At 57.8% G+C, this 113459-nt stretch carries 107 protein-coding genes, 5 tRNA genes and 1 riboswitch (2 of these 113 only partly in view); of the genes, 63 read left to right on the top strand and 49 right to left on the bottom strand.

From position 1 onward, the window contains the following. The 18 genes from cydA to pnuC form a co-directional block, all read left to right on the top strand. Positions 1-175 carry the 3' end of a cytochrome ubiquinol oxidase subunit I gene (gene cydA / locus ACHH0Z_RS05145; protein WP_008501098.1) on the top strand. 1394 nt of this gene lie to the left of the window's left edge, so the window shows 175 of its 1569 coding nt (coding positions 1395-1569); the start codon falls outside the window, past its left edge; its stop codon occupies positions 173-175. A gap of 15 nt (positions 176-190) precedes the next feature. Beyond that, the gene (cydB, locus tag ACHH0Z_RS05140) at positions 191-1330 is read left to right on the top strand and encodes a cytochrome d ubiquinol oxidase subunit II (RefSeq protein ID WP_045407770.1); all 1140 of its coding nucleotides are present in this window, start codon (positions 191-193) and stop codon (positions 1328-1330) included. A 14-nt stretch (positions 1331-1344) separates the two neighbouring features. Next, a complete protein-coding gene (gene cydX / locus ACHH0Z_RS05135) occupies positions 1345-1458 on the top strand; it encodes a cytochrome bd-I oxidase subunit CydX (RefSeq protein ID WP_003858598.1) in 114 nt (37 codons plus the stop codon). Next, positions 1458-1748, top strand: a complete 291-nt coding sequence (gene ybgE / locus ACHH0Z_RS05130) for a cyd operon protein YbgE (RefSeq protein ID WP_045407769.1) — start codon at positions 1458-1460, stop codon at positions 1746-1748. The genes cydX and ybgE overlap by 1 nt, the downstream gene beginning before the upstream one ends. Before the next feature lie 148 nt (positions 1749-1896). Further along, on the top strand, positions 1897-2301 hold the full coding sequence (gene ybgC, locus ACHH0Z_RS05125; protein WP_003858593.1) for a tol-pal system-associated acyl-CoA thioesterase: 405 nt from the start codon (positions 1897-1899) through the stop codon (positions 2299-2301). Then, positions 2298-2990 (top strand): Tol-Pal system protein TolQ, encoded by a 693-nt coding sequence (tolQ, locus tag ACHH0Z_RS05120; protein ID WP_008501101.1) that lies wholly within the window; start codon positions 2298-2300, stop codon positions 2988-2990. Before ybgC ends, tolQ begins: the two co-directional genes overlap by 4 nt. 3 nt (positions 2991-2993) lie before the next feature. After that, the gene (gene tolR, locus ACHH0Z_RS05115; RefSeq protein WP_003858589.1) at positions 2994-3422 is read left to right on the top strand and encodes a colicin uptake protein TolR; all 429 of its coding nucleotides are present in this window, start codon (positions 2994-2996) and stop codon (positions 3420-3422) included. A 28-nt stretch (positions 3423-3450) separates the two neighbouring features. Beyond that, on the top strand, positions 3451-4719 hold the full coding sequence (gene tolA / locus ACHH0Z_RS05110) for a cell envelope integrity protein TolA (RefSeq protein WP_008501102.1): 1269 nt from the start codon (positions 3451-3453) through the stop codon (positions 4717-4719). A gap of 134 nt (positions 4720-4853) precedes the next feature. Beyond that, positions 4854-6146: a Tol-Pal system beta propeller repeat protein TolB gene (tolB, locus tag ACHH0Z_RS05105; RefSeq protein ID WP_008501103.1), complete on the top strand. Its 1293-nt coding sequence runs from the start codon at positions 4854-4856 to the stop codon at positions 6144-6146. Positions 6147-6181: 35 nt separating this feature from the next. Further along, positions 6182-6703, top strand: coding sequence for a peptidoglycan-associated lipoprotein Pal (pal, locus tag ACHH0Z_RS05100; RefSeq protein ID WP_003858578.1), 522 nt, complete (start codon positions 6182-6184; stop codon positions 6701-6703). A 9-nt stretch (positions 6704-6712) separates the two neighbouring features. Continuing rightward, positions 6713-7510, top strand: coding sequence for a cell division protein CpoB (gene cpoB, locus ACHH0Z_RS05095; RefSeq protein ID WP_021241013.1), 798 nt, complete (start codon positions 6713-6715; stop codon positions 7508-7510). 161 nt (positions 7511-7671) lie between these two features. After that, a tRNA-Lys gene (locus ACHH0Z_RS05090) sits at positions 7672-7747 on the top strand. Between the two features lie 27 nt (positions 7748-7774). After that, positions 7775-7850: transfer RNA gene (locus ACHH0Z_RS05085), tRNA-Val, on the top strand. Positions 7851-7853: 3 nt separating this feature from the next. Beyond that, a tRNA-Lys gene (locus ACHH0Z_RS05080) sits at positions 7854-7929 on the top strand. 46 nt (positions 7930-7975) lie between these two features. Further along, positions 7976-8051 (top strand) — tRNA-Lys (locus ACHH0Z_RS05075). A 24-nt stretch (positions 8052-8075) separates the two neighbouring features. Continuing rightward, positions 8076-8151, top strand: a tRNA-Lys gene (locus ACHH0Z_RS05070). Positions 8152-8342: 191 nt separating this feature from the next. Continuing rightward, positions 8343-9386, top strand: a complete 1044-nt coding sequence (nadA, locus tag ACHH0Z_RS05065) for a quinolinate synthase NadA (protein WP_008501105.1) — start codon at positions 8343-8345, stop codon at positions 9384-9386. Positions 9387-9408: 22 nt separating this feature from the next. Continuing rightward, a complete protein-coding gene (gene pnuC, locus ACHH0Z_RS05060) occupies positions 9409-10128 on the top strand; it encodes a nicotinamide riboside transporter PnuC (protein WP_021241012.1) in 720 nt (239 codons plus the stop codon). On the opposite strand, the gene zitB is transcribed toward pnuC, so the two are convergent. Further along, on the bottom strand, positions 10125-11057 hold the full coding sequence (gene zitB / locus ACHH0Z_RS05055) for a CDF family zinc transporter ZitB (protein WP_008501107.1): 933 nt from the start codon (positions 11055-11057) through the stop codon (positions 10125-10127). The two genes, pnuC and zitB, sit on opposite strands and share 4 nt — an antisense overlap. Positions 11058-11163: 106 nt before the next feature. Beyond that, positions 11164-11541 carry a YbgS-like family protein gene (locus tag ACHH0Z_RS05050; RefSeq protein WP_008501109.1) on the bottom strand — a complete coding sequence of 126 codons (378 nt, stop codon included), beginning with the start codon at positions 11539-11541 and terminating at the stop codon, positions 11164-11166. 304 nt (positions 11542-11845) lie between these two features. Between ACHH0Z_RS05050 and aroG the strand changes: the two genes are divergently transcribed. Next, positions 11846-12898, top strand: coding sequence for a 3-deoxy-7-phosphoheptulonate synthase AroG (gene aroG, locus ACHH0Z_RS05045; protein ID WP_008501110.1), 1053 nt, complete (start codon positions 11846-11848; stop codon positions 12896-12898). A gap of 61 nt (positions 12899-12959) precedes the next feature. Here the strand turns inward: aroG and gpmA are convergent, their stop codons facing one another. From gpmA to modE, 7 genes are all read right to left on the bottom strand, one after another. After that, the gene (gene gpmA, locus ACHH0Z_RS05040) at positions 12960-13712 is read right to left on the bottom strand and encodes a 2,3-diphosphoglycerate-dependent phosphoglycerate mutase (RefSeq protein ID WP_008501111.1); all 753 of its coding nucleotides are present in this window, start codon (positions 13710-13712) and stop codon (positions 12960-12962) included. Between the two features lie 206 nt (positions 13713-13918). Further along, the gene (gene galM / locus ACHH0Z_RS05035; RefSeq protein ID WP_021241010.1) at positions 13919-14959 is read right to left on the bottom strand and encodes a galactose-1-epimerase; all 1041 of its coding nucleotides are present in this window, start codon (positions 14957-14959) and stop codon (positions 13919-13921) included. Beyond that, the gene (gene galK / locus ACHH0Z_RS05030) at positions 14953-16101 is read right to left on the bottom strand and encodes a galactokinase (protein WP_021241009.1); all 1149 of its coding nucleotides are present in this window, start codon (positions 16099-16101) and stop codon (positions 14953-14955) included. Before galK ends, galM begins: the two co-directional genes overlap by 7 nt. Positions 16102-16104: 3 nt before the next feature. Beyond that, positions 16105-17151 carry a galactose-1-phosphate uridylyltransferase gene (gene galT / locus ACHH0Z_RS05025; RefSeq protein ID WP_045405877.1) on the bottom strand — a complete coding sequence of 349 codons (1047 nt, stop codon included), beginning with the start codon at positions 17149-17151 and terminating at the stop codon, positions 16105-16107. Between the two features lie 9 nt (positions 17152-17160). Next, on the bottom strand, positions 17161-18177 hold the full coding sequence (gene galE / locus ACHH0Z_RS05020) for a UDP-glucose 4-epimerase GalE (RefSeq protein ID WP_008501115.1): 1017 nt from the start codon (positions 18175-18177) through the stop codon (positions 17161-17163). A gap of 201 nt (positions 18178-18378) precedes the next feature. Beyond that, positions 18379-19851, bottom strand: a complete 1473-nt coding sequence (gene modF, locus ACHH0Z_RS05015) for a molybdate ABC transporter ATP-binding protein ModF (protein ID WP_045405879.1) — start codon at positions 19849-19851, stop codon at positions 18379-18381. Between the two features lie 67 nt (positions 19852-19918). Further along, on the bottom strand, positions 19919-20707 hold the full coding sequence (gene modE, locus ACHH0Z_RS05010) for a molybdenum-dependent transcriptional regulator (RefSeq protein ID WP_045405881.1): 789 nt from the start codon (positions 20705-20707) through the stop codon (positions 19919-19921). Between the two features lie 127 nt (positions 20708-20834). Between modE and ACHH0Z_RS05005 the strand changes: the two genes are divergently transcribed. The 4 genes from ACHH0Z_RS05005 (at position 20835) to modC (ending at position 23687) form a co-directional block, all read left to right on the top strand. Then, on the top strand, positions 20835-20984 hold the full coding sequence (locus tag ACHH0Z_RS05005; protein ID WP_045405883.1) for an AcrZ family multidrug efflux pump-associated protein: 150 nt from the start codon (positions 20835-20837) through the stop codon (positions 20982-20984). Between the two features lie 179 nt (positions 20985-21163). Continuing rightward, on the top strand, positions 21164-21937 hold the full coding sequence (gene modA, locus ACHH0Z_RS05000; RefSeq protein ID WP_045405886.1) for a molybdate ABC transporter substrate-binding protein: 774 nt from the start codon (positions 21164-21166) through the stop codon (positions 21935-21937). Then, positions 21937-22626 carry a molybdate ABC transporter permease subunit gene (gene modB, locus ACHH0Z_RS04995; protein ID WP_021241005.1) on the top strand — a complete coding sequence of 230 codons (690 nt, stop codon included), beginning with the start codon at positions 21937-21939 and terminating at the stop codon, positions 22624-22626. The genes modA and modB overlap by 1 nt, the downstream gene beginning before the upstream one ends. 2 nt (positions 22627-22628) lie before the next feature. Continuing rightward, complete coding sequence (gene modC, locus ACHH0Z_RS04990) at positions 22629-23687, top strand: molybdenum ABC transporter ATP-binding protein ModC (protein WP_045405889.1); 1059 nt, start codon at positions 22629-22631, stop codon at positions 23685-23687. Here the strand turns inward: modC and ACHH0Z_RS04985 are convergent, their stop codons facing one another. Then, positions 23688-24506 carry a pyridoxal phosphatase gene (locus tag ACHH0Z_RS04985; protein ID WP_045405892.1) on the bottom strand — a complete coding sequence of 273 codons (819 nt, stop codon included), beginning with the start codon at positions 24504-24506 and terminating at the stop codon, positions 23688-23690. 140 nt (positions 24507-24646) lie between these two features. Between ACHH0Z_RS04985 and pgl the strand changes: the two genes are divergently transcribed. Then, positions 24647-25642, top strand: a complete 996-nt coding sequence (pgl, locus tag ACHH0Z_RS04980; protein ID WP_023292974.1) for a 6-phosphogluconolactonase — start codon at positions 24647-24649, stop codon at positions 25640-25642. A gap of 122 nt (positions 25643-25764) precedes the next feature. On the opposite strand, the gene ACHH0Z_RS04975 is transcribed toward pgl, so the two are convergent. Continuing rightward, the gene (locus tag ACHH0Z_RS04975; RefSeq protein WP_045405894.1) at positions 25765-27048 is read right to left on the bottom strand and encodes a putative acyl-CoA thioester hydrolase; all 1284 of its coding nucleotides are present in this window, start codon (positions 27046-27048) and stop codon (positions 25765-25767) included. A gap of 224 nt (positions 27049-27272) precedes the next feature. On the opposite strand from ACHH0Z_RS04975, the gene hutI reads away from it, so the two are divergent. The 5 genes from hutI (at position 27273) to hutH (ending at position 33517) form a co-directional block, all read left to right on the top strand. Beyond that, a complete protein-coding gene (hutI, locus tag ACHH0Z_RS04970; RefSeq protein WP_045405897.1) occupies positions 27273-28496 on the top strand; it encodes an imidazolonepropionase in 1224 nt (407 codons plus the stop codon). After that, a complete protein-coding gene (gene hutG / locus ACHH0Z_RS04965; RefSeq protein WP_045405899.1) occupies positions 28493-29431 on the top strand; it encodes a formimidoylglutamase in 939 nt (312 codons plus the stop codon). The genes hutI and hutG overlap by 4 nt, the downstream gene beginning before the upstream one ends. 19 nt (positions 29432-29450) lie before the next feature. After that, complete coding sequence (locus tag ACHH0Z_RS04960; RefSeq protein ID WP_023343612.1) at positions 29451-30185, top strand: histidine utilization repressor; 735 nt, start codon at positions 29451-29453, stop codon at positions 30183-30185. Positions 30186-30311: 126 nt separating this feature from the next. Further along, on the top strand, positions 30312-32000 hold the full coding sequence (hutU, locus tag ACHH0Z_RS04955) for a urocanate hydratase (protein WP_045405901.1): 1689 nt from the start codon (positions 30312-30314) through the stop codon (positions 31998-32000). Next, a complete protein-coding gene (gene hutH / locus ACHH0Z_RS04950; protein WP_032656312.1) occupies positions 31997-33517 on the top strand; it encodes a histidine ammonia-lyase in 1521 nt (506 codons plus the stop codon). Before hutU ends, hutH begins: the two co-directional genes overlap by 4 nt. 85 nt (positions 33518-33602) lie before the next feature. Here hutH and ACHH0Z_RS04945 read toward each other — a convergent pair whose 3' ends face one another. Further along, positions 33603-34079: a kinase inhibitor gene (locus ACHH0Z_RS04945; protein ID WP_032674406.1), complete on the bottom strand. Its 477-nt coding sequence runs from the start codon at positions 34077-34079 to the stop codon at positions 33603-33605. 48 nt (positions 34080-34127) lie between these two features. Beyond that, on the bottom strand, positions 34128-35417 hold the full coding sequence (gene bioA / locus ACHH0Z_RS04940; RefSeq protein ID WP_045405903.1) for an adenosylmethionine--8-amino-7-oxononanoate transaminase: 1290 nt from the start codon (positions 35415-35417) through the stop codon (positions 34128-34130). 86 nt (positions 35418-35503) lie between these two features. Between bioA and bioB the strand changes: the two genes are divergently transcribed. Genes bioB through bioD form a run of 4 tightly spaced genes read left to right on the top strand, consistent with a single transcriptional unit; the run spans position 35504 to position 39131 of the window. Continuing rightward, complete coding sequence (bioB, locus tag ACHH0Z_RS04935; protein WP_008501133.1) at positions 35504-36544, top strand: biotin synthase BioB; 1041 nt, start codon at positions 35504-35506, stop codon at positions 36542-36544. Then, complete coding sequence (bioF, locus tag ACHH0Z_RS04930) at positions 36541-37698, top strand: 8-amino-7-oxononanoate synthase (protein WP_045405905.1); 1158 nt, start codon at positions 36541-36543, stop codon at positions 37696-37698. The genes bioB and bioF overlap by 4 nt, the downstream gene beginning before the upstream one ends. Next, on the top strand, positions 37682-38437 hold the full coding sequence (gene bioC, locus ACHH0Z_RS04925) for a malonyl-ACP O-methyltransferase BioC (RefSeq protein WP_045405907.1): 756 nt from the start codon (positions 37682-37684) through the stop codon (positions 38435-38437). The genes bioF and bioC overlap by 17 nt, the downstream gene beginning before the upstream one ends. Next, positions 38430-39131, top strand: a complete 702-nt coding sequence (bioD, locus tag ACHH0Z_RS04920) for a dethiobiotin synthase (RefSeq protein ID WP_023343618.1) — start codon at positions 38430-38432, stop codon at positions 39129-39131. Before bioC ends, bioD begins: the two co-directional genes overlap by 8 nt. On the opposite strand, the gene ACHH0Z_RS04915 is transcribed toward bioD, so the two are convergent. Then, complete coding sequence (locus ACHH0Z_RS04915) at positions 39094-39816, bottom strand: ABC transporter ATP-binding protein (RefSeq protein ID WP_008501137.1); 723 nt, start codon at positions 39814-39816, stop codon at positions 39094-39096. The genes bioD and ACHH0Z_RS04915 overlap by 38 nt on opposite strands. 751 nt (positions 39817-40567) lie before the next feature. On the opposite strand from ACHH0Z_RS04915, the gene uvrB reads away from it, so the two are divergent. Beyond that, a complete protein-coding gene (gene uvrB, locus ACHH0Z_RS04910; RefSeq protein WP_008501138.1) occupies positions 40568-42583 on the top strand; it encodes an excinuclease ABC subunit UvrB in 2016 nt (671 codons plus the stop codon). Positions 42584-42672: 89 nt separating this feature from the next. Here uvrB and yvcK read toward each other — a convergent pair whose 3' ends face one another. Next, positions 42673-43581 (bottom strand): uridine diphosphate-N-acetylglucosamine-binding protein YvcK, encoded by a 909-nt coding sequence (gene yvcK / locus ACHH0Z_RS04905; protein ID WP_008501139.1) that lies wholly within the window; start codon positions 43579-43581, stop codon positions 42673-42675. 225 nt (positions 43582-43806) lie between these two features. Then, positions 43807-43941: riboswitch (molybdenum cofactor riboswitch) on the top strand. On the opposite strand from yvcK, the gene moaA reads away from it, so the two are divergent. The 6 genes from moaA (at position 43929) to ACHH0Z_RS04875 (ending at position 47408) form a co-directional block, all read left to right on the top strand. Continuing rightward, positions 43929-44918 (top strand): GTP 3',8-cyclase MoaA, encoded by a 990-nt coding sequence (gene moaA / locus ACHH0Z_RS04900; protein WP_008501140.1) that lies wholly within the window; start codon positions 43929-43931, stop codon positions 44916-44918. (Overlaps the previous riboswitch by 13 nt.) A gap of 24 nt (positions 44919-44942) precedes the next feature. Further along, positions 44943-45455 carry a molybdenum cofactor biosynthesis protein B gene (gene moaB / locus ACHH0Z_RS04895; protein WP_023292963.1) on the top strand — a complete coding sequence of 171 codons (513 nt, stop codon included), beginning with the start codon at positions 44943-44945 and terminating at the stop codon, positions 45453-45455. Positions 45456-45458: 3 nt separating this feature from the next. Further along, positions 45459-45944 carry a cyclic pyranopterin monophosphate synthase MoaC gene (moaC, locus tag ACHH0Z_RS04890; protein ID WP_021240990.1) on the top strand — a complete coding sequence of 162 codons (486 nt, stop codon included), beginning with the start codon at positions 45459-45461 and terminating at the stop codon, positions 45942-45944. Next, positions 45937-46182 carry a molybdopterin synthase sulfur carrier subunit gene (gene moaD, locus ACHH0Z_RS04885; RefSeq protein ID WP_045336683.1) on the top strand — a complete coding sequence of 82 codons (246 nt, stop codon included), beginning with the start codon at positions 45937-45939 and terminating at the stop codon, positions 46180-46182. Before moaC ends, moaD begins: the two co-directional genes overlap by 8 nt. Position 46183: 1 nt before the next feature. Beyond that, positions 46184-46636: a molybdopterin synthase catalytic subunit MoaE gene (moaE, locus tag ACHH0Z_RS04880; protein ID WP_021240989.1), complete on the top strand. Its 453-nt coding sequence runs from the start codon at positions 46184-46186 to the stop codon at positions 46634-46636. A gap of 64 nt (positions 46637-46700) precedes the next feature. After that, positions 46701-47408, top strand: coding sequence for a Bax inhibitor-1/YccA family protein (locus tag ACHH0Z_RS04875; RefSeq protein WP_045405910.1), 708 nt, complete (start codon positions 46701-46703; stop codon positions 47406-47408). A gap of 89 nt (positions 47409-47497) precedes the next feature. Here the strand turns inward: ACHH0Z_RS04875 and ACHH0Z_RS04870 are convergent, their stop codons facing one another. Genes ACHH0Z_RS04870 through ACHH0Z_RS04860 form a run of 3 tightly spaced genes read right to left on the bottom strand, consistent with a single transcriptional unit; the run spans position 47498 to position 50456 of the window. Then, positions 47498-48460 carry a YbhN family protein gene (locus ACHH0Z_RS04870; protein ID WP_008501146.1) on the bottom strand — a complete coding sequence of 321 codons (963 nt, stop codon included), beginning with the start codon at positions 48458-48460 and terminating at the stop codon, positions 47498-47500. Continuing rightward, the gene (gene clsB / locus ACHH0Z_RS04865) at positions 48460-49698 is read right to left on the bottom strand and encodes a cardiolipin synthase ClsB (protein ID WP_023343620.1); all 1239 of its coding nucleotides are present in this window, start codon (positions 49696-49698) and stop codon (positions 48460-48462) included. Before clsB ends, ACHH0Z_RS04870 begins: the two co-directional genes overlap by 1 nt. Further along, positions 49695-50456, bottom strand: a complete 762-nt coding sequence (locus tag ACHH0Z_RS04860; protein WP_008501148.1) for an endonuclease/exonuclease/phosphatase family protein — start codon at positions 50454-50456, stop codon at positions 49695-49697. Before ACHH0Z_RS04860 ends, clsB begins: the two co-directional genes overlap by 4 nt. Before the next feature lie 133 nt (positions 50457-50589). Between ACHH0Z_RS04860 and ACHH0Z_RS04855 the strand changes: the two genes are divergently transcribed. Further along, entirely contained in the window at positions 50590-51000 is a 411-nt protein-coding gene (locus ACHH0Z_RS04855) for a YbhQ family protein (RefSeq protein WP_008501149.1), read from the top strand. Here ACHH0Z_RS04855 and ACHH0Z_RS04850 read toward each other — a convergent pair. Genes ACHH0Z_RS04850 through cecR form a run of 5 tightly spaced genes read right to left on the bottom strand, consistent with a single transcriptional unit; the run spans position 50962 to position 56602 of the window. Then, positions 50962-52068, bottom strand: coding sequence for an ABC transporter permease (locus ACHH0Z_RS04850; protein ID WP_008501150.1), 1107 nt, complete (start codon positions 52066-52068; stop codon positions 50962-50964). The genes ACHH0Z_RS04855 and ACHH0Z_RS04850 overlap by 39 nt on opposite strands. 9 nt (positions 52069-52077) lie before the next feature. Then, the gene (locus ACHH0Z_RS04845; RefSeq protein WP_045405912.1) at positions 52078-53211 is read right to left on the bottom strand and encodes an ABC transporter permease; all 1134 of its coding nucleotides are present in this window, start codon (positions 53209-53211) and stop codon (positions 52078-52080) included. Next, positions 53201-54940 carry an ATP-binding cassette domain-containing protein gene (locus tag ACHH0Z_RS04840; protein WP_045405914.1) on the bottom strand — a complete coding sequence of 580 codons (1740 nt, stop codon included), beginning with the start codon at positions 54938-54940 and terminating at the stop codon, positions 53201-53203. Before ACHH0Z_RS04840 ends, ACHH0Z_RS04845 begins: the two co-directional genes overlap by 11 nt. Further along, complete coding sequence (gene hlyD / locus ACHH0Z_RS04835) at positions 54933-55928, bottom strand: secretion protein HlyD (RefSeq protein WP_045405917.1); 996 nt, start codon at positions 55926-55928, stop codon at positions 54933-54935. Before hlyD ends, ACHH0Z_RS04840 begins: the two co-directional genes overlap by 8 nt. Then, a complete protein-coding gene (cecR, locus tag ACHH0Z_RS04830; RefSeq protein WP_045405920.1) occupies positions 55925-56602 on the bottom strand; it encodes a transcriptional regulator CecR in 678 nt (225 codons plus the stop codon). Before cecR ends, hlyD begins: the two co-directional genes overlap by 4 nt. A gap of 205 nt (positions 56603-56807) precedes the next feature. Between cecR and rhlE the strand changes: the two genes are divergently transcribed. Together rhlE and dinG are read left to right on the top strand one after the other, a co-directional pair. Continuing rightward, the gene (gene rhlE / locus ACHH0Z_RS04825; RefSeq protein ID WP_023292954.1) at positions 56808-58187 is read left to right on the top strand and encodes an ATP-dependent RNA helicase RhlE; all 1380 of its coding nucleotides are present in this window, start codon (positions 56808-56810) and stop codon (positions 58185-58187) included. Positions 58188-58284: 97 nt separating this feature from the next. Next, a complete protein-coding gene (gene dinG / locus ACHH0Z_RS04820) occupies positions 58285-60462 on the top strand; it encodes an ATP-dependent DNA helicase DinG (protein WP_021240984.1) in 2178 nt (725 codons plus the stop codon). On the opposite strand, the gene ACHH0Z_RS04815 is transcribed toward dinG, so the two are convergent. The 5 genes from ACHH0Z_RS04815 to ACHH0Z_RS04795 all read right to left on the bottom strand — a co-directional run bounded on the left by ACHH0Z_RS04815 (position 60449) and on the right by ACHH0Z_RS04795 (position 65820). Further along, on the bottom strand, positions 60449-60952 hold the full coding sequence (locus ACHH0Z_RS04815) for a fimbrial protein (protein ID WP_008501157.1): 504 nt from the start codon (positions 60950-60952) through the stop codon (positions 60449-60451). The two genes, dinG and ACHH0Z_RS04815, sit on opposite strands and share 14 nt — an antisense overlap. 5 nt (positions 60953-60957) lie before the next feature. Beyond that, positions 60958-61947 (bottom strand): fimbrial protein, encoded by a 990-nt coding sequence (locus tag ACHH0Z_RS04810; RefSeq protein ID WP_045336697.1) that lies wholly within the window; start codon positions 61945-61947, stop codon positions 60958-60960. Positions 61948-61969: 22 nt separating this feature from the next. Beyond that, positions 61970-64513, bottom strand: coding sequence for a fimbria/pilus outer membrane usher protein (locus ACHH0Z_RS04805; protein ID WP_145974580.1), 2544 nt, complete (start codon positions 64511-64513; stop codon positions 61970-61972). A gap of 26 nt (positions 64514-64539) precedes the next feature. After that, complete coding sequence (locus tag ACHH0Z_RS04800) at positions 64540-65214, bottom strand: molecular chaperone (protein ID WP_008501161.1); 675 nt, start codon at positions 65212-65214, stop codon at positions 64540-64542. 69 nt (positions 65215-65283) lie between these two features. Further along, complete coding sequence (locus ACHH0Z_RS04795) at positions 65284-65820, bottom strand: fimbrial protein (RefSeq protein ID WP_021240980.1); 537 nt, start codon at positions 65818-65820, stop codon at positions 65284-65286. Positions 65821-66075: 255 nt separating this feature from the next. Between ACHH0Z_RS04795 and ybiB the strand changes: the two genes are divergently transcribed. Further along, complete coding sequence (ybiB, locus tag ACHH0Z_RS04790) at positions 66076-67038, top strand: DNA-binding protein YbiB (protein ID WP_045405923.1); 963 nt, start codon at positions 66076-66078, stop codon at positions 67036-67038. 118 nt (positions 67039-67156) lie between these two features. On the opposite strand, the gene ybiJ is transcribed toward ybiB, so the two are convergent. The 3 genes from ybiJ to mcbA all read right to left on the bottom strand — a co-directional run bounded on the left by ybiJ (position 67157) and on the right by mcbA (position 68357). Further along, positions 67157-67417, bottom strand: coding sequence for a DUF1471 family protein YbiJ (gene ybiJ / locus ACHH0Z_RS04785; RefSeq protein ID WP_013097471.1), 261 nt, complete (start codon positions 67415-67417; stop codon positions 67157-67159). Between the two features lie 285 nt (positions 67418-67702). Next, on the bottom strand, positions 67703-67969 hold the full coding sequence (locus tag ACHH0Z_RS04780) for a DksA/TraR family C4-type zinc finger protein (protein ID WP_045405925.1): 267 nt from the start codon (positions 67967-67969) through the stop codon (positions 67703-67705). Positions 67970-68090: 121 nt separating this feature from the next. Continuing rightward, on the bottom strand, positions 68091-68357 hold the full coding sequence (gene mcbA, locus ACHH0Z_RS04775) for a DUF1471 family periplasmic protein McbA (RefSeq protein WP_021240977.1): 267 nt from the start codon (positions 68355-68357) through the stop codon (positions 68091-68093). Between the two features lie 243 nt (positions 68358-68600). On the opposite strand from mcbA, the gene rlmF reads away from it, so the two are divergent. After that, positions 68601-69512 carry a 23S rRNA (adenine(1618)-N(6))-methyltransferase RlmF gene (gene rlmF, locus ACHH0Z_RS04770; RefSeq protein ID WP_045405927.1) on the top strand — a complete coding sequence of 304 codons (912 nt, stop codon included), beginning with the start codon at positions 68601-68603 and terminating at the stop codon, positions 69510-69512. A 48-nt stretch (positions 69513-69560) separates the two neighbouring features. Here the strand turns inward: rlmF and ybiO are convergent, their stop codons facing one another. From ybiO to rhtA, 6 genes are all read right to left on the bottom strand, one after another. Beyond that, a complete protein-coding gene (gene ybiO, locus ACHH0Z_RS04765) occupies positions 69561-71774 on the bottom strand; it encodes a mechanosensitive channel protein (RefSeq protein WP_045405929.1) in 2214 nt (737 codons plus the stop codon). A gap of 124 nt (positions 71775-71898) precedes the next feature. Next, positions 71899-72621 (bottom strand): glutamine ABC transporter ATP-binding protein GlnQ, encoded by a 723-nt coding sequence (gene glnQ, locus ACHH0Z_RS04760; RefSeq protein WP_008501169.1) that lies wholly within the window; start codon positions 72619-72621, stop codon positions 71899-71901. Further along, a complete protein-coding gene (gene glnP, locus ACHH0Z_RS04755) occupies positions 72618-73277 on the bottom strand; it encodes a glutamine ABC transporter permease GlnP (RefSeq protein WP_003858462.1) in 660 nt (219 codons plus the stop codon). Before glnP ends, glnQ begins: the two co-directional genes overlap by 4 nt. A gap of 93 nt (positions 73278-73370) precedes the next feature. Further along, positions 73371-74114 (bottom strand): glutamine ABC transporter substrate-binding protein GlnH, encoded by a 744-nt coding sequence (glnH, locus tag ACHH0Z_RS04750; RefSeq protein ID WP_008501170.1) that lies wholly within the window; start codon positions 74112-74114, stop codon positions 73371-73373. Positions 74115-74476: 362 nt separating this feature from the next. After that, positions 74477-74980: a DNA starvation/stationary phase protection protein Dps gene (dps, locus tag ACHH0Z_RS04745; RefSeq protein ID WP_008501171.1), complete on the bottom strand. Its 504-nt coding sequence runs from the start codon at positions 74978-74980 to the stop codon at positions 74477-74479. A 298-nt stretch (positions 74981-75278) separates the two neighbouring features. Next, positions 75279-76166, bottom strand: a complete 888-nt coding sequence (gene rhtA / locus ACHH0Z_RS04740) for a threonine/homoserine exporter RhtA (protein WP_008501172.1) — start codon at positions 76164-76166, stop codon at positions 75279-75281. A gap of 354 nt (positions 76167-76520) precedes the next feature. Here rhtA and ompX point away from each other — a divergent pair, with 354 nt between their 5' ends. Then, on the top strand, positions 76521-77039 hold the full coding sequence (gene ompX / locus ACHH0Z_RS04735) for an outer membrane protein OmpX (protein ID WP_008501173.1): 519 nt from the start codon (positions 76521-76523) through the stop codon (positions 77037-77039). Between the two features lie 159 nt (positions 77040-77198). On the opposite strand, the gene ACHH0Z_RS04730 is transcribed toward ompX, so the two are convergent. Continuing rightward, positions 77199-78782, bottom strand: coding sequence for a phosphoethanolamine transferase (locus tag ACHH0Z_RS04730; protein WP_023343631.1), 1584 nt, complete (start codon positions 78780-78782; stop codon positions 77199-77201). Positions 78783-79065: 283 nt separating this feature from the next. After that, entirely contained in the window at positions 79066-79194 is a 129-nt protein-coding gene (mntS, locus tag ACHH0Z_RS04725) for a manganase accumulation protein MntS (protein ID WP_008501175.1), read from the bottom strand. Positions 79195-79377: 183 nt separating this feature from the next. Between mntS and mntR the strand changes: the two genes are divergently transcribed. The 6 genes from mntR (at position 79378) to ACHH0Z_RS04695 (ending at position 86389) form a co-directional block, all read left to right on the top strand. After that, on the top strand, positions 79378-79851 hold the full coding sequence (gene mntR / locus ACHH0Z_RS04720; protein ID WP_008501176.1) for a manganese-binding transcriptional regulator MntR: 474 nt from the start codon (positions 79378-79380) through the stop codon (positions 79849-79851). After that, positions 79848-80957 carry an anion transporter gene (locus ACHH0Z_RS04715; protein WP_045405933.1) on the top strand — a complete coding sequence of 370 codons (1110 nt, stop codon included), beginning with the start codon at positions 79848-79850 and terminating at the stop codon, positions 80955-80957. The genes mntR and ACHH0Z_RS04715 overlap by 4 nt, the downstream gene beginning before the upstream one ends. A 101-nt stretch (positions 80958-81058) precedes the next feature. Continuing rightward, a complete protein-coding gene (locus tag ACHH0Z_RS04710; RefSeq protein ID WP_021240968.1) occupies positions 81059-82153 on the top strand; it encodes an HlyD family secretion protein in 1095 nt (364 codons plus the stop codon). Next, positions 82150-83721, top strand: coding sequence for a DHA2 family efflux MFS transporter permease subunit (locus ACHH0Z_RS04705; RefSeq protein ID WP_008501179.1), 1572 nt, complete (start codon positions 82150-82152; stop codon positions 83719-83721). The genes ACHH0Z_RS04710 and ACHH0Z_RS04705 overlap by 4 nt, the downstream gene beginning before the upstream one ends. Next, positions 83721-85244: an efflux transporter outer membrane subunit gene (locus tag ACHH0Z_RS04700; RefSeq protein ID WP_045405936.1), complete on the top strand. Its 1524-nt coding sequence runs from the start codon at positions 83721-83723 to the stop codon at positions 85242-85244. Before ACHH0Z_RS04705 ends, ACHH0Z_RS04700 begins: the two co-directional genes overlap by 1 nt. Before the next feature lie 104 nt (positions 85245-85348). After that, the gene (locus tag ACHH0Z_RS04695; protein WP_045405939.1) at positions 85349-86389 is read left to right on the top strand and encodes an aldo/keto reductase; all 1041 of its coding nucleotides are present in this window, start codon (positions 85349-85351) and stop codon (positions 86387-86389) included. Between the two features lie 114 nt (positions 86390-86503). Here the strand turns inward: ACHH0Z_RS04695 and ACHH0Z_RS04690 are convergent, their stop codons facing one another. Then, positions 86504-87505: a succinylglutamate desuccinylase/aspartoacylase family protein gene (locus ACHH0Z_RS04690; RefSeq protein WP_239519675.1), complete on the bottom strand. Its 1002-nt coding sequence runs from the start codon at positions 87503-87505 to the stop codon at positions 86504-86506. Between the two features lie 402 nt (positions 87506-87907). On the opposite strand from ACHH0Z_RS04690, the gene ACHH0Z_RS04685 reads away from it, so the two are divergent. From ACHH0Z_RS04685 to ACHH0Z_RS04675, 3 genes are read left to right on the top strand one after another with little or no spacing between them, the layout of a single operon-like run. After that, a complete protein-coding gene (locus ACHH0Z_RS04685; protein WP_045405941.1) occupies positions 87908-89284 on the top strand; it encodes a glycoside hydrolase family 1 protein in 1377 nt (458 codons plus the stop codon). 51 nt (positions 89285-89335) lie between these two features. Then, positions 89336-90658 (top strand): PTS sugar transporter subunit IIC, encoded by a 1323-nt coding sequence (locus tag ACHH0Z_RS04680; RefSeq protein WP_023292937.1) that lies wholly within the window; start codon positions 89336-89338, stop codon positions 90656-90658. A gap of 15 nt (positions 90659-90673) precedes the next feature. Next, entirely contained in the window at positions 90674-91390 is a 717-nt protein-coding gene (locus tag ACHH0Z_RS04675; protein ID WP_045405944.1) for a GntR family transcriptional regulator, read from the top strand. Positions 91391-91431: 41 nt separating this feature from the next. Here ACHH0Z_RS04675 and ldtB read toward each other — a convergent pair whose 3' ends face one another. Further along, entirely contained in the window at positions 91432-92352 is a 921-nt protein-coding gene (ldtB, locus tag ACHH0Z_RS04670; protein ID WP_395149500.1) for a L,D-transpeptidase, read from the bottom strand. A 222-nt stretch (positions 92353-92574) separates the two neighbouring features. Between ldtB and ACHH0Z_RS04665 the strand changes: the two genes are divergently transcribed. Beyond that, a complete protein-coding gene (locus tag ACHH0Z_RS04665) occupies positions 92575-94170 on the top strand; it encodes an ABC-F family ATPase (protein WP_008501187.1) in 1596 nt (531 codons plus the stop codon). Positions 94171-94253: 83 nt separating this feature from the next. Here ACHH0Z_RS04665 and ACHH0Z_RS04660 read toward each other — a convergent pair whose 3' ends face one another. Together ACHH0Z_RS04660 and ACHH0Z_RS04655 are read right to left on the bottom strand one after the other, a co-directional pair. Continuing rightward, on the bottom strand, positions 94254-96617 hold the full coding sequence (locus ACHH0Z_RS04660; RefSeq protein WP_045405946.1) for a TIM-barrel domain-containing protein: 2364 nt from the start codon (positions 96615-96617) through the stop codon (positions 94254-94256). 17 nt (positions 96618-96634) lie between these two features. Continuing rightward, positions 96635-97936 carry an MFS transporter gene (locus ACHH0Z_RS04655; protein WP_045405948.1) on the bottom strand — a complete coding sequence of 434 codons (1302 nt, stop codon included), beginning with the start codon at positions 97934-97936 and terminating at the stop codon, positions 96635-96637. Between the two features lie 288 nt (positions 97937-98224). Between ACHH0Z_RS04655 and ACHH0Z_RS04650 the strand changes: the two genes are divergently transcribed. Next, on the top strand, positions 98225-99298 hold the full coding sequence (locus ACHH0Z_RS04650; RefSeq protein WP_023343640.1) for a LacI family DNA-binding transcriptional regulator: 1074 nt from the start codon (positions 98225-98227) through the stop codon (positions 99296-99298). Here the strand turns inward: ACHH0Z_RS04650 and ACHH0Z_RS04645 are convergent. From ACHH0Z_RS04645 to ACHH0Z_RS04630, 4 genes are all read right to left on the bottom strand, one after another. Next, positions 99295-100551: a DUF1479 domain-containing protein gene (locus ACHH0Z_RS04645; protein WP_045405951.1), complete on the bottom strand. Its 1257-nt coding sequence runs from the start codon at positions 100549-100551 to the stop codon at positions 99295-99297. The genes ACHH0Z_RS04650 and ACHH0Z_RS04645 overlap by 4 nt on opposite strands. Positions 100552-100700: 149 nt before the next feature. Continuing rightward, positions 100701-101516 (bottom strand): Cof-type HAD-IIB family hydrolase, encoded by an 816-nt coding sequence (locus tag ACHH0Z_RS04640; RefSeq protein ID WP_395149499.1) that lies wholly within the window; start codon positions 101514-101516, stop codon positions 100701-100703. 166 nt (positions 101517-101682) lie between these two features. Then, positions 101683-104115, bottom strand: coding sequence for a formate C-acetyltransferase/glycerol dehydratase family glycyl radical enzyme (locus ACHH0Z_RS04635; RefSeq protein ID WP_395149498.1), 2433 nt, complete (start codon positions 104113-104115; stop codon positions 101683-101685). Positions 104116-104119: 4 nt separating this feature from the next. Next, a complete protein-coding gene (locus tag ACHH0Z_RS04630) occupies positions 104120-105019 on the bottom strand; it encodes a glycyl-radical enzyme activating protein (protein ID WP_045405957.1) in 900 nt (299 codons plus the stop codon). Between the two features lie 129 nt (positions 105020-105148). On the opposite strand from ACHH0Z_RS04630, the gene fsa reads away from it, so the two are divergent. Then, entirely contained in the window at positions 105149-105811 is a 663-nt protein-coding gene (fsa, locus tag ACHH0Z_RS04625; protein WP_023326972.1) for a fructose-6-phosphate aldolase, read from the top strand. A gap of 86 nt (positions 105812-105897) precedes the next feature. On the opposite strand, the gene moeB is transcribed toward fsa, so the two are convergent. Beyond that, entirely contained in the window at positions 105898-106650 is a 753-nt protein-coding gene (gene moeB / locus ACHH0Z_RS04620) for a molybdopterin-synthase adenylyltransferase MoeB (protein ID WP_045405958.1), read from the bottom strand. 1 nt (position 106651) lies between these two features. After that, positions 106652-107884, bottom strand: coding sequence for a molybdopterin molybdotransferase MoeA (gene moeA, locus ACHH0Z_RS04615; protein ID WP_045405960.1), 1233 nt, complete (start codon positions 107882-107884; stop codon positions 106652-106654). A gap of 187 nt (positions 107885-108071) precedes the next feature. Here moeA and iaaA point away from each other — a divergent pair, with 187 nt between their 5' ends. The 5 genes in view from iaaA to gsiD are tightly spaced (at most 23 nt apart) and all read left to right on the top strand, a layout consistent with a single transcriptional unit that may run on beyond the window. Further along, positions 108072-109010: a beta-aspartyl-peptidase gene (gene iaaA, locus ACHH0Z_RS04610; protein ID WP_025912889.1), complete on the top strand. Its 939-nt coding sequence runs from the start codon at positions 108072-108074 to the stop codon at positions 109008-109010. Positions 109011-109021: 11 nt separating this feature from the next. Beyond that, positions 109022-110893, top strand: coding sequence for a glutathione ABC transporter ATP-binding protein GsiA (gsiA, locus tag ACHH0Z_RS04605; RefSeq protein WP_023292929.1), 1872 nt, complete (start codon positions 109022-109024; stop codon positions 110891-110893). A 23-nt stretch (positions 110894-110916) separates the two neighbouring features. Continuing rightward, positions 110917-112455, top strand: a complete 1539-nt coding sequence (gene gsiB, locus ACHH0Z_RS04600; protein ID WP_045405963.1) for a glutathione ABC transporter substrate-binding protein GsiB — start codon at positions 110917-110919, stop codon at positions 112453-112455. 5 nt (positions 112456-112460) lie between these two features. Continuing rightward, the gene (gsiC, locus tag ACHH0Z_RS04595; protein WP_021240949.1) at positions 112461-113381 is read left to right on the top strand and encodes a glutathione ABC transporter permease GsiC; all 921 of its coding nucleotides are present in this window, start codon (positions 112461-112463) and stop codon (positions 113379-113381) included. Position 113382: 1 nt separating this feature from the next. Beyond that, on the top strand, positions 113383-113459 hold the start of the coding sequence (gene gsiD / locus ACHH0Z_RS04590) for a glutathione ABC transporter permease GsiD (RefSeq protein ID WP_021240948.1). The gene runs 835 nt beyond the window's last position; the window shows 77 of its 912 coding nt (coding positions 1-77); it begins with the start codon at positions 113383-113385; its stop codon lies off the right edge, out of view.

Genomic DNA, 113459 nt, shown 5'->3' with positions numbered 1-113459 from the left:
CCTGACCGCAGGCGACCTGATCTTCTCCATGCTGCTGATTTGTGGTCTGTACACCCTGTTCCTGGTGGCTGAACTGTTCCTGATGTTCAAGTTCGCGCGCCTTGGCCCAAGCAGCCTGAAAACCGGTCGCTATCACTACGAGCAGTCCACTGCGACTACTCAGCCGGCACGCTAAGACAGGAGTCATCAAATGATCGATTATGAAGTATTGCGTTTTATCTGGTGGCTGCTGGTTGGCGTTCTGCTGATCGGTTTCGCCGTCACGGATGGTTTCGACATGGGGGTGGGGATGCTCACCCGTTTCCTCGGTCGTAATGACACCGAGCGTCGAATCATGATCAACTCCATCGCCCCGCACTGGGACGGTAACCAGGTGTGGCTGATCACCGCAGGCGGCGCGCTGTTCGCTGCCTGGCCGATGGTCTACGCGGCTGCGTTCTCCGGTTTCTATGTGGCGATGATTCTGGTGCTGGCCTCTTTATTCTTCCGTCCGGTCGGTTTCGACTACCGTTCGAAGATTGAAGATACCCGCTGGCGCAACATGTGGGACTGGGGCATCTTCATCGGTAGCTTCGTTCCACCGCTGGTGATCGGCGTGGCGTTCGGTAACCTGCTGCAGGGCGTACCGTTCCACCTGGACGAATACATGCGTCTTTACTACACCGGTAACTTCTTCCAGCTGCTGAATCCGTTTGGTCTGCTGGCCGGTGTCGTCAGCGTGGCGATGATCATCACTCAGGGCGCAACCTACCTGCAGATGCGTACCGTAGGCGAGCTGCATCTGCGCTCCCGCGCGACGGCTCAGGTTGCTGCGCTGGTTACGCTGGTCTGCTTCGCGCTGGCCGGTGTGTGGGTGGTGTACGGCATTGATGGCTACGTGGTGACGTCTGCCATTAACCACACCGCACCGTCTAACCCGCTGACTAAAGAAGTGGCGCGTCAGGCGGGAGCATGGCTGGTGAACTTCAACAATACCCCTGTGCTGTGGGCGATCCCGGCGCTGGGCGTGCTGCTGCCGCTGCTGACCATGTTGACGTCTCGTCTGGAAAAAGGCGCGCTGGCGTTCGTGTTCTCTTCACTGACTCTGGCATGCATCATCCTGACGTCGGGTATTGCGATGTTCCCATTCGTCATGCCATCCAGCACCATGCTGAATGCTAGCCTGACCATGTGGGATGCAACGTCCAGCCATATGACGCTGAACCTGATGACGTATGTTGCTTGCGTGTTCGTTCCGATTGTTCTGGCCTACACCATCTGGTGTTACTGGAAAATGTTCGGCCGCATCACGAAAGAACATATCGAAAGCAACACCCACTCTATGTATTAAGTAAGGAGCTGAATATGTGGTATTTCGCATGGATTTTAGGGACGCTTCTTGCCTGTGCATTTGGTGTCATCACTGCCCTGGCGCTTGAGCACGTAGAAGCGACCAAAGCGGGTGAAGAAAAACACTGATGAATATTATCGCGAAACTTTACGCGGTAATGGATAAGCGCCCGTTACGGGCGCTTTCTTTAGTGATGGCATTACTGCTGGCAGGCTGTATCTTCTGGGACCCTTCGCGCTTTGCAGCGAAAACCAGCGAGCTTGAAATCTGGCACGGCTTCCTCATCATGTGGGCGGTGTGCGCAGGTGTGATCCACGGCGTGGGCTTTCGTCCGAAAGCCGTTCACTGGCAGGGAATTTTTTGCCCGCCGATCGCCGATCTGGTGCTACTCGCCGGCTTGATTTTCTTCTTCCTCTGAATAAGAAATGTCCGTTAACGTTATGGGCTTACCCGAGCCCATAAAAATTTACTCTCCGTTTACTTTCCCCCATTCCAAACCATCTTTCCCGCGCGTATAGTAGCGAAGTTTAAAAGCTCTAACTTTTGTTGCATTACTGGGATGTAAAGTGAATACAACGCTGTTTCGATGGCCGGTTCGTGTCTATTACGAAGATACCGATGCCGGTGGTGTGGTTTACCACGCCAGCTACGTTGCTTTTTATGAACGGGCACGCACAGAGATGCTGCGCCATCATCACTTTAGTCAACAGGTGCTGTTGGCTGAGCGAGTTGCCTTCGTGGTACGCAAGATGACGCTTGAGTATTTTGCGCCTGCCAGACTCGACGATATGCTCGAAGTCCAAACTGAAATTACATCAATGCGCGGGACCTCACTGGTTTTCACGCAGCGGATAGTCAACGCAGAGAATACCGTACTGAACTCAGCTGAAGTGCTGATTGTTTGTGTTGATCCAACCATAATGAAGCCTCGTGCGCTTCCTAAGTCTATTGTCGCGGAGTTTAAGCAGTGACTGACATGAATATCCTTGATTTGTTCCTGAAGGCAAGCCTTCTGGTTAAACTTATCATGTTGATTTTGATTGGTTTTTCAATCGCATCCTGGGCCATCATCATCCAGAGAACGCGTATCCTCAATGCCGCTGGCCGTGAGGCTGAAGCGTTTGAAGATAAGTTCTGGTCGGGCATTGAGCTTTCTCGTCTGTACCAGGAGAGCCAGGGACGTCGTGAAAACCTGACCGGCTCCGAACAAATTTTCTACAGCGGTTTCAAAGAGTTCGCCCGTCTGCATCGTGCAAACAATCATGCGCCTGAAGCGGTGGTGGAAGGTGCCTCGCGTGCGATGCGCATTTCGATGAACCGCGAGCTGGAAAACCTTGAAACGCATATTCCGTTCCTCGGTACTGTCGGCTCCATCAGCCCGTATATCGGTCTGTTTGGTACCGTGTGGGGGATCATGCACGCCTTTATCGCGCTGGGCGCGGTGAAGCAGGCCACGTTGCAGATGGTTGCACCGGGTATCGCTGAAGCACTGATTGCGACCGCTATCGGTCTGTTTGCGGCAATTCCTGCGGTTATGGCTTACAACCGTCTGAACCAGCGCGTGAACAAACTGGAACTGAACTACGACAACTTTATGGAAGAGTTCACTGCGATTCTGCACCGTCAGGCGTTTACCAGCACCGAGAGCAACAAGGGGTAAACCATGGCCAGATCGCGTGGACGAGGTCGTCGCGAGCTCAAGTCCGAAATCAATATCGTTCCACTGCTGGACGTCCTGCTGGTACTGCTGCTGATCTTCATGGCAACAGCGCCAATCATTACCCAGAGCGTGGAAGTGGATCTGCCGGATGCGACAGAATCACAGGCGGTGAGCACCAATGACGATCCTCCGGTTATCATTGAGGTTTCCGGCGTAGGGCAATACAGCGTCGTGGTAGAAAAAGATCGTATGGATCAGCTGCCACCTGAGCAGGTTATTGCCGAAGCGCAGCGTCGCCTGGAGTCAAATCCGAAAACGGTCTTCTTAATCGGTGGCGCGAAAGACGTACCCTACGATGAAATTATTAAAGCGCTGAACTTGCTACATAGTGCGGGTGTTAAGTCAGTTGGCTTAATGACCCAACCTATTTGATCATCCGCGTAGTTTTTGGGAACCGATAGTGTCAAAGGCAACCGAACAGAACGACAAGCTTAAGCGAGCGATAATCGTCTCCGCAGTGCTGCACGTTATTCTCTTTGCAGCGCTGATCTGGAGTTCGTTCGACGAGCATATTGATGCATCAGCCGGCGGCGGTGGAGGATCTTCCATTGACGCCGTCATGGTGGATCCCGGTGCGGTAGTACAGAACTATAATCGCCAACAGCAGCAGAAGGCGAGTGCAAAACGGGCTGAAGAGCAGCGTGAAAAACAGGCGCAACAGCAAGCGGAAGAGCTGCGTGAAAAGCAGGCTGCCGAGCAGGAACGTCTGAAGCAGCTTGAAAAAGAACGTTTGCAGGCGCAGGAAGCCGCGAAAGCGCAGGCAGAGCAGCAGAAACAAGCCGAAGAGGCCGCGAAAAAAGCACAGGAACAGCAAAAGCAGGCGGAAGAGGCGGCAGCAAAAGCCGCAGCGGACGCGAAAGCACAGGCTGATGCCCAGGCGAAATTAGCGGCAGAAGCGGCGAAGAAAGCGGCTGCAGACGCCCAGAAGAAAGCGGAAGCCGAAGCGGCGAAGAAAGCGGCCGCTGATGCTCAGAAGAAAGCCGAAGCGGAAGCCGCGAAGAAAGCCGCAGCTGATGCTCAGAAGAAAGCAGAAGCGGAAGCCGCGAAGAAGGCCGCTCAGGAAGCAGAGAAGAAAGCTGCTGCCGAGGCCGCGAAGAAAGCGGCTGCTGCAGAGAAAGCAGCAGCAGAAAAAGCCGCGGCAGAAAAAGCGGCAGCTGCCGAAAAAGCCGCTGCTGACAAAAAAGCTGCAGCTGAGAAGGCCGCTGCCGATAAGAAAGCAGCAGCTGAAAAAGCGGCTGCTAAAAAGGCTGCCGCCGCTGAAAAAGCCGCTGCTGCCGCAGGGGTTGACGATCTGCTCGGCGATTTGAGCTCCGGTAAGAATGCGCCGAAAACGGGCGGTGGGGCGAAAGGAAACAACGCAGCGCCGACCGGAAGTGGTAACACTAAGAGTAACGGTGCGACAGGGGCTGAAATCAACGGTTATGCCGCGCAGATTAAATCCGCTATTGAAAGCCGATTCTATGATGCGTCTTCCTATACCGGTAAAACGTGTACGTTGCGTATAAAACTGGCTCCGGATGGCATGCTGCTGGATATTAAGTCTGAAGGTGGCGACCCGGCTCTATGTACTGCGGCCCTGGCTGCAGCGCGTCAGGCGAAGATGCCTAAACCGCCTTCGCAGGCAGTCTACGAAGTCTTCAAAAATGCGCCGCTGGACTTCAAACCTTAAGTTACATTTTCCCCGTGCAAACGGGGAAAAATAGACCAGGTTTAGTCACAGGGTTCGGGTAGTTTTGTCTATTTGAGTTTGTTAACATTCTGCTAAATTATCGTGGGTAAGGTTACCCGGATAAGGGAGATATGATGAAGCAGGCATTACGTGTAGCATTTAGTTTTTTAATGCTGTGGGCAGCAGTACTGCACGCAGAAGTACGTATCGAGATCACCCAGGGGGTGGACTCGGCACGCCCAATCGGTGTTGTTCCGTTCCAGTGGGCCGGTCCTGGCGCTGCACCTGAAGATGCCGGTGGCATCGTGGCGGCTGACCTGCGTAACAGCGGTAAATTCAACCCGTTAGATCGTTCTCGCCTGCCTCAGCAGCCGGGTAGCGCGCAGGAAGTTCAGCCTGCAGCATGGTCTGCACTGGGTATTGATGCCGTGGTTGTGGGTCAGGTTACCCCTAATCCGGACGGTTCTTACAACGTGGCCTGGCAGCTGGTGGATACCGGCGGTGCACCAGGTACCGTTCTGGCCCAGAACTCTTACAAGGTCACTAAGCAGTACCTGCGCTACGCGGCACACGCTGCCAGCGATGCGGTATTTGAAAAACTGACCGGCATTAAAGGCGCGTTCCGTACCCGTATCGCGTACGTGGTGCAGACCAACGGTGGTCAATTCCCTTATGAGCTGCGCGTATCTGATTACGATGGCTACAACCAGTTCCTGGTGAAACGCTCCTCGCAGCCACTGATGTCTCCAGCCTGGTCTCCGGACGGTTCTAAGCTGGCGTATGTCACCTTCGAAAGCGGCCGTTCTGCGCTGGTTATCCAGACGCTGGCAAACGGTGCGGTTCGTCAGGTGGCGTCTTTCCCACGTCACAACGGTGCGCCTTCGTTCTCTCCAGACGGCTCAAAACTGGCGTTTGCGCTGTCAAAAACCGGTAGCCTGAACCTGTACGTGATGGACATTGGCTCTGGCCAGATCCGTCAGGTGACCGACGGTCGCAGCAACAACACCGAACCTTCATGGTTCCCGGACAGTCAAAACCTGGCGTTTACCTCTGACCAGGCTGGCCGTCCACAAATCTACAAAGTCAACATCAACGGCGGTGCTCCGCAGCGTATTACCTGGGAAGGTTCTCAGAACCAGAACTCAGACGTGAGCAGCGACGGTAAATTTATGGTAATGGTCAGCTCCAACGGCGGGCAGCAGCACATTGCCAAACAAGATCTGGTAGCGGGTGGCGTGCAAGTTCTGTCGTCAACGTTCCTGGATGAAACGCCAAGTCTGGCACCTAACGGCACGATGGTAATCTACAGCTCTTCTCAGGGGATGGGATCTGTGCTGAATCTGGTTTCTACAGATGGGCGTTTCAAAGCGCGTATTCCGGCAACTGATGGACAGGTAAAATCACCTGCCTGGTCGCCGTATCTGTAAATAATAATTAATTGATTACTAAAGGAATCATAGAAATGCAACTGAACAAAGTGCTGAAGGGGCTGATGATCGCTCTGCCTGTAATGGCAATCGCAGCGTGTTCTTCTAACAAGAACGCCAGCAATGACCAGAGCGGCGAAGGCATGATGGGTGCCGGCACCGGTATGGACGCGAACGGCAATGGCAACATGTCTTCTGAAGAGCAGGCGCGTCTTCAGATGCAGCAGCTGCAGCAGAACAACATCGTTTACTTCGATCTGGATAAATACGACATCCGTTCTGACTTCGCTGCGATGCTGGATGCGCACGCTAACTTCCTGCGTAGCAACCCATCTTACAAAGTCACCGTAGAAGGTCACGCGGACGAACGTGGTACCCCAGAGTACAACATCTCCCTGGGTGAACGTCGTGCTAACGCTGTTAAAATGTACCTGCAGGGTAAAGGCGTTTCTGCTGACCAGATCTCCATCGTTTCTTACGGTAAAGAAAAACCTGCAGTACTGGGTCACGACGAAGCGGCTTACTCCAAAAACCGTCGTGCCGTACTGGTTTACTAAGAGAATTGCATGAGCAGTAACTTCAGACATCATCTGTTGAGTCTGTCGTTACTGGTTGGAATAGCGGCCCCCTGGGCCGCTTTTGCTCAGGCACCAATCAGTAGTGTCGGCTCAGGCTCGGTAGAAGACCGGGTCACTCAACTCGAGCGTATTTCTAACGCTCACAGCCAGCTTTTAACCCAACTCCAGCAACAACTTTCCGATAACCAGAATGATATTGACTCTCTCCGCGGTCAGATTCAGGAAAGCCAGTATCAGCTTAATCAGGTTGTTGAACGTCAGAAGCAAATCTTGTTGCAGATAGATAGCCTGAGCAGCGGTGGTGGTGCAGCAGCGCAGCCAGCCGCAGGCGATCAGAGCGGTGCGGCGACGTCTACGCCAGCGCCATCTGCTGATACGTCTGCCTCAACAGGCGCGCCTGTACAGAGCGGTGACGCGAATACGGACTACAATGCGGCCATTGCCCTGGTGCAGGATCAATCTCGTCAGGATGACGCGATTGCTGCGTTTCAGAGCTTTGTTAAGAAATACCCTGATTCCACTTATCAGCCAAATGCCAATTACTGGCTCGGTCAGTTGAATTACAACAAGGGTAAAAAGGACGATGCGGCGTTTTATTTTGCCTCAGTGGTGAAAAATTACCCAAAATCGCCGAAAGCGCCAGATGCGATGTATAAGGTTGGCGTGATCATGCAGGACAAAGGCGACACGGCGAAAGCCAAAGCGGTTTATCAGCAAGTGGTCGCAAAATTCCCGGGTACCGAAGGTGCTAAGCAGGCGCAAAAACGTCTGAATTCGATGGGATGATTATCGCATGACCAGAAATCGCGTTATTTCTGGTCGTGCAGCATGATTACTAAGCAGTTAAGTGATCTTCATCGAAATTTTTGTTGCGCAGAATTCTTAAATCAGTAATATATGCCGCCGTTGCCACGGGATATCAAACAACGTGAAAGCAGCATAAAAGTGGGTCGTTAGCTCAGTTGGTAGAGCAGTTGACTTTTAATCAATTGGTCGCAGGTTCGAATCCTGCACGACCCACCACTTAACGCAGTTCCGGCAGTACAGAGTGGGTGATTAGCTCAGTTGGTAGAGCATCTCCTTTACACGGAGGGGGTCGGCGGTTCGAGCCCGTCATCACCCACCACTCGGGTCGTTAGCTCAGTTGGTAGAGCAGTTGACTTTTAATCAATTGGTCGCAGGTTCGAATCCTGCACGACCCACCACTTTAAAGTGGTACCGAGTAAAAATCTTCGAAGTCAGCACCCGAATGGGTCGTTAGCTCAGTTGGTAGAGCAGTTGACTTTTAATCAATTGGTCGCAGGTTCGAATCCTGCACGACCCACCACTTCGAAGAAAAAAATCCCGCAAGGGGTCGTTAGCTCAGTTGGTAGAGCAGTTGACTTTTAATCAATTGGTCGCAGGTTCGAATCCTGCACGACCCACCAGTGTAGAAAGGCGCCCTAAAGGCGCCTTTTTGCTATCTGCGGTACAACAAATGCTCCGCCCATCTATTCCCGGTGACTTTTCACGCCAGATTCGCTATCTTGTTTAGTATACAAAACACAATTGCCACGCGTTTTGCTATGTCAGGCAAATGAAAGGCAATATTGTTAAGCCCGTAAAACGAGAAGCCATAATGAGTGTGATGTTTGATCCTGAAGCCGCAATCTATCCGTTTCCGCCTAAGCCTGTCCCACTGAGCCAGGACGAAAAGCAGTTCTACCGCGAGAAGATTAAACGTCTTCTTAAAGAGCGCGACGCGGTGATGGTGGCCCATTACTACACTGACCCGGAAATTCAGCAGCTGGCGGAAGAAACCGGGGGCTGCATTTCTGACTCACTGGAGATGGCGCGCTTCGGTGCACGGCATCCCGCTTCCACGCTGCTGGTGGCCGGCGTGCGTTTTATGGGCGAAACGGCAAAGATCCTGAGCCCGGAAAAAACCATTCTGATGCCCACGCTTAACGCGGAGTGTTCCCTGGATCTCGGCTGTCCGATTGACGAATTCACGGCCTTCTGTGATGCCCACCCTGACCGGACCGTGGTGGTTTACGCGAACACGTCGGCAGCAGTGAAAGCGCGGGCAGACTGGGTGGTCACGTCAAGCATCGCCGTTGAGCTGATTGAACATCTGGATAGTCTGGGTGAGAAGATTATCTGGGCGCCTGATCGCCATCTCGGCAACTATGTTCAGAAGCAGACGGGGGCTGACGTACTCTGCTGGCAGGGCGCCTGTATCGTTCATGATGAGTTCAAGACGCAGGCGCTGGCGCGCATGAAGGCGCTTTATCCTGACGCCGCCATTCTTGTGCATCCTGAATCTCCGCAGTCGATTGTCGACATGGCGGATGCGGTGGGTTCAACCAGCCAGCTTATTAACGCGGCCAGAACGTTGCCTCACAAGCAGCTCATCGTGGCGACCGATCGCGGTATCTTCTACAAGATGCAGCAGGCCGTGCCGGAGAAAGAGCTTCTCGAAGCGCCTACGGCAGGCGAGGGGGCAACGTGCCGCAGCTGTGCGCATTGCCCGTGGATGGCGATGAACGGCCTGAAAGCGATTGCCGAAGGGTTAGAAACCGGTGGTGCGGCGCATGAAATCCACGTGGATGCTGCCCTGCGTGAAGGCGCGTTAATTCCGCTTAACCGCATGCTGGATTTTGCGGCTACACTACGTACTTAATTCACTACGCCCCGGGGAAAAGATGGATTTTTTTAGCACACAGAACATTCTGGTTCATATACCGATTGGTGCAGCTGGCTATGACCTGTCATGGATTGAGGCCGTTGGTACGCTGGCGGGACTATTGTGTATCTGGCTGGCAAGCCTTGAGAAGATCAGCAATTATGCGTTCGGGCTGATTAACGTCACGCTGTTTGCGATTATTTTCTTCCAGATCCAGCTGTACGCCAGCCTGCTTTTGCAGCTGTTCTTCTTCGCCGCCAATATTTACGGCTGGTATGCGTGGTCGCGTCAGAACAGCCAGCAGGAGGCAGAGCTGCAGATTCGCTGGCTGCCCTTGCCGAAAGCCATCGCCTGGTTTGTCGCCTGCGTGGTGGCCATTGGCTTAATGACCGTCTTCATCAATCCGGTATTTGCGTTCCTGACCCGCATTGCCGTTTCGGTCATGTCCGGCATCGGCCTGAACGTGACGATGCCAGAACTCCAGCCGGATGCTTTCCCGTTCTGGGATTCCTGCATGATGGTGCTGTCGATTGCAGCGATGATTCTGATGACCCGTAAATACGTTGAGAACTGGCTGCTGTGGGTCATCATCAACGTTATCAGCGTGGCGATCTTCGCCCTGCAGGGCGTCTATGCCATGTCGCTGGAATATCTGTTGCTGACTTTCATCGCGCTGAACGGTAGCCGGATGTGGATTAACAGCGCGCGTGAGCGAGGCTCTCGCGCGCTTTCCAGCTAGTGGTCATGATGATGTGAATGACCGGACTGCGCCTCGTTAAGGTGGCAGTCTGGTCCGCTACAGGGCTGATACTCCATCTGAACGGTGGCATGGCTAATGTCGTAGTGATGTTCCAGGAAGTGCTGGATGCGATCGAGCAGCGCATCGTGGTCGTGAGGCGGGATCACCTGGACATGAAGCGTCATGACCGGTTTCTCCCCCACCAGCCAGACGTGCACGTGGTGGACATTACGGACTTCCGGAACAGTACGGCGCAGGTTGCGCTTCAGCTCGTCGATGTCCATGGATGCCGGAGCCCCTTCAAGCAGTTCATTCACGCTCTCCTTCAGCAGCCGCCAGGCGCTGCGCAAGACCAGACACGACACCAGCACGGACAAAATCGGATCGACAGGCGTCCAGCCGGTATAGAGGATCACCAGCGCGGCGACAATTGCCCCGACTGAACCGAGCAAATCCCCCAGCACATGCAGAGCCGCCGCGCGCACGTTGAGGTTCTTTTCCTCGCTGCCGCGGTGCAAAATCCAGAAGGCCAGGATATTCGCCACCAGCCCTGCCACGGCAATCACCATCATTGTCGCCCCGGCAATCGGCTGAGGATGTCTGAAGCGCTGAATGGCCTCCCAGACGATAAGAATGGTAATGACCACCAGGGCAATCGCGTTAACAAAGGCGGCAAGGGTCGTCAGCCTCAGCCAGCCGAAGGTATGGCGTGTATTGGGGGGACGACGGGCAAACTGTACGGCCAGAAGGGCGAAAAGTAGCGCCGCTGCATCGGTAAGCATATGCCCGGCGTCAGCCAGTAGCGCCAGAGAGCCGGAGACCAGACCGCCGATGACCTCAATAATCATGAAGGTTGCGGTGACGCCGAAGGCCAGCAGCAATCGTTTAGCGTTGTCGTCGCCGGCGGCGTGGGAATGTGTGTGTGCCATGTTATCTTTCCTGATTCGTTATCGTTTTTAGTGTAGCGTTTTTAATAGGTTACTCAAAAAGAAAGGAGAGCCTTAGCTCTCCTTTTATCATTAATTTCACAGCCGGTTACTGAGTCGTACCATCTGTTTTGGTATTGGCATCATCCCCCACTTTGTCATTCGGGTCGGGACATTTGCCATCTTTACACATGGAGTTCTTATGAACTTCATCTTTGCTCATGCTGTCATGATTCATGGTACCGGAGTCGGTACCGTTGGGGTGCAGCATGGTGCCGCCGGTGTTGGTGTTTCCATTATTGATCTGACTATTATCGACATTGTTCGGGGCGACGTTCTGTTTGGCATCAGGGGCGACCTGGCCTGCTGACGCAGCCGCGTTTGCATCACCGTTACCCGATGAGCCCGTTTCGGCCGCAAGAACGCTACCGCTGGCCAGGGTGAGGGTGGCGGTCAGGAAGAGGGTTGCCAGTTTTGTCATTTTCATCATGGTGCTCCTGTTCTTGTCGTTACGCTGGATAACTTTTTCCAACAGTGCATCTTTTTCAGAGGCGAAAGATTCCGCCATACGGACTTACGTCAGTCGGGAATCGCGTTTAAGCGTATAAAAATGGTTGTTACAGTTAAAAAGCTTAGGTTAGATCTCGTTTTTCGCTATTTTGTGGCGATTTTTAGGCGAATTCCAGGAATTATCTGCGTGAAGTGTAAAACCGTGTTTACACTTCCTGAGCGACAAGATAGATTGAAAGGATTGCTTTCATTACTAAAGATATGGCAGAGCTGGAACGAAGATGAATTATCAGAATGACGATTTACGTATTAAAGAGATCAATGAGTTATTACCTCCTGTAGCACTCCTTGAGAAATTCCCCGCCACTGAAAATGCCGCAAACACGGTTTCTCATGCTCGTAAAGCGATCCATAAGATCCTGAAAGGTAATGACGATCGTCTTCTGGTGGTGATTGGCCCATGCTCTATCCACGATCCTGCTGCCGCGAAAGAATACGCAGCCCGTCTGCTCACCCTGCGTGAAGAGCTGAAGGATGAGCTGGAAATCGTGATGCGCGTCTATTTTGAAAAACCGCGCACCACCGTTGGCTGGAAAGGGCTGATTAACGATCCGCACATGGATAACAGCTTCCAGATCAACGACGGTCTGCGCATTGCGCGCAAGCTGCTGCTGGAGATTAACGACAGCGGGCTGCCTGCGGCCGGTGAGTTCCTGGATATGATTACGCCCCAGTATCTGGCAGACCTGATGAGCTGGGGGGCAATTGGTGCCCGCACTACTGAATCTCAGGTTCACCGCGAGCTGGCGTCCGGTCTCTCTTGTCCGGTAGGCTTCAAAAACGGCACTGACGGCACCATTAAGGTGGCTATCGACGCCATCAACGCAGCGGGCGCACCGCACTGCTTCCTGTCCGTGACCAAATGGGGCCACTCCGCCATCGTTAACACCAGCGGTAACGGTGACTGCCATATCATTCTGCGCGGCGGCAAAGAGCCGAACTACAGCGCAAAGCATGTGGCCGAAGTCAAAGTCGGGCTGGAAAAAGCCGGGCTGCCACCGCAGGTGATGATCGATTTCAGCCACGCCAACTCCAGCAAGCAGTTTAAAAAGCAGATGGAAGTGGGCGCAGACGTCTGTCAGCAGATTGCCGGCGGTGAGAAGGCGGTAATTGGGGTGATGATCGAAAGCCATCTGGTTGAAGGTAACCAGAACCTGGAAGGCAGCGAGCCGCTGGTGTACGGCAAGAGCGTGACCGATGCCTGCATCGGCTGGGACGATACCGACGCCATCCTGCGCCAGCTGGCGAATGCGGTGAAAGCGCGTCGCGGTTAATTCTGACGGCTCAAATAAAAAAGCGCGGACGGTTCCGCGCTTTTTTTATGGTCAGCGAAAATTACTTCGCTTTACCCTGGTTCGCAACGGCCGCCGCTTTCGCTGCGATTTCGTCCGCGTTACCCAGGTAGTAGTGTTTGATTGGCTTGAAGTTTTCGTCGAACTCATACACCAGCGGTACGCCAGTTGGGATGTTCAGTTCGAGAATTTCGTCTTCACCCATGTTGTCCAGGTATTTCACCAGCGCACGCAGGGAGTTACCGTGAGCGGCGATAATCACGCGCTCGCCGCTTTTCAGACGTGGCAGAATGGTTTCGTTCCAGTAAGGCACAACGCGGTCGATGGTCAGCGCCAGGCTCTCGGTGGTTGGCAGCTCAGCGTCGGTCAGTTTCGCGTAACGCGGGTCGTGGCCCGGGTAGCGCTCGTCGTCTTTGGTCAGCTCTGGTGGGGTGACCGCGAAGCCGCGACGCCACTGTTTAACCTGCTCGTCACCGTATTTCTCAGCGGTTTCCGCTTTGTTCAGGCCCTGCAGCGCACCGTAGTGACGCTCGTTCAGTTTCCAGGATTTCTCAACCGGCAGCCAGGCCTGGTCCAGTTCGTCCAGCACGTTCCACAGGGTATGGATGGCACGTTTCAGCACAGAGGTGTAAGCAAAATCAAAGCTGAAGCCTTCTTCCTTCAGCAGTTTACCTGCTGCTTTTGCTTCGCTTACGCCTTTCTCGGACAGATCAACGTCGTACCAACCGGTAAAGCGGTTTTCGTTGTTCCACTGGCTTTCGCCGTGACGCACCAGAACCAGCTTAGTAATAGCCATCTCTTACTCCTCAAGCATTTTTAGAATGATAACAATTCTCATTATATTGCCGTGGCCGTGCCAGCAGCAACGCTTAACCCTAACCATAGCGAAAATAGTCTCTGAGTGTAAGATGCTTGTGAATCCAGGGTTATGATTTTGTCTGCGATCGGCGCTATTTTCAGCAAGACGCACAGAAAAAAGCCCTCCGGAGGGAGGGCTGAATATTAATGTGGAATAAAATGATATTCCGTCACGCTAACGTACTCTTCACCCGGGCGCAGCACGCAGTCCGGCTGCGGCCATTCCGGATGATTCGGGCTGTCCGGCAGGAACTCGCTCTCCAGCGCCAGGCCTTGCCAGTCGCTGTACTCTTCGTGTTCGCGCGCCGTCGTGCCGCCGAGATAGTTACCTGAGTAGAACTGCAGGGCAGGAGCGGTGGTATAAACCGTCATCTGCAGCTTCTCATCGGTGGACCAGACCTGTGCGGCAGGTTGTTTCACATCGCCTTTAGCCTGCAGCAGGAACGCGTGGTCGTAGCCTTTCACCTTGCGCTGGTCGTCATCGCTCAGGAAATCCTGGGCGATGGATTTCGCGCTGCGGAAGTCAAAGCTGGTTCCGCTCACGTCTTTGAGGCCCTGGTACGGAATGCCCATCTCATCAACCGGCAGATACGCATCCGCCAGGATCTGAAGCTTGTGGTTCCGCACGTCGCACTGGTTACCGTCCAGATTAAAGTACGCGTGATTGGTCAGGTTAACCGGACACGGCTTGTCGACCGTCGCACGGTATTCGATGGCAATACGGTTGTCGTCCGTCAATGTAAAGCGCGCAGAGGCGATAAGGTTACCCGGGAAGCCCTGATCGCCGTCCTGCGAATCCAGCGAGAACAGCACTTCGCCGTCGTTTTGACGAACAATCTTCCAGCGGCGTTTATCAAACCCGTCCGGGCCGCCGTGCAGCTGGTTCTCACCCTGGCTTGGAAGCAGGGTGTACTGCACGCCGTCGAGTTCAAAACGGCTCTTCGCGATGCGGTTCGCATAGCGCCCTACGGATGCGCCCAGATAGGCAGACTGATTAACATACTGCTCGGGTGAGGCGCAGCCGAGCAGGGTTTCGCGTACGCTGCCGTCCGGCATCGGTACGCGTGCTGAAAGAAGGGTTGCACCCCAGTCCATGAGCGTAACCACCATCCCCGCGCGATTGCGCAGGGTTAACAGGCGATACGGCAGACCATCCGGTGCGAGGGTAGGTGTTTCGTTTAGCACTGTCCGGCTCCTTGTGATGCTTTGCAAACATAGAAGGTTTCTTTGATACCTGTTTTTGCTTCGTACTGCTTCGCCACGGCGTCCTGTACAGCAGGGACCAGCTCCTCAGGCACCAGCGCAACGATGCAGCCGCCAAAACCGCCGCCCGTCATGCGCACGCCGCCTTTGTCGCCAATGACCGCTTTGACGATCTCCACCAGGGTGTCGATCTGCGGCACGGTGATTTCAAAATCATCGCGCATGGAGGCGTGAGATTCCGCCATCAGTTCACCCATGCGTTTCAGGTCACCTTTCGCCAGCGCGGACGCGGCTTCAACGGTACGGGCATTTTCCGTCAGCACGTGACGAACGCGTTTGGCGACAATCGGGTCCAGCTCGTGCGCCACTTTGTTAAATTCATTGAGCGTCACGTCACGCAGGGCGGGCTGCTGGAAGAAGCGGGCGCCGGTTTCGCACTGCTCGCGGCGGGTGTTGTACTCGCTGCCCACCAGCGTGCGCTTAAAGTTGCTGTTGACGATCACGACAGCCGCGCCTTTTGGCAGGGGAACGGCTTTGGTGCCCAGCGAGCGGCAGTCGATCAGCAGCGCGTGCTCTTTTTTGCCCAGCGCGGAGATCAGCTGGTCCATGATGCCGCAGTTGCAGCCCACGAACTGGTTTTCCGCTTCCTGGCCGTTCAGGGCGATTTGCGCGCCATCCAGCGGCAAATGATAGAGCTGCTGGAACACGGTGCCGACGGCGACCTCCAGAGACGCAGAGGAGCTTAAGCCCGCCCCCTGCGGCACGTTGCCGCTGATGACCAAATCGGCGCCGCCGAAGTTTTTGTTACGCTTCTGCAGATGCTTCACCACGCCGCGCACGTAGTTAGACCACTGCTGGCTGTCGTGCGTCACAATCGGGGCATCGAGGGAAAACGCGTCCGTCTCATTACCGTAATCCGCCGCAATCACGCGAACCTGGCGGTCGTCGCGCTTCGCGCAGCTGATGACCGTCTGGTAATCGATGGCGCACGGCAGCACAAAACCGTCGTTGTAGTCGGTGTGTTCACCAATCAGGTTGACGCGGCCAGGTGCCTGAATTACGTGGGTGGCAGGGTAGCCAAATTTCTCAGCAAACAGGGATTGTGTTTTATCTTTCAGACTCATCTTTTAGACTCCTGATTCGCGATAGTGGACGTCGCTAACGGCACGCAGACGTTCAGCCGCCTGTTCCGCCGTCAGGTCACGCTGGGTTTCCGCCAGCATTTCGTAGCCCACCATAAATTTACGCACCGTCGCAGAGCGCAGCAGCGGCGGATAGAAATGGGCATGCAGCTGCCAGTGCTGATTCTCTTCCCCGTTAAACGGTGCGCCGTGCCAGCCCATGGAGTACGGGAAGGAGCACTGGAACAGGTTGTCGTAACGGCTGGTCAGCTTTTTCAGCGCCAGGGCAAGGTCGTCGCGCTGCGCGTCGCTGAGCTCGGTGATGCGCTGCACGTGCGCTTTCGGCAGCAGCAGCGTCTCAAACGGCCAGGCGGCCCAGTAAGGCACGACGGCCAGCCAGTGTTCGGTCTCCACCACGGTACGGCTGCCGTCGGCCAGCTCACGCTGCGCGTAATCCACCAGCATCGGCGAGCCGTTTTCCACGTAATACGCTTGTTGCAGGCGGTCTTCACGCTCGGCTTCGTTAGGCAGGAAGCTGTTCGCCCAGACCTGGCCGTGCGGGTGCGGGTTAGAGCAGCCCATGGCCGCACCTTTATTTTCAAACACCTGCACCCATGGGTAAGTTTGACCCAGCTCGGCAGTTTGCGCCTGCCAGGTGCTGACCACCTCTTTCAGTGCCTCAACGCTCAGCTCCGGCAGCGTTTTGCTGTGATCGGGGGAGAAGCAGATCACGCGGCTGGTACCGCGCGCGCTTTCACAGCGCATCAGCGGATCGTGGCTTTCCGGCGCGTCCGGCGTGTCGGTCATCAGGGCGGCAAAATCGTTGGTAAACACGAAGGTGCCTTTGTAGTCCGGGTTTTTATCCCCGGTGACGCGCGTGTTGCCCGGACAGAGGAAGCAGTCCGGGTCGTGCTGCGGCAGCGTCTGTTTTGCAGGCGTCTCCTGCGCCCCCTGCCAGGGGCGCTTGGCGCGATGCGGAGAAACTAAAATCCATTGCCCGCTTAACGGGTTAAAACGACGATGCGGATGATCGACGGGATTAAATTGCGTCATGACGGATCCTTAGTCCGGATAACCTTGCGGGTGGCGTGACTGCCAGTGCCAGGTATCCTGTGCCATTTCATCAAGCGTGCGCGTAACACGCCAGTTAAGCTCTTTGTCGGCTTTGGTGGCGTCGGCCCAGTAAGCAGGCAGATCGCCCTCACGACGCGGTGCGAAGTGGTAGTTCACCGGCTTGCCGCAGGCTTTGCTGAAGGCGTTAACCACGTCCAGCACGCTGCTGCCGACGCCGGCGCCGAGGTTGTAAATATGCACGCCCGGTTTATCCGCCAGCTGCTGCATGGCCGCAACGTGGCCGTCGGCCAGATCCATCACGTGGATATAGTCGCGCACGCCGGTGCCGTCTTCGGTCGGGTAGTCATTGCCAAAAATCGCCAGCGACTCGCGACGGCCTACCGCCACCTGGGCGATATACGGCATCAGGTTGTTCGGAATGCCCTGCGGATCTTCCCCCATATCGCCAGACGGATGCGCACCGACCGGGTTGAAGTAGCGCAGCAGCGCGATGCTCCACTCCGGCTGGGCTTTTTGCAGGTCGGTCAGGATCTGCTCCACCATCAGCTTGCTTTTGCCGTACGGGCTCTGCGGCGTCCCGGTCGGGAAGCTTTCAACGTAAGGGATTTTAGGCTGATCGCCGTAGACGGTGGCGGAAGAGCTAAAGATGAAGTTTTTGACGTTGGCCGCACGCATGGCGGAGATGAGACGCAGGGTGCCGTTGACGTTGTTGTCGTAATACTCAAGCGGCTTAGCAACGGATTCACCGACCGCTTTCAGACCCGCGAAGTGGATCACCGCTTCAATGGCGTGGTCGTGAAGGATCTCGGTCATCAGCGCTTCGTTACGGATGTCGCCTTCCACGAACGTCGGGTGTTTACCGCCAAGACGTTCAATCACAGGCAGCACGCTGCGCTTACTGTTGCACAGGTTATCGAGAATGATGACGTCATGGCCGTTTTGCAGCAGCTGCACGCAGGTATGACTACCGATGTAACCGCTACCACCTGTTACCAGAACTCGCATATTTCGCTCCATTGGGCTTATGGTATGTAATAACCATAGCATAACAGAGACGCGAAAAGTGTGACATGGGATAAAATAGTGGAATCGTTTACACTGTTTTTAAAATCCGATTTTCAGCTACCGTGAGGCATTGTAGATCAACGGGATAGCAATGTATTAGTGCAGGTTATCTGAAAAACGGAGGGCGGTGCCCTCCGGGGATTAATCGATTTTGCTTTGCCGATAGTAATAGTGCTCACCGTCCGGAACAAACTCCAGGCGGTGGGTGATGCAGGAGGGGGCATCTTCGGCATGATGTGAAACGAACAGCAGCTGCGTTTCACCTTCGCTAATCAGCACGTCCACAAAGCGGCGGATAAGCTGGCGGTTCAACGGGTCGAGTCCCTGCAGCGGTTCGTCGAGGATCAGCAGCGTAGGGTGTTTCACCAGCGCGCGAACGATCAGCGCCAGTCGCTGCTGCCCCCACGAAAGACTATGAAACGGCGCGTCAGCAACCCGGTTGTCCATGCCCAGAATGTCCAGCCACTGCTGGGCCAGCTTGTGCTGTTTGTCCGACACCGCCTGATAAATGCCGATGGAGTCAAAATACCCGGAGAGGATCACGTTGCGTACCGTGGTACTGACCCGGTAATCCAGATGCAGGCTGCTGCTGACGTAGCCGATATGTTTTTTGATATCCCAGATGGTTTCGCCGCTGCCGCGACGCCGACTGAACAGCGTCAGATCGTTGCTATAGCCCTGCGGATGATCGCCGGTGATCAGGCTCAGCAGCGTGGATTTTCCCGCGCCGTTGGGGCCGACAATCTGCCAGTGCTCGCCTGGATTGACCGTCCAGTTGAGGTGATTAAGGATAGCGCGATCGTCATAAGAGACCACCCCATCGCGCAGCACGATGCGCGGCTGGTGGGGATCAAGCGCGTGGCGCGCCGACGGGGCGTCGGGTTCCGGAAGGGTAATACCGTCGAGCTGTTCGCTGTGCGCGAGCTGGGCAATCAGCGCCTGCTTAAGCAGTGCGGTTTTTTCGCCGGTCTCGGTCAGGTTACAGTCGGCCAGGACGCCCGCGTGCTGGATAAAGTCCGGAATTTCATCAAAACGGTTAAGCACCAGCACGAGGGTATATCCCTGCTGATTAAGCGACGCCAGCAGAGACGCCAGCTGCGCCCGGGATTGCACGTCAAGACCGTCGAACGGTTCGTCCAGAATAAGCAGTTCAGGTTCGCTCATCAGCGCCTGACAAAGCAGCGTTTTTCGCGTCTCGCCGGTCGAAAGGTATTTAAAGCGCCGGTTCAGCAGAGGGGTGATACCGAACTGTTCTGCCAGGCACTGGCAGCGGGCGGGATCCTTCACTTCATCCTGAATAATTTCCGCCGTCGTACGGCCGGTATCCTCTTCGCCAGGGCTGAGCAAATCGGTGTTGTTGCGCTGCCACTCGTCGCTGACCAGCTTTTGCAGTTGTTCAAACGACAGGCGCGTCAGGCGCGTAAAGTTGCTCTGGTATTCGCCCTTGAGGAGGTTGAGCTCTCCGGCCAGCGCGCGGGCCAGCGCGGATTTACCGCTGCCGTTTGTGCCGACAAACGCCCAGCTTTCACCCGCGCGTAGCGTCAAATCAGCAATTGTCAGCGTTCGGGTATCGCTAAGACGAAACGTGCCTTGCGAAATATGCAATGATGACATGGTTTATCCCTGTTTTTGCAGCACCAGATATCAGGGATACGCACTGTCGGTACGATTGTCAATGTGCTCAGCACAAAGTGGCGATAATCACCCGGTCCGCGTTGAAATACGCGGTGACGGCAGCACCTTCTTCTAAGTTGTCCGACTCGCTGAGCGGTACGGTCGCGCAAAGCGGCTGTCCATCTGCCAGGGTCATCTGCACTTCGCACTGCGTCTGGCCGCGTTCGATATGGCTGATGGTGCCCTGCAGCTGGTTATCTGCTGTCTTTGCCGCGTCGGGATCGCGTGTAATACTGACCCACGGCGCCTTCAGGAGCACCAGCACCTCTTTCCCTTCATCCAGTTCAAGACGTTCCGCGCTTTGCGCCGTTATGGCGGCCTTCAGACGGGTGGTGCCATCGGCAAGCAGGATCTCAATATGCTGCTGTATCTGCAGATTGTCGCGCGCTGTCACCGTACCAAACCACTGGTTGCGGGCGCTGGTTTGTAGCGAGAAGCGGGAAATGGCGGCCAGCAGACTGTCCAGCGGAACGTGATCGTCATCGCTTAACACATCGAATGCTTTTTGCTGAATCTGGGCCAGCAGATCGTAAAGCTGAATAAGACGCTGGCCATAACGCGTCACGATTGCACCGCCGCCGCCTTTGCCGCCCGTGGCTCTGTCCACCAGCGGCTGTTCGCTCAGGGTGTTCATGTCGTTGATGGCGTCCCAGGCACTTTTGTAGCTGATGCCCGCGTTTTTCGCCCCCTGGCTAATCGAGCCCGTTTGTTCTATTTGTTTAAGCAGGGCGATACGTCGCGGATCGGCGAAAAGCTTTTGCTGAAGTCGGAGTGTGAGAAGAATTTCGGCCTGCATAACAGTGTCCTGGCAAAAAGGGTATTGTGACCCAAATGGTGCAGGGCGCAAAGGGTACCGCACAAAAGGGGATGTTTTTCTCAGTTGAAAGGGTAGAATAAGCTGTTCACAATATCTGGAGAAAACCATGTTAGAGTTGTTGAAAAGTCTGGTATTCGCCGTGATCATGGTACCAGTAGTGATGGCCATCATCCTCGGTGCCATCTACGGCCTGGGTGAAGTGTTCAACGTCTTTTCGAACATTGGTCACAGAAACCAGGCTAAAAAGCAGCATTGATTCCCCCCCAAAACGCCCGGCTTGTCCGGGCGTTTTGCTCTCAAGATTTTCCCATTTTCGCCGATACTCTTTAACGCACTACGCCGGTTTACCTCTTCAGCGGTACGATTAAAAGCTGGGATCTCCCTGACGTTACCGTTATATTAATGTGTATATAACGCTACTCACAGGAGTTACAGATGGCACGTTCATGGGTACGCCTTTTTGCAGGGGCAACGTTGACGCTTTCCCTTACCGGACACGCGCTGGCGGACGACGGTAAAATCACGGTCTTTGCGGCGGCGTCGCTGACTAACGCGCTGCAGGATATCGCGGCGGCGTATAAAAAAGAGAAAAACGTCGAGGTGGTCTCCTCGTTTGCCTCTTCCTCGACGCTCGCGCGCCAGATAGAAGCGGGCGCGCCGGCGGATCTGTTCATCTCGGCTGACCAGAAGTGGATGGATTACGCGGCGGAGAAAAAAGCGATTGATGCGGCAACCCGCGAAACGCTGCTGGGGAATAGCCTGGTTGTCGTGGCGCCAAAAGCCAGCGCCCAGGCTGACTTCACCATCAACAAAGAGACCCACTGGATAAGCCTGCTGAACGGCGGGCGTCTGGCGGTGGGCGATCCGGAGCACGTTCCGGCCGGGATCTACGCCAAAGAAGCGCTGCAAAAATTGGGCGCATGGGAGACATTGTCACCGAAGCTGGCCCCGGCGGAAGATGTCCGCGGCGCGCTGGCGCTGGTGGAACGCAACGAAGCCCCGCTGGGCATTGTGTATGGCTCTGATGCCGTTGCCAGTAAGGGTGTGAAAGTGGTGGCAACGTTCCCGGAAGACTCCCACAAGAAAGTGGAATATCCTGTTGCGATTGTTGATGGACATAAAAATGCGACCGTGACGGCCTTCCGCGATTATCTGAAGGGGCCGGAAGCGTCCGCGATCTTTAAACGTTACGGATTTACGACTCACTGATGATATTGACCGATCCTGAATGGCAGGCTGTTCTGCTGAGCCTTAAAGTCTCTTCCCTGGCGGTTGCGCTGAGTTTGCCCTTTGGGATCTTCTTTGCCTGGCTACTGGTTCGCCGTCGGTTTCCCGGCAAAGCGCTGCTCGACAGCGTGCTTCATCTTCCGCTCGTGTTGCCGCCCGTGGTGGTCGGTTATCTGCTGTTAATTTCCATGGGGCGACGCGGTTTTATTGGCGAAAAACTTTACGACTGGTTTGGGCTGACCTTTGCGTTTAGCTGGCGCGGAGCGGTACTGGCGGCGGCGGTAATGTCATTCCCGCTGATGGTGAGGGCGATCCGCCTCGCGCTGGAAGGCGTGGACATGAAGCTCGAACAGGCGGCCCGTACGCTCGGTGCCGGGCGCTGGCGCGTCTTTTTCACCATCACGCTTCCCCTGACGTTACCCGGCATTATTGTCGGGACGGTACTGGCGTTCGCCCGCTCGCTGGGCGAGTTTGGCGCGACCATCACCTTTGTCTCGAACATCCCCGGCGAGACGCGAACGATTCCGTCGGCCATGTATACCCTGATTCAAACGCCGGGCGGAGAAGGCGCCGCGGCGCGGCTGTGTATCATCTCAATCGTACTAGCCCTGGTATCGCTGCTGGTGTCGGAATGGCTGGCGCGGCTGAGCCGTGAGCGGATGGGGAAATAAGCATGCTGGAACTGAATTTCACCCAGACGCTGGGAAACCATACCCTGACGCTTAACGAGACGCTGCCTGCAAGCGGTATCACCGCCATCTTCGGCGTCTCGGGGGCGGGAAAAACGTCGCTGATAAATGCCATCAGCGGCCTGACGTGCCCGCAGTCAGGACGGATTGTATTGAATAACCGCGTCTTAAACGACGTGGAGAACAAGGTTTATCTCACGCCGGATAAACGCCGCATCGGCTATGTTTTCCAGGACGCGCGCTTATTCCCGCACTACAGCGTGCGCGGCAACCTGCGTTACGGCATGGCAAAAAGCATGGCCGGACAGTTTGATAAGCTGGTGACGCTTTTAGGCATTGAGCCACTGCTCGACAGACTGCCCTCATCGCTTTCCGGCGGAGAAAAACAGCGCGTAGCCATTGGCCGCGCGTTGCTGACCGCGCCCGAACTGCTGCTGCTCGACGAACCGCTGGCCTCGCTGGATATTCCGCGCAAACGTGAGCTCCTGCCCTACCTGCAGCGCCTGACGCGAGAAATTAATATTCCGATGCTCTACGTCAGCCATTCGCTGGATGAGATCCTCCATCTGGCCGACAAAGTGCTGGTGCTGGAAGAGGGCAGCGTCAAGGCCTTCGGCAACCTGGAAGAGGTGTGGGGCAGCAGCGTCATGCACCCCTGGTTACCCCGGGAACAGCAGAGCAGCATTCTGAAGGTGAGCGTGCTGGAACACCATCCGCACTACGCGATGACGGCGCTGGCGCTGGGCGATCAGCACCTGTGGGTCAATAAGATCGACAAGCCGTTGCAGTCCGCGCTGCGTATTCGTATTCAGGCATCTGACGTCTCGCTGGTGCTGCAGCCGCCGCTGCAAACCAGTATTCGAAATATCCTGCGCGCCAAAGTCGCGGAGTGTTTTGATGATAACGGCCAGGTGGAAGTGAAGCTCGAGGTGGGAAGCCGGACGCTCTGGGCGCGCATTAGCCCGTGGGCCAGGGATGAGTTAGGGATCAAACCCGGCCTGTGGCTTTACGCGCAAATTAAGAGCGTCTCGATCACCGCCTGATTACAGCAGGTGGGTATAAATATACTGCGCGATGCTGTCGGTGGTGTTGTCGCCAATCACCACGTTAGCGCGCGCTTTTACCGCGTCGTCGGCATTGCCCATCGCCACGCCCGTACCGACGGCTTCCAGCATGCTGATGTCGTTGTAGTTGTCGCCGAAGGCGATCGCGTCCTGCATTGACCAGCCCTGTGATTCCACATACTGCGTCAGACGCTTGCCTTTGCTGTTGCCTTTGCGGGCAATATCCACCTGATCGTGCCAGGACCACTCGCACTCCAGCCCCAGCGTTTCCTCGACGTGCTTCGCGAAGGTATTCAGTTTGGTCGTGTCTTCATCCGTCAGGGCGAATTTCCAGATAGCCTCAACGTCCTGGGCTGCCTGACGCAGCGAGGATACCTGGGTAAAGACCGGACGCTGCGCTTCAGGCAGGGACAACGCCCAGTTGCTGGTGCGCACCACGTGGCCGGTAGGGCGCTCGTAGACCATTGCGTTATCCACATACATCAGGCCGTGAATGGCATGCTCATCCAGCATATCAATCAGTTGCAGCGCCTGGGGAACCGGCAGCGGGTCGGAGGCTAAAACCTTTTTTGCCTGATAATCATACAAATAAGTGCCATTACAACAAATTGCAGGTGTATCTAACGCCAGTGCCTGATAAAAAGGGTGAATGGCTACGTGATGTCGACCCGTTACGATAAGGAGTTGATATCCCGCTTCCTGCGCGCGTTTAAGCGCTTCAAGGGAAGAGGGGAGAAGGGTTTTTTGCGGCGTCAGTAAGGTACCGTCTAAATCCAGAGCAATCACACGCGAGGTCATCTGTTTTCCCGGGTTAATATTGAATTTACGTTTTGATGGGATGGTACACCGAGAGGCGAAGGCTTCAAAATTCCTGTCGACAATTCAGCATTCACCGTCAAAAGTTAATTACTTTCATGCGCAGTGAGGAGTGAATATTCATGAAACAAACCGTTTATACCGCCAGTCCTGAAAGCCAGCAGATCCACGTCTGGCGCTTAAATACCGAAGGGACACTCACGCTGGTTCAGGTTGTTGATGTGCCAGGCCAGGTACAGCCGATGGTCATCAGCCCGGATAAACGTTTCTTGTACGTGGGTGTGCGCCCGGAGTTTCGCGTGCTGGCCTATCGCATCTCTCCGGACGACGGCGCGCTGACTTACACTGCCGAAGCGCCGCTGCCGGGCAGTCCAACCCATATCTCAACCGATCGTAAAGGCAACTTTGTCTTCAGCGGCTCGTATAATGCAGGCTGCGTCAGCGTAACGCGTCTGGAAGATGGCATTCCGGTCGAAACCGTGGATGTGGTGGAAGGGCTGGAAGGCTGCCACTCGGCGAATATCTCTCCGGATAACCGCACGCTGTGGGTGCCTGCCCTGAAGCAGGATCGTATCTGCCTGTTCACCCTGAGCGACGATGGTCACCTCGTGGCGCAGAATCCAGCTGAAGTCACGACGGTAGAAGGCGCGGGCCCGCGTCATATGGTCTTCCATCCGAACCAGCAGTACGCCTATGTGGTCAACGAACTGAACAGCTCCGTGGACGTATGGGAGCTGAAAGATCCAAACGGTCAGATTGAGTGCGTGCAGACGCTGGATATGATGCCGTCTGATTTCTCCGACACACGCTGGGCGGCGGATATTCACATTACGCCAAATGGCCGTCATTTGTACGCCTGTGACCGCACCTCCAGCCTGATCACCGTGTTTAGCGTTTCCGAAGACGGCAGCGTGCTGGCGATTGAAGGCTTCCAGCCGACGGAAACCCAGCCGCGCGGCTTTAATATCGATCACAGCGGCAAATACCTGATTGCGGCGGGGCAGAAATCCCACCACATCGCGCTGTATGAAATTAAAGGCGAGCAGGGGCTGCTGGAAGAGAAAGGGCGCTACGCCGTAGGCCAGGGGCCGATGTGGGTGGTGGTTAACGCTCACTAAGCGGCTTAAACAAAAAACCTCGCGAATGCGAGGTTTTTTTATGCCCGGTGGCAGTGCGTTTACCGGGCTTACATAACCTGTAGGCCGGGTAAGGCAAAGCCGCCACCCGGCAAAAGGACAGCTTACTGCTTCGGCTCAGCAACCACTTTGCTGCCCAGACCGCGGTTGTTGTACTCCCACATGCGGTTGAAGCTAGCGTCGTTCAGGTTGCGCTGCACGTTCCCTTTATCGTCCACCGCACCGGTATTGCCGGAGAACGGACGTTTAGAGATCGCCGCATCCGCCCACGGCTTCGCCATGTTGAAGCCTTCGTTGATCGCGCTGTCGCGGATCACAACCTGACCGTTGGTGGCTGAGTCCACGTCCAGGGAGCGTCCCAGCTGCGCCACGCCGTCACCGGCAGCGTTAAAGCGGCTGTTCACGGCCAGGAAGCCGAAGAAGAGGTTCGACGGGGTTGCCGGAGCAAACACGTAACCTTCCTGCTGGGTACGTGAGTTCACCACGCGGAAATCGGTGTTATCAAATACCACCGCGCCGCGGCCGGACACCAGATCCACGTCACCTTCAACGTAGCTGTTGGTTACCAGCGTACGGGTCAGACGGTTATTCTGCAGGGTGTTCTGCACGCCGCTGTTGGTCACGAAGAAGGTGTTCTGACGACCCAGAATGTTGACGTTGTTAATCTGCACCTTATCGCCATCGCTGCGCAGCGCGACGGCCTGGTGGTTACCGGCGTCAACGCTGTCGCCCAGGGTATTCTGAATGGTCAGGTTCTGCAGCTGCAGACCGTTATTCTGGGACCAGAACACCGCTGAGCACATCACGCCAACGGTGGCGGAACGCTTGCTCTGGCAGTTATCAAACATATACCACGCCGGTTTGCCCGGCATATATTTACCGGCCGGGTTCACCAGGTGACGCCAGGTGTTGCTGTCGATTTCAGAATCGATCGCCAGGCCAATTTTTACGTCGATTGCTTTTTCGCCCAGACCGTAAAGCGTAATGCTGCCCGGTGCAGCCGGAACATACACGGTGCCTTCATATTCGCCTGGCAGGATCGCGATGTACTGGCGAGACGCGCTGTGTTTCGTGATGGCAGCATCTACCGCAGCCTGAATCGAGGTATGCGTTACGCCCTGCGCACCTGCCGGGCCAACCACGAAGTCAGGCTGTTTCGGCAGGTTAATCGAAGACGGGGTCCACGGCGCAGCGTTAGGATCCATCGACGAGAAGTAGTGCGCACGGTCGAAGTTCTTCGCTTCATCAGCGGACAAAATCGGGCGGGAGGCGGTACCGGGCGCGACCTGCTCAGAAGGGCGCTGATCCGGTGGGGTTGAACTGCATGCGGATAAGGTCACGCCAAAGGCGAGCGCTAACGCCAGACGGGAAATCCTGGAAATGTTCAAGGTGAAGCTCCTGGGTATGCAAGTCTTTACGGGATAGACGAAATAGCCTGCTTTTTTATACTAAGTTGAGCGAAACGGGAAGATAAAAAGGGTAAAAGTTGCATTTTTGGCCCTGGAGCGGCGGGTAAGTGATCACAAATAAATAACATTTTCCGCAAAGTCGGTTGACAGCAGACAACAGATGAAAATAAATGTCTATACAACCCATGACAAGTGGAAAGCCCATGCAGCAGATTCATCCTGACGATGTGATATGGCGAAATGCGCGACTGGCTACGATGGCGCCGGACGTCCGTGCGCCCTATGGACTGAAAGATCAACACGCCCTGGTTATACGGGGTCAAACTATCCTGGCCGTGATACCTGAATCTGACATTCCGGCCGGACACACTCACTGTGTCGATCTTCAGGGTCGTCTGGTCACCCCGGGCCTGATTGATTGCCATACCCACCTGGTGTTTGGCGGCGATCGCGCGGCGGAGTGGGAGCAGCGTCTGAACGGTGTCTCTTATCAAACCATCAGCGCCCAGGGGGGCGGGATTAACGCGACCGTGACGGCGACGCGCAGCAGTTCACCCGAAACCCTGCTTAAGTTGGCACAGCAGCGGCTTCAGCGTCTGATAAATGAAGGCGTCACCACGATTGAAATCAAATCGGGATACGGCCTCAACGCCGAGGCCGAAGAGAAAATGCTGCAGGTCGCACGCCAGCTGAGCCTCAATAATCCGATCGATATCAGCCCAACGCTGCTGGCGGCCCATGCCGTTCCGCCGGAATACCGACAGGATCCGGATGCCTACCTCACGCTGGTCTGCGAGCAAATATTGCCCACGCTGTGGCAAAAAGAGTTGTTTGAAGCTGTCGACGTGTTCTGTGAAAACGTCGGCTTTACCCCGTCGCAAACCGAGCGCCTCTTCAAGGCGGCGACCGCGCTCGGTATTCCGGTGAAAGGGCACGTCGAGCAGCTGTCGAATCAGGGCGGTGCGGCATTGGTCAGCCGGTATAAAGGACGCTCCGCCGATCATATCGAATATCTTGACGACGCAGGCGTTCAGGCGATGGCGCAAAGCGGCACGGTGGCGGTCCTGTTGCCGGGCGCGTTCTATTTTCTGCAGGAGCGCCAGCGTCCGCCGGTGGAACAGCTCAGAAAACAGGGCGTGCCAGTGGCGGTCGCCACCGACTATAACCCCGGCACCAGCCCGTTTGCCAGCCTGCACCTGGCGATGAACATGGCCTGCGTCCAGTTTGGCCTGACGCCCGAGGAAGCCTGGGCTGGCGTCACGCGCCATGCCGCGCAGGCGCTGGGCCGCGGTGAAACCCACGGACAGCTGCGGGCCGGGTTTGTCGCCGATTTCATCGTCTGGGATGCACACCATCCGGTAGAGATGGTCTACGAGCCGGGACGCAATCCGCTGTATCAACGTATTTTCCGTGGGGAGGCAGTATGAGGTTATGGCGGCCCGTCGCCGAAACGGTCTGGCAGGGGCGCGACGACAGCGCCGAGGCCAGCAACGCAACGCGCATTTTCCAGACGATACGGCAGCAGGGAGCGTTCACGCCGCTGGCATCCGGCATTGCGCTGATAGGCTTTGAATGTGATGCAGGGGTAAAACGTAATCAGGGCAGGCCCGGCGCCGTGCAGGCGCCTGATGTGCTGCGTAAGGCGCTGGCAAATATGGCAAGCCATCCGGGACACGAGCGGCTGGCGGATATGGGGTCGGTTTACGTTGAAGGTGACGAGCTGGAAGCGGCACAGCAGGCGTTAAGCGATGCCGTGACAGCCTGCCAGCGGTCCGGGATGCGCACGCTGGTCTTTGGCGGCGGACACGAAACCGCGTGGGCGCACGGTCGCGGCGTGCTGGACGCCTTCCCGAACGAGCGGGTGGTCATTATCAACCTGGATGCCCATCTCGATCTGCGCAAGGCCGACCGGGCGACGTCCGGCACGCCGTTTCGCCAGCTGGCGCACTACTGCGATGAGCGCGGGCGGGCATTTCAGTACGCCTGTTTTGGCGTGAGCCGGGCGGCGAACACGCAGGCGCTGTGGGATGAGGCTGAACGCCTGAACGTCACGCTGGTGGAGGATCTCCATTTCAGGCGCGATGCGCTATCCGCGCTGGAAAAGGTGCTGGCCCAGGCCGATCGCGTCTACCTGACAATCGATCTGGACGTCCTGCCCGCCAGCGAAATGCCTGCCGTTTCCGCTCCGGCTGCGTTAGGCATACCGGCACTGGATCTCCTCCCCGTTATCGAACAAATCTGCCGTAGCGGTAAGCTACAGGCCGCCGATCTGGTAGAGTTTAACCCGCAGTTCGATCGGGACGGGCAGGGCGCAAAGCTTGCCGCCCGTCTGGCCTGGCAAATTGCTCACTGGTGGGCATAACACTATTCAAGGAGTCACGATGTTTTCACGCTCACCCCTGCCGCCGTCGAGCCCTCCCGCGCCTTTCTACGAAAAGGTGAAGCAGGCGATCAGCGAAAAAATCGCCACCGGCGTCTGGCGGCCGCACGACCGCATTCCCTCGGAGGCCGAGCTGGTGGCGCAGTTTGGTTTTAGCCGGATGACCATCAACCGGGCGCTGCGCGAGCTGACCGACGAAGGGCTTCTGGTACGCCTGCAGGGCGTCGGGACGTTTGTGGCGGAGCCGAAAGGGCAGTCCGCCCTGTTTGAAATCCGCAGCATTGCGGACGAGATTGCCGCGCGTAATCATCAGCACCGCTGTGAGGTGCTGGTGCTCGAAGAGACTCAAGCCAGCGCCGAGCAGGCGGTAGAGCTGAATGTTAAAGAAGGCAGCCGGATCTTCCACTCGGTGATGGTGCATTTCGAAAACGACATTCCGGTGCAGATTGAGGATCGCTGCGTGAACGCCGAACGGATACCGGACTATCTGAACCAGGATTACACCCAGACCACACCGCATGCCTATCTCTCGCTCGTCGCACCGCTGACGGAAGGGGAGCACATTGTGGAAGCCGTGCGCGCCACGCCGCAGGAGTGCGAACGGCTGCGCATTAAAGAGCACGACCCGTGCCTGCTGATCCGCCGTCGAACCTGGTCCTCGTCGCACATCGTGTCACATGCCCGGCTGCTTTTCCCGGGGAACCGTTACCGGCTGCAGGGCCACTTTATGTCATAAGTTTTATAAGCGTGATCGCTAACGCAATATAACAAAATTGTATCTTTTTTGTTAAATCTGACCTTGTGTGTGCTTGTCTATACAAGTATATCTAAATGCATCATCTGTCCCGTATAGGAGCACACAATGTCGTCAGGTAAATACCGCCAGCAGGACGTCCGCGCCGCGCGCGGCACCACCCTTACTGCCAAAAGCTGGCTCACCGAAGCCCCGCTGCGCATGTTGATGAACAACCTTGATCCTGAGGTGGCGGAAAACCCCCACGAGCTGGTGGTCTACGGCGGCATAGGCCGCGCCGCGCGCAACTGGGAATGCTATGACGCCATTGTTAAGGCACTGACCGAACTCGAAAACGACGAAACCCTGCTGGTGCAGTCCGGCAAGCCGGTTGGCGTGTTTAAAACCCACAAAAACGCCCCGCGCGTGCTGATCGCCAACTCTAACCTCGTGCCGCACTGGGCCACCTGGGAACACTTCAACGAACTCGACGCGAAAGGGCTGGCGATGTATGGCCAGATGACCGCCGGGAGCTGGATCTACATCGGCAGCCAGGGGATCGTGCAGGGGACCTACGAAACCTTCGTGGAGGCCGGTCGCCAGCACTACAACGGCTCGCTGAAAGGCCGCTGGGTATTGACCGCCGGTCTCGGCGGGATGGGCGGCGCGCAGCCGCTGGCCGCCACGCTGGCCGGCGCGTGCTCGCTGAACATTGAGTGCCAGCAGAGCCGCATTGATTTCCGTCTGCGTACCCGTTACGTCGACGAACAGGCCGAGAATCTCGATGACGCGCTGGCGCGCATCAAAAAGTACACGTCCGAAGGCAAAGCGGTGTCGATTGCCCTGTGCGGCAACGCGGCGGACATTCTTCCTGAACTCGTTGCCCGCGGCGTGCGCCCGGATCTGGTCACCGACCAGACCAGCGCCCATGACCCGCTGCACGGCTACCTGCCAAAAGGCTGGACGTGGGAAGCCTACCAGCAAAAAGCGGAAACCGATCCGGAAGGCACGGTGCTTGCCGCGAAACGCGCCATGGCGGAACACGTCTCCGCGATGCTGGCCTTCAGCCAGATGGGCATTCCGACCTTTGACTACGGCAACAACATCCGCCAGATGGCGAAAGAGATGGGCGTGAGTAACGCCTTCGACTTCCCCGGCTTCGTCCCGGCCTATATCCGCCCGCTGTTCTGCCGCGGCATCGGTCCGTTCCGCTGGGTTGCCCTGTCCGGTGACCCGGAGGATATCTACAAAACCGACGCCAAAGTGAAGGAGATCGTCGCCGATGACGAGCATCTTCACCACTGGCTGGACATGGCCCGCGAGCGCATTAACTTCCAGGGCCTGCCGGCGCGTATCTGCTGGGTAGGGCTGGAGTGGCGTCAAAAACTGGGCCTCGCCTTCAACGAAATGGTGCGCAACGGTGAAGTTTCCGCGCCGATCGTCATCGGCCGAGACCACCTGGACTCCGGCTCCGTCGCCAGCCCGAACCGCGAAACCGAAGCCATGCGCGACGGCTCGGACGCGGTCTCCGACTGGCCATTGCTGAACGCCCTGCTCAACACCGCCAGCGGCGCGACCTGGGTGTCGCTGCACCACGGCGGCGGCGTGGGAATGGGCTTCTCCCAGCATTCCGGGATGGTCATCGTCTGCGACGGTACCGATGAAGCCGCCGCGCGTATCGCTCGCGTGCTCCACAACGACCCGGCCACCGGCGTGATGCGTCACGCGGATGCGGGTTACGAGATTGCCATTGACTGTGCCAAAGAGCAGGGACTTAACCTGCCGATGATCCCTGCCACACAAGGAAAGCATGAATGAACGCGTTAACACTCACTCCCGGCTCACTGACGCTCAAGCAGCTGCGTAACGTCTGGCGTCAGCCGGTCACCCTGTCGCTTGATGAAAGCGCCCACGCCGCCATTAACGACAGCGTCGCCTGCGTTGAAGCCATCGTTGCCGAAGGGCGCACGGCTTACGGGATTAATACCGGCTTTGGGCTGCTGGCGCAGACCCGCATCGCGACGCACGATCTGGAAAACCTGCAGCGTTCGCTGGTGCTGTCGCACGCGGCGGGCGTGGGTCAGCCGCTTGACGATGAGATTGTCCGTCTGATGATGGTGCTCAAAATCAACAGCCTGGCGCGCGGTTTCTCGGGCATTCGCCTGAGCGTGATTCAGGCGCTGATGGCGCTGGTGAATGCGGAGGTCTATCCGTGGATCCCGGCGAAGGGCTCCGTCGGTGCCTCCGGCGATCTCGCGCCGCTGGCGCACATGTCGCTGCTGCTGCTGGGCGAAGGCAAAGCGCGTTGGCAGGGCGAGTGGCTGCCTGCGAAAGAGGCGCTGAAAAAAGCCGGCTTAACGCCGATCACGCTGGCGGCGAAAGAGGGGCTGGCGTTGCTGAACGGTACCCAGGCATCGACCGCCTTCGCGCTGCGCGGCCTGTTTGAAGCGGAAGATCTGTTTGCCTCGGCGGTGGTGTGCGGTGCGCTGACCACCGAAGCGGTGCTGGGCTCGCGTCGCCCGTTCGATGCCCGCATCCACGAGGTGCGCGGTCAGCGGGGACAGATTGATGCCGCCGCGATGTACCGTCACGTGCTTACCGACACCAGCGAAATTGCCGATTCACACCATAACTGCGAAAAGGTGCAGGATCCGTATTCCCTGCGCTGCCAGCCGCAGGTGATGGGCGCGTGCCTGACGCAGCTGCGCCAGGCGGCGGAGGTGCTGCTGGTGGAGGCCAACGCGGTGTCCGATAACCCGCTGGTGTTCGCCCAGGAAAACGAGGTGGTCTCCGGGGGCAACTTCCACGCCGAGCCGGTGGCAATGGCGGCGGATAATATCGCGCTGGCGATTGCCGAAGTCGGCGCGTTGTCCGAGCGCCGCATCGCGCTGATGATGGATAAACACATGTCCCAGCTGCCACCGTTCCTGGTGCGTAACGGCGGGGTCAACTCGGGCTTTATGATTGCTCAGGTGACGGCCGCAGCGCTGGCAAGCGAGAACAAGGCGCTGTCGCACCCGCACAGCGTGGACAGCCTGCCAACGTCTGCAAACCAGGAAGATCACGTTTCGATGGCACCGGCTGCCGGGCGTCGTCTGTGGGAGATGGCCTCCAACACCCGCGGCGTGCTGGCGGTGGAATGGCTGGCGGCAAGTCAGGGTATCGATCTGCGTGAAGGGCTCAAATCCAGCCCGCTGCTGGAGCAGGCGCGCCAGGTGCTGCGCGAGCACGTCACGCATTACGATGATGACCGCTTCTTTGCCCCGGATATTGATAAGGCGATGCAGCTTCTGGAAGAAGGGCGGCTGGTGGGGCTGCTACCTTCGGTGCTGTGATTTTTTTGCCCGGTGGCGCTGCGCTTACCGGGCCTACGAGTGCGAAATCCAGGCCGGGTAAGGCGTAGCCGCCACCCGGCTTTTTTTACGAATACATCGCCGTAATCGACGCGCTCCCCAGGGAATGGAAATGCACGTTAAACCCGACCATCGCGCCGCTCGCGCCTTCATCGACGTCAATCTTCTCCACGTCCAGCGCGTGCACCGTGAAGATATAGCGGTGAGTTTCCCCTTTTGGCGGCGCCGCGCCGCCGTAGCCCGCTTTACCAAAGTCAGTTCGCGTCTGAATGGCACCTTCAGGCAGGGCAACCAGGTCTGAACCGGAACCCTGCGGCAGCACGCGCGTGTCGGCAGGCAGGTTTGCCACGATCCAGTGCCACCATCCGGAACCGGTTGGCGCATCCGGGTCATAGCAGGTCACGACAAAGCTTTTGGTGCCTGCCGGAACCTCGTCCCACGCCAGGTGCGGGGAGATGTTATCCCCCTGATAGCCCATGCCGTTGAAAACGTGCCGTTCCGGCAGCTTTTCACCGTCGCGCAGATCTTTACTGATGATTTTCATACGGTTTACCCTCGTTGATCGCTCGTTCAGCAAGTGTAATGCATTGGGTTAAATCGTGAAATGCGCGGGAATGTTAACGGCTGTTACAACCGCGTCGGTTAATTTTCGAAGCTGCTCTGGCGTGATGCTGTACGGCGGCATCAGATAGATAAGCTTGCCGAAAGGCCGGACCCACACGCCCTTGTCCACGAAGAAGCGCTGCAGCGCCGCCATATTCACCGGATGGGTGGTTTCAATCACCCCAATGGCGCCCAGCACGCGCACGTCCGCCACGAAATTCGCGCCCGAGGCGGCGCTCAGTTCCGCTTTCAGCTGCGCTTCTATCGCCGCAACCTGCGTCTGCCACTCGCCGCTCTCCAGAATCGCAAGGCTTTCACTCGCCACGGCGCAGGCCAGCGGGTTACCCATAAACGTCGGGCCGTGCATAAAGCAGCCGGCTTCACCGTCGCTGATGGTGTCGGCCACCTGGCGGGTCGTGAGCGTGGCGGAGAGCGTCATGGTGCCGCCCGTCAGCGCTTTACCGAGGCACAGAATATCCGGGGCGATACCCGCATGTTCGCAGGCAAACAGCTTGCCGGTGCGGCCAAAGCCGGTGGCGATCTCATCGGCAATCAGCAGAATGCCCTCGCGGTCGCACATCCTGCGAATACGCCTCAGCCATTCCGGATGGTACATCCGCATACCGCCCGCGCCCTGCACGATCGGTTCAAGAATGACGGCAGCAATCTCGTGACGATGTGCCGCCATCAGCCGCGCGAAGCCGACCATGTCCATCTCGTTCCACTCGCCGTCGAAGCGGCTCTGCGGCGCCGGGGCGAACAGGTTTTCCGGCAGATACCCCTTCCACAGGCTGTGCATGGAGTTATCCGGATCGCACACCGACATCGCCCCGAAGGTATCCCCGTGATAGCCGTTGCGGAAGGTGAGGAAACGTTGGCGCACTTCGCCCTTCGCGTGCCAGTACTGCAGCGCCATTTTCATCGCCACTTCCACCGCCACGGAGCCGGAATCGGCCAGGAAGACGCACTCCAGCGAGTCAGGCGTCATCGCCACCAGACGGCGGCATAAATCCACCGCGGGCTGATGGGTGATCCCGCCAAACATCACGTGCGACATCTGGTCAATCTGCGTCTTCATCGCCGCGTTCAGGCGCGGGTGGTTGTACCCGTGAATGGCCGCCCACCAGGAGGACATCCCGTCAACCAGCCGCTCGCCGCTGGCGAGGTGCAGCTCGCAGCCGTGGGCGGAGGCCACCGGATAGACGGGAAGGGGGCGGGTGGTGGAGGTGTAAGGGTGCCAGATATGCTGCTTGTCGAAGGCGAGATCGTCCTGGGTCATAATCGACTTGTAAACCATTTTGAAAAGTTTTAGGTTTACGAGTATAAACCGAACCGAAAATTAACAAAACCCTTTGGAGAAGCCCGATGGCTCACCACGCACGCTGGACGATGTCGCAAGTTACTGAATTATTCAACAAACCTTTCCTTGAGCTGATGTTCGAAGCCCAACAGGTGCATCGCCAGCACTTCGATCCCCGCCATGTTCAGGTCAGCACGCTGCTGTCGATCAAGACCGGCGCCTGCCCCGAAGACTGCAAATACTGCCCGCAGAGCGCGCGCTACAAAACCGGCCTGGAGTCAGAGCGCCTGATGGAGGTCGAGCAGGTCCTCGACTCCGCGCGCAAGGCGAAAAACGCCGGTTCAACCCGCTTCTGCATGGGCGCGGCGTGGAAGAACCCGCACGATCGCGACATGCCGTATCTGGAGCAGATGGTGAAGGGCGTGAAGGAGATGGGCCTCGAAGCCTGCATGACCCTCGGCACGCTCAACGAGGAGCAGGCGCAGCGCCTCTCGGCCGCGGGGCTGGATTACTACAACCACAACCTCGATACCTCGCCGGAATTTTACGGCAATATCATCACCACCCGTACCTACCAGGAGCGTCTGGATACGCTGGATAAAGTGCGTGACGCGGGGATCAAGGTCTGCTCCGGCGGCATCGTGGGCTTAGGCGAGACGGTGAAAGACCGCGCGGGCCTGCTGCTGCAGCTGGCGAACCTGCCGACCCCGCCGGAAAGCGTGCCGATCAACATGCTGGTGAAGGTCAAGGGCACGCCGCTGGCGGATAACGAGGACGTGGATGCGTTTGATTTTATCCGCACCATCGCGGTGGCGCGCATCATGATGCCAACGTCTTACGTTCGCCTCTCTGCGGGCCGCGAGCAGATGAACGAGCAGACTCAGGCGATGTGCTTTATGGCCGGGGCCAACTCCATCTTCTACGGCTGCAAGCTGCTGACCACGCCGAACCCGGAAGAGGACAAAGACGTTCAGCTGTTCCGCAAGCTGGGGCTGAACCCGCACCAGACCGAGGTGCTGACGGGCGATAACGAGCAACAGCAGCAGCTGGAGCAGCAGATTTTTAACGCCGACACCGACCAGTTCTACAACGCGGCAGCCGTATGACCTGGCAGGCACGTATCAACTCTGCGCTCGACGACCGTCGGGCGGCAGAGGCATTTCGCGTTCGCAGGGTGGTGGAAAACGGCGCGGGCCGTTTTCTTACCGGTGAAGGCCAGCAGTTCTGCAATTTCTCCAGCAACGACTATCTCGGGCTGAGCCAGCATCCGGCCATTATCCGCGCCTGGCAGCAGGGCGCGGAGCGGTTTGGCGTGGGCAGCGGCGGATCGGGACACGTCAGCGGATACACCACGGCGCATCAGGCGCTGGAAGAGGCGCTTGCCGACTGGCTGGGCTACCCGCGCGCGCTGCTGTTTATCTCCGGCTTTGCCGCCAACCAGGCGGTCATCACGGCCCTGATGGGCAAGGACGATCGCATTGTCGCCGATCGCTTAAGCCACGCCTCCCTGCTGGAGGCGGCAAATTTAAGCCCGGCGCAGCTGCGGCGTTTTGCCCATAACGATGCGGGGCAGCTTGCTGCGCTGCTGGATAAACCCTGCGACGGACAACAGCTGGCGGTCACGGAAGGGGTGTTCAGCATGGACGGCGACAGCGCGCCGCTTGCCGCGCTGCACGAGGCCGCAAAGCGGCAGAACGCCTGGCTGCTGGTGGACGATGCCCACGGCACTGGCGTGATGGGCGACGAAGGGCGCGGGAGCGCATACCAGCAAAACGTGAAGCCGGAGCTGTTGATTGTCACCTTCGGCAAAGGCTTTGGCGTCAGCGGCGCCGCCGTGCTGTGCAGCGAATCCGTCGCCGACTATCTGCTGCAGTTTGCCCGACACCTGATTTACAGCACCAGCATGCCCCCGGCGCAGGCCGTAGCGCTGTCGGCGTCGCTGGCGGTGATACGCAGCGCAGAAGGGGAGGAGCGTCGCCAGCGGCTGGCAGAGCATATTGCGCGCTTCCGTCAGGGACTCGCGGCGCTGCCTTTCCACAGTCCCGACTCGCAGAGCGCTATCCAGCCGGTGATTGTCGGTGAAAACGGCCGCGCGCTGGCACTGGCACAGGCGCTGCGCCAGCGGGGCATGTGGGTCACGGCCATCCGCCCGCCCACCGTCCCACCGGGCACGGCGCGGCTGCGCTTAACCCTGACGGCGGCGCATGAAGCACAGGATATTGAGACGTTGCTGGAGGCGCTCCATGATGCCGGTGAATAAGCAGGCCATCGCGGCCGCATTTGGCCGCGCCGCGCAGAGCTATTCGCAGCATGATGAGCTGCAGCGTTTGAGCGCGCAGGGGCTTCTGGCCGCCCTTGGCGAGAACGGTTTTCCACAGGTGCTGGACGCCGGCTGTGGTCCCGGCAGCAACAGCCGCTACTGGCGCGGGGCGGGAAGCCAGGTGACGGCTATCGATCTCTCAGCCCGGATGCTGGAAGAGGCACGCCAGCGGCAGGCGGCAGATCGTTATCTGCTGGCCGATATCGAGGCGATCCCGCTGGCGGACGCGCAGTTCGATCTGGTCTGGAGCCATCTGGCGGTTCAGTGGTGCAGCAGCCTGCCGCAGGCCCTGCGCGAGCTTTATCGCGTGGCGCGGCCGGGCGGGAAGGTGGCCTTTACCACCCTGCTGGAAAGTTCGCTGCTGGAGCTGAATCAGGCCTGGCGGGCAGTCGATGAACAGCCGCACGCTAACCGGTTTTTATCGCATGAGCAGGTGACGCAGGCGCTGGCAGGCTGGCGCTATCGCAGCACGGTGCAGACCATCACGCTCAATTTTAGCGATGCGTTCAGCGCCATGCGTTCGCTGAAGGGCATCGGCGCCACGCACCTGCATACCGGACGCGAGAAAAAACCGCTTACCCGGGGGCAGCTGCAGCGCCTTGAGCTGGCCTGGCCGCAGCAGCGGGGGCATTTCCCGCTCTCCTATCAACTTTTTCATGGGGTTATCGAACGTGACTGAACGTTATTTTGTCACCGGCACGGACACAGAAGTGGGCAAAACGGTTGCCAGCACGGCATTGCTGCAGGCGGCACGGCTGCTCGGGAAAAACACCGCCGGGTATAAGCCCGTGGCGTCCGGCAGCGAGATGACGGCGGAAGGGTTACGCAACACCGACGCGCTGGCGCTCCAGCGTAACAGCACGCGTGAACTCGCCTATTCTGCAGTGAATCCGTACACCTTTGCCGAACCGACCTCGCCGCACATTGTCAGCGCTGATGAAGGCCGTCCGATTGATTTCGCCGTGCTGTCTGCCGGACTGCGGACGCTGGAAAATCAGGCCGACTGGGTGCTGGTGGAAGGGGCCGGCGGCTGGTTTACGCCGCTTTCAGACACGCAGACGTTTGCTGACTGGGTGCAGGCCGAGCAGCTTCCGGTCATTCTTGTCGTCGGCGTCAAGCTGGGCTGCATCAATCACGCCATGTTGACCGCACAGGCCGTACAGCAGGCCGGGCTGCGTCTTGCGGGCTGGATAGCCAACGACGTGGTTGCGCCGGGTAAACGCCATCAGGCGTATCTGGCGACGCTCAGGCGCGTCCTTCCCGCGCCGTGCCTCGGGGAGATCCCCTGGCTGGCTGACGGCGCGGAAAATGCCGAAACCGGACGTTATCTCGATCTCAGCGTTTTGCTTCCCGCGACATCCAGTGAGCGATAAGCTCGTCATCCAGTTCGTTAACGTGGCCCTGCGCCACGTTACGCCCGCGATAGAGCAGACAGAAACGGTCCGCCACCCGGCGGATAAACGACAGCTGCTGCTCCGCTAACAGCACCGTCATCCCTAACTCCCGGTTTAAGCGCCCCAGCAGCTGCACCAGCTTCTGGGCAACGCTGTGCCCCGCGCCGTGCAGCGGTTCATCCAGGATCAGCAGGTGAGGGCGGTTCACCAGCGCATTAGCCAGCGCCAGCTGATACTGGTCGTCCGGAGAGAGCGTGTTGGCGCGGGTTCGTCGCAAGGCATAGAGCGCCGGGAACAGGTCGTAAACGTCATTTTTCGCCTCCGGGTTCGGTTTCCCCGTCGCCCGCATGGCGATATGCAGGTTCTCCTCAATCGTGAGCTGGGAGAAGATCCGCCTGTCCTGCGAGACATAGCCTATCCCCGGCCCGGAACGCTGTTCTGGCGGCGGGTTGAGCAAATCGCGCGGCGGCGCGCCCGCCTCATACCAGATGATGCTGCCGCTTTCGACGGGCACTTTCCCGGCGATGCAATTCATGAGGGTGGTTTTTCCCATCCCCGGCAGGCCAACGACGCCTGTACACATCCCTTGCGGAAAATCTAAATCCACATTCCATAGCGTATGTTGACTTCCGTAAAACTGATTCACTGCACGCAGGCTCAACATCTTTCTCTCCTTAAAAATGTGTGTAGGTGTGGCTCGTTGTTAAACTGCAAAACCCCTGCCATAAAGCGGAAAGTGATTAAAAAAGCGTCTTTTTTAGGAATAAGTCACAGAAGCGCGGGGGATAAAAAGGGGGATTGCACATCGACGGTGCCGACGGTGGTGAGTTGTGGTGCAGAGCCAGAAATGATGGAAATGTGAGCAAGATCTCGTCAGTTGGTTATGAATGACGCGACTGTTAATCAGCAAAAAAGAGCTATAAAAATTTTTTGCTGCCGCCTCGTGGGAAAATCCGGGAATTTGCAGAGCGCCAGTCTGTATGGGCTGGAAGCAGTTATCCACTATTCCTGTGGATAACCATGTGTATTAGAGTTAGAAAACACGCGATAAGCGAGAGAAGACGCGGCTTACGCCCAAATTGACGCGAAACGCGGCTTTAGAAAATATCGTTTATTTTTTAATTGGTTAGATAAAATCAATTCCCGTCATGAAAGTGTCACCCGTTGCCATAAAACTATCATTACCTGGCTTGACAAATGTTAAAAAAGAAAAAGTTCTGGGGATAACCTGACCTGACTGGTGTTTTATGTTGCCACTGTCCAAATTTTGGCCGCTATCGCGCTAATCATTCAGGCGCTATGCTAAATATCCTGACATGCTACTGGTTTTTCATCCAGTGTTTTTTACTGGCATTCCTGGCAACAAGGAGTAAAATTATTCACCTGCCGCTTATAACGTCATCAGGTTGTCGCCCATGAGTAAACCGTTCAAATTGAATTCTGCTTTCCGTCCGTCTGGCGATCAGCCTGAAGCGATCCGTCGTCTGGAAGAGGGGCTGGAGGATGGGCTGGCGCACCAGACGCTGCTCGGGGTTACCGGCTCGGGTAAAACCTTTACCATTGCCAACGTGATTGCGGATCTCCAGCGCCCTACGATGGTGCTGGCGCCCAACAAAACCCTGGCGGCGCAGCTTTACGGCGAGATGAAAGAGTTCTTCCCGGAAAACGCCGTTGAGTATTTCGTCTCCTACTACGATTACTACCAGCCTGAAGCCTATGTGCCGAGCTCTGATACCTTCATCGAGAAAGATGCGTCGGTGAACGAACACATTGAGCAGATGCGACTGTCGGCCACTAAGGCGCTGCTGGAGCGTCGCGATGTGGTTGTGGTGGCCTCTGTTTCGGCGATTTACGGCCTGGGCGATCCGGATCTCTATCTCAAGATGATGCTGCACCTGACGCAGGGGATGATCATCGACCAGCGCGCGATTTTGCGTCGTCTGGCGGAGCTGCAGTATACCCGCAACGACCAGGCCTTCCAGCGTGGTACGTTCCGCGTGCGCGGCGAAGTGATCGACATCTTCCCGGCGGAATCGGACGATATGGCGCTGCGCGTTGAGCTGTTTGACGAGGAGGTCGAACGCCTGTCGCTCTTCGACCCGCTGACAGGACACGTTGAGTCGGTGATCCAGCGCTTCACCATCTACCCGAAAACGCACTACGTGACGCCGCGCGAGCGTATCGTGCAGGCGATGGAAGAGATCAAAGTGGAGCTGGCCGAGCGCCGCAAAGTGCTGCTGGCGAACAATAAGCTGCTGGAAGAGCAGCGCCTCAGCCAGCGTACCCAGTTCGACCTGGAGATGATGAACGAGCTGGGCTACTGCTCCGGCATCGAAAACTACTCCCGCTTCCTCTCCGGGCGCGGGCCGGGCGAGCCGCCGCCGACGCTGTTTGATTACCTTCCGGCCGACGGTTTGCTGGTGATCGACGAATCCCACGTCACGATCCCGCAGATCGGCGGGATGTACCGCGGCGACCGAGCGCGTAAAGAGACGCTGGTGGAGTACGGATTCCGCCTGCCGTCAGCGCTGGATAACCGCCCGATGAAGTTCGAAGAGTTTGAGGCGCTGGCGCCGCAAACCATCTACGTCTCGGCCACGCCGGGCAACTACGAGCTGGAAAAATCGGGCGATGAGGTGGTTGACCAGGTAGTGCGTCCGACCGGGCTGCTGGACCCGATTATCGAGGTGCGTCCGGTGGCGACGCAGGTAGACGACCTGCTCTCTGAGATCCGCGCCCGTTCCGCCATTAACGAGCGCGTGCTGGTGACCACGCTCACCAAGCGTATGGCGGAAGACCTGACCGAGTATCTCGAAGAGCACGGCGAGAAGGTGCGTTATCTGCACTCGGATATCGATACCGTGGAGCGCATGGAGATTATCCGCGACCTGCGCCTGGGCGAGTTTGACGTGCTGGTGGGGATTAACCTGCTTCGGGAAGGTCTGGATATGCCGGAGGTTTCGCTGGTGGCGATTCTGGATGCGGATAAAGAGGGCTTCCTGCGTTCCGAGCGTTCGCTGATTCAGACCATCGGCCGCGCCGCGCGTAACGTCAACGGTAAAGCGATTCTGTACGGTGACAAAATTACCCCGTCGATGGCGAAAGCGATCGGTGAGACGGAGCGCCGCCGCGAGAAGCAGCAGCGCTACAACGAAGAGCACGGCATTACCCCGCAGGGGCTGAACAAGAAGGTGGTGGATATTCTGGCGCTGGGCCAGAACATTGCCAAAACCAAAGCGAAAGGCCGCGGCAAGGCGCGTTCAGTGGTGGAAGAAGATACCGTCGTGCTGACGCCGAAGGCGCTGCAGCAGAAGATCCACGAGCTGGAAGGGCAGATGATGCAGCACGCGCAGAACCTGGAGTTCGAAGAGGCGGCGCAGATCCGCGACCAGCTTCATCAGCTGCGGGATCTGTTTATCGCGGCATCGTGAGTTTTTTGCCCGGTGGCGCTGCGCTTACCGGGCCTACAGGTTTAGCGTCTTTTGTCGCCCCGGTAAGCGCAGCGCCACCGGGGTTTTTGTTAACCCAACGCCTGAATCGCTTTCTCCAGCGCCTCGCGCAGCAGGTGGCGGTCGTGACGATATTTAATATCGCTGGCTTCCAGCGGCTCCTGCACCACCACGCGATCGCCAATCCCTGTCACATCCACTTTTGGCCCAACCACGACACCGTCGATAATTTTCTTACCGACGTACTGCTCCATCAGGTCCAGCTTGTCCGCCAGCGACAGGCTCGCCGCTGCCGGGCTCAGCTCACGGCCCAGGTTACCGATATAGACCATCGGCGCCGGGGTGCGGCGCAGCGCCTGCGCCAGCTCTTTCACCAGCAGGATCGGCATCAGGCTGGTGTAAAAGCTGCCCGGGCCGATCAGAATTAAATCCGCATCGCCAATTGCTTCTACGGCTTCACGCGTCGCCGGCACGCTCGGGTAAGTCATCAGCTCTTTGGGCGGCAGCAGAAGCTGGTCAATGTTCACCTCGCCGTACACTTCATGCCCTTCGGCGTCGATGGCCATCAAATCGACCGGTTGTTCAGACATGGGGATCAGGAATGCGTCCACTTTGAGCAGGTTACGGATCAGATTGATGGCTTCGAGAGGCCTTACGCTCAGGTGATCCAGCGCCTTTAACATCAGATTTCCGAGGTTATGTCCGGAAAGTTCGCCATTGCCGCCAAAACGGTACTCAAACATCGCCGACGCGACGCTCGGCTCGGTAATTAACTGGTTTAGGCAGTTGCGCATATCGCCCCAGGCAATACCGCCTTCGGCACGTCTGATCCGCCCGGTTGAGCCGCCGTTATCGGTGGTGGTCACTATCCCTGTCAGCCTTGAGCCGAGTGACGACAAAGAGGACATAACGCGGCCCAGGCCGTGGCCTCCGCCAAGAGCGACCACTCGGTCAAGATCCGCAAAAGTGCGATTGCGCATACATATTCCTTATCACGTTCGATCGCGTAACAGTAACCTAACTACCCCTAAAAGACGATGCCTCACCCGAAGCAAAATGACGTATATCAATGTGAAAGTGCAGTTTTTAGGTATTCTGTAGCGAAAATGCAGGATTGATTCGCTATATACACAATTATATAGCGAAAAGCGATAATGGCGCTGTCAGACTTTCCGCGCTACTATCGCCTTAACCACGTTTTCAACACTGAAAACATACACTCTAGCCCTTGTGCCTGTGTCGGAAGATATGGCGCTCTGGCCGTGGCGAATTTGCCACCAGGGTACAGAAAGAAATGACTGTGCCTCCCGTATCTGGAAAGGTGTACATGGCTTCACAACTTACTGATGCTTTCGCGCGTAAGTTTTATTACTTACGTCTGTCGATTACCGATGTGTGTAACTTCCGTTGCACCTACTGCCTGCCCGACGGCTACAAACCGGGCAGCGTCACCAATAACGGCTTTCTCTCCGTGGATGAAGTGCGCCGCGTCACGCGCGCCTTCTCTGAGCTCGGCACCGAAAAAGTGCGTCTGACCGGCGGTGAACCCTCTCTGCGCCGTGATTTCCCGGACATCATTGCTGCCGTGCGTGAAAACGACCGCATTCGCCAGATTGCCGTGACCACCAACGGTTACCGCATGGCGCGCGACGTGGCCACCTGGCGCGATGCGGGCTTAACCGCCATTAACGTCAGCGTGGACAGTCTCGACGCCCGCCAGTTTCACGCCATTACCGGCCAGGATAAATTCCGCCAGGTGATGGACGGCATCGACGCGGCGTTCAGCGCCGGGTTCGAGAAGGTCAAAGTCAATACGGTGCTGATGCGCGACGTCAACCACCACCAGCTGGACACCTTCCTCGCCTGGATCAAATCCCGCCCCATTCAGCTGCGCTTTATTGAGCTGATGGAAACCGGCGAGGGCAGCGAGCTGTTCCGCCGTCATCACATCTCCGGCATGGTGCTGCGCGACGCGCTGCTGAAACGCGGCTGGATCCACCAGATCCGCCAGCGCAGCGACGGCCCGGCGCAGGTCTTCTGCCATCCTGATTACGAAGGCGAAATTGGGCTTATCATGCCTTACGAGAAAGACTTCTGCGCCAGCTGCAACCGCCTGCGCGTCTCTTCCGTCGGCAAGCTGCACCTGTGCCTGTTCGGGGACGGCGGCGTAGACCTGCGCGATCTGCTGGCAGACGATGCCCAGCAGGAGGCGCTTGAAGCGCGCATTTCTGAAGCGCTGACGCATAAAAAACAGACCCACTTCCTGCATCAGGGCAATACCGGCATTACTCAGAACCTGTCTTACATCGGCGGGTAATCAGGCTTAAGAAGGAATCAGAAGATGAGTCAGGTAAGCGCAGAATTTATCCCGACACGCATTGCTATCCTTACCGTTTCCGACCGCCGTGGCGAAGAGGATGATACCTCCGGCCACTGGCTGCGCGAGGCGGCCCATGACGCGGGGCATCACATCGTCGATAAAGCGATCGTGAAGGAGAACCGCTACGCCATTCGCGCGCAGGTCTCTCAGTGGATCGCCAGCGATGAGGTGCAGGTGGTGCTGATCACCGGCGGCACCGGCTTTACCGCAGGCGATCAGGCGCCTGAAGCGCTGATCCCGCTGTTCGACCGCGAGGTGGAAGGCTTCGGCGAGGTGTTCCGCATGCTCTCCTTTGAAGAGATTGGCACCTCCACGCTGCAGTCGCGCGCCGTTGCCGGGGTGGCGAACAACACCCTGATTTTCGCCATGCCGGGCTCGACCAAAGCCTGCCGTACCGCGTGGGAAAACATCATCGCCCCGCAGCTGGATGCCCGTACCCGTCCGTGTAATTTCCATCCCCATTTAAAGAAATAAGCTATGTCACAACTGACCCACATTAACGCCGCTGGCGAAGCGCATATGGTGGACGTCTCCGCCAAAGCGGAAACGGTGCGCGAAGCGCGCGCCGAAGCGTACGTCACCATGCTGCCGGAAACGCTGGCGATGATCATCGACGGCAGCCACCATAAGGGAGACGTCTTTGCCACCGCGCGCATCGCCGGTATTCAGGCCGCCAAGCGCACCTGGGACTTAATTCCGCTGTGCCATCCGCTGATGCTGAGCAAGGTGGAGGTAAACCTGCAGGCGCAGCCGGAGCACAATCGCGTGCGCATTGAATCGCTGTGCCGCTTAACCGGCAAAACCGGCGTGGAGATGGAGGCGCTGACGGCAGCGTCCGTGGCCGCGCTGACCATCTACGACATGTGCAAGGCGGTGCAGAAAGACATGGTGATTGGCCCGGTTCGCCTGCTGGCAAAAAGCGGCGGCAAATCCGGAGATTTTAAGGTGGACAGCCATGATTAAGGTGCTCTTTTTTGCGCAGGTGCGCGAGCTGGTGAATACCGACAGCCTGACGCTGGATGCGTCTTTTGAAAACGTTGCGGCTCTGCGTGCGCATCTGGCGGCACAGAGCGAGCGCTGGGCGCTGGCGCTCGACGAAAGCAAGCTGCTGGCCGCCGTTAACCAGACGCTGGTGGAGCTTACCCATCCGCTGAAGGCCGGGGATGAAGTGGCCTTCTTCCCGCCGGTCACAGGAGGCTAATATGAGTGAAACCCGCATTCTGGTTGGCCCTGAGCGCTTTAACGTAGGGACAGAATACAGCTGGCTGGCGGAACGCGACGAAGACGGTGCGGTCGTGACCTTTACCGGCAAAGTGCGCAATCACAACCTCGGTGACAGCGTGAAGGCGCTGACGCTGGAGCACTATCCCGGCATGACGGAGAAATCGCTGGCGGAGATAGTGGACGAGGCGCGAGGCCGCTGGCCGCTCGGACGCGTCACGGTGATTCACCGCATCGGCGAGATGTGGCCCGGCGAGGAGATTGTCTTTGTCGGGGTGACCAGCGCGCACCGCGGCAGCGCGTTTGCGGCAGGGGAGTTCATTATGGATTACCTCAAAACCAAAGCGCCTTTCTGGAAGCGCGAAGCCACGCCGGAAGGCGATCGCTGGGTAGAATCTCGCGACAGCGATAAACAGGCCGCCAGCCGTTGGTAGTCGGTTTACGTGGATGTGTTACTCTTAACGAGTGTGTCTACTTAATCTTAATCAGGAGTGAATCATGGACCGATTTCCGCGTTCCGATTCAATAGTGCAGCAGACCCGTAGCGGCCTGCAGACGTATATGGCTCAGGTGTACGGCTGGATGACGGTTGGCCTGCTGCTTACCGCGTTTATCGCGTGGTATGCGGCGAATACGCCGGAGCTGATGATGTTTATCTTCTCCAGCAAGATCACCTTCTTTGGGCTGATTATCGCGCAGCTGGCGCTGGTGTTTGTGCTTTCGGGTCTGGTGCACAAGCTGAGTGCCGGCATGGCAACGACCCTGTTTATGCTCTATTCGGCGCTAACGGGGCTGACGCTTTCCAGCATCTTTATCGTTTACACCTACTCATCCATCGCCAGCACCTTCGTGGTCACCGGCGGGATGTTTGGTGCGATGAGCCTGTACGGCTACACCACGAAGCGCGATCTGAGCGGTTTCGGCAGCATGCTGTTTATGGGGCTGATCGGGATTGTGCTGGCGTCACTGGTGAATCTGTGGCTGAAGAGCGACGCGCTGATGTGGGCCGTGACCTATATCGGGGTGGTGCTCTTCGTCGGGTTGACGGCCTATGACACCCAGAAGCTGAAAAATATCGGCGAGCAGATTGACGTGCGCGACGGTTCAAACCTGCGCAAATACGCGATCCTGGGCGCGCTGACGCTCTATCTGGACTTTATCAACCTGTTCCTGATGCTGCTGCGGATTTTAGGCAACCGTCGCTAAGGTTGCTTTGCCGGGTGGCGGCTTCGCCTTACCCGTCCTGCGAATCGCGAACCGTAGGTCGGGTAAGGCGAAGCCGCCACCCGACTTATTCACTTCGCTAGCATCCTCTCATTCTTCGCCCGCAGCTTCTTCGCCCGGCTCTCCAGCACCAGATAACAGACCGTCGCCAGCGCCAGCGGCAGGAAGTAATACAGCATCCTGTACGCCAGCAGGGCGGCGATAATCGTTCCCTGAGAGACATGCTCCCCCGCAAGCAACGCAATAAAGACCGCCTCGAGCACGCCGATCCCCGCCGGAATGTGCACAATCACCCCGGCAATGCTGCTCACCAGCAGCACGCCCAGCACGAAGAAGTAATTGACGTCCTCGCCAATCAGCAGCCAGATGATGGCCCCCATGGCCATCCAGTTGGCGCTGGAGACCGCCATCTGCAGCACCGCAAACTTCCACGAGGGCAGGACCAGCTTTTGCCCTTTGATGGTCATATGGCGGCGCTTTGCAAACGCGCAGGCCCAGAGATAAACGGCGATAATCAGCAGCAGCACGATGCCCAGAATGCGCAGCGTGGCCTCGTCGATATACCAGTGCGCGGGCAGCTGCACCACGCCGATGGTGAAGATCACCCCGCCGAGCAGAATATAGCCCAGCCAGTTGGTGGTAATGCTCAGGGAAAAAATGCGCGTGATGGTCCCGCCCGGCAGGCCGAGCCGCGAGTAGAGGCGATAGCGCATGCCAATGCCCCCGACCCAGGTGCTCAGCGTCAGGTTAAAGGCGTAGCAGATAAACGACACCAGCATCACCTGACGTTTGGCCAGCTTGTGGCCGCAGTAGGCCCGACCCAGAAGGTCATAGCAGCCGTACATCAGGTAGCTCACGATAACCAGCCCCGTCGCGCCCAGCAGCACCATCCGGTTATAGTTGCGGATGACCTTCCACACCTCTTCCCAGTCCACTTTCTGCGCGTAGACCACCAGCAGCACCGCGACGGCAATAAAAAACACCCAGGTGAGGATCTTTTTTGCCAGTCGCCAGCGTGGATGCGATTTTGACATCAGGGTTTGCCTCCGTCTTCCGCTTCAATGCGGTCCTGGGTTTCCATTTCGGGTTGTACCGGCGGGTCCACCTGCGCCAGCTTCGGCGTATGCGCCGGCAGCCAGCCGACCATCGCCGGGAAATGCCGCAGGAAGTGGAACACCACCACGCTGATGCCCAGGTTCCACCAGGTGCGTTTGGGAACCATAGACTCATCCACGCGCACGCAGTCGTTAACGATCAACGCCTGCAGGTTATCCCGCAGGGTCTGGTTAAACTGGCGGTCGTGTATGATCAGGTTGGCTTCAAGATTCAGCGACAGGCTCAGCGGATCGAGGTTACTGGAGCCCACGGTGGCCCAGTGATCGTCCATCAGCGCGACTTTGCCGTGCAGCGGTCGGCGGCGGTATTCGTAGATCTGTACGCCGCCCTTCACCAGATAGTTATACAGCAGCCGCGCCCCGACTTTGACGATCGGCATATCCGGCTCGCCCTGGACAATCAGCTTCACGCGCACGCCGCGTCTTGCAGCATTTCGCATGGCATGCAGCAGGCGATAGCCCGGGAAAAAGTAGGCGTTGGCGATGATCACTTCGCGCTTGGCGTTGGCCAGCATTTTAAGATAGTGGCGTTCAATGTCGTCCCGGTGCTCGCCGTTGTCGCGCCAGACGAAAAGCGCCTGCGCTTCGCCGGGCTTCCGGTTCTCTTCCGGGCGATGGCGGCGTCGCCACCAGCGGCGTACGGCCTCTTTCCCCGGCAGGTTCTCCAGCTCAAACAGCAAGATATCCTGCACCACCGGGCCTTCAATGCGAATGGCGTAATCCTGCTTCGCTTCCGGGCCGTAGTCGGACATATGTTCCGCCGAGTAGTTAATGCCGCCGACAAACGCTACCGTCTCATCCACCACCACAATTTTGCGGTGCATTCGGCGGAAAAGGTTGGTCCGCATGCCGAACAGGCGAGGGCCGGGATCGTAGTAGCGGAATACCACGCCTGCGGCGGTCAGTTCATTGACGAACGCATCGCTGAGGTCCGGCGAGCCGTAGCCATCCAGCAGTACTTCAATTTTGACGCCGCGCTGTGCGGCGCGCAGGAGCACGCTGTGCAGCTGCTTGCCGACGTTGTCTTCGAACCAGATAAAGGTTTCGAGGATCACTTTCTGCTGGGCGTTATCAATTGCCTTAAACACGGCCGGGTAATACTCGTCCCCGTTGACCAGCAGCGTGATCCGGTTGCCTTCCTGCCAGGAACATTTCATAAGTGGATCTCCGCGCTGAGCGGGGCATGGTCGGAAAGATGCCGCCAGTTGAGAAGCGCCAGGGCGGTCGGGCTGCTGGCGTGGGCATTTTTAACGTAGATGCGGTCAAGCCGCAGCAGCGGGAAACGGACCGGGAACGTGCGCGCAGGCCTGCCGTTCGCCCGGGTGAAGATCTCCTCCAGCCCGGCATCCACCTTCAACGGATGGTTTGCCCGCTGGCGCCAGTCGTTGAAATCGCCTGCCACGACAACAGGTTCACCGTCAGGCAGCGCGTTGGCCCATTCGGCCAGCATTTTCAGCTGCGCCTGACGATGGGCTTCGCGCAGGCCCAGATGAACGCAGCCGACGTGGATGGGCAGCTCAAGGTCGGGCGGGGTAATGCGGCAGTAGAGCAGGCCGCGTTTTTCGCTCTCCCCGACGGAAACGTCGCGGTTTTCATAATGTTCAATGGGATAACGCGACAGCACCGCGTTGCCGTGATGACCTTCAGGATAGACCGCGTTGCGGCCGTAGGCGTAATCGCTCCACATGGTATCGGCCAGAAATTCATAGTGCGGCGTGTCGGGCCAGTTCTCAAAGTGAAGCGGATGTACTTCGTGCGCACCCATCACCTCCTGCAGGCAGACAATATCCGCGCTGACGGTGCGCACCGCGTCGCGCAGCTCCGGTAAAATGAAGCGGCGGTTAAATGCTGTGAAGCCCTTATGAATGTTTATCGTCAGCACTTTAAGCGAGAAATGCTGCATTTTTTTCGTCATAAGCTCCTTCCTGAGTGACTATCCCGATGAAAATAAAGTGTAGTCGTCGTCACAAAAAGATGCGGCGTTACGGAATTTTCCGTAAAGTGCGGTAGTCTGATTAAGCAGAGAAAAATCCTTCAGGAGAGAAGCCATGAAGTGGCAACAACGTGTTCGTGTCGCAACTGGCCTGAGTTGCTGGCAGATAATGTTGCATTTACTGGTCGTGGCCGTACTGGTGATGGGCTGGATGAGCGGCACGCTGGTACGTGTTGGCCTGGGGCTATGCGTCCTTTACGGCGTCACCGTGCTGTCGATGTTGTTTTTACAGCGCCACCATGACGCGCGCTGGCGCGAGGTGGGTGACGTGCTCGAAGAGCTCACCACCACCTGGTACTTTGGTGCGGCGATGATTGTTCTGTGGCTGCTGTCACGCGTGCTGCAAAACAACCTGCTGCTGGCCCTGGCGGGTCTGGCCATCCTCGCAGGGCCTGCGGTGGTCTCGTTGCTGACCAAAGAGAAAAAGCTACGCGATGTTGCGTCTAAACATCGCATAGGCCACTGAGCCTGTCGTGGCCGCGATGACCAGTAGCGGCCACAAACTTCCCCAGACAATATCCAGACTCGCATCCTTCAGATAGATCTGCTTGGTGATATCCGTAAAGTGGCGTATCGGGTTTATCCACGTCAGATCCTGGAGCCACACCGGCATATTCTCAACCGGCGAGACGTACCCGGAGAGCAGGATCGCGGGCATCATAAAGACGAATACCCCGATAAACGCCTGCTGCTGCGTCGAGCAGAGTGCGGAAATCAGCAGCCCAAACCCCACCAGCGACAGCCCGTAAATCACCATCGTGAAGTAAAACAGCGCCAGCGATCCGGCGAACGGGATCTGGTAGGCCCATATTCCCACGCCCAGCACGATGGTGGCCTGGAAGGTCGCGACAATCAGCGCCGGCACCGCTTTGCCGACGAAAATTTGCCAGGTGGCGAGCGGGGAGACCAGCAGCTGATCCAGCGTGCCCTGTTCGCGCTCGCGGGCGACGGAGAGAGAGGTCACAATCATCACCCCGATGGTGGTGATCATGGCGATCAGCGACGGCACCACAAACCACTTGTAGTCCAGATTTGGGTTATACCAGTTGCGCACCACCAGTTCGCTGTTGTTGGGCTTCGGTTTGCCGTCCATCAGCTCCTGCTGGTAATCCTTCACCACCTGCTGGAGGTAGTTGGCCGCAATCTGGGCGCTGTTGGAGTTGCGCCCGTCGAGGATCAGCTGCATCGGCGCGGTCTGGAAGGTATCCAGATTGCGGGAGAAATCCGCCGGGAACCGCACCAGCAGCAGCGCTTTTTGCGTGTCGATGGTGGGCTGAATGTCCTGCGGGCTTTTCAGCAGCAGGATGTGGGTAAAGGCCTTCGCACGCGCAAAGCGCTGCGTTAGCTCCACGGAATGTTTGCCGTTGTCTTCGTTGTAAATGGCAATGGTGGCGTTGGTCACCTCAAGGGTGGCGGCAAACGGGAACAGTAAAACCTGGATCAGCACCGGCAACACCAGAATGGCGCGGGTTTGCGGCTCGCGCAGCAGGGATTGCAGCTCTTTGCGTATTAACGTCCATAAACGGTGAAACATGCGCGCTCCTTAATCTAACCGCCGTTTGGTTTTCATCCACGTCAACCCGATAAACATCACCGCCGACGCCATTAAAAACAGCGTGTTGATAATCAGCACTACCGGAATATTCCCCGCCAGGAACAGGCTTTGCAGCGTGCTCACGAAGTAGCGCGCCGGGATAATGTAGGTCACGGCGCGGATGACGGCAGGCATGCTGTCTATCTGGAAGATAAACCCTGAGAGCATTATTGACGGCAGGAAAGCGGCGTTCAGCGCCACCTGCGCGGCGTTAAACTGGTTGCGGGTGATGGTGGAGATGAGCAGCCCCATCCCCAGCGTGCTGAGTAAAAACAGGCTGGTGATAAAGAACAGCACCACCAGCGAGCCGCGATACGGCACGCCGAGGATAAAGACGGACACCAGCATGCAGAGCAGCATCGCCAGCATGCCGAGGAAGTAGTAGGGAATAAGCTTGCACAGCAGCAGCTCGACGCGCGTCACCTCGGTGGAAAGCAGCGCCTCCATGGTGCCGCGCTCCCACTCGCGGGCGATGACCAGCGAGGTCAGAATCGCGCCAATGACCGTCATAATAATCGTCACCGCGCCCGGAATAATAAAGTGCTGGCTGATGGCGGCGGGGTTAAACCAGTAGCGCGTCTGCACGTCGATAAGCGGCTTAAATTCTTCACCCCGGTCTTCGGCGCGCTGCATCTGCCAGAGCTGCCAGATCCCCTCCGCGTAGCCCTGCACGAAGTTCGCGGTGTTTGGCTCGCTGCCGTCGGTGATGACCTGGATCGGCGCATCGGTATTTGCCCGCGCCATATTGGCGGCAAAATCCACCGGAATGACGATAAGACCGCGAATCTTCCCGGCCTGCATCTTCTGGATCAGCTCCTGGCGGTTGTCGCTGATGGTGGCATCAATGTAGGGCGAACCGGTCATGGCGTGGGTAAAGTCCAGCGCCTCTTCGCTCTGCTGTTCGAGTAAAATCCCGACCCGCAGCTTGCTGGAGTCCAGGTTAATGCCGTAGCCAAAGATAAACAGCAGCAGCAGGGGGATCACCACCGCAATCAGCCAGCTGCTGGGATCGCGCACGATCTGCCGCGTCTCTTTAATGCACAGGGCGCGCACCCGGCGCCAGGAAAGGGCGTTACTGCGCATGGGCATTCTCCTTATCCCAGTCGTGGATGAGGGTGATAAACGCCTGCTCCATGGTCGGGTCCGGGACCTCATCGTCGGCGGCCTGGTTTTTCAGGTCGTCCGGCGTGCCGTGGGCAATCAGCTTGCCGCGATACACCAGCCCGATGCGGTCGCAGTACTCCGCCTCGTCCATGAAGTGGGTGGTCACCATCACGGTCACCCCTTTTTCCACCATGCTGTTGATATGCAGCCAGAACTCGCGGCGGGTGAGGGGGTCAACGCCGGAGGTCGGCTCATCCAGGAAAAGAATATCGGGTTCGTGCATCAGCGAGCAGGCCAGCGCCAGCCGCTGCTTAAAGCCGAGCGGCAGTTCGTCGGTGGCGTGGGAAGCAATCGTCGTTAACCCGAAGGCGTCGCTCATGCGGCGGATTTTCTCGTTCTGCGCCCGTCCGCGCAGGCCGTACACGCCGGAGAAAAAGCGCAGATTCTGCTCGACCGTCAGGTTGCCATACAGGGAGAATTTCTGCGCCATATAGCCCAGGTGCTGGCGCGCCTTGCCGGAGCTGACTTTGAGATCCATATCCAGCACCAGCGCTTTGCCGGACGTCGGCACCAGCAGGCCGCACATCATCTTAAAGGTGGTCGATTTTCCCGCGCCGTTCGGTCCGAGCAGGCCAAAAATCTCGCCGCGCTTCACCGCAAAATTGACGTTGTCGGTGGCGGCGAAATCCCCGAATTTTTTGGTGAGAGATTTGGCTTCGATCACCGTTTCGCCCGGCGTACCTTCCACCGTGTGCAGGATCGCCCCAAGCGGCGACTCGGAGGTCCCCGCGCCGCCCAGCAGGTCGATGAACGCATCTTCAAAACGCGGCGCCGTCTCTTCTATCTCAATCGTCGGCATCCCAGGCGCCCGGCGAATATCGTCGACGGTGGCCTCTTTTTTGAGGATGACCCGCACCGAGCGGCCCTGAATCATCCCGTCGCTGACCTGCGGCAGCCTGAGCACCCGCTGCAGCAGCGAGCGGTTGGACGCCTGCGGGCTGTGCAGCAGGAAGCTGCGCCCGGCCATGCTCTGCGTCAGCGTCGTCGGCTCGCCCTGATAGAGCAGTTCGCCTTCGTTCATCAGCAGCACGTCCCGGCACTGCTCCGCTTCGTCGAGGTAGGAGGTGCTCCAGAGGATTAGCATCCCGTCGCCCGCCAGCTCGTGCACCATCTGCCACAGCTCGCGGCGGGAAATCGGGTCTACGCCGACGCCGGGCTCGTCCAGCAGCAGCACCTTCGGCTCGCCCACCAGCGTGCAGGCCAGCCCCAGCTTCTGCTTCATCCCGCCGGAGAGCTTGCCCGCCAGCCGGTCGGTGAACGGGCCGAGCGAGGTAAATTCCAGCAGGCGGGCGAAGGTTTTCTCCCGGGTTTCGCCGGTGACGCTGCGCAGGTCGGCGTACAGGTTCAGGTTTTCCATCACCGTCAGGTCTTCATACAGGCCAAACTTCTGCGGCATATAGCCGAGCATGGCGTGGAGCGGGCCGTCGTCTTTTATCGGATCCAGGCCCAGCACGCGGGCCGAGCCTTCATCCGGCTTCAGCAACCCCGCCAGCATCCGCATCAGCGTGGTCTTTCCCGCGCCGTCCGGGCCGACCAGGCCGGTCACATAGCCTTTCCGGATGGTGCAGTTCAGCGGCGCGACCGCAGGCTTATCCATCCCCTTAAAGCGTTTAACCAGACTGTTGAGCTGAATAACCGCGTCATTCATGTCGTTCCCCGCTGTTCACTTTTACGGTGACGGGCATGCCCTGGCGCAGGGCGTCGTCCGCATCGGTCACGATGATGCGCAGGCGATACACCAGGTCGGTACGCAGGTCCGGCGTTTCTACCGTTTTCGGCGTGAATTCGGCGGTAGGGGAGACAAAGCCCACCTTGCCGTGATACGGCTTGTCCGGGCGACCGTCGGTATAAAGCAGCAGCTCGCGGCCCGGCTGCATCTGGCCGAGATTGGGCTCATCAATGTAGGCACGTACCCAGACCGGGCGGGTCAGGGAGAGGGTTAACACGGTGCTGCCCGCGCTGAGCATGCTGCCCGGCTCGACGGCGCGGGTCATCAGCGTGCCGTCTGACGGTGCCACCAGCGTGGTGTCGTGCAGATCCAGCTCTGCCTGCGACAGCTGGGCCTGCGCCTGTTCAAGGCTGGCTTTCGCCTGGGCGATATCCTGCGGGCGGTTACCGGTGTGGTACTGGCTTAATTTATCCTGCGCGGACTTCAGGGTTGCCTGCGCCTGGTCGCGGGAGGAGCGCGCATTTTCCAGGTCATTCGCGGAAATGGTGCGGCTTTTCCAAAGCCCCTGCTGGCGGGCATAGAAGTTCTGCGCGTAGTCATAGGCCGCCTGTGCCTGTTTGACGGCGGCAGCGGCCTGGGCGATCTCTTCGTCGCGATAGCCGGCCAGCATCAGGTCATACTGCGCCTGCGCAACGGAGACGCCCGCTTTGGCCTGCAGCAGCGCGTTTTCATAGGGCGCTTTGTCCAGCATCCCCAGCGTCTGCCCGCTTTTAATGGCATCGCCTTCGTCAACGCTCAGTGAGGCGAGACGTCCGCCGACGCGGAAGCTCATGTTCACCGTGCGAATATCCACGTTACCGTACAGCGTCAGGCCTTTATCCTGATGGCTCTGGTACCACAGCCATCCACCGACGCCCGCGGCAAGCAAAACAACAACCACCAGAATGATGGCGACAGGTTTTTTCATGACTTCAGGCTCCTTTGCGTTAAGCCTTGCAGGATCAGATCGAGATGACAGGCGATCACCTCACCGATCTGCGCGGCTTTATCCTCATCAAATTGTGTCCAGCCGGTGCGTAACAGGATGGTTTCCCGGCCCAGACGGAAGGCAAGGATTTCACCCAGCAGGGCGTGGGTATGCAAAATTGTCGCGGTATCGCCGGCATCCCGCCCGGTATAGGCGGCGATCAGCCGGGTCAGGTGGGTATGCATCGGGGCAATGACCCGATCGTGTACCCGCTGGTAGGCGGCAGTGGGGGAGAGCTGCTCGCGGGAGATAAACTTGCTCAGGTTGAGCGTATCGTCGTGCGTCAGCACGCGGATCATGTTGTGGCAGGCATTGAGGATCAGCTGGCGGATGGCCTCGCGATCGGGCGACGGCTGGCCGAGCAGCGCGGTGGCCTCCTCAACGTGCGGGTGAAACTGCGTGCCGATAAAATCGGCGATCCACTCGGCGCAGGCGAGATATAAATCCTCTTTTGAGCCAAAATAGTAGGTAATCGCCGCAATGTTTTGCCCGGCCAGCGCGGCGATATCGCGCGTGGTCGCGTGCAGCCCGTACTCACCAAACTGCGCCAGCGCGGCGGCAATAAGCTGGTTTTTGGCCTGTTCACCTTTGGTTGTTGTGGGTGTTGTATTCATGGCGGCATTAAAAATTAATCAATCGATTGATTAAGATTATGCCTGATTCGCATCCCCGTCGAGGGAACGCGGAGGGATATTTTATGCGCCACGTCACAAAAGCTGCTACACTCCGCCCCTTCGCGACATTGTGGTTTTTGTCCTCTCAATTGTTATATCTCCCTGAAAACTACACCTGTGATGGTCGGGGCGGTTCGGAGTTTTTATGTCTTTTGATTCCCTTGGCCTGAACCCGGAAATTCTGCGCGCGATCGCAGAGCAGGGCTACGTTGAGCCAACCCCAATCCAGCAGCAGGCTATTCCTGCCGTTCTTCAGGGCCGTGACCTGATGGCCAGCGCCCAGACCGGCACCGGTAAAACCGCAGGCTTTACGCTGCCGCTGTTAGAGCTGCTGGTAAAAAACCAGCCGCACGCCAAAGGCCGTCGTCCGGTTCGTGCCCTGATCCTCACCCCAACCCGCGAGCTGGCCGCGCAGATTGGCGAGAACGTGCGTGACTACAGCCGCTATCTCAACATTCGCTCGCTGGTGGTGTTCGGCGGGGTCAGCATCAACCCGCAGATGATGAAGCTGCGCGGCGGCGTGGACGTGCTGGTGGCAACGCCGGGCCGTCTGCTGGATCTGGAACACCAGAACGCGGTGAAGCTGGATAACATCGAAATTCTGGTGCTGGACGAAGCCGACCGCATGCTCGATATGGGCTTTATTCACGATATTCGCCGCGTGCTGGCCAAGCTGCCGCCGCGTCGTCAGAACCTGCTCTTCTCCGCGACCTTCTCCGACGAGATCAAGGCGCTGGCGGAAAAGCTGCTGCATAACCCGCTGGAAGTGGAAGTGGCGCGCCGCAACACCGCCTCTGAGCAGGTGACGCAGCACGTTCACTTTGTGGATAAAAAGCGCAAGCGGGAACTGCTCTCCCAGATGATCGGTCAGGGTAACTGGCAGCAGGTGCTGGTCTTTACCCGCACCAAGCACGGCGCGAACCACCTGGCGGAACAGCTGAACAAAGACGGCATCCGCAGTGCGGCGATCCACGGCAACAAGAGCCAGGGGGCGCGTACCCGTGCGCTGGCGGACTTCAAGTCTGGCGACATCCGCGTGCTGGTGGCGACCGACATCGCCGCCCGTGGCCTCGACATTGAAGAGCTGCCGCACGTGGTGAACTACGAGCTGCCAAACGTGCCGGAAGACTACGTGCACCGTATCGGCCGTACCGGTCGTGCGGCGGCCACCGGTGAAGCGCTCTCTCTGGTGTGCGTGGACGAGCACAAGCTGCTGCGCGACATCGAACGCCTGCTGAAGAAAGAGATCCCGCGCATCGAAACCCCGGGCTATGAAGTGGATCCGTCGATCAAAGCCGAGCCGATTCAGAACGGTCGTCAGGGCGGTCGCGGTCAGGGCGGCGGTGGTCGCGGCCAGCAGCCGCGCCGTGCTGAAGGTGGCGCGCCGAAGACAGCGGGCAAACCGCCGCGTCGTAGCAACGACAGCAAACCGGCCGGTGACAATCCGTGGCGCAGCGGCGAAGGCAAGCCGGCAGGGGAAGGGCAGCGCCGACGCCGCCCGCGCAAGCCTGCTAACCCGCAGTAATCTGGAAGCCCGGTCGTAAAGCCGGGCTTTTCTTTTTGCGGCAGCGAAGAGAAAGTGCCACAATAGTGGCTGTTTATACAGTGTTTCAGGTTTTCCAATGGCTTTAACCGCGGCGCTGAAAGCGCAAATAGGCGCCTGGTATAAGGCGCTACAGCAGCAGATCCCCGATTTTATCCCCCGAGCGCCGCAGCGGCAGATGATTGCCGACGTGGCAAAAACGCTCGCCGGGGACGACGGGCGACATCTGGCGATTGAAGCCCCGACCGGCGTCGGGAAAACCCTGTCGTATCTCATTCCCGGCATCGCCATCGCGCGGGAGGAGGACAAAACGCTGGTGGTCAGCACCGCCAACGTGGCCTTGCAGGACCAGATCTTCAGCAAAGATTTGCCCCTGCTGCGCAAAATCATCCCCGACCTGCGGTTTACGGCCGCCTTTGGCCGCGGGCGCTACGTCTGCCCGCGTAACCTGGCAGGGCTTGCCAGCAGCGAGGCGTCGCAACAGGATCTGCTGGCGTTCCTCGACGACGATCTCACGCCCAACAACAAAGCCGAGCAGGAGCTCTGCGCAACGCTGAAAGGCGATCTTGATGGCTATAAATGGGACGGCCTGCGCGATCACACCGATAAAGCCATCAGCGACGATCTGTGGCGCAGGCTCAGCACCGACAAGGCCAGCTGTCTGAACCGCAACTGTCACTACTACCGCGAATGCCCGTTCTTCGTCGCGCGGCGCGAAATTCAGGAAGCCGAAGTGGTGGTGGCTAACCACGCGCTGGTGATGGCGGCGCTGGAGAGCGAAGCGGTGCTGCCGGAGCCGAAAAACCTGCTGCTGGTGCTCGACGAAGGCCACCATCTGCCCGACGTGGCGCGCGACGCGCTGGAGATGAGCGCAGAAATTACCGCGCCCTGGTTCCGCCTGCAGCTGGATCTCTTCTGCAAGCTTGTCGCCACCTGCATGGAGCAGTTTCGCCCGAAAACCACGCCGCCGCTGGCGGTGCCGGAGCGTCTGAGCGACCACTGCGAAGAGGTTTACAGCCTTATCTCGTCTCTGAACAACATCCTGAATCTTTATCTTCCCGCAGCCCAGGAGGCGGAACACCGCTTTGCGATGGGCGAACTGCCGGAGGAGGTGATGGAGATTTGCCAGCAGCTGGCGAAGCATCTGGAAAAGCTGCGCGGGCTGGCGGAGATGTTCTTAAACGATCTCAGCGAGAAAACCGGCACCCATGACGTTGTTCGCCTGCACCGCATTCTGCTGCAAATGAACCGTGCGCTCGGCATGTTCGAAGCCCAGAGCAAGCTCTGGCGGCTGGCCTCGATGGCACAGGCGTCGGGCGCGCCGGTCACCAAATGGGCCACCCGTGAAGTGCGCGACGGCCAGGTCCACCTGTTTTTCCACTGCGTGGGCATCCGCGTGGCCGATCAGCTGGAAAAGCTCATCTGGCGCAGCGTGCCGCACGTGGTCGTGACCTCCGCCACGCTGCGCTCCCTGAACAGCTTCTCGCGGCTGCAGGAGATGAGCGGCCTGAAAGAGAAAGCGGGCGATCGTTTTGTCGCGCTGGATTCGCCGTTTAACCACTGCGAGCAGGGGAAGCTGGTGATCCCGCGCATGAAGTATGAGCCGCTTATCGACAACGAAGAGCAGCACATTGCGGAGATGGCGGCCTACTTCCGCGAACAGGTTGAGAGCAGAAAGTACCCCGGCATGCTGGTGCTATTTGCCAGCGGACGGGCGATGCAGCGTTTTCTGGAACATGTGACCGACCTGCGCCTGCTTCTGCTGGTCCAGGGCGACCAGCCCCGTTACCGGCTGGTGGAAACCCATCGCAAGCGCATCGATAACGGCGAGCGCAGCGTGCTGGTAGGATTGCAGTCCTTCGCGGAAGGTCTGGATTTGAAGGGCGATTACCTGACGCAGGTGCATATTCATAAAATTGCTTTCCCGCCCATCGACAGCCCGGTCGTTATCACCGAGGGCGAGTGGCTGAAGAGCCTCAACCGTTATCCGTTTGAGGTGCAGAGTTTACCTGCGGCGTCGTTTAATCTTATTCAGCAGGTCGGGCGTCTGATCCGTAGCCACGGCTGCTGGGGGGAGGTGGTGATTTATGACAAGCGTCTGCTCACTAAAAATTACGGCCAACGGTTGTTAAACGCGCTGCCGATCTTTCCGATTGAACAGCCAGAGGTCCCCGAGGTAAAAAAACGCCCGGCAACACTGACCGCCGGGCGCAGGAAAAGCATCCGTGCTAAGGGGCGCGGTCCTACTGGTAAGTGAAGGTCACCTGCACCACGCTGCTGAACGTCCCCGCGCTCACCGGCATGGAGGTGGCGTAGTAGCGTGCGGCGAGTGGGAAGGTGGCCGTGTGATCGTTTTGATTAATCACCGCGTTAAAGCTCGCCTGCGGAGCGATGAGAATATTGTCCTGCCGGTCTGCCAGCTCCAGCGCCAGCCCCTTTGCGCTGCCGATATTGGCGAATTTAGTGGGGTGCGTGCTGTCCGCCTGGCCGTAGAAATAGGCGGTGGCAAGCGCGAGGCTTGGCGGGCAGTGGGATACTGACAGGGAAAAGTCTTTCCACTCGCCGGTATCGCCCACGTCTTTAAAATCACCGGATGCCGCCTGACCTAAATCCACCGTCAGGTTCCGGCTGGCGCTGTCGATGATGCAGGTATTGGCGTAAATGTTGCCCGTCATCTGGATCTGAATATCCTCGGCGTGTGCCTGGGCGATCAGTCCCAGCGCCAGAAACGCAATTATCTTCTTCATGTCAGTTACTTATAAGCAAGCGTGATGGTGGCAACCGTGTTGGCCGGACCGGGAGTGACCACGTCGCTGACCTGCTCGTAGCGCACCTCAAACGGTATGGTCAGCGTTTCGTTGGCAATGGCTTCGCTTCGGGTGTTAACGTAGGTATCAAAGGTGGCGATATTGTCGTCGAACAGCATTCGGACACCGACGCCCGTCGCGACGCCGGTCTGCTGCGTGAGTTTCAGCACCCCTTCGAAGGCCGTTTCATAGCCGTTTGAGCTGGTAATTTTCACTTCAGGCTGTACGGTGCTGTTGCAGTTCACCGTGACGTCAAAGTTTCGTGCCGGGGAAGAGAGCATCCCCACGCTGATAAAATCGCTGACCGGGAAATCCCCCAGATTGACCGTCAGGTTTTTCGGCAGGACGGAGCAGGTGACCTCTTTCAGAATAACGTTGCCTGCATAGGAGATGGTGTTGGGATCGCCCAGCCCTTCGTGGTGATAAACCCCGATCCCAAAACGGGTCTGACTTTGATTCAGCGTGCCTGACGCTACGGTATCGCTGGTTTTGACCAACTCCAGCGTAACGTCGAAATTAAAGGTCTGTTTGCCATCGCTGGAAACATAACCCAACGGCGTTCCTGTGGAAATGCAGTTAACGCCTCCGGCTCCGCTGATGCGCTGCCCCTGATCGTTCATCAGGGCCACACCGATCCCAGGAACTCCCGAATCGTAGACACCTTTCAGGCCTGGAATCTCAGCCCCAGTGCCGTAGTAACAAGAGACAATTTCCAGCCCCTTATCTTCCGCATTGTCACAATTACCGGCGATATGGGCGGTTTGCTCTGTACCCGGGATCGTTTCGCCAACGGCCAGCGTCGTGGGAACGGAGATAGAGGCCACGTTGATCATTTTCGGCAGGTCTGGCGTAGTACAGGTCGCCTTCGCATGCGGCATAAATAACGCGGCGGTTCCCAGAACCAGTAAGAAAAAGCACTGTTTAATCATTTGCATAATCGTTAGCCTGAACGGTGGATCAGTGACACTGCGCGGCAGCGTTAATGATGCTGGTTTTCTCTTTCTCATCCGTTAGCGCATAGTCAGCGACGCAGTGCTCGTCCGCCCCCTGTCCCCAGGAAACGTAGAGATGCCCTTGCTGCGGCAGACCAGAGAGGTAGGTCTGGCCGTCATTCCCGACAATAAATTCGCTGTCCTTATCCTCGGTGGTGACCGTTGCGCCGAAGGGCAGCGGTTTACCCTTTTGCGTAAGCGTCATCAGGACGCGGTTACCCACGCGGGTGTTAAAGCTGGCGCGCACCACGGCCCCGCGGGTTGGCGTCACGATCTGCGCCGCGTGGGTGACGTCGGCGTTGTCCGGTAGCGTTTCGGTATCCAGCGCGATGGTGTTGTGGCGATACGCGGTAACAAACGGCACGACGGTGTAGCCGCGGAAGTCGGTCTCGACGCCCGTCTGGTTTGTGATATGGGTTCCGTGCGTGCCCGGCGCTTTCACCAGCGCGATGGTGTCACCGAGCGGCTGGCTCAGGGTTATTCCGTTCGCATGGGCAACCACGCCGCCCTGCAAACCGACGTTCACGGTCTGCTGATATTTATCCTGACTGACGCCTGCGCTCACTTCACCATAGGTCGCTTTATAATCGGCGTTGACGCTGGTGGAGTTACCGCTGCCGGTGCTGCTCAGCCCTTCCTGGATGTTCCAGTTCAGGTTGTCCTCTTTCAGCGCCGTGCCGTTCAGGCCGATGTTCTGCGTCGTGCCGTCTTTGGTGTTGTTCAGGTTGTAGGTGGCCCAGGTGTTATGCATCCAGCGGTCCAGCGGCACCGAGACGCTCAGCGAGAACTGGTTGTCGTTTGTCACCTCGTTACCGTCTTCATCGCTGTCCTGGGTGTTTTTGTTCATGCTGTAGCTGAGGCTGTAGCTCACCCCGTGCCAGCTATTGTTGTAGCTGACGCTCATCGAGGTCATGTTCTGGCTCTGACTCCAGTACGTCTCTTTCACCATGCTCAGGGTGACGGATCCCCAGCCTTCCGGCAGCGTCTGGTCGATGGTGGCTTCGGTTCGGGCGCGGCGCTGCTGCGGTGCAGACCAGTCGTCGGAGCGGGTATATGACTCCATGGTGTCTTCAAGGGTGTAAAACCCTTTGCTGTTGTAGCGGTAGCCGGCCAGTGAGAAGTTGGTGCCTGACCGGGCGATGTCTTTGCTATAGCGCACGCGCCATGACTGGCCTTTGCTGGCCTGCTGTTTTTTCAACAGAGCCTTCGCGCGGGTCACGTCAATGGAGAAGGCGCCTAAATCGCCCATGTTTTTCCCGACGCCAGCCGCCTGAGACTGGTAATGGCTGCTCTGCTGCACGCCACCGTAGGCGGTGAAACCGTAGGGTAAACCGTAGATGGCGCTGCCCTGGGCAAACGGGGTCTTCTCGACGTCGTTGTCATAAGAACGGTAGCGTCCGGCAGTCACGCTGTAGCGCAGATTTTTTTCACGCTGCAATACCGGCACGGAGGCAAACGGCACGACGAAATGGCTTTCGCTGCCGTCGGTCTCTTTCACGGTGACCTGGAGATCGCCGCTGCTGCCGGTGGGGTAGAGATCGTTAATTTCGAACGCGCCGGGGGCGACCGTATTCTGATAAATGATGTAACCGTTCTGGCGTACCACCACCTGCGCGTTACTGTGGGCGGTGCCGCGAATAATGGGGGCGTAGCCTTTTTCACTGTCCGGCAGCATGTCGTTATCGGATTTCAGCTCCACGCCGGTGTAGGGTACGCTGTCAAAAACGTCGGAAGGCGAGGAACTCTGGCCGACGGTGAGGTCGCTTTTCATCGCCACAATATCGCGTTGCGCGTAGGTATATACGGAGGTGAATTTTTGGTCCTCCTCGTTACCCGTGGTGCTGCGATTCCAGGTGGAATAGTTGCGAATGCGCCATGCGCCAATGTTCAAACCCGGACGCAGGTTAACGTACTGGCTGCTGTTATCCTGTTCACCCGGCTGGCGCGCATGGCTTTGGCTGGCATTTGCACTGTAGTTAAGCAGGCCCGCGTTAATTCCTTCGTCAAACTCTTTTGGGTCAATGTAGCCGCGAGGCACCTGACCGAGCGCCGACTGGGGAATGCTCAGCAGCAGTTGCTGGTTGCGAACGCGGAAGGTCGCGGATGCCGCAGGGATGGCGTGTAAATCGGCGCACTGGCCTTTGGCTTTCAGCTGCGGATATTTTTGGGTTTTGATCCCGAGGCTTTTTAAATCGTCCACGGTAAAGCAAGGTTGCAGCGTGCTGTTGCCCTGATCGTCTTTCTGCAGCGTAAAGGTGACATCGCGGGTATCAATTTTATTATTATTGATAAACACCGTAACCTGATATTTACCCGGCGCCTGGCCTGGGCCTTTTTCATAGACGGATAAATCGGTTTTTCCCTGCTGGGGATTATCAATATCCAGCAGGGCAGGGTTAAAATAATCATCAGCCATAACCTGATGCGCAAAGATCGCCATCGCCAGGCCAAAAAGAATGACCAGCAATGACGAAAATCGGCAGGTGAACGGCTTTTTATGGCTGTACATGATTATTTTATTACCGGGGAAAAGTATTAATGAACGGATTTCGACCAGGTATGGCTGATGCTGCCGTAATCAGTAATAATGGAATACGTCACGTTCGAGCCTCTGACATTACCCGGTATGGCAAAATGCGTTTCTGTTTTTGGAACGGCCCAGGTCGCTTTCGTCACTTTCTGACCATTCAGGGTGACCGCCTGGAAATTCATATAAAACGGCGTGGGGTTATTCACCACCAGCTCGTTACCTTCGCGACGCCATTCAAGCTTATCGGCCACGTCTTCTGGTCTGCCTTTTACCGCAGACGGGCGATACAGCAATTTAATACGGGTATTAATCGCAATTTGCAGCGTATTCACGCCTTCCACCTGCTTTGAGGAAGGGATCGCTTTAATATTCAACCAGTACAGGGATTCCCTGTCTTCAGGCAAATTTCCGCCCGTGCGTACCACGCGCAGAACGTTATCTTCTTTGGCATCCAGACGGAAAAGCGGCGGGGTGATGAGGAACGGGGCTTTGGCCAGGTTTTTACCGCCGGAATCAACCCAGGACTGCACCAGATAATCCGTCGCATCTGGATTTGAAAGACCAAGAGATGATTCCTTTTTATCTCCCTGGTAGACCAGACGGGTGCCATTAATAATGACGCCCGCATGTGCAGTGGCGGCTACCAGTAAAAGCGTGCTCAGTAAATAACCGTGGCGCATACAGATTTCTCAATAAATAGATGAGATATTAATGCCCGCAAAAGCATTAATATCTCAGGATTGATAAGATCAGTTATAAATAACGGTGAAGGTCGATACAGAGTTAGCAGGGCCTGCGGTGATCGCAGCGCCGGTTTGGATATAACGGGCACCAAATTCCAGATCGTTAACCGCCGTACCGGAGGTTAATTGATACTGCTGCGATGGCGTATACAGGCTGACAGGCTGCTCTGAGGCATCAACCAGCTGAATTGCCACACCGGTCGCCGCATCGCTATCTGGCGTTAAGGCCAGCGTAGCGTTGTTATTCGCATCTGGCGTACCGCCGAAATTAATGGCTGCGGAGGTGACCGTGTCGGGACAATTCGTTAACTGAATATCAAACTTCGTTAATGTGCTGGTAGAGCCAGCACCGGTAAATACCGTTTTAGACACTTTTCCCAGCTGAACATTTAATGGATTACTTAATCCATTCACGACCTGACAAGCAGAATCGATAATTTCACCGGTGAAATTGATCTGACCTTCACCGTTTGTTGCCGCAAACGTGGATGCAGAACATCCCACCGCTGCGGCGATGATTAAACCTAAAGCAACCTTGTTCATAACAAATCCTGATATGTTTCTGGTGAGAGCGTTGCCTGGACGTTTTCACCGTTGACCCTTAATGACTTTCCGCTGGTTATTTAAACAAATAATGATGCATTAAGAATCTTCTGCAGGAATCACAAATAATTGAAATAATGCTTGAGTTTCATTTTTATCCTTAAAAACAGAACGTTGATGATGTAGAAAAAACTAACGTCCGAACGTTTAACAGGGCTATATTGTTACCAGAAGGATATTTTCAGGAGAGATGTCGTGGATTATCGCAAGATTATCAAAGAGGTAGGCAGGGGCAAAAACCACGCCCGCGATCTGGACCATGAAACTGCTCGCGCCCTGTATACCCGAATGCTCGATGGCGAGGTACCTGACCTGGAGATGGGCGGCATCCTGATTGCGCTGCGTATCAAAGGCGAAGGCGAAGCGGAGATGCGCGGTTTTTACGAGGCGATGCAGGCGCAAACGCTGCGCCTGACGCCGCCGGTGGCAAAACCGATGCCGATTGTCATCCCGAGCTATAACGGCGCGCGCAAGCAGGCAAACCTCACTCCGCTGCTGGCGATCTTATTGCATAAGCTGGGGTTCCCGGTGGTGGTTCACGGGGTCAGCGAAGATCCCACCCGCGTGTTGACGGAGACCATTTTCGGCATGTTGGGGATTGAGCCAACGCGTCATGCAGGACAGGCGCAGGCGAAGCTGGATGGCCATCAGCCGGTTTACATCCCCGTCGGAGCCCTGTGCCCGCCGCTGGAAAAGCAGCTGGATATGCGCTGGCGGATGGGCGTGCGCAACAGCGCCCACACCCTGGCGAAGCTGGCGACGCCGTTTGCAGAAGATGCCGCATTGCGCCTTTCCAGCGTATCGCACCCGGAATACGTGGGGCGTGTCGGGAAATTTTTTGAGGAGATTGGCGGCAGGGCGCTGCTGATGCACGGTACAGAAGGTGAGGTGTATGCCAATCCACTCCGCTGCCCTCAGCTGATGCTCATCGATTCTGCCGGTACGCGCGCTGTTCTGGCGCGCGGGGAAGAGAATACGGACGTCATTCTCCCTGAAGCGAAAGACCCGCACACCACCGCGCACTGGATTGAACAGTGCCTCGCCGGAAGCGTGCCTGTGCCGCGGTCTATTAAGCTGCAGATGGCCTGCTGCCTGCTGGCAACCGGGGAAGTTGATACGGTCGAGGCCGGTCTCAAACGCGTGGACGCGGCGTTTTAGGCAAAAAAAAGCCCGTCCAGTGGCGGACGGGCAAGCAAGGGTAACAAACAACAGGGTCAATGAGGGTTGGAGCAGCTCACCAGAGGGTTTGGCGAGGGGACAGCATTCATTCAGGCGATTATTTGTAGATAACCGCGGTACCGCTCAGCTTGTTATTGCCGTTAGCGGAGGTAATGGTGTATCCGCTTGCACCGGCAGCAGCCGCTTTCTCAGCCAGTTTGGCTTCCAGACCGTCCAGGGTGGTCGCGCCATCAGCACTCACCACACCGACTTTGTTCATGTTCTGTGCCTGAGCAGAAGAGACTGGCTCTACGGCGAAAGCGCCGAAAGACAGAGCGGACAGGGCAACAGCAGCTACAGCATATTTGATGGTTTTCATAAGTAATCTCTCGCAGGTGTTTCTGTTAAGGGGACGATGTTCCGTCGATGTGATGAGTATCACGTTTTTTCTTGAGAGATAAAATCGAAGAGAATTGACGTGGTCAATCAAAAAAATTGAATGACAAATAACTTATTGATTACTAATAAATTCAAAGTGGCGCTTTACACTTCTTGTGGATGCGCTTTACAGAACAAAAATGAAGGGCACATTTTGCTACGCGGTTCGCTAAAAATCGTGAGCGTAAAGGTAAGCGCCCCGGCGGTTAACTTAGGTAAAGGAAAGTCAACGTAACTGGCTGTCTTTCGAACCTCTGCGATTATAACCTGAATGTGAAGCATTTTTTGAATCTTTATTCTGCTGACAGGTAATGCATAACCTTACGTCTGGAATGGCTTTTCGCCGCGCCTCCGGGATCGGTTCTCCACACTCTTCGCACTCCTCCAGGCTTTCGCCGCGCGGGATTTCACCGCGAGCGCGCGCAACCGCATCTTCAATCGTACTGTTGATCTGTTCATTTACGGCGTCATCATTCGCCCAACCGGAAGCCATAGCATCCTCCTGAAATGGTGTTATGCCCTGCTTTTAATATGGGGTTAAAAAATGAACAATCAAGGCGAGGAAGAGAGCAAACTGCATCTGGCAGGCAGATGCAGTCATGGGGTGGGGCAGATTATTTATAGATGGTCGCTGTGCCGTACATATGGTTATCTCCGCCAGCGGAATTCACCACGAAGCCTTTTGCACCTTCCTGGCGGGCTTTTTCCGCCAGTTTATTCTGCAGATCGTCCAGGTTACTTGCGCGGCTTACGGAGACGGTGCCTGCAGGTTGAAGCTGGCTGGTGTCGGTACTCTGGGTCAGCGACTGAACGGCCATCGCAGAAAATGACGCGGTCGTCAGGGCGGCGGCGATAACAACAAGGGTCAGGTACTTTTTCATAATCACATCCTCATGAGGAAACAACAGGTGATTCCCCTTAAGTTTAGAAGCCTGACGAGTGTGACTTAGCGCAAATATTTGATGATGATCTGCTTATTTTTTGAACGATAAAAGTTGACATTACGCTGACAGATCATAGACATAAAGGTGTTTGATTTATGGCGGCTTTTTCAGCGCCGCAGAGAAAGATTTACCGTCGGGCCTGCAAAGGGTATCTTACGCCGCTGTTTAAAGGAGAACGCCATGACTTCCCAAAAGCCGGGATTGCACCCACGAAACCGCCACCGCAGCCGCTACGACATGAATGCGTTATGCCTGAGCTGCCCGCAGTTAAAGGACTATATTGTCCAGACCCCCGCGGGTGAACCTTCGGTCAACTTTGCTGACCCCCAGGCGGTTAAAATGTTGAACAAAGCGCTGCTCGCACACTACTACGGTGTGGCGAACTGGGATATTCCGGAAGGCTTTCTCTGTCCACCCGTTCCGGGCCGCGCGGATTACATTCATCACCTTGCCGATCTTCTGGCTGAAGACCGTGATGGCATTATTCCTCAGCAGGCGACCGTGCTGGATATCGGCACCGGGGCGAACCTGATTTACCCGCTGATCGGCGCGCATGAGTATCACTGGCGCTTTACCGGAAGCGAAATCGGTGCCGAGGCCTTCGCCAGCGCCCAGGCGATTATCAACGCGAACCCGGGATTAAGCCGCGCCATTCGCCTGCGTCGTCAGAAAGAGGCCGCCTCAATCTTCAACGGCATTATTCATAAAAATGAAACCTATGACGCCACGATGTGCAACCCGCCGTTCCACGATTCGGCGGCAGCGGCCCGCGCGGGCAGCGAGCGCAAGCGCCGCAACCTGGGTCAGGCTGAAGACGCCGCGCTGAACTTCGGCGGTCAGCAGCAGGAGCTGTGGTGTGAAGGCGGCGAAGTGGCCTTTATCCTGCGCATGATTGCGGAAAGCAAACAGTTTGGCCGTCAGGTGAAGTGGTTTACGACGCTGGTTTCCCGCGGAGATAACCTGCCGCCACTTTACCGCGCGCTCACCGAAGCGGGCGCGGTGAAAGTAGTGAAAAAAGAGATGGCGCAGGGCCAGAAGCAAAGCCGCTTTATCGCCTGGTCATTTATGGACGATAACAAACGTCGAAAATAGCGCTGCGTCGCAGGCCGGGTCAGGCGAAGCCGCCACCCGGCAATCCGGCTACAGCGTCGGCTCCTGCGGAGGGAGCGGCGCTGCGGGCGGCGGCAGGACCTGATACGTCTGTACCGGCATCCGCACGTTCGCCAGATCGAAGTGCTTTTTCACCATGCTGTCGAGCGCAAAGCGCACCGTCCACTGCTTAAGCGGCTGGGTGGTGAACGACACGCGCAGAGTAAAGGCCGTGTTCGTCAGCCCGACAATGCCGGCAAATGACGGCTCGCCAATCACCAGTCCGCGAATATCCTCCATCTGCATCAGCTCTTCTACCGCATCGCGCAGCGCCTGCTTCGCTTTATCGGCATCCTCATGACGATCCACATCGTAGTTCGCCACCACGGAACCAATGCCGCGCACAAAGTTGGCAAAGGTGGTGATCGAAGACCAGGGGATGATGTGGTACGCCCCGGTATCCTGACGCACGCCCACCGAGCGAATCGACATCCGCTCCACCGTGCCGGTCAGCGGCCCGATGGTCACCAGATCGCCCGTGTTCATCCCGTTCTCAAACTGGATAAAGATGCCGGTAATAATATCCTTCACCAGCGTTTGCGACCCGAAGGAGATCGCCAGCCCCAGGGCACCTGCACCGGCCAGCAGCGGGGCGATATTCACCCCGATTTCTGACAGCACAATCATGATGGTGATGGTACTGATGATGACCGCCAGCGCGTTGCGGAACAGCGTCAGCAAGGTGCGGGCCCGCGCGCTGGGCAGGGGCCTGCCGTGAATATCTGACACCAGACGGTTCTCGATGAGGCTCGCCAGCAGCGTCCAGCCGACGGCAGAGAAGAACAAAATCAGCGCGATGCGAATCAGAATGTCGACCGTTTTTTCACCTGCGCCGTTGTGCAGCCAGTTCCAGAAATCAAACAGGCTCCACGCGTTAAGGAGCAGCATGATCGCCACGCAGACGGTGAGAATGCGCGCCACCTTGAGGGATACCGACATCCAGCCGTTCACCCGTTTTTGCAGTTCCGGGTAATTACGCTGTACCTGCGGCGACAGGGTGATGGTTTTCGAGATCCAGCGCGACAGCAGCCCCGAGACAAATGCCGCGATGCCGATAATGGCCAGGCTTTTGAATGTTGCCCCCATCATAAATTTCAGGCTGTTTCCCGGGTCGAACAGCGAGAAGAAGCACAATACGATGAAGTAGGCGCTTGCCAGCCAGTGCCACACCAGGGCGAATGCGCGAATAAACAGGCTGAAGAACGAGAGGGAACGATCGGCCAGATGCAGCAGGCTCTCAGTGATGGTCTTTTTATTGTGGAAGATAAGGTACAGCGACCAGACGGTAATGCAGAGCATGATAATGACGTTTGCCAGCGCGCCAAACTGGACGTTCACCTGGTTGGAGATGATCGGCACGGCAACCAGCAGACCGTAGCCAATCAGCCCGCTGAGCACGCTCAGGCGCAGCGCCCAGTATGTTGCGCTCTCGTCCCGAATGGAGAAGGGACGCAGCGCCGGCACGTGAGGGCAAAAGAGTAACCGCAGCAGCGCCTTGAAGAACTCAATCAGGGCAAAGGCATTCAGGAAAAGCGACTGCTGGAAGGCGATGGTTTTGTTGCCCGCGTTCAGCCTGTCGGCCAGCATCTGGCCTAAGAACAGCGTCAGCGCCAGCAGCAGTAAATCGATGATAAACGCTGAGGCGATCATCAGCGGCAGGTGCAGCCAGCTGCTTTTCTGCTGATTCTTTCTGCGTCCCCATTGCCCCATTTTGCGGTACAGCGGCCACGCGCACAGGCGCACCAGCCAGTAAAAAAGGAAGACTGCACTGGCCAGCATCAGGAACTGCATGGCGGCGGCGGTAAACGTTTGTGGGTTAAACGGCTTATGCGGTGAGCCAATCAGGTTGCGGTAGAGCTGAGCAAAGCGCGAGGAGAGCGCTTCCCCATAGTGGCGGCTCACGTCAGTGACATTTTCCAGCACCGTTTTTTGCTCCTCCTCCTGCGGAGGGGTGAGGGTCGGAACGGTTTCCTGGGGCGGTGTGGCGGCGGCTTTGCGCAACTGCTCGATTAATTCCTTTCGGGAGGTGTCGTTCTCAAGAACGTCGGCAAGCGCGCCGTAAGCCGCTTTCTTCTGTTCAACATCCGGTTCCGGAGGGGGCGTACTTTGCTGGCTGGCGGTTGTTCCGGTGGTCACACCGGGGATCGCGACGGCGAACGATGGCGCACTAAACAGGCTAATCAACAGCAACAGGATCCACGGCACGGCGTCCTCCGGTGAAAATGTCGAACAAAATGATAAGTATAGAAGTCGGGACGCGGAGGGGGATTTTTGGGAACAATCTGGCGTAAAAAAGCCGGGCAGGCCCGGCTTAGCGTAACGCGAGGGATCAGGAGACGTGCTGCAGGAACTCCTGCAAACGCGGGCTCGGCGGGTTCGCAATCAACTCCTGCGGGTTACCGTCTTCCGCGATACGGCCTTTATCAATAAAGATCAGGCGGGATGCCACTTTCTCCGCGAAGCCGATTTCGTGGGTCACGATAACCATCGTCATCCCTTCTTCCGCCAGATCCTGCATGACCTTCAGCACCTCGTGACGCAGCTCCGGGTCGAGTGCGGACGTAGGCTCATCAAACAGCATCAGCTTCGGCTTGACCGCCAGCGCGCGGGCAATCGCCACGCGCTGCTGTTGACCACCGGACAGCTCGGAAGGATAGTGATGGGCGCGTTCAGCCAGGCCGACTTTCGCCAGCAGATCTTTCGCCAGCGCTTCTGCCGCCGCTTTGTTGGCACCGCGCACGCGCAGCGGGCCAAACATCACGTTCTCCAGCGCCGTCAGGTGCGGGAACAGGTAGAACTGCTGGAACACCATGCCCGCTTCCTGACGAATCAGACGGTCATCCACTTTCGGGTCATTCACCTTCAGACCGTCGACAATCAGATCGCCGCTGGTGATCTCTTCCAGCTTGTTGATGCAGCGCAGCAGGGTCGACTTACCGGAGCCGGATGGCCCGATAATCACCACCACTTCACCCTGTTTGATGTTCAGATCGATATTGTGCAGCACCTGGGTTGGGCCAAAGTGCTTGGAAACGTTTTTAAATTCAATCACAGGATTTTCATCCTTCTTTCAAGACGACGCAGAACGAAGCTCAGAACCAGAGTAATGATCAGGTAGACAACGGCCACCGCACTCCAGATTTCCAGCGCGCGGAAGTTGCCAGCAATGATCTCCTGCCCCTGACGGGTCAGTTCGGCCACGCCGATAACAATGAACAGCGACGTATCTTTAATGCTGATGATCCACTGGTTACCCAGCGGTGGCAGCATGCGACGCAGCGCCAGCGGCAGAATAACGTGGCGGATCGTTTCGCGACGTGAAAGGCCTAATGCCAGACCGGCTTCACTGAACCCTTTATGAATCGACAGCACCGCACCGCGGGTAATTTCCGCAATGTAGGCGCCCGAGTTGATCATAATGGTGACGACGGCGGCGCTGAACGGGTCGATGCGCAGGTCGGTGAATGCCATAGGCAGGGCGAAGTAGATGAACATGACCTGCACGACAATGGGGGTGCCGCGGATCACTTCGATGAAAACCAGTGCGATGTGGTTTGCAATCCAGCCACCGTAGGTGCGGGCGAAACCGGCGACAAGACCGATAATCAACCCGCCAACCAGACCCAGGACCGAAATCCACAGGGTCATTTTAGCGCCTTCAAGCAAGAGTGGAATGGCAGGCCAGATGGCGCTCCAGTCAAACTGCATGATGTATTCCTGTATACCGTGGTGAAAAACGAAAAACGTAGGCCCGGTAAGCGGCAGCGCCACCGGGCGTTACAAACCTGAATTCAGGTGAAATTATTTAGGCTCGGTACCGAACCATTTTTTGTAGATTTCGTTATAGGTGCCGTTCTCTTTCAGCGTTTTCAGCGCGCCGTTAACTTTCGTGCGCAGGTCGTCGCTGCCTTTCGGGAAGGCGATACCGTACTGCTGAGCTTCCAGAGATTCGCCCACAGATTTGAACTTGCCGTTGCCCGCGGTTTTGATGAAGTACAGGATGTTTGGCGTGTCGTGCAGCACTGCGTCAGCGCGGCCGGTACCCAGTTCCATGTACGCATTGTCGATATTCGGGAACTGGCGCAGGTCTTTGGTTTTGATATTCGCTTTCGCGTAATCAACTGACCCGGTGCCGCTCTTCACTGCCACCACTTTGCCGTCGAGATCTTTCACGCTTTTTACGTCGTTATTATCGGCTTTGACCATCACCAGCAGGCCGCTTTTGTAGTAGCCGTCAGAGAAGTCGATCGCTTTTTTACGCTCGTCGGTAATGGTGATACCCGCCAGCGCCAGATCAACGTTCTTGGTTTGCAGCGCCGGGATGATGCCGCTGAAGTCCATCGGCTTCAGGGTGTAATCCAGCTTGAGTTCTTTTGCGACTGCGGCCCACAGATCCACATCAAAACCAACGTATTTATCACCCTGTTTGAATTCAAACGGAACGAACGCCGTGTCGGTCGCCACAACCAGTTTGTCGGCAGCCTGAGAGGACACCGCAAAAGCCAGGGTAAGTGCAGCCAGTGAAACTTTTAATACAGACTTCATAGCATTTCCTTTTATATCCACGGGGCGATCCCCTGCGAGAACAGGTGGCACAATGAAAAAATCGTGCCAACTTTACAAGCTGTTGTTTTGCAAAGGGGATGATGTCATGCATTGCACAATAAATGGGGCAATGAGGTTTTATTGCACCAAAGTGGAGCACTGTTTTGGTGCGCCTCGTTTGGCTCAACTGACGGGGAGATATTTACCGTAAATTCTGACGAAAAAACAATCTTCCGTTAACGGTTGTGTGAGGTGATTATTACAATTTCTTCACTTTTGCACGTTCTCAGGCAAAAAACGTGCACCATAGATGTGCAAAACCCTCACCGGAAGGCGAGGGTTTGATAGAAAATTCGTATGAATTATTCGATGTTAGATTCGATGAACCACAGGAACTGATCCAGATCGCGGGACGCGGCGGTGAAGATATCTGCGGTATCTTCGTCTTTCGCTTCGCTAATCGCTTTGCGCACATCGTTCGCCACAATCGCGTAGCGGTCCGCCAGCTCTTTCAGGTGATCCTGAACGGTATGGATATCCAGCGGATAGCTTTTCAGCGGGGTTTTGCTGTTGATCACCTGTGTGGTACCCAGCGCCACGCCGCCTAACTGAACGGCACGTTCAGCCATCGTGTCGAGGTGGGTAACCAGTGCTGTGCGGAAGCCATCCAGCATTTCATGAACGGCAATAAAGTTTGCACCGCGCATATTCCAGTGGGCCTGTTTGGTGATCAGCGAAAGATCGATGAACTGGATCACCTGGCGATTCAGCAACTCAATGGTCGCTTTTTTGTCGCTGTCCGATACATCGTTACGGGTATAAAGCAGATTAGACGCTTTCGTTTTCACCAGTTTAGCGGTACTCATAATCTCATATCCTCTTGATGTTTATGTCCCAGGTAATTACGGAACTAAGTATAGCACCGGATTTTTTCTCTGCGGTTTGGCTGTGCCTATCGGTTTAATAGCGAGAAGGAGGTTGAGAAATTAATGTATTGAAAATATTGAATAATTTTTAAATTGATACAGATCAATCTTAATTGTTGAATGAGGAAGTCAGCGCAGAGGGATATTTAGCTGGCAGGAATCAGAGTGTAAGAAATTATAACGACTGTCTTTTGTCCTTTATTCTGCATGGCGTGGAAGCCATGCAGAATATATGGCCTTAGTTGATATCCACTTTCTCAACTTTAGGTTCGGGGCGCATGGTGAGCGTCGATCCCATTGATGCCGCGATAATCGAGCAGAGCGCCAGCGTCTGGGTCAATGTCAGGGTTTCACCGAGAAACACCATCCCGGAAATGGCTGCAAGCGCAGGCTCCATGCTCATCAGGGTGCCAAATATGCGCGTCGGCAGACGCGTAAGGGCAATCATCTCCAGAGAGTAGGGGAGTGCGGTAGAGAGAATCGCAACCGCCAGCCCGATGGGCATGACGGACCATTGCCAGATCGATTCTGTCGCCTGCGCCATGCCGATGGGCACAAACACGATGGCCGCAATCAGGGAACCCAGCGCCACCGTTGCCGGTCCGTGCTCTTCCCCTGCGCGCTGGCCAGTGAGGATATAGACAGCCCAGCAGGCACCTGCGCCCAGCGCCAGCGCTGCGCCCGTCAGGTCAATCTCAGAAACGCTTTGGCCCAGCGGCAGCAGGAACCATAAGCCCAGTACGGCCAACACGACCCAGATAAAATCGACCGGACGTCGGGAGGAGAACAGCGCCACCGCCAGCGGGCCGGTAAACTCCAGCGCGACGGCAATACCCAGCGGTATCGTCTGGATGGAGAGGTAGAACAGGTAGTTCATCGCCCCCAGGGAGAGTCCATAAAACAGCAGCGGTAAACGCTGCTCCTTTTTAAAGCGCAGTCGCCACGGTTTGAAAATGACCACCAGTATCGCCGTGCCCAGAACAATACGCAGGGCGGTCACCCCGGGCGCGCCAACCAGTGGAAAAAGCGATTTTGCCAGCGAGGCGCCGCTTTGAATGGACAACATGGCAATGAGTATGACTGCAACCGGCAACCAGACCGACGACGTGCGGGATAACCCAGGCATCCTTTCTCCTGTCAGCTTATGTCAAATGAGGTAAAGGTTGCAGTGTAAAGGAAATATGCGGCGACGGTTGAGGCGCTGTTGAAAAAAAAGCAGGTGAAATCCGTAAAATGGATAAGCGCTGGTGGATTTATCGCCTGTCAGATTAGGAATAATCTGGATGAATGTAACGGCGCAGACGCGCACTATGCGCATTTAGTAGTGAAAATTGCATGTGATTTGAAAGAGATAGCTTACGCTGGAAACGTTCTGTTACAGGAAAGGCTTCATTAGACATCACGAATCACAAAGAGTTTCGCAAATTTTTTTGATATATTTAAAACTTACGGACTTACTTGGATCACATTTGAGGTGGTTATGAAAAAAATTGCATGTCTTTCAGCACTGGCCGCTGTACTGGCTGTTTCCGCAGGTACCGCTGTAGCTGCTACTTCTACTGTTACTGGTGGTTACGCTCAGAGCGACTATCAGGGCGTGATGAACAAAGCTAACGGTTTCAACCTGAAGTATCGTTACGAGCAGGATAACAACCCACTGGGCGTGATCGGTTCTTTCACCTACACCGAGAAAGATCGTTCTGAAAACGGCGCATACAACAAAGGCCAGTACTACGGTATCACTGCTGGTCCAGCTTACCGTCTGAACGACTGGGCAAGCATCTACGGTGTTGTAGGTGTTGGCTACGGTAAATTCCAGCAGACCGAAAACGAAGGTCTGAACCGCACTGCAAGCAACAGCGACTACGGCTTCTCCTATGGCGCAGGCCTGCAGTTCAACCCAATCCAGGACGTTGCTCTGGACTTCTCCTATGAGCAGAGCCGTATCCGCAACGTTGACGTTGGCACCTGGATCGCGGGCGTAGGTTACCGCTTCTAATCACTTCGGTGATTAAATAAAAAATCCGCCCACTGTGGCGGATTTTTTTTGTCGAAGATAAAAGCAAAACGGCAACCTGAGGTTGCCGTTTTGAGTGTTGGTTCCCTCTCCCCGTGGGAGAGGACCAGGGTGAGGGCATCAGTCCGCACGAGACGGCAATTACTTATTCTTAATATCAAAAATATCCGTACCCAGATGGTTGTAGTCAACTTTCTGTAACTTGAAGTTGGTAACGTACACTGGGGGAGCTTTCTTGTTAGAGACAAACGGATAAACATTTTTTATCTGCCCGGCGGTAATCCCCGTCCACTGCGAGAAAAACTGCAGGAAATCATTTGCTGAACGGCGTGCTTTAATGACGCGATGCGTTTTATCGTCACTCGACAGCACCATAAACGGCACCTGGAAGTTCTGCTGGAACTTGTCATCGTGCGCCAGATACTGCACCTCTTTACCGCGCTCTTTAAACGCCAGCCCGTGATCCGAGAAATAGACCATAGAGAAGCTGTCGCCCGTATTGCGCAGCTGATCGTACAGCTTGCTCAGCAGGTCGTCGGTTTGCGTCATGGTGTAGAGATAGCAGGAGGTCTCTTTGGACTGCACAAACTCCGCGTACTTTCCGCCTGTCCGATCGCAGGCCTGTGGGTGCGACCCCATGAGGTGCAGGACGATCAGCTGCGGCTGGGTGCGCGGGGTGGCGAAGACCTGCGCCGTCATTTTCAGCAGCGCTTCGTCTTTAGTGTTTTTGTCAGCTTCAAAGTCGCCATTTTTCAGGAACTGCACTTCGTCAGCCCGTTTGGCGATGCTGGCAATCGCCGTATCGTATTCGCCAATTTGCCCCTGATTAGAGAACCACCACGTCTGAAAACCCGCGCGGTTTGCCAGGGTGACGAAGTTATCCTGATACTGCGGTTTGCCATCCACCACCCGGTTAAGGGTCAGACCGAGTGATTTCTGCGTCGAGCCGCTGGCCGCGACATAATCGGTAAACAGGGTGCCTTTGACCGAACTGGCAAACGGGGTGTTATCCCAGTGGCCGCCAAACGCGCCCATTGCATCGCGACGCGCGCTTTCACCAATCACCACCACATAGGTGTGATATTTCGGCTTCACGGCCAGCACGTTCCAGGTGTCTTTCATATTGGAAAGCTCAGCCATGCGGGCCTGTTCGTCGAGAACCTCTTTGTTATTTACAACGACGTCTTTCACGAAGCGGAAAACCGGGTAGCCGATATTGGTGAGCCTTAGCTTACCGTCCCAGGGAATGTTCTGGATGGGGGCGACAAACGCCACGGCAACGCTGAATACCAGACAGAGTATGTCGATCTTACCCCAGGATTTTTTCTCGCCCGGCTGACGACGAATGGCGATAACACCCAATGCGAAGATAAAGAGCCCGACCACGTAGCTGTACCACGGGAAGATCGTCAGGATCTCCGTCGACTCTTCCATATTGGTCGAGTGCAGCGCCAGCAGGGTATTAAAGTTTGGTGAGCCGTACGCCTGACCAAACGGGAAATAGAGTGCCGCAACCAGCGAACAGATGCCGATTAACGCTTTTTGCGCGCGCGGGGCGGCGCGCCATAGCACATGCAGAATGCAGGTGAAGGCCACCGCGTAGAGCAGACTAAAGGGATAACCCAGCGCAAAGTTAATCAGTAATGACTGCAAAAAGTAAAAACCCGTCCACGGGCTTAAGGCCCGGCTGCGGGTCACAACGGTATCTATCAGGGTTACATTCATAGGTCACTATCATGGATGAAAACGCCATGTGCTCACCCTGGCGTCAAGGGTCATAACCTGCCTGACAGTGCGTGGAGAGGGAATGAGGGTCCGCTTCAGCGAGCCGCAAATTGTGCAGGGCTGCAAGAAGATAGTGCGAGCGCTAAATAATATCAACAGTTGCTAAGCAGATGTTTTGCGAAGGGGATTGCAAATCCGTAAAAAAGATCGGGAATAAGGCGGCTGGGAGCCAGTTTAGAGCGAGATTGTGACGGGAAAATGAAGCGGCGTACCGCAACGCCGCTTAGTGGGAAGGTTTATCATCCTGATGCGGTTTGCCGTTAAACATATCGCACAGCATGTTCAGCAGCATTAAGCGCACTTTAAAGGGGGAGTGGGTAAACACGGTCATGCACCTCTTGAATTCGTTCATAAGACCTCCTGATTTTTGATCCCTTCGATCCGTGAAGGGTGACTGCATTACATACAGATATAGCACAGGCTATATTGTATAGCTATGGCTATTTCGTTAATTTTTTGTGCTTGTGGAGGGATGGTTTACAATGTGCGCTCTCGATACCGGGCGCTGGAAGCGTCACCCCACTGAGGAAGTACAATGAACCGTCGCGCAGGTAAGCCAACCATTAAAAAAACGACGCAACTGGTGAATGTTGAAGAGCATGTTGAAGGTTTTCGCCAGGTCCGTGAAGCGCACCGGCGTGAACTGATTGATGATTATGTTGAACTCATTTCCGATCTGATTCGTGAGGTCGGGGAAGCGCGTCAGGTCGATATGGCCGCCAGGCTGGGGGTATCGCAGCCAACTGTCGCAAAAATGTTAAAACGTCTCGCCTCCGTGGGCCTAATTGAAATGATCCCCTGGCGCGGGGTCTTTCTGACGCCGGAAGGGGAGAAACTCGCGCAGGAGAGCCGCGAGCGCCACCAGCTTGTCGAGAATTTTTTACTGGTGCTGGGCGTCAGCCCGGAGATTGCCCGCCGGGATGCGGAAGGCATGGAACACCACGTCAGCGAAGAGACGCTGGTGAAGTTTCGCGAATTTACCCTTAAATATGGTCCCTCCGCTGAATGAAAATCCCTGGACTGCAGGCCCTGGCACGCGATCGTTTCTTCCATCTCTTATTACTCATTGGCGCAGGGTTAAGCCTCTTTGTGCCGTTTGCGCCGCAGGCCTGGCCCGCTGCCATTGACTGGCGCACCATCATTACCCTGAGCGGCCTGATGATGCTCACCAAAGGGGTTGAGCTGAGCGGCTATTTTGACGTTCTGGGCCGTAAAATGGTGCGCCGCTTTGCCACCGAGCGCAGGTTGTCCCTGTTTATGGTGTTTTCCGCCGCGGTGCTGTCGACGTTTCTGACCAACGACGTGGCGCTGTTTATCATCGTGCCCCTCACCCTCACGCTGCGTAAGCTTTGCGAGATCCCGGTAAGCCGGCTGATCATCTTCGAAGCGCTCGCCGTTAACGCCGGTTCTCTGTTAACGCCCATCGGTAACCCGCAAAATATCCTCCTCTGGGGCCGTTCCGGGCTGTCGTTCGCCGCTTTTACCTGGCAGATGGCGCCGCTGGCGCTGGTGATGATGCTGTCGCTGCTGGCGGTCTGCTGGTTTGCCTTTCCGGATAAAAAACTGCAGTACCACAGCGGCACCACGGGCCCGCAGTGGCAGCCGCGTCTGGTCTGGAGCTGCCTCGGGTTATATATCGTCTTTCTGTTCGCGCTGGAGCTGAAGTATGAGGTGGCGGGCGTGTTGCTTGTCGCCGCGGGCTTTGTTGTCCTGGCGCGGCGCGTGCTGGTCAGCGTGGACTGGACGCTGCTGCTGGTCTTTATGGTGATGTTTATTGATGTGCATCTGCTTATCCAGCTTCCGGTGCTGCAAAACGTGCTCCACAGCGTCAGCACGCTGTCTCAGCCGGGACTGTGGCTGACGGCGATTGGCCTGTCGCAGTTTATCAGCAACGTGCCTTCCACCATTCTGCTGCTCAACTATGTTCCGCCGGACACGCTGCTGGCCAGGGCGGTGAATATCGGCGGGTTTGGGCTGCTGCCCGGCTCGCTGGCCAACCTGATTGCCCTGCGCATGGCCAACGATCGCCGCATCTGGTGGCGCTTCCATCTCTGGTCAATCCCTATGCTGGTTTGGGCCGCGGCGATCGGTTTCGGAATATTCCTTCTCATATAGTGCGCAATTTGTCAGTTTTTCCTGGCAAACGTATAGCAACGTCCTAGCTTTAGTGAACGGCATAGTGTGATGCCGCTCACTGACAGGACTGTTGCTGAACTATGGCTGAAGATCAAAATCCGCCTGCTGACGAGCAGGACAAAAACAATAATGAGCGTAAGCGCCCGGGCAAAAAACCGTTAATTATCCTCGGCATTGTCGTGGTGGTAATGGTCGTCGTGGCGCTGGTCTGGTGGTTTTTAACCCGTAACGAAGAGACGACCGACGACGCCTTTACCGACGGCGACGTGGTGACGATTGCCCCGAAAACGGCAGGCTACGTCACCGAGCTGCGGGTGCGCGATAACCAGCGCGTGAAAAAAGGCGATCTGCTGGTGGTCATCGATCCGCGGGATACCACCGCGCAGCGCGATCAGGCTCAGGCCCAGCTTGGGCTGGCCATCGCACAGCTGCATCAGGCCCAGGCGCAGCTCGCACTCTCCAAAGTGCAGTATCCCGCCCAGCGTGACGAAGCCAAAGCGCAGGTGCTGAAAGCGCAGGCCGATCTGGCGAACGCGCAGGCGGAGTATCGCCGCCAGCGCGGCGTCGATCCGCGGGCGACCACCCAGCAAAGTATTGATTCTGCGAATGCGCAACTGCGCAGTGCCCAGGCGGGTCTGGCCAGCGCTCAGGCGCAGCTGGAAGTGGCAGAGCAGGTACAGCTGCAAATCCGCCAGCAGGAAACCAACGTTGAAGCGCGCGAGCGTCAGGTCGAACAGGCGAAAGCGCAGCTGGAAACGGCCAATCTGAACCTCTCTTACACCGAAGTCCGCGCCCCGTTCGACGGGTTTGTCACCAAACGCAACGTGCAGCCCGGTACGCTGGTGCAGGCGGGAACGGCGCTGTTCTCGCTGGTTTCGCCGAACGTGTGGGTGGTGGCGAACTTCAAAGAGTCCCAGCTTGAGCGCATGAAGCCCGGCGATAAGGTCACCGTGTCGGTCGACGCGTGGCCGGATATGGCGCTTGAGGGCCACGTTGACAGTATCCAGCAGGGCAGCGGCTCGCGCTTCTCCGCCTTCCCGGCTGAAAATGCCACCGGTAATTTTGTCAAAATTGTGCAGCGCGTGCCGGTGAAAATCGTGATTGATAAGGGGCTCGATCCGAACAAACCGCTGCCGCTGGGGCTGTCGGTCGCGCCGAAGGTGACGGTGGAATGACGGATCACAGCCACGACAGCTGGAAGCCCGCCAGCAATCCGTGGGCGGTGGCGATTGTCGTCACCCTGGCGGTGTTTATGGAGATCCTCGACACCACCATCGTCAACGTGGCGCTGCCCCACGTGGCAGGCTCGCTCTCGTCCAGCTATGACGAATCCACCTGGGTATTAACCAGCTACCTGGTCGCGAACGGCATCGTGCTGCCTATCTCGGCCTTTCTGAGCCGGGTGTTTGGCCGCAAGCAGTTCTTCCTGATCTGCATCGTCATGTTTACCGTCTGCTCGTTCCTCTGCGGCATCGCCACCGAGCTGTGGCAGATCATCCTGTTCCGCGTGATGCAGGGCTTTTTTGGCGGCGGGCTGCAGCCCACGCAGCAGTCGGTACTGCTCGACTACTTCAAGCCGGAGGACAGGGGCAAAGCGTTCGGCCTTTCCTCCATCGCGATTATTGTTGCACCGGTCCTCGGCCCGACGCTGGGGGGCTGGATCACCGACAACTACTCCTGGCGCTGGGTGTTCTTTATCAACATCCCGGTGGGGATTGTTACGGTGCTGGCGATCTACCAGCTGCTGGAAGATCCGCCGTGGGAGAGCAAGTCTAAAGAGAAGCTGACCATCGACTGGACGGGGATCGGCCTGATCGCTTTAGGGCTTGGCTGCCTGCAGGTGATGCTTGACCGTGGAGAAGATGAGGACTGGTTCTACTCGAACTTTATCCGTACCTTCGCCGTGTTAACGCTAATCGGCATTATCGGTGCCATTTACTGGCTGGTGTATGCCAAAAAGCCGGTGGTGGATCTGCACTGCATGAAGGACCGCAACTTTGCGATTTCCAGCCTGCTGATGGCGGGGATGGCGATGATTTTGTACGGCAGCTCGGTGGTGATCCCCCAGCTGGCGCAGCAGGATTTAGGCTATACCGCCACCTGGTCCGGGTTGGTGCTGTCGCCCGGGGCGGTGCTGATTGTATTAACGATCCCGCTGGTGCTGAAGCTGATGCCGGTGGTGCAGACGCGCTGGATTATTGCCTTTGGCTTTACCTGCCTGGCGGTGTCGTTCTTCTGGTCGCGCACGCTGACCCCGGATATCGACTTCGAAACCCTGGTGCTGTTCCGCAGCGCCCAGTCGCTGGGGCTGGGGTTCCTGTTTGTGCCCCTGACCACCATTGCCTTTATTTCGATTCCAAGACGGCTGAATGCCGACGCGGCGGCGCTGTTCACTATGTTCCGTAACGTCGCGGGCTCGGTCGGGATCTCGCTGTCGACGGCGGCCATCACCGAACGGTCTCAGGCGCATAGCGCGCACCTTGCGTACCACGCCTCGCCGTTTAACGAACAGTTTCAGCAGGCAATACGCGAAAGCGCCCAGGCGATCCAGAACTTCACGACCCAGGTGGGCGATCCCACCGGGATTGCCACCGGACGCCTGTACCAGACCATGATCGAGCAGTCGCGCTTTTTGGCCTACATCGACGTCTTCACCCTTCTGAGCGCCGTGGCCTTGCTATTGATTCCGTTTTGTTTGTTGCTCTCGCCGGTTAAGAGCGAGGGGAGTGCAGGAGCACATTGATGATACACAGACGTTTACACCCCCTGATGATAATGATGCTGCTGGCAGGCTGCGCCGTCGGGCCGGACTATCAGCCGCCCGCGCCGCCTGCCGTGACGCACTGGAACGATAAGGGCGACAGCGGGGTAAAATCGCAGACGACCTCCGCCGCGACCAATCCGCGCTGGTGGAAGACCTTCGGCTCGCCGCAGCTCGACAGCCTGGTTGAGCGCGCCATCGCCGGAAACCTGACGCTGCAGCAGACGGTGCTGCGCATCGCCGGCGCGCGCGAGCAGATTAACCAGGCGGGCGGGGCGTTTTACCCGTCGGTGAACGGCAATCTGCAGGCGACGCGCCAGCAGCTCGGGCTGGAAGGGGAGCTGAAATCCCACGGCGTGTATGACCAGCTGGATAATGTCGATCCTGAGCTGCGGGGTGCGTTAGGCCCCCTGACGCAGCCGATCAACCTCTACCAGGGCAGCTTCGACGCCCAGTGGGAAATTGACCTCTGGGGCAAGGTGCGCCGACAGGTGGAAGCCGCCGAAGCGCAGCAGAAAGCCGCTATCGAGCAGCGTAACGACGCGCTGGTGTCGCTGGAGGCGGAAGTGGCGCGCGCGTGGCTCCAGCTGCGCGGGGCGCAGAGCATTATCGCCACGCTTAACACCCAGATTAAAAGCGCGCAGCAGACGCTGGATCTGACCGAGAGCCGCCAGCGCGGCGGGCTGTCGCCGCAGATGGACGTGGAAAATGCGCGTGCACAGCTGGGTAACCTGGAGGCGCAGCTGCCGCAGTACCAGGCGCAGGCGCGGCAGGCGATGAACGGTCTGGCAATTCTCCTTGGCAAGCCGCCGGGGGCGCTCGATGCGGAGTTACAAAGCGTGCAGCCGATGCCCGCATTGCCGGATATCGTGCAAACCGGCATTCCGTCTACGCTCGCGCGACGCCGTCCGGACGTGCGCGAAGCGGAGGCGAATCTTCATGCCGCCACGGCGCAGATTGGCGTCTCGGTGGCCCAGCTGTTCCCGAGTTTTACCCTCTCCGGGCAGTTTGGCCTGCGCAACAGCGAAACCAACTGGCTGACCGACTGGAGCAGCCACTTCTACAGTTTTGGTCCACAGGTTTCGATTCCCATCTTCCAGGGCGGACGACTGGTCTCCAGCGTGAAGGTGGCGCGCGCGCAGCAGGGGGCGGCGGTGCTGGACTATCGCCAGACGGTGCTGACTGCGCTTGGCGATGTCGAAAATGCGCTGGTGAGCTATCGCACCGACCAGCAGCGTGAAGCGGGCCTGGCGAAAACCATTGATGCCCTGCAAAACGCCTTTGACCTGGCGAGCGACAGCTATCGGCAGGGGATCGCCAGCTTTATCGACGTGCTGGACGCCCAGCGGCAGCTGGCGCAGGCCCAGCAGCAGCGCGCACAGGCGCAGGTGCAAAGCGCGCTCGATCTGGTGGCGCTCTACAAGGCGCTCGGCGGCGGCTGGGAGCCGTATCAGCAGGTGCGGCTGCCGGACTACAGCGTCTTTGGCGACGCCCCGCGCGGATAAATATTCAGAGGATTGGGCAAGAAACGGACAGGAACGCCACATTCGCGATGGCAGAGGGGCGGGTATAACTAACAGACACCCAATCGACATGCGAGGAAAGCGTTATGCGTTATCAAAAACTGGGCAATACCGGACTGTTCGTTTCTGAACTCTGCCTCGGCACCATGACCTTCGGCGGTGAAGGCGGGATGTGGGGCAAGATTGGTCAGCTCCAGCAAAGCGAAGCAGAACAGCTGGTGGGCCGCGCGCTGGATGCCGGGATAAACTTTATCGACACCGCGGACGTTTATTCGGAAGGGCGTTCGGAGGCGATCGTCGGGCAGGCGCTGAAAAACCTGAAAATTCCGCGCGAGAACGTGGTCGTCGCCACCAAAGTATTTGGCGAAACCGGGACGGCAGGAGTGAACTCGCGCGGCAGCTCGCGCTATCACATCATCAGCAGCGTGAAGGAGAGCCTGCGCCGCCTGCAGCTGGATCATATCGATCTCTATCAGCTGCACGGCTTCGACCCGGCCACGCCGATTGAAGAGACGCTATATGCGCTGGATAACCTGGTGCAGCACGGCCACGTGCGCTATATCGGCGTCTCGAACTGGGCGGCGTGGCAGATTGCCAAAGCGCTGGGTATTTCCGAGCGCCTCGGGCTGGCGCGCTTCGCTTCCCTCCAGGCGTATTACACCATCGCCGGACGCGATCTTGAGCGCGAGCTGGTGCCGATGATGCAGAGCGAAGGCGTCGGGCTGATGGTCTGGAGCCCGCTGGCGGGCGGCCTGCTGAGCGGAAAATATGGCCGCGACGGGCAGAGCGAAGCCGGTAGCCGCCGTCTGGAGTTTGACTTCCCGCCGGTGAACAAAGAGCGCGCCTTTGACTGCGTGGACGTGATGCGCGTGATTGCCGAAAGCAAGGGCGTCTCCGTCGCGCAAATCGCGCTGGCGTGGCTGCTGCACCAGAAGGCGGTGACCAGCGTCATCATTGGCGCGAAGCGCGTTGAGCAGTTGGACGACAACATTGCCGCCACCGGGATCCGCTTAAGCGAAGACGAGCTCAGGCAGCTGGATGCGGTGAGCGCGCTGCCGCGCGAGTATCCCGGCTGGATGCTGGAGCGGCAGGGAGAGTATCGCCGTAATCAGCTCGCGCAACAGTAACTCTCCGCATCAGGTAATTTTTAAATTTGTTTGCCCATCGGTACAGAAATCGGCGAAAGCGGCTTATTTCACTGAGCACGCTTTTGCCGATTCAACGATGGGCTGTGGCGGGAATCAGCAACCGTCTTTGCAGGTTGCCGCTGGGTTTTGCTCAAGGATTCTTACCAGCAGGGCTCGGGGTTCTCTCACGACATCTGTTCCAACTGACAGTACTTTGCCGTCCCGCTCTGCTGAATTCTTCGCGACAACATCACCGAATGCATTTCGCTGCAGGGCGACCTCTTGTCCTGCTTTTACCGTGTCGCCGGGTTTAACGAAAACTTCCGCAAACCCGCCCGTGGTCGCTCGTATTGAACTGATCGCATTACCAATATACGTTTTATTGCTGCTGGCGGTTGCGCCGATTTTGCCTTCAATCACCTTGTAATGAATCAGTACATTGAGGGCACCCTCTACACCCCGGTCAATCATATCCTGCTGGTAAATCCTCGGCTCTCCCGTCTCGGCCGTTATCGCCGGGATACCATTTTGAATAAAGGTGGTTTCCATTGAGCCGGCTTCGCCGGGATCTTTCTTAATTTGGTCGGCCGGAAAAAGTTCTGCAATCGTCCGGGCATCCGCATTGCGGTAGTCGGCATAAATGAACAGCGGATAAGCCGTTCCGGTAGACTGGGTGTGATAGTCAATCGCCAGGTCGACATTTCCTTTGTAAACCTTATTCCACATCATCCATGCCTGACGCTCGGCAGGGTTACCCGTTTCTTTTCCTGGGTGCACGCGGTTGTAGTCGATCGTCTCACCCCCATCGGTTGAAACGGACCATGTCCGGGAGACCCTTTCAAGTCCAGAACGGTTTGGACCGATAATGCCAATAACGCTGCCGTTCATTTTTGCGGGGTCCAGTTGTTCCATTACTTTTTGGACGATGCGCACTCCGTTTAGCTCATCCCCGTGGACGCCCGCCTGCAGCAGGACTTTCTTCCCGTCCGTTTTGCCTTTTGCCACCATGATGGGGACATACCAGCGCTGTCCTGTTCCTGTCTCAACCCCCTCGAACATGAAGCGATGTTGTCCTGCTGTCAGGTCTGATACATCCAGAGTCGAGATAACCGGCACTCCTTGCACCTTATCACCCGTATACACCGTTGCCGCGTGAGTCATTGAGCATGGCAACGCTAAGCTGAGAGCGAATGCGATACGGCTAGTAGATATCTTCATGAGCGTCATTTTCCATTTGATAGGGTTGAGATTTTTATTTTTCGGCCTGGGCCGTGGTTCGTGCTCATTAAGTTAATAGTGATTTTATGAGGCCAGCCAGCGGCACGATCGGGAAATGTGATTTTGCATAGGCTAACGCACCGGCCTCAATAACAGGGTTTGCGCGATTCATTTTTCCTGCCCGGCGTCTTCTTTCTAACCTACCTCACAAAAAACGATCCTCCGCTTTGATCGACATGCCATCTTCGCCTATATGACTAGTCATGAAATTTTAAATGACTAGTCATATAGGGAGGAAACATGAGCAATCAGCTGCCGGCCAACTTTTTATGGGGCAACTCGGTATCGAGCATGCAGACGGAAGGGGCCTGGAACGAGGGCGGGAAGGGGATGTCGGTGTACGACATTCGCGAAGCTGGGGAGAACATCTCCGACTGGAAAGTCGCGACCGACTCCTACCATCGCTACCGGGAAGATTTCGACCTGATGCAGGATCTGGGCATGAGCTGCTACCGCTTCCAGATCTCCTGGAGCCGCGTCTGTCCGCAGGGTGACGGCGCGTTCAACGACGAGGGCATCGCGTTTTACGACCGCTTTATTGAAGATCTCATCGCCCGCGGTATTGAGCCGATGATCTGCCTCTACCACTTCGATATGCCGCTGGCGCTGGCGCAGGAGTACAACGGCTTCAATGACCGCCGCGTAATGGACGCCTTTATCCGCTACGGTAAAAAGATGATCGACTGTTTTGGCGACCGCGTGAAGTACTGGCTGACCTTCAACGAGCAGAACATCTTCCATATGCCGGAAGCATTCCGCATTTCTGGCTACATGAAAGGCGATCAAACCCTGCGCGAGCTGTACGAGCTGCAGCACCATATCATGGTGGCGCACATGGCGCTGACCGAGTATCTGCACCAGACGAAACCGGGCCAGCTGATGGGCGGCATGCTGGCGCACCAGCTGGTTTACCCGGCCACCTGCAAACCGCGCGATATCTTCTGCGCCCAGCAGTATGACGAGTTCCTCAACCAGAACCTGCTGCGCGTCTTTGCCGGGCAGGGCTACAGCCCGGCGGTGATGGCGGTGGTGGAGCAGGAAGGCTTTGGTGATATCTACCGCGCCGAAGATTTAGCGCTACTGGCGCGCACCAGAAACGACTATATGGCCTTCAGCTACTACGCCAGCAAAACGCTGGACAGCGATGCGATCCCGGAAGGCACGCCGGTCAACTATTACCTGCTGCACGGCGAGAAAAATAACCCCTACCTGAAAGCCACCGAGTGGAACTGGCAGATCGACCCGCTCGGTTTTCGCACCATCATTACCCGCTACGCCAACGACTGGCGCATGCCGGTGTTCCCGATTGAAAACGGCATTGGCGTGATTGAGTCCTGGGATGGCGTCAACCCCATCGAGGATACCTACCGCATCGACTACCACCGGGCGCACATCGAGGCGATGAAAGCGGCGATATTCGAGGATGGGGCAGAGGTCATGGGCTACCTCGGCTGGGGGTTAATCGACATTCTCAGCTCCCAGGGCGACATGCGTAAGCGCTATGGCGTGGTCTACGTCAACCGGGAAAACCACGACCTGAAAGACCTCAGGCGCGTGCCGAAGAAGAGCTACGCGTGGTTAAAACAGGTTATCCATACCAACGGACGCGAGATGTAAGCCGTACGCTGCCGGGCCGTTTTTGTGACTGATTGATGGGAACACGCCGCTATGTCTGAAACAAAAATCACACCGCATATGCAGTCCTTTGTCGATAAGTTTGTCGAGTTCTCGGCGCGCCTGGCAAACCAGGTGCACCTGCGCTCCCTGCGCGACGCCTTCGCCACGGTGATGCCGATTTTCATCCTCGCCGGTCTGGCGGTGCTGGTGAACAACGTGGTGTTCCCGTGGATTTTTCACGGCGATACGCTGGCACACTTCAAAGTGTGGGGCGAGGCGATTATCAACGGCACGCTTAACATCGCCGCGCTGCTGCTGGCCCCGATGATCGCCTGGTCACTGGCGCGCAACAAAGATTTCGACAACCCGGTCTCGGCAGTGGTTATCGCCGTCAGCAGTTTTATCATCATGATGCCGATGCGCTTACAGGTTACGCCCGTTGGCAGCGACGCCGCGGTGAACGTCACGCAGGTGCTGACCTTCGCCAATATCGGCTCCACCGGCATTTTCGCCGGGGTGCTGATTGGGCTGCTCTCAACGGAAGTGTTTATCGCGATTTCGCGCCTGAAGGCGCTGCACATATCGCTCGGGGAAAATGTGCCCCCAGCGGTCAGCAAATCCTTTACCGCGCTGATCCCGACGATCCTCACGCTCTCCCTGTTCGCGGTGCTGGCGGCCGTGCTGGCAAACGTGCTGCACACGGATCTGATCCATCTCATTACCACCTTTATCCAGCAGCCGCTGCGGCTGATCAACACCAGCCTGCCGGGGACGATTTTCATCTACAGCTTCGGCAACTTCCTGTTCACGCTCGGTATCCATCAGTCGGTGGTCAACAGCGTGGTGCTGGAGCCGTTTCTGCTGATCAACACCAACGAGAACATGCTGGCCTTCGCCAACGGCCAGCCCATTCCGCACATCATCAACAACATCTTCGTGCCGACGTTTGGCATGGTGGGCGGAACCGGCAGCACGATCTCGCTGCTGATCGCCATCTTTATCTTCTCCCGACAGCAGTCGGCGAAGCAGGTGGCGCGTCTGTCGCTGGCGCCCGGCTTATTCAACATCAACGAGCCGGTGATCTTCGGCCTGCCGATTGTCTTTAACCTGCCGCTAATGATCCCGTTTGTGCTGTTGCCCGCGATAGGCATTTACTTCGCCTGGCTCTGTACCACGCTGGGATTCATGTCGCGCTGCGTGGTGATGATCCCGTGGACCACGCCGCCGATTCTCAGCGCCTGGCTGGCGACGGCAGGGGACTGGCGGGCGGTGGTGGTGCAGTTGGCAATCATTGTATTTGGTGTATTCTTCTACCTGCCTTTCCTCAAGATTGCCGAGCGAGTGGCGTTGAAAAACAGCGGGATAGAAAACTAACTGTAAGGAAGGACGATGGCGGCGAAGTACATCACCATAGCGCGGGAAATCAAGAAACGCATTATCAGCCAGCAGTACGCCGCCAATGAACCGCTCCCGGACCAGTTTGCGCTGGCGGCGGAGTTCAGCACCAGCCGGATGACCATCCAGCAGGCGATGCGCCAGCTGATCGTCGAAGGGCTGGTCTACACCCGTCAGGGGCAAGGGACGTTCATCCGCAAAAACTTCCTCCAGCTCTCGCAGTGGGATCTCTCCGGCAGCGACTATTTCGGTGCCACCAAAACCTGGGAACATCTGGGCACGGTTACCAGCCAGGTGGTGCATTTTGAACTGCGCTTCCCGAACGAAAAAGAGCAGGCGTCGCTGATGATTAACGCCGATGCGCCCGTCTATGACTTTATTCGTCTGCGCTTATTAAACGGCGAACCCATGTCGCTGGATTCCACGGTGATGCCGATGAATCTGGTGCCGGGCCTGACGAAAAGCCATCTTGAAGGTTCGGTGTTCCACTACGTGCAGGAGACCCTGGGGCTGAAAATTATGGGGTCATACCGGGTGGTGCGGGCGCTAAAGCCCAACGCGCTGGACAGAGAGCATCTGGTCTGTGAGGAAACCGATCCGGTGCTGGAGGTGGAGCAGGTCATTTATCTGGAAGATGGCACCGCGCTGGAGTATGCCCACTGCCACTATCGGTACGACCACGGCGGGATTGTTATCGTGAATAACGGATAAAAAAAAGCGGGCCTTGAAGCCCGCTTTTTTAATGCGCGTGATTAATTCAGACGCACCGGCATACCGGAACGGTTCTGAATCGCCTGGTCGACGATGGTGGTTTCCACGTCAGGCTGAGAGGTCACGGACTGCACCGCGCTGTTCAGCGTAATCGGCACGATCTCGTTGTTGTTGATCTGGTCTTCGCTGGTGGACAGCGGGTTGTGCACTTCGATGTAGCGGCTGCCGTCTGGCTCAGACGTCGCTTTCACCGGTTCGTTGATGAACTGCACGCGCGTACCGACCGGCACGTTTTCGAACAGGAACTTGATGTCGTCGTTACGCAGACGCACGCAGCCGTGGCTTACGCGCAGACCGATACCGAAGTTGGCGTTGGTGCCGTGAATCGCATACAGACGACCAATATACAGGGCATACAGACCCATCGGGTTATCCGGACCGGCTGGCACAACGGCTGGCAGCGGTTCGCCCGCAGCGATGTATTCCGCGTGCATTTTGGCGGTTGGGGTCCAGGTTGGGCCCGCTTTCTTACGTTCAACTTTGGTGGTCCAGTTCAGCGGGGTGTCTTTGCCCAGCTGGCCGATACCGATTGGCAGCACGATAACGGTATTGGTGCCTTTCGGGTAGTAATACAGACGCATTTCGGCGCTGTTGATCACGATACCTTCATGAACGGTATCCGGCAGGATCAACTGCTGAGGAACATTCAGCACGGTACCTGCTTTTGGCAGATACGGGTCAACGCCCGGGTTCGCTTCCAGCATGTTAGACAGGCCCAGCTGATACTGCGCGGCGAAATACTCCAGCGGCTGAGAGTTACCCTCAGGCACCGTCACCACCTGGTTTTGACCCACCAGACGGCTTCCGTCGGTCGGCAGGGGATACGTCACCGCAGACGCGGTCTTACAAAAACCTACTACGGCTAACGCCGCCGCAAAAAGCGTTGTTAATTTCATGTTCATGTTGTGCGAGGTATCTAAGCCATTCTGGCGATGAGTTGATAAGTCTGAATCTGTGATGGGAGCGCATTATATGTGCATTCCCGCTAACAGGGAATTCAGATGTGTACGAAATCACATTTTTTTCGATTTTGTTAAAGTTTAGTGGATTGCCGCAACACGGGATCTCAATTCGGAATTGTGGCATAATGCCGTGTTTATCACACTTTTCGCAGGAATCTCCCCGTGTTAGTTACCAGCAACGTCACTATGCAGTTTGGCAGTAAGCCGCTGTTCGAAAACATTTCCGTCAAATTTGGCGGCGGCAACCGTTACGGCCTGATTGGCGCCAACGGTAGCGGAAAATCCACCTTCATGAAGATCCTCGGCGGCGATCTGGAGCCGACCCTCGGCAACGTCTCGCTCGATCCGAACGAGCGTATCGGTAAGCTGCGTCAGGATCAGTTCGCCTTCGAAGAGTTCACCGTGCTGGACACCGTGATCATGGGGCACGCGGAGCTGTGGGAAGTGAAGCAGGAGCGCGATCGCATCTACGCGCTGGCCGAAATGAGCGAAGAAGACGGCTATAAAGTGGCCGATCTGGAAACGCAGTACGGCGAGATGGACGGTTACTCTGCGGAAGCGCGTGCGGGCGAGCTGCTGCTGGGCGTCGGCATTCCGGTCGAACAGCATTACGGCCCGATGAGCGAAGTTGCGCCAGGCTGGAAGCTGCGTGTGCTGCTGGCTCAGGCGCTGTTCTCTAACCCGGACATCCTGCTGCTCGACGAACCCACGAACAACCTGGACATCGACACCATCCGCTGGCTGGAGCAGACGCTCAACGACCGCGACAGCACCATGATCATCATCTCGCACGACCGTCACTTCCTGAACATGGTCTGTACGCACATGGCGGATCTGGACTACGGCGAGCTGCGCGTGTATCCGGGCAACTATGACGAGTACATGACCGCCGCCACCCAGGCGCGCGAGCGTCTGCTGGCGGACAACGCCAAGAAGAAAGCGCAGATTGCGGACCTGCAGTCCTTCGTTAGCCGCTTCAGCGCTAACGCCTCTAAGTCGCGTCAGGCGACCTCGCGTGCGCGTCAGATCGACAAAATCAAGCTGGAAGAGGTTAAAGCCTCCAGCCGTCAGAACCCGTTCATCCGCTTCGAGCAGGATAAGAAGCTGTTCCGTAACGCGCTGGAAGTGGAGGCCCTTACCAAAGGCTTCGATGAAGGCCCGCTGTTTAAAAACTTCAACCTGCTGCTGGAAGTGGGCGAGAAGATTGCCATTCTGGGCGCCAACGGCGTGGGTAAATCCACCATGCTGAAAACCCTGGTCGGCGAACTGCAGCCGGACAACGGCACCGTGAAATGGTCCGAGAACGCGCAGATTGGCTACTACGCGCAGGATCATGAGTACGAATTCGAAAATGACCTGACCGTCTTCGACTGGATGAGCCAGTGGAAGCAGGAAGGCGACGACGAGCAGGCGGTGCGCAGCATCCTGGGCCGTCTGCTGTTCAGCCAGGACGACATCAAAAAGCCTGCTAAAGTGCTCTCCGGTGGCGAGAAAGGCCGCATGCTGTTCGGCAAGCTGATGATGGAAAAACCGAACATTCTGGTGATGGACGAACCGACTAACCACCTGGACATGGAATCGATCGAATCCCTGAACATGGCGCTGGAGATGTATCAGGGCACCCTGATCTTCGTCTCTCACGACCGCGAGTTCGTCAGCTCGCTGGCAACCCGCGTGATCGAGATTACGCCAGAGCGCGTGGTGGACTTCACCGGTAACTACGAAGATTACCTGCGCAGCAAAGGTATCGACGGCTAAAAAAAAGCCCGGTGGCGCTTCGCTTACCGGGCCTACGGGTGACTTTGTAGGCCGGGTAAGGCGAAGCCGCCACCCGGCAATGTTCAGAGCACCCACTCACTCCTTTCAACCCCGTTCACCCGCAGCGTACGTTTTTCCCCCGCCGGTAATGATACCTTCAGCGCCTTCCACGCCGGACGATAGTCGCCGCGCGCGTTCACCTTCAGGTTGATGGTTGCGCCGTCGCACACCATCTCCCATTCCACCCACAGCGCATTGCCGTTCAGGTAGCCCCAGCTTTCACCGTCGTCTTCAAACAGCAGCCCCGAGGTTGTGCCAACGCCTTTCACCGGGAACAGCTTCAGCTCGCGGGTCGTATCTTTTTCGGCACTCACATGCGTGATGCGCTCGCTGAGCGGCAGACCGGCCCCGGCGCGCACCAGCAGCGGCAGTTTTTCGAGCGGCGCATCGAGGACGATGGATTGTCCGCCCGCATACCACGCGTGAGTGTAAAAATCGTACCAGCCCGTTTCGTTATCCGGCAGCCAGACGCGGCGCTCGCGCTGCCCGGCCTCGACGACGCTGGCGACCAGCAGGTCGCGGCCCAGCAGGAAGTCGTCGCACTCTTTGAAGGTTTGCGCGTCGTGCTCGTGGTCGAGGAAGGTCGGGCGCAGCATCGGCTCGTCGTCGGCATGGGCCTGCCAGAGCAGGGTGTAGAGATACGGCAGCAGGCGGTAGCGCAGCTCAATCGCGCCGCGAATGGCAGGCGTGACGCCCGGATACATCCACGGCTCGTTCACCGTGTGGTCATCGTTCCACGAGTGAATGGTAAAGCGCGGGTGCATCACGCCGTTCTGCACCCAGCGCACGAACAGCTCGGCGTCCGGCTTGTCGCCGGAGAAACCGCCGACGTCGTGCCCGACGTTGAACAGCCCGGACAGGCTCATGCCCAGCCCCATGCGGATGTTATAGCGCAGGGTGTCCCAGTTGGTGCGGTTGTCGCCGCTCCAGGTCTGGACGTAGCGCTGCATCCCGGCGCAGCCGGAGCGGGAGATGAGATACGGGCGTTTTTCCGGCGCAAAGCGCTGCTGCGCTTCCAGCGAGGCGCGCATCATCAGCAGCGGCATCACCGGGCGAATATGCTTGATGGCGATCTCCTTGCCGAAGCCAAAGCAGCGAGCTTCCCCGTCCCACACTTCATATTCGTTATTGTCGTTCCAGGTGGAGTCGATGCCCATCTCCAGCAGCTGCGTGGTGACGCCGTTCTGCCACCACTGCACCGTCTGCGGGTTGGTAAAGTCGAGGTGTGAGCCTTCGTCATCCCAGAAGCTGGAACGTTCGGGTGCATCGGTTTCTGAATCGCGAATGAACAGCCCGCGTTCCGCCACTTCGCTGTAGCGCGGATGGTCCTGCAACAGGCACGGCTTGATGTTCGCCGCAAGCTTTAGACCCGCGTCGTGGAAGGCCTGGCTCATTACCTTCGGCTGCGGCACCTTGTCATAGTTCCAGTTGAAGACGTAGCGCTTGCCGTTGATGGAGGTATAGCCGGAGGAGAGCTGGAATGAGTCGCACGGAATGGCGTGCTCTTCGCACAGGCGGATAAAGTTCATCAGCTGGTTCTGGGCGTCCGGCGCGTCGGTGTAGTGCATGGTTGAGCCGCTGTAGCCCAGGCTCCATTTCGGTCCGAACAGCGTTTTTCCGGTCAGGCGAACAAAGGCTTTGGTGACGTCCAGAACGCGCCTGCCGGTAAAGAGGTAGTAATCGATATCGCCCGCTTCCGCCTGCCAGCGGCGATAGGCGGTGTGGTAGTTATCGATCTCGTTACCCAGATCCAGCCAGCAGCTGCTCAGGTTGTCGTAGAACAGGCCGTAGCTCACGTCGTCGCGGCGGGTGAGGGTGAACGGAATGTGCTTGTACAGCGGGTCGGTGCTGGCGGCGTTGTATCCCATCGCGTCGAGGTTACGCATCTCGTAGCGTTTACCGTTGCGCTGCAGATCGCCCGCTTTCTCACCCAGGCCGTAGAAACGCTCGTCCTTGCGGCGGCTGAGGTAGTGCGCCACGCCGTCGCCGTGGGCGTTCAGCAGGTAGGCGCTGGTGGGGCGGTCGTTGACCAGCGGCTGCCACTCGCCCGCGTCATTGCGGTAGTGCCACTCCAGCCACAGCGGCTGGTGGACGGTGACGCGCAGCTGCTCGGTTGCCACGGTTAACGTATCGTCCTGCTGCGTCAGCGTCCAGGCGGGGCAGGAGAAGCCGCTGATATCGTCGCGACGGCGACCTTCCCACGGCACGTCTTTTTCCGGTGCGATGCTCCAGGTGCGGTCCAGCGCCAGCTCGCCCTTGCGTTTGATCAGCACGCGGAACAGGTTCTCTTCCAGCACATACAGGCACAGGCGGTGCTGGCTATCGACCAGCAGTTCCAGATGGTTTGCCGACTGCGTATCAAGGGTCCAGTTTTTCAGGGTTTTCATATGCAATACATCCACTATCAGGCGCGCTTCGCGCGACGTTCAGCAATAAATGCTACCAGGAAGAGAGCGCCAATCAGGTCAAAGAAGCCCATGGCGATAAAGAGCGGGTTAAAGCCGATTTTGTCGGCGGTCACACCGATTAACAGCGAGAACAGGAAGCTGGCGATCCACGCCGCCGAGCCGCGCATGCCGTTGACGGTCGCCATCTGACCTTTGTCGAACGACTCCACGACCAGGGCGCTCAGCATGCAGGAGATGATCTGGTGCCCGAAGCCGCCGATGGAGATCAGCACGATGGTGATATACGGGTCGCGGGTAATGGCCACGATGGCCAGCGAGATCATCAGGAACGCGCCGGTCACGGAGCTGGCGACAACCGAGTTCACGCGGGAGCAGCCGAACAGGCGGGTGTACAGACGCGTCAGGTAGCCGCTTGCCACGCTGCCGAGGTCAGCGGCGAGGAACGGCAGCCAGGCAAACATCGCAATCTGCTTCAGGTCCATACCGTGCTCTTTGGCAAGATACAGCGGCACCCAGAAGCTCAGCACCGCCCAGGCCGGTTCCGCCATAAAGGCCGGGATGGCGATACCGTAGAAGCGTTTGTTCTTCGAGACGGTTTTCAGCGCGGTCAGGAAGGGCAGTTTGACGGCAGGCGGTTCGTTATCCTGCTTGATAAACGCCAGCTCGTCCTTGCTCAGGTTCGGGTGCTGCTCGGGGTTGTGGTAGAACGCCCACCAGAGGATCACCCACAGCAGCGCCAGCACGCCGGTAAACATAAACGCCCCCTGCCAGCCGAACGAGGCGTGAGCAAAGTAGATGATAGGGGGAGCCAGCATCGCGCCGATGGAGAAGCCCACGCCTGCCCAGCCGGCGGCAACGGGACGCTCTGATTTCGGGAACCATTCGCCGATGGTTTTGGCGTTCGCCGGGGTGGCGGCGGCCTCAGAAGCCCCCATAAAGAAGCGCAGAATCGCCAGGTGCAGCCAGCTTCCGGCGCCCGCGTGGAAAATACACATCAGCGCCCAGATCCCGGCGCAGACCATAAAGCCAATCTTCAGGCCGATAACGTCAATCAGCCAGCCGCACAGGGGCTGGAAAATGGTGTAGGCGATCTGAAACGCGCCGACGATCCAGGAGTATTGCTCGGTGGTGATCCCGAGGCTCTCTTTAAGCTCCGGAGCGAGAATACCTAAGGAATTTCGGGTGATGTAGTTAACGGTGACGCCCAGCAAAAACAGCACCAGCACGTACCAGCGCAGGTTCTTGATGACGCGACGGGTTTTGCTTGTCGCAATGGTGTTATTGATGTCCTGACTCATTTTACTCTCCACAAGACGGACGGTAAGGGGACGGAGGTTCAGGTGTCACACAGATTGTTATGCCTTTGATTTCTATCCGCTTATAATGCTTAAGTTGCTATACAACTAGTATGGAAGCTGTGTGACAAGTTCACCTTAAGGAAGAAAATGAGTGGGCAAAAGTGGATTTTGTGCAAAATTTCTCATAACCGACGAAAACACTCTGGCATGATGGCATTCATGCCAGTTATTTCCTGACAAACACGCTATGAAAATTTTTTCATTTCGCAAATGGAGCCAGATCACAAAATGGACAAAAGGCTAAAAATCACCGAAATCGCGGCCCGCACGCAGCTCTCCATCAGCACCGTGTCGCGGGTGCTGGCGGGGAAAGCGAATACCAGCGAAAAAGCGCGTGCAAAGGTGCTGGCGTGCGCGCGCGAGCTGGGGGTAATGGACGGCATGGCGGCCGGGCGTCTGCTGCTTAACAGCCTGGTGGTTTTTGCCCCGCAGCGGGCGTTTGACGAGCGGTCCGACATCTTTTACTACCGCGTGATCCAGAGCGTGAGCAAAGCCCTTGCCTCGCACGAGGTCCGGTTGCGCTACTGCGCGCTGGAGGAGAACGACAGCGACGCCCAGCTGTTTCTGGCGCGGATGAACGAGCCGGATACGCAGGCGGCCATTCTTCTCGGTATTGACGATCCGCATATCCACGATCTGGCGGTGGACGTGGGCAAACCCTGCATGCTGATTAACTGCCGCGACCGGCACATGCGTCTGCCTGCCGTTGCGCCGGATCACCGCGCCATCGGCGAGCGGGCGGCGGAGTACCTGTTCGAGATGGGACACCGCGAGGTGATGAACGTGCTGTGCCTGCGGCGCTACACCATGGAGCAGCGCCTGTCGGGGATCCGCGACGCGTGGCAGTCCCACAACCTGGCGTTCAACGACAAGCGCGATCTGCTGGTGGTGCCGAGCTTCAGCGCCAGAGAGACGGAGCAGCTGGTGAGCGATTGGCTAAATCAGCAGCAGGGAAAAGACCTGCCGACGGCGTTCCTGGTTGGCGGCGACTTTATGGCGGCGGGCACCATCAGCGCCTTACAAAACCACGGCCTGCGCGTGCCGCAGGACGTCTCGGTGATGAGCATCGACGGCTTTAACCTGGCGGCGATTCAGGATGTTCCATTAACGGCCGTGCATGTTCCCCGCGATGAGCTGGGAACGGAAGCGGTACACATGCTCCAGCAGCGGCTCATGCGCCTGGACGCGCCGGTAGGCACATTGCTGCTGAACGGCACGCTGGCCGTGCGGGAATCGGTACGGCGGATACGTCAGGGGAAACGACGCACCGCCGTGGAGCGGGAAGGGCTGTACGACAGCTAGACCATGCCCAGCGCGCGTTTGCCGTGGATGTTGAGATCGTTCACGGTAAAGCGGTCCTGCCAGGTTTTTTCATAATCCTCGCGCGGGAAGTCTCCCGGCGACGCGCCGGTTTCCAGCGCTTCCTTGACCTTCTTCGCGTAGGCGAGGTTTTTCTCGCACATCGGTGCGGCGGGGATGTACATCACGTTGCCCCAGCCCTGCTGATCTTCCACCGGCGCGACGGAGTGGATCACATCGCAGTGCCACCACACCGAATCACCCGCCTCCAGCGCAGGAATGCTGGTCAGCGCCTCGATAAGCAGCGGGTGCCACTTCTCGGAAACCGGCAGCACGCGCCCCGGCGCCACGCCGCACAGCTCGTCTTCCGGCACGTCGTCCAGCAGCGGACGCAGCAGAATATACGCCATTGCTTCCGGGATCGGCACCACGTGCAGCAGCCCCTGGCCGGGGATCATGTCTGACAGCGCCGTCCAGCCCTGGAAGGTGCGGAACACGGAGCATTTGGTGGTGTTATCGACGGTATACTCTTCCACTTCGGTACGGTGCGCGGCGTTCCACGGGTCGTATTTCTCGACGTTGCCGTCAAACACGCGGGCGAAAACCTGCTGGTATGCCGGCAGCAGCCAGCGCTCCAGCGCGCCGGAGTCGGTATGCGCGCCGAGTCCTTTCGAGGTGGTTCCCGGCGGACGGCGGCGGATACGATCCGGGTAAATCACGCTCACGTCCGGGTCGAACCACTGCTTGCCGTTGCTCTCGAACGTCCATAAGCGGTTCAGGAACGACTGCACCTGCGCCATCTCTTCACTCTGACGCGCCTGCATTTGCGCCTGCGACCAGTAGATCGGGTAAATCTCCGGACGGGAAGCGCTCAGGGTGCCGAAGAAGTTATCGCCTGGCCCTTTGTACACCTCGTCAAACTTGTTCAGATCGAGGTAGTCGAGCATCGACTGATCCCACGCCAGCGCCTGCTCGCGCGGGAAGTGACCTTTAATCACCGCGCAGCCGCGGCGCTTAACGGCCTCGCGCTGTGCGTCGGTAATCGTGCCGTTTTTCACATCGTTAAACGGAATCACCGGCCAGACGGATTCACCTTTATTTTTAAGCGCGTTAATTTCCGCCACGCGGGTGGCAATGCTGTCGCTGAGCTTGTTGAACACCGCCTGCACGTCGCCGATCTGCGCGCGTAACTCACGTTTCAACTGACGGATTGCCGCTTTGTGATCCGCTGGCAAGGTTTCACTGGTAAAGGTCATAATTGCCTCGCATCTTTCATTCGAAAGTAAAAGTGTCTACAAGTGATACTTTAAGTTAAAAATAAGTTAATGCAAGTTTAAAAACTTGACCTGCGCCACAGGACGGAAAAAGAGTGAGAGGCCGGAGCCAGGCTCCGGCGAAGAAAGGATCAGGCGTCGAACGGGGAATGGTTGTCGAGCACGGCCTGAATGACGTTCAGCGCGCCCTGATGGTTGTTGTCATCGGTGCTGTAGCGGCTGATTTCTTTGATGCTCTCTGCCGCGTTACCCATCGCAAAGGAATATTTCACCAGCTTCAGCATCTCGGCATCGTTGCCGCTGTCGCCAATGGCCACGCACTCTTGCGGAGAGATTTTCCAGCGCTTCAGCAGACGGCTGATGCCGTTCGCTTTGTGCAGGCCGGGGATAATCAAATCGACAAAGCCAAAGCCGCTGGTGACCGGCTTCATGATGCCGTCCAGCGAGACGTGCAGCTTATCCACCAGATTAGGAATATCGCTGTCCGGCAGGTTCAGGGAGAACTTAAAGAGCACGTCGTCAATGTCGCGGTAATCGCTGATGCGCTTTAAGCGGTGGTAGTGCTTTGACATTAGCGCCACGAACGCCTCCGGCGCTTTATCGCTGACGTAGGCGCTCTCCAGCCCGCAGGCCACGAAGTTCAGCCCTTTGTCTTTCAGCAGTTCGCCAATCACGATCTGCGATTCATGGCGGGTCAGCTCGCCGTGAAAAATCTGCTCGCCGCGATCGAACACCAGCGCGCCGTTTTCCGCCACGAAGGAGATCCGATCTTTAAGCTCCGGAAAGAAGGAGATGAGCTGGTAATACTGGTTGCCGCTGGCGACAATAAATTCAATGTCGCGGGATTTAAGCTGTTCAAACTGTGCCTGGAAGCGGTCACGATCGTACTGCTTGGCATCATCAAGGAAAGTTCCGTCCATATCGGTGACGATAACTTTAACGGTCATACTGTGCTCCTGGGTCACTGCGTTTTGAAACATTCTAATAACAAGGTGACGAGGAGCACAAATTTAATTTCGAATGAAAGTCAGAAAGCCGGGTGGCGGCTTCGCCTTACCCGGCCTACGGGGAGACTCTGTAGGCCCGGTAAGCGCAGCGCCACCGGGCGTTTTCTTACAGCGTATGCTCAGTACGGGCGATAATATCGTCCTGCGCATCCGGCGACAGGGCGGTGAAGAACGCCGAGTAACCCGCGACGCGCACCACCAGGTCGCGGTACTGGTCCGGGTGTTTCTTCGCTTCCAGCAGCGTTTCGCGCGAGACGATGTTGTACTGAATATGCCAGCCCTTATGCACTTCGAAGAAGGTGCGCAGCAGCACCATTAGCTTCTGGCGATCGCTGTCGTTTTCCAGCGTTGACGGGTTCAGCTTCTGGTTGAGCAGCACGCCGCCGAGAATCGCTTCCGTCGGCAGTTTGCCCACCGAGCCAATTACCGCCGTCGGGCCGAGGTGGTCCGTACCCGAAGCCGGGCTGGCCCCTTCCGCCAGAGGGGTATGCGCCTTACGTCCGTCCGGTGTCGCCATCGTCGCTGCGCCAAACGGCACGTTCGCGGAGATGGAAGAGGTGCCCGCGTAATAGTTACCGCCGATCGGGCCGCGGCCATAGCGCGGGTTGTGATACTGCTTCAGCTCTTCAATATAGGTCTGATAGGCGCGGGTCAGCAGCATATCCACGTTGTCGTCGTCGTTGCCGTACTTCGGCGCGCCGTTGATCAGGCGCTGGCGCAGCTGCTCGTGGGTTAGGCCATCGAAATCATCGGCCAGCGCCGCCGCCAGCTGCTGCTGGCCGATGACGCCCTGTTCGAACACCAGCTTCTTCACCGCCGCCAGGCTGTTGCCGAGGTTGGCGATGCCCACCTGCAGGCCGGACACCCAGTCATACTTCGCGCCGCCCTGCTTGATGCTTTTCGCGCGCTCGATGCAGTCGTCCACCAGCGCCGAGCAGAGAATATCGTGGACGTTCTCCTCCAGCATGGTGTCCACGACGTACTCAATCTCGATGGATTTGCGGGTGTAGTAGCGGATCTGGCTATCCCACGCCGCCATCACCTCCTCGAAGTTATCGAAGTTACCGGCAGAGAGGGCTTTCTCCTGCGGCAGGAACACCTTGCCGCTGGTGGCGTCGCGGCCGCCTTCCAGCGCGGCCAGCATCACGCGGGCGAAGTTGATAAAGCTCATGCCGGTGCAGCGGTAGCCCCATTTGCCGCCCACCGCGGTTTCGATACAGCCAATGGCCGCGTAGTCGTAGGCGTCGTCGCGTTCAACGCCGAGCTTGATGAATTCCGGAATGACGATTTCGTCGTTGTTAAAGGCAGGCATCCCGAAGCCGCAGCGGATCACCTGCACGCAGGCGTCGAGGAAGTCGTTGCTCATGCCCGCGTGGTAGCGCACGCTCAGGTTCGGCTGGGTGGAGCGCAGGCGACCGCAGGATTCCAGAATCGCGTACGAGAGCGGGTTCACCGCGTCCATCGGCTCACCGTTAACCAGCTTCTGGCCGCCGATGGTGACGTTCTGGTACAGCGGGCTACCGGCGGAAACCTTCGAGTGCGAGCCGGAGCGGATCTTGTTCACTTCCAGCAATTTCAGCCAGCAGCTGTGCAGCAGCTCGATGGCGTGCTCGCGGTCCAGGCTCTGGTTCAGCTCCACGTCGCGGCGGTAGTACGGATAGAGATACTGGTCCATACGCGCGAAGGAGACGGAGTGGCCGTTGGACTCAATCTGCAGGATCAGCTGAATGAAGTAGCACAGCTGCAGCGCCTGCCAGAAGGTTTTTGGCGGCTCGTGGGCGATTACGTCACAGTTTTCCGCCATTGCCAGCAGCTCGTCGCGGCGGCTTACGCGGGTTTCGGTGGAGGCCATTTCGCGCGCCAGGTCGGCAAAGCGTTTGATGTGCAGACTCACCGCTTCCAGCACGATATCGATCGCCTTCAGGAACTGGTCGCCGTGCAGGTCTTCCAGCACCGTCAGGTTGATGCGCGAGCGGCGCTCGGCCACTTTGGCGCGCAGGCCGTCGAGACCTTTCTCCAGCACCAGAGGGAAGTTCACCGCCAGGTGCGCGTCGCCGGAGGTCATGTTACCTTCGGCTTTGATGATGCCGGTTTCCAGCAGGCCTTTCTGCTCGTCGGTGAACATGCCGTAGCAGCGATCCTGCACCGTCTGGCCGCGCCACCATGGGCAGATCTCATGCAGCACGCGCTTGTTCTCTTCGCTCACCGCAAAGCCCGCGCCCGGACGGTCCGCCAGGTCGTCAATCTCTTTCTCAATCCAGGAGACGGTATATTCCGGGAAAATGGGCGCCGCGCGCACTTCGCTTGCCTGGTTCCCGATGATCAGCTCATCGTGCTTGATCCAGATGGTACGCTTGGCCAGGTGATGCGCCAGCGCCAGGGCGCGGCGCACCGGGATCGGCTTGTCCATGTGCTGCTGGTACATTTCGGTGTAATGCTGGGCGCGCTCGGTACAGACCGGCGGCTTAACGATATGTACCAGCGCCGTTTTGTGCGCCTTAATGCGCTCGCTGAGGGTATTGAGATTCAGGGTGGTCATAAGTTTATCCTCGTAAGGTCGCGGTTAACCCTTTCTGGCAGGCGTACTGCTGCGCGAAGTCCAGCAGGGCAGGGTTATCCAGCGGTTTGTCAGGGGCAGAGTAGGGTTGGCCGAGCAGGGTGTATTTGTTCATGCCCAGCGTGTGATACGGCAGAAAATGAATATCGTCGACGCCGAGTTCATCGGCAGCGAAGTTGGTAATGGCGGTGATGGAGGCTTCATCCGCGTTGAAGCCCTGGATCAGCGGCACGCGGATGGTGATCGTTTTCCCGGCGGCGGCCAGGCGTTTCAGGTTGTCCAGGATGCGCTTAGCCGAACCGTCCGTCCACTGCTTGAAAACGTCACCGTCGACGTGCTTCAGGTCGGCGAGGAACAGATCGACGTACGGTAATGACGGCTCGATATAGTGCCACGGCACGTGAAGGCAGGTCTCGACGGCGGTGTGGATACCCTGGTCATGGCTGGCTTTAAACAGCGCGTGCGCCAGCTCCGGGTTCATAAACGGCTCGCCGCCGGAGAGGGTGATCCCGCCGCCGCTGCGGTCGTAAAAGGGTTTATCGCGCAGTACGGTCGCCATGATCTCCTCGACCTGCTGTTCTTCGCCGCAAACGGTCAGCGCCTGCGTCGGGCAGCAGTCGGTGAGGGCATCAAGCGTCTCTTCACTCAGCTTTTCGCGGTGGATGACCAGGCCATTCAGCGCGCGTTCGATGCAGCCCGGTGCCGCCTGCTGGCACAGGTCGCAGCCGTCCAGGCACAGACGCGTATCAAACAGCACGTCCCGGCTGCGGGAGCGGCTTTCCGGGTTCTGGCACCAGCGACAGCCCAGCGAGCAGCCTTTCAGGAACACCACGGTACGTATACCGGGGCCGTCGTGGGTAGAGTAACGCTGAATATTAAAGATCATGTTTTTCGCCTCTCATCTTGCATATGAAGATTAAATTACTTTCGAATGAAAGTTATCTTGATGCAGGTCAACTCTTGAGCAGGTTTTGTCGTGATAGGGTAAGTGCAGGCTAATTTTGAAGGTGACATCATGGAACTTTATCTCGACACATCTGACGTTGCGGCAGTCAAAAAGCTGGCGCGTATCTTCCCGCTGGCGGGCGTGACCACCAACCCAAGCATCGTTGCGGCCGGTAAAACGCCGCTCGACGAACTGCTGCCCGCGCTGCACGACGCGCTGGGCGGCAAGGGCCGTCTGTTCGCACAGGTGATGGCGACCACCGCCGAAGGGATGGTGGAAGACGCGCGTAAGCTGCGCGCCATCATTAACGATCTGGTGGTGAAAGTGCCGGTGACCGCAGAAGGGCTGGCGGCGATCAAGATGCTGAAGGCGGAAGGGATCCCGACCCTGGGCACGGCGGTCTACGGTGCCGCGCAGGGGATGCTGTCCGCGCTGGCGGGGGCGGAGTATGTGGCCCCTTACGTTAACCGCGTGGACGCGCAGGGCGGGGACGGGATCCAGACCGTGGTGGAATTACAGCAGTTGCTGACGCTGCATGCGCCGCAGTCAAAAGTGCTGGCCGCGAGCTTTAAAACCCCGCGTCAGGCGCTGGACTGCCTGCTGGCAGGCTGCGAGTCCATCACGCTGCCGCTGGACGTGGCGCAGCAGTTTATTACCTCTCCGGCGGTAGACGCAGCGATTGTGAAGTTTGAGCAGGACTGGCAGGGGGCGTTTGGACGGACGTCCATCTGACGCGGCTGCCGGGTGGCGCTGACGCTTACCCGGCCTACGTTCGAGCCGTTGTAGGTCGGGTAAGGCGAAGCCGCCACCCGACTTTTTTACTGACTACACACCTCACACCCCGGATTACGCATCAGCTTCATCTCGCGGAACTGGCAGGTCATCGCGTCATACATCACGATTTTCCCCGCTGCCGGCGTGCCGTAATTCGCCAGGACCTTGATCGCTTCCATTGCCTGCAGTGAACCAATCACGCCGACGAGCGGCGCCATCACGCCCGCCTCAACGCAGGTCAGCGCATTCTCGCCAAACAGACGGCTCAGGCAGCGGTAACAGGGTTCACCCTCAGCGTACGTGAAGACGCTGATTTGCCCCTCCATGCGGATCGCCGCCCCGGAGACCAGCGGGGTTTTGTGAGCAAAACAGCCCGCGTTGAGCTGATTACGGACGGTGACGTTATCCGTGCAGTCCAGGACCAGATCGTGCCGGGCAATCTGCGCGGAGAGCGCGTCGTCATCCAGCATTGCGTCAATCAGCGTGAACTGAACGTGGGGGTTGATACGCGCCAGCGCAGCCCTGGCGGATTCCACTTTCGGCAGGCCCACCGTCGCGTCACTGTGCAGCGTCTGGCGCTGCAGGTTGGACACCGATACGGTATCGAAATCCAGCAGCGTCATGCTTCCTACGCCCGCCGCAGCAAGGTACTGCGCGGCGGCGCAGCCCAGCCCGCCCAGCCCGACGACCAGCACGCTGGCCGCCTTGAGCGCTTCCTGACCTTCGAAATCAAACCCGCGCAGCACAATCTGGCGGTTGTAGCGCATCATCTCCGGGTCGCTCAGCTCCACCGTCATGTCAGCCTCCGAACAGGTGGTTAAAGCGCTCGACCTCAACCCATTCGCCGGCTTCCACGTTGCCGCGCTCGCGCTCCAGCACGATGAAGCAGTTGCCCAGACTGAAGGAGCTGAAAATGTGCGAACCCTGATGTCCGGTGGTGCTCACTTCGAGCTCGCCGTCCGCACCGCGCGCCAGAATGCCGCGCTGGAAATCGAGACGGCCCGGTGATTTTTTCAACCGCGTGGCGGCACGCACGCGCACGCGTTCCGGCAGCGGGCTGGCCTTGTTGCCGGAAAGCTTCGCCAGCAGCGGGATCGCCAGCTGGTAAAAGGTGAGTGCCGCCGAGACCGGGTTACCCGGCAGGCCGCAGAACCAGCTGTGTGGAAGCTTGCCAAACGCGAACGGTTTGCCCGGCTTGATCGCCAGCTTCCAGAAGGCGATTTCGCCCAGCTCTTCAAGAAGGGTTTTGGTGTAATCCGCTTCGCCCACGGAGACGCCGCCGGAGCTGATGACCACGTCGGCGGATTTATCCGCCTCGATAAACGCCGCGCGCAGTTTTTCCGGGTTGTCTGGAATAATGCCGAGGTTAATCACGTCGCAGCCCAGCTGCTCCAGCATCAGGTGTACCGCCAGTCGGTTGGTGTCGTAAATCTGGCCGTCCTGCAGCGGCTGGCCTGGAAGCTGCAGCTCGTCGCCGGTGGAGAAAACGGCGACGCGCACTTTGCGGATAACGTCAACTTCCGCGATGCCGAGCGAGGCCAGCACCGGCAGCTCCGCCACCGTCAGCCTTTGCCCGGCGGCAAAAACGGTCGCGCCGAGGGTGATGTCTTCGCCCGTGCGGCGGATGTTCTGGCCCGCCTTGACGCTGGCGGTAAAACGCACGCCGTCGTCGGTCTGTTCGGTCTCTTCCTGCATGACGACAGCGTCGCAGCCAGCCGGAACCGGCGCGCCGGTCATGATGCGCACGCAGGTGCCCGCAGGCCATTCGCCGCTAAACGGCTGACCCGCAAAGGCTTTACCCGCCACCGGCAGGGCGTTACCCGTCTGGAGATCCGCCAGGCGTACCGCGTAACCGTCCATCGCGGAGTTATCAAACCCCGGCACGTTGAGCGGGGAGACGATATCGCGTGCGGCAATACGGCCAAAACAGCGCACGAGGGGCAGCGTCTCAACGTCATGCAGCGGGGAAACTCGGTCAAGCATCTGCGTGAGTGCCGTCTCAAGCGGCATCAGTCCGGCGGTAAAATCCATGGTGGGCTCCTGCGGAGTAACAACGAAAGCGTCCATTATGGCAGAAAAGTGCGGCTAACTGTATGACCGGAGGGTGTTCGCTTTACATCACTGTTACGTCTTTCTATATTCAAAAATCATCTGAAGTTTCGTCGACGATAATGATATTTATAGAAAAAGCCGCAAAACAGGCTAACGGGTGATGCGAATGGTTAAGGCGGTAATCGCAATTCATGGCGGGGCCGGGGCAATCACCCGTGCACAGCTCACTCCTGAGCAGGAAAAGCGCTACATCGACGCGCTGTACGCCATTGTCGAAACGGGCCAGAAAATGCTGGAAGCGGGCGAGAGCGCGCTGGACGTGGTCACCGAGGCGGTACGCCTGCTGGAGGAGTGCCCGTTATTTAATGCGGGGATCGGTTCGGTCTTTACCCGGGATGAAACCCACGAGCTGGATGCCTGCGTCATGGACGGTATCTCCCTGAAAGCGGGGGCCGTGGCAGGCGTCAGCCACCTGCGTAACCCGGTGCTGGCCGCGCGTCTGGTGATGGAAGAGAGCCCGCACGTGCTGCTGACGGGCGCGGGGGCGGAGAGGTTTGCCTTCGAACACGGAATGGAGCCGGTATCGCCCGATCTGTTTTCCACAGAAGCGCGCTATCAGCAGCTGCTGGACGCCCGTTCGGCGGGTATGACGCAGCTTGACCATACTGCGCCGCTGGATGAGCGCAGCAAAATGGGCACGGTCGGCGCGGTGGCGCTCGACAAAGCGGGCAACCTCGCGGCGGCAACCTCCACGGGCGGGATGACCAACAAGCTCCCCGGACGCGTGGGCGACAGCCCGCTGCCGGGCGCCGGCTGCTATGCCAATAACGCGACGGCGGCGGTGTCGTGTACCGGCACCGGGGAAGTCTTTATTCGCGCCCTCGCGGCCTACGACATTACCGCGCTGATGGATTACGGCGGCTTAAGCCTCAGCGAAGCCTGCGAGCGCGTAGTGATGGAGAAATTACCTGCCCTGGGCGGCGTCGGCGGGCTGATTGCGGTGGATCGCGAGGGCAACGTGGCCCTGCCGTTCAACAGCGAAGGCATGTACCGCGCCTGGGGCTATGCCGGTGATGAGCCGAGCACGGGGATCTATCGTGAATAAGGGGGCAGCGCGTGCCGCACAGTGAAGAGCTGGACAACCGCGAAGTGCTGGCTGTCCATCAGCTGAATATTGCGTTTCAGGAAGAGCGGCAGTTCATCCCCGCAGTACAGAATTTATCGTTCACGCTCAGGCGCGGCGAGACGCTGGCGATTGTTGGCGAATCCGGCTCCGGGAAATCGGTCACCGCGCTGGCGCTGATGCGCCTGCTGGAACAGACGGGCGGGCAAATCAGCAGCGAGAAAATGCTGCTGCGCCGCCGTAACCGTCAGGTCATTGATTTAAACGAGCTGAGCGGCGCGCAGATGCAGGGCGTGCGCGGGGCGGATATCGCGATGATCTTCCAGGAGCCAATGACCTCGCTCAACCCGGTTTTCCCGATCGGGGAGCAAATTGCCGAGTCCATCCGGCTGCATCAGGGTCTGAGCGGCGATGAGGCGCTGAAAGAGGCCCGACGGATGCTGGAGCTGGTGCGCATTCCGGAGGCGCAGGCCATCCTGAGCCGCTATCCGCATCAGCTTTCCGGCGGCATGCGACAGCGGGTGATGATTGCCATGGCGCTCTCCTGCCGTCCGGCGGTACTGATCGCCGATGAACCGACGACGGCGCTGGACGTGACGATTCAGGCGCAGATCCTGCAGCTCATCAAGGTGTTGCAGCAGGAGATGGAGATGGGGGTGATTTTCATCACCCACGATATGGGCGTGGTCGCCGATATCGCCGATCGGGTGCTGGTGATGCACAAGGGCAGCGCGGTGGAAACCGGCCCGGTCGAGCAGATTTTTCACGCGCCCGCGCATCCTTACACCAAAGCGCTGCTGGCGGCGGTTCCGCGCCTGGGGGCGATGAACGGCAGCGATCTGCCGCGTCGTTTTCCGTTGATTTCCCTGGAGGCGTCTGAGCCGCAGGAGGAGGAACGCGAGCAGGACACCGTGGTGCCGGGCAAGCCCATTCTGGAAGTGCGCAATCTGGTCACGCGTTTTCCGCTGCGCAGCGGCGTACTGAACCGCGTAAAGCGCGAAGTGCACGCGGTGGAAAACGTCAGCTTCGACCTCTGGCCGGGCGAAACGCTGGCGCTGGTAGGGGAGTCCGGCTGCGGTAAATCCACGACCGGGCGCGCGTTGCTCCGTCTGGTGGACGCGCAGGAGGGCAGCATTACCTTTAACGGCGAGCGCATTGATACCCTTCCGGACAGCAGGCTGCAGGCGGTGCGGCGGGATATTCAGTTTATTTTTCAGGATCCGTATGCCTCTCTCGATCCGCGACATACGGTGGGGTATTCGATCATGGAGCCGCTGCGGGTGCATGACCTGCTTGACGGCGAGGCGGCGCAGCGTCGCGTGGCCTGGCTGCTGGAGCGCGTTGGCCTGAAGCCTGAACACGCCTGGCGTTATCCGCACGAGTTTTCCGGCGGGCAGCGGCAGCGTATCTGCATCGCCCGCGCGCTGGCGCTGAACCCAAAAGTGGTGATTGCGGATGAATCCGTCTCGGCGCTGGATGTCTCTATTCGGGCGCAAATCATCAATCTGCTGCTGGATTTACAGCGGGATATGGGGATCGCTTTCCTGTTTATCTCGCACGACATGGCGGTGGTTGAGCGCATCAGCCATCGCGTGGCGGTGATGTTTATGGGGCAAATCGTGGAAATCGGGCCGCGAAGGGCGGTATTTGAGAACCCGCAGCACCCGTACACCCGCAAGCTCATCGCGGCGGTCCCGGTCGCCGATCCGGCGCATCGTCACGGCCAGCGCGTGCTGCTGCAGGATGAGATGCCGAGCAACATTCGTAAACGCGGCGAGGCCGTGGAGCGCGTGACGCTGCGTGAGGTCGGTCCGGGTCATTTCGTGGCTCCCCCGCGTCAGGACAATGCCTTTTCGCGGTTATAACTTTCAACAGGCAGGAGAACATAATGGTTACATTTGTAGCGCGTAGATGGTTGTTAGCCGCGAGCGTGACGGCAGCCCTGGCCGCTGCCCCCGCGTTCGCTGCCAAAGATGTGGTGGTCGCCGTCGGCTCTAACTTCACCACGCTGGATCCGTATGACGCTAACGACACGCTCTCCCAGGCGGTGGCGAAATCGTTCTACCAGGGCCTGTTTGGCCTGGATAAAGAGATGAAGCTTAAAAACGTGCTGGCGGAGGGGTACACCGTTTCGGATGACGGGCTGGTGTACACCATTAAGCTCAAAACCGGGGTGAAGTTCCAGGACGGCACCGACTTTAATGCCGACGCGGTGAAGGTAAACCTGGATCGCGCCAGCAATCCTGAGAACAGCCTCAAGCGTTATAACCTCTATAAAAACATCGCCAAAACCGAGGTGGTCGACCCGGCGACGGTAAAAATCACCCTGAAAGAGCCGTTCTCCGCGTTTATCAATATCCTGGCGCATCCGGCGACGGCGATGATCTCCCCTGCCGCGCTGAAGAAATACGGCAAGGAGATTGGCTTCCACCCGGTGGGTACCGGTCCGTACGAGCTGGTCACCTGGAATCAGACCGATTTTGTGAAGGTGAAGAAATACGCGGGCTACTGGCAGAAAGGGCTGCCGAAGCTGGACACCATCACCTGGCGCCCGGTAGTGGATAACAATACCCGTGCGGCGATGCTGCAAACCGGCGAGGCGCAGTTTGCCTTCCCGGTCCCGTACGAGCAGGCCGCCATTCTGGAGAAAAACAGCAAGCTGGAGCTGGTCGCCAGCCCGTCGATCATGCAGCGCTACATCAGCATGAACGTCACGCAAAAGCCGTTCGATAATCCGAAGGTGCGCGAAGCCATTAACTATGCCATTAACCGCCAGGCGCTGGTGAAGGTCGCTTTTGCGGGCTATGCCACCCCGGCCACCGGCGTGCTGCCGCCGGCTATTGCGTATGCGCAAAGCTATCAGCCGTGGCCGTACGATCCGGCCAAAGCGCGCGAGCTGCTGAAAGAGGCGGGCTATCCGAACGGCTTTAGCACCACGCTGTGGTCGTCGCATAACCACAGTACCGCCCAGAAGGTGCTGCAGTTTACCCAGCAGCAGCTGGCGCAGGTGGGGATTAAGGCGCAGGTTACCGCCATGGATGCCGGACAGCGTGCGGCAGAGGTCGAGGGGAAAGGGCAGAAAGAGAGCGGCGTGCGGATGTTCTACACCGGCTGGTCGGCCTCGACGGGTGAAGCCGACTGGGCGCTGTCGCCGCTGTTTGCCTCACAGAACTGGCCGCCAACCCTGTTCAATACCGCGTTCTACAGCAACCCGCAGGTGGACAAAGACCTGGCTGACGCGCTGAAAACCACCAAACCGGACGAGAAGGCACGTCTCTACAAGGACGCGCAGGACATCATCTGGAAAGAGTCGCCGTGGGTGCCGCTGGTGGTGGAGAAACTGGTGTCAGCCCATAACAAAGCGTTGACCGGGTTCTACATCATGCCGGATACGGGCTTTAGCTTTGACGATGCGGATTTAAAATAACGCCCATGCTGAACTATGTTTGTAAACGCCTGCTGGGGCTTATCCCGACGCTGCTGATTGTGGCGGTGCTGGTGTTTTTGTTTGTCCATATGCTGCCGGGCGATCCGGCGCGTCTGGTTGCCGGGCCCGAAGCGGATGCCACGGTCATTGAGCTGGTGCGTAAACAGCTTGGTCTTGACCAGCCGCTGTATATGCAGTTTCTGCACTATATTGGCAACGTTCTGCAGGGTGACTTTGGTATCTCGATGGTGTCGCGTCGTCCGGTGTCGGAGGAGATCGCCAGCCGCTTTATGCCCACGTTCTGGTTAACGATAGCCAGCATGAGCTGGGCGGTGGTGTTCGGACTTGGCGCCGGGATTGTGGCGGCCGTCTGGCGCAACCGCTGGCCGGACAAGCTCGGCATGGCGCTGGCGGTGACCGGCATCTCCTTCCCGGCGTTCGCGCTGGGGATGCTGCTGATGCAGATCTTCTCCGTTGAGCTGGGCTGGCTGCCCACCGTCGGGGCCGATACCTGGAAGCATTACATTCTGCCCTCGATGACGCTGGGGGCTGCCGTGTCGGCGGTGATGGCCCGCTTTACCCGCGCCTCGTTCGTTGACGTGCTGAGCGAAGATTATATTCGCACCGCGCGAGCGAAAGGGGTCAGCGAGAAGTGGGTCATTCTCAAGCACGGGTTCCGCAATGCGATGATCCCGGTGGTGACGATGATGGGGCTGCAGTTTGGCTTCCTGCTGGGCGGCTCTATCGTGGTGGAAAAGGTCTTCAACTGGCCCGGGCTGGGACGTCTGCTGGTCGATTCCGTCGAGATGCGCGACTACCCGGTGATTCAGGCGGAAGTCCTGCTTTTCTCGCTGGAGTTTATTCTTATCAACCTCGTGGTGGACGTGCTCTACGCCGCCATTAACCCGGCCATCAGGTATAAGTAAGATGCGATTGTTGAACTGGCGGCGTCAGGCCGTATTAAACGCCATGCCGGGGCTAAAACCGGACCACATCCGCACCCC

Origin of the sequence: Enterobacter cloacae complex sp. 2024EL-00227 (assembly GCF_043945315.1) — a bacterium.
Taxonomy (GTDB): Bacteria; Pseudomonadota; Gammaproteobacteria; order Enterobacterales; family Enterobacteriaceae; genus Enterobacter; species Enterobacter roggenkampii.
Note: the sequence above shows the minus strand (reverse complement) of the source record. Positions and strands in the feature narration are given on the sequence as shown.

Excerpts from the sequence above, each read along its gene's own strand:
- cydB (WP_045407770.1), top strand. The coding sequence starts at position 191 with ATGATCGATTATGAAGTATTGCGTTTTATCTGGTGGCTGCTGGTTGGC.
- cydX (WP_003858598.1), top strand. The coding sequence starts at position 1,345 with ATGTGGTATTTCGCATGGATTTTAGGGACGCTTCTTGCCTGTGCATTT.
- ybgE (WP_045407769.1), top strand. The coding sequence starts at position 1,458 with ATGAATATTATCGCGAAACTTTACGCGGTAATGGATAAGCGCCCGTTA.
- tolR (WP_003858589.1), top strand. The coding sequence starts at position 2,994 with ATGGCCAGATCGCGTGGACGAGGTCGTCGCGAGCTCAAGTCCGAAATC.
- tolB (WP_008501103.1), top strand. The coding sequence starts at position 4,854 with ATGAAGCAGGCATTACGTGTAGCATTTAGTTTTTTAATGCTGTGGGCA.
- pal (WP_003858578.1), top strand. The coding sequence starts at position 6,182 with ATGCAACTGAACAAAGTGCTGAAGGGGCTGATGATCGCTCTGCCTGTA.
- cpoB (WP_021241013.1), top strand. The coding sequence starts at position 6,713 with ATGAGCAGTAACTTCAGACATCATCTGTTGAGTCTGTCGTTACTGGTT.
- nadA (WP_008501105.1), top strand. The coding sequence starts at position 8,343 with ATGAGTGTGATGTTTGATCCTGAAGCCGCAATCTATCCGTTTCCGCCT.
- pnuC (WP_021241012.1), top strand. The coding sequence starts at position 9,409 with ATGGATTTTTTTAGCACACAGAACATTCTGGTTCATATACCGATTGGT.
- zitB (WP_008501107.1), bottom strand. The coding sequence starts at position 11,057 with ATGGCACACACACATTCCCACGCCGCCGGCGACGACAACGCTAAACGA.
- ACHH0Z_RS05050 (WP_008501109.1), bottom strand. The coding sequence starts at position 11,541 with ATGAAAATGACAAAACTGGCAACCCTCTTCCTGACCGCCACCCTCACC.
- aroG (WP_008501110.1), top strand. The coding sequence starts at position 11,846 with ATGAATTATCAGAATGACGATTTACGTATTAAAGAGATCAATGAGTTA.
- gpmA (WP_008501111.1), bottom strand. The coding sequence starts at position 13,712 with ATGGCTATTACTAAGCTGGTTCTGGTGCGTCACGGCGAAAGCCAGTGG.
- galK (WP_021241009.1), bottom strand. The coding sequence starts at position 16,101 with ATGAGTCTGAAAGATAAAACACAATCCCTGTTTGCTGAGAAATTTGGC.
- galT (WP_045405877.1), bottom strand. The coding sequence starts at position 17,151 with ATGACGCAATTTAATCCCGTCGATCATCCGCATCGTCGTTTTAACCCG.
- galE (WP_008501115.1), bottom strand. The coding sequence starts at position 18,177 with ATGCGAGTTCTGGTAACAGGTGGTAGCGGTTACATCGGTAGTCATACC.
- modF (WP_045405879.1), bottom strand. The coding sequence starts at position 19,851 with ATGTCATCATTGCATATTTCGCAAGGCACGTTTCGTCTTAGCGATACC.
- modE (WP_045405881.1), bottom strand. The coding sequence starts at position 20,707 with ATGCAGGCCGAAATTCTTCTCACACTCCGACTTCAGCAAAAGCTTTTC.
- ACHH0Z_RS05005 (WP_045405883.1), top strand. The coding sequence starts at position 20,835 with ATGTTAGAGTTGTTGAAAAGTCTGGTATTCGCCGTGATCATGGTACCA.
- modA (WP_045405886.1), top strand. The coding sequence starts at position 21,164 with ATGGCACGTTCATGGGTACGCCTTTTTGCAGGGGCAACGTTGACGCTT.
- modB (WP_021241005.1), top strand. The coding sequence starts at position 21,937 with ATGATATTGACCGATCCTGAATGGCAGGCTGTTCTGCTGAGCCTTAAA.
- modC (WP_045405889.1), top strand. The coding sequence starts at position 22,629 with ATGCTGGAACTGAATTTCACCCAGACGCTGGGAAACCATACCCTGACG.
- ACHH0Z_RS04985 (WP_045405892.1), bottom strand. The coding sequence starts at position 24,506 with ATGACCTCGCGTGTGATTGCTCTGGATTTAGACGGTACCTTACTGACG.
- pgl (WP_023292974.1), top strand. The coding sequence starts at position 24,647 with ATGAAACAAACCGTTTATACCGCCAGTCCTGAAAGCCAGCAGATCCAC.
- hutI (WP_045405897.1), top strand. The coding sequence starts at position 27,273 with ATGCAGCAGATTCATCCTGACGATGTGATATGGCGAAATGCGCGACTG.
- hutG (WP_045405899.1), top strand. The coding sequence starts at position 28,493 with ATGAGGTTATGGCGGCCCGTCGCCGAAACGGTCTGGCAGGGGCGCGAC.
- ACHH0Z_RS04960 (WP_023343612.1), top strand. The coding sequence starts at position 29,451 with ATGTTTTCACGCTCACCCCTGCCGCCGTCGAGCCCTCCCGCGCCTTTC.
- hutU (WP_045405901.1), top strand. The coding sequence starts at position 30,312 with ATGTCGTCAGGTAAATACCGCCAGCAGGACGTCCGCGCCGCGCGCGGC.
- hutH (WP_032656312.1), top strand. The coding sequence starts at position 31,997 with ATGAACGCGTTAACACTCACTCCCGGCTCACTGACGCTCAAGCAGCTG.
- ACHH0Z_RS04945 (WP_032674406.1), bottom strand. The coding sequence starts at position 34,079 with ATGAAAATCATCAGTAAAGATCTGCGCGACGGTGAAAAGCTGCCGGAA.
- bioA (WP_045405903.1), bottom strand. The coding sequence starts at position 35,417 with ATGACCCAGGACGATCTCGCCTTCGACAAGCAGCATATCTGGCACCCT.
- bioB (WP_008501133.1), top strand. The coding sequence starts at position 35,504 with ATGGCTCACCACGCACGCTGGACGATGTCGCAAGTTACTGAATTATTC.
- bioF (WP_045405905.1), top strand. The coding sequence starts at position 36,541 with ATGACCTGGCAGGCACGTATCAACTCTGCGCTCGACGACCGTCGGGCG.
- bioC (WP_045405907.1), top strand. The coding sequence starts at position 37,682 with ATGATGCCGGTGAATAAGCAGGCCATCGCGGCCGCATTTGGCCGCGCC.
- ACHH0Z_RS04915 (WP_008501137.1), bottom strand. The coding sequence starts at position 39,816 with ATGTTGAGCCTGCGTGCAGTGAATCAGTTTTACGGAAGTCAACATACG.
- uvrB (WP_008501138.1), top strand. The coding sequence starts at position 40,568 with ATGAGTAAACCGTTCAAATTGAATTCTGCTTTCCGTCCGTCTGGCGAT.
- yvcK (WP_008501139.1), bottom strand. The coding sequence starts at position 43,581 with ATGCGCAATCGCACTTTTGCGGATCTTGACCGAGTGGTCGCTCTTGGC.
- moaA (WP_008501140.1), top strand. The coding sequence starts at position 43,929 with ATGGCTTCACAACTTACTGATGCTTTCGCGCGTAAGTTTTATTACTTA.
- moaB (WP_023292963.1), top strand. The coding sequence starts at position 44,943 with ATGAGTCAGGTAAGCGCAGAATTTATCCCGACACGCATTGCTATCCTT.
- moaC (WP_021240990.1), top strand. The coding sequence starts at position 45,459 with ATGTCACAACTGACCCACATTAACGCCGCTGGCGAAGCGCATATGGTG.
- moaD (WP_045336683.1), top strand. The coding sequence starts at position 45,937 with ATGATTAAGGTGCTCTTTTTTGCGCAGGTGCGCGAGCTGGTGAATACC.
- moaE (WP_021240989.1), top strand. The coding sequence starts at position 46,184 with ATGAGTGAAACCCGCATTCTGGTTGGCCCTGAGCGCTTTAACGTAGGG.
- ACHH0Z_RS04875 (WP_045405910.1), top strand. The coding sequence starts at position 46,701 with ATGGACCGATTTCCGCGTTCCGATTCAATAGTGCAGCAGACCCGTAGC.
- ACHH0Z_RS04870 (WP_008501146.1), bottom strand. The coding sequence starts at position 48,460 with ATGTCAAAATCGCATCCACGCTGGCGACTGGCAAAAAAGATCCTCACC.
- clsB (WP_023343620.1), bottom strand. The coding sequence starts at position 49,698 with ATGAAATGTTCCTGGCAGGAAGGCAACCGGATCACGCTGCTGGTCAAC.
- ACHH0Z_RS04860 (WP_008501148.1), bottom strand. The coding sequence starts at position 50,456 with ATGACGAAAAAAATGCAGCATTTCTCGCTTAAAGTGCTGACGATAAAC.
- ACHH0Z_RS04855 (WP_008501149.1), top strand. The coding sequence starts at position 50,590 with ATGAAGTGGCAACAACGTGTTCGTGTCGCAACTGGCCTGAGTTGCTGG.
- ACHH0Z_RS04850 (WP_008501150.1), bottom strand. The coding sequence starts at position 52,068 with ATGTTTCACCGTTTATGGACGTTAATACGCAAAGAGCTGCAATCCCTG.
- ACHH0Z_RS04845 (WP_045405912.1), bottom strand. The coding sequence starts at position 53,211 with ATGCGCAGTAACGCCCTTTCCTGGCGCCGGGTGCGCGCCCTGTGCATT.
- ACHH0Z_RS04840 (WP_045405914.1), bottom strand. The coding sequence starts at position 54,940 with ATGAATGACGCGGTTATTCAGCTCAACAGTCTGGTTAAACGCTTTAAG.
- hlyD (WP_045405917.1), bottom strand. The coding sequence starts at position 55,928 with ATGAAAAAACCTGTCGCCATCATTCTGGTGGTTGTTGTTTTGCTTGCC.
- cecR (WP_045405920.1), bottom strand. The coding sequence starts at position 56,602 with ATGAATACAACACCCACAACAACCAAAGGTGAACAGGCCAAAAACCAG.
- rhlE (WP_023292954.1), top strand. The coding sequence starts at position 56,808 with ATGTCTTTTGATTCCCTTGGCCTGAACCCGGAAATTCTGCGCGCGATC.
- dinG (WP_021240984.1), top strand. The coding sequence starts at position 58,285 with ATGGCTTTAACCGCGGCGCTGAAAGCGCAAATAGGCGCCTGGTATAAG.
- ACHH0Z_RS04815 (WP_008501157.1), bottom strand. The coding sequence starts at position 60,952 with ATGAAGAAGATAATTGCGTTTCTGGCGCTGGGACTGATCGCCCAGGCA.
- ACHH0Z_RS04810 (WP_045336697.1), bottom strand. The coding sequence starts at position 61,947 with ATGCAAATGATTAAACAGTGCTTTTTCTTACTGGTTCTGGGAACCGCC.
- ACHH0Z_RS04805 (WP_145974580.1), bottom strand. The coding sequence starts at position 64,513 with ATGTACAGCCATAAAAAGCCGTTCACCTGCCGATTTTCGTCATTGCTG.
- ACHH0Z_RS04800 (WP_008501161.1), bottom strand. The coding sequence starts at position 65,214 with ATGCGCCACGGTTATTTACTGAGCACGCTTTTACTGGTAGCCGCCACT.
- ACHH0Z_RS04795 (WP_021240980.1), bottom strand. The coding sequence starts at position 65,820 with ATGAACAAGGTTGCTTTAGGTTTAATCATCGCCGCAGCGGTGGGATGT.
- ybiJ (WP_013097471.1), bottom strand. The coding sequence starts at position 67,417 with ATGAAAACCATCAAATATGCTGTAGCTGCTGTTGCCCTGTCCGCTCTG.
- ACHH0Z_RS04780 (WP_045405925.1), bottom strand. The coding sequence starts at position 67,969 with ATGGCTTCCGGTTGGGCGAATGATGACGCCGTAAATGAACAGATCAAC.
- mcbA (WP_021240977.1), bottom strand. The coding sequence starts at position 68,357 with ATGAAAAAGTACCTGACCCTTGTTGTTATCGCCGCCGCCCTGACGACC.
- rlmF (WP_045405927.1), top strand. The coding sequence starts at position 68,601 with ATGACTTCCCAAAAGCCGGGATTGCACCCACGAAACCGCCACCGCAGC.
- glnP (WP_003858462.1), bottom strand. The coding sequence starts at position 73,277 with ATGCAGTTTGACTGGAGCGCCATCTGGCCTGCCATTCCACTCTTGCTT.
- glnH (WP_008501170.1), bottom strand. The coding sequence starts at position 74,114 with ATGAAGTCTGTATTAAAAGTTTCACTGGCTGCACTTACCCTGGCTTTT.
- dps (WP_008501171.1), bottom strand. The coding sequence starts at position 74,980 with ATGAGTACCGCTAAACTGGTGAAAACGAAAGCGTCTAATCTGCTTTAT.
- rhtA (WP_008501172.1), bottom strand. The coding sequence starts at position 76,166 with ATGCCTGGGTTATCCCGCACGTCGTCGGTCTGGTTGCCGGTTGCAGTC.
- ompX (WP_008501173.1), top strand. The coding sequence starts at position 76,521 with ATGAAAAAAATTGCATGTCTTTCAGCACTGGCCGCTGTACTGGCTGTT.
- ACHH0Z_RS04730 (WP_023343631.1), bottom strand. The coding sequence starts at position 78,782 with ATGAATGTAACCCTGATAGATACCGTTGTGACCCGCAGCCGGGCCTTA.
- mntS (WP_008501175.1), bottom strand. The coding sequence starts at position 79,194 with ATGAACGAATTCAAGAGGTGCATGACCGTGTTTACCCACTCCCCCTTT.
- mntR (WP_008501176.1), top strand. The coding sequence starts at position 79,378 with ATGAACCGTCGCGCAGGTAAGCCAACCATTAAAAAAACGACGCAACTG.
- ACHH0Z_RS04715 (WP_045405933.1), top strand. The coding sequence starts at position 79,848 with ATGAAAATCCCTGGACTGCAGGCCCTGGCACGCGATCGTTTCTTCCAT.
- ACHH0Z_RS04710 (WP_021240968.1), top strand. The coding sequence starts at position 81,059 with ATGGCTGAAGATCAAAATCCGCCTGCTGACGAGCAGGACAAAAACAAT.
- ACHH0Z_RS04705 (WP_008501179.1), top strand. The coding sequence starts at position 82,150 with ATGACGGATCACAGCCACGACAGCTGGAAGCCCGCCAGCAATCCGTGG.
- ACHH0Z_RS04700 (WP_045405936.1), top strand. The coding sequence starts at position 83,721 with ATGATACACAGACGTTTACACCCCCTGATGATAATGATGCTGCTGGCA.
- ACHH0Z_RS04695 (WP_045405939.1), top strand. The coding sequence starts at position 85,349 with ATGCGTTATCAAAAACTGGGCAATACCGGACTGTTCGTTTCTGAACTC.
- ACHH0Z_RS04685 (WP_045405941.1), top strand. The coding sequence starts at position 87,908 with ATGAGCAATCAGCTGCCGGCCAACTTTTTATGGGGCAACTCGGTATCG.
- ACHH0Z_RS04680 (WP_023292937.1), top strand. The coding sequence starts at position 89,336 with ATGTCTGAAACAAAAATCACACCGCATATGCAGTCCTTTGTCGATAAG.
- ACHH0Z_RS04675 (WP_045405944.1), top strand. The coding sequence starts at position 90,674 with ATGGCGGCGAAGTACATCACCATAGCGCGGGAAATCAAGAAACGCATT.
- ldtB (WP_395149500.1), bottom strand. The coding sequence starts at position 92,352 with ATGAACATGAAATTAACAACGCTTTTTGCGGCGGCGTTAGCCGTAGTA.
- ACHH0Z_RS04660 (WP_045405946.1), bottom strand. The coding sequence starts at position 96,617 with ATGAAAACCCTGAAAAACTGGACCCTTGATACGCAGTCGGCAAACCAT.
- ACHH0Z_RS04655 (WP_045405948.1), bottom strand. The coding sequence starts at position 97,936 with ATGAGTCAGGACATCAATAACACCATTGCGACAAGCAAAACCCGTCGC.
- ACHH0Z_RS04650 (WP_023343640.1), top strand. The coding sequence starts at position 98,225 with ATGGACAAAAGGCTAAAAATCACCGAAATCGCGGCCCGCACGCAGCTC.
- ACHH0Z_RS04645 (WP_045405951.1), bottom strand. The coding sequence starts at position 100,551 with ATGACCTTTACCAGTGAAACCTTGCCAGCGGATCACAAAGCGGCAATC.
- ACHH0Z_RS04640 (WP_395149499.1), bottom strand. The coding sequence starts at position 101,516 with ATGACCGTTAAAGTTATCGTCACCGATATGGACGGAACTTTCCTTGAT.
- ACHH0Z_RS04635 (WP_395149498.1), bottom strand. The coding sequence starts at position 104,115 with ATGACCACCCTGAATCTCAATACCCTCAGCGAGCGCATTAAGGCGCAC.
- ACHH0Z_RS04630 (WP_045405957.1), bottom strand. The coding sequence starts at position 105,019 with ATGATCTTTAATATTCAGCGTTACTCTACCCACGACGGCCCCGGTATA.
- fsa (WP_023326972.1), top strand. The coding sequence starts at position 105,149 with ATGGAACTTTATCTCGACACATCTGACGTTGCGGCAGTCAAAAAGCTG.
- moeB (WP_045405958.1), bottom strand. The coding sequence starts at position 106,650 with ATGACGGTGGAGCTGAGCGACCCGGAGATGATGCGCTACAACCGCCAG.
- moeA (WP_045405960.1), bottom strand. The coding sequence starts at position 107,884 with ATGGATTTTACCGCCGGACTGATGCCGCTTGAGACGGCACTCACGCAG.
- iaaA (WP_025912889.1), top strand. The coding sequence starts at position 108,072 with ATGGTTAAGGCGGTAATCGCAATTCATGGCGGGGCCGGGGCAATCACC.
- gsiB (WP_045405963.1), top strand. The coding sequence starts at position 110,917 with ATGGTTACATTTGTAGCGCGTAGATGGTTGTTAGCCGCGAGCGTGACG.
- gsiC (WP_021240949.1), top strand. The coding sequence starts at position 112,461 with ATGCTGAACTATGTTTGTAAACGCCTGCTGGGGCTTATCCCGACGCTG.